Source organism: Sphingobium sp. GW456-12-10-14-TSB1 (genome assembly GCF_059424385.1).
In genome coordinates, this window is sequence record NZ_JBWKZI010000003.1 from 56,160 (window position 1) to 170,215 (window position 114,056).

At 63.5% G+C, this 114,056-nt stretch carries 100 protein-coding genes and 9 pseudogenes (2 of these 109 cut by a window edge); 59 read left to right on the forward strand and 50 right to left on the reverse strand.

The window, feature by feature from the left end:
- The 7 genes from AC07X9_RS22710 to hutC all read left to right on the forward strand — a co-directional run.
- A protein-coding gene (locus AC07X9_RS22710) for an aldehyde dehydrogenase family protein (RefSeq protein ID WP_015449264.1) crosses the window boundary here: on the forward strand, positions 1–965 show its 3' portion. 556 nt of this gene lie to the left of the window's left edge; only the last 965 of its 1,521 coding nucleotides appear in the window; its start codon lies beyond the left edge, outside the window; it ends in the stop codon at positions 963–965.
- A 26-nt stretch (positions 966–991) separates the two neighbouring features.
- On the forward strand, positions 992–2,017 hold the full coding sequence (gene adhP, locus AC07X9_RS22715; RefSeq protein ID WP_004212676.1) for an alcohol dehydrogenase AdhP: 1,026 nt from the start codon (positions 992–994) through the stop codon (positions 2,015–2,017).
- 25 nt (positions 2,018–2,042) lie between these two features.
- The gene (locus AC07X9_RS22720; RefSeq protein ID WP_015449263.1) at positions 2,043–3,749 is read left to right on the forward strand and encodes a copper resistance system multicopper oxidase; all 1,707 of its coding nucleotides are present in this window, start codon (positions 2,043–2,045) and stop codon (positions 3,747–3,749) included.
- Positions 3,746–4,732, forward strand: coding sequence for a copper resistance protein B (locus AC07X9_RS22725; RefSeq protein WP_015449262.1), 987 nt, complete (start codon positions 3,746–3,748; stop codon positions 4,730–4,732). The genes AC07X9_RS22720 and AC07X9_RS22725 overlap by 4 nt, the downstream gene beginning before the upstream one ends.
- Positions 4,726–5,967: an MFS transporter gene (locus AC07X9_RS22730; protein WP_015449261.1), complete on the forward strand. Its 1,242-nt coding sequence runs from the start codon at positions 4,726–4,728 to the stop codon at positions 5,965–5,967. Before AC07X9_RS22725 ends, AC07X9_RS22730 begins: the two co-directional genes overlap by 7 nt.
- A gap of 68 nt (positions 5,968–6,035) precedes the next feature.
- On the forward strand, positions 6,036–6,473 hold the full coding sequence (locus AC07X9_RS22735; RefSeq protein ID WP_004213035.1) for a DUF411 domain-containing protein: 438 nt from the start codon (positions 6,036–6,038) through the stop codon (positions 6,471–6,473).
- 191 nt (positions 6,474–6,664) lie between these two features.
- Entirely contained in the window at positions 6,665–7,354 is a 690-nt protein-coding gene (gene hutC / locus AC07X9_RS22740; protein ID WP_230588639.1) for a histidine utilization transcriptional repressor HutC, read from the forward strand.
- A gap of 3 nt (positions 7,355–7,357) precedes the next feature.
- On the opposite strand, the gene AC07X9_RS22745 is transcribed toward hutC, so the two are convergent.
- The 4 genes from AC07X9_RS22745 to AC07X9_RS22760 all read right to left on the reverse strand — a co-directional run bounded on the left by AC07X9_RS22745 (position 7,358) and on the right by AC07X9_RS22760 (position 12,811).
- On the reverse strand, positions 7,358–8,092 hold the full coding sequence (locus tag AC07X9_RS22745) for a PepSY domain-containing protein (RefSeq protein WP_004213137.1): 735 nt from the start codon (positions 8,090–8,092) through the stop codon (positions 7,358–7,360).
- Positions 8,089–8,793, reverse strand: a complete 705-nt coding sequence (locus AC07X9_RS22750; RefSeq protein ID WP_015449260.1) for a PepSY domain-containing protein — start codon at positions 8,791–8,793, stop codon at positions 8,089–8,091. Before AC07X9_RS22750 ends, AC07X9_RS22745 begins: the two co-directional genes overlap by 4 nt.
- Before the next feature lie 10 nt (positions 8,794–8,803).
- Positions 8,804–11,506 (reverse strand): TonB-dependent receptor domain-containing protein, encoded by a 2,703-nt coding sequence (locus AC07X9_RS22755; RefSeq protein WP_015449259.1) that lies wholly within the window; start codon positions 11,504–11,506, stop codon positions 8,804–8,806.
- 738 nt (positions 11,507–12,244) lie between these two features.
- On the reverse strand, positions 12,245–12,811 hold the full coding sequence (locus AC07X9_RS22760) for a TetR/AcrR family transcriptional regulator (protein WP_015449258.1): 567 nt from the start codon (positions 12,809–12,811) through the stop codon (positions 12,245–12,247).
- Between the two features lie 69 nt (positions 12,812–12,880).
- Between AC07X9_RS22760 and AC07X9_RS22765 the strand changes: the two genes are divergently transcribed.
- Together AC07X9_RS22765 and AC07X9_RS22770 are read left to right on the forward strand one after the other, a co-directional pair.
- Complete coding sequence (locus AC07X9_RS22765; RefSeq protein ID WP_037479754.1) at positions 12,881–13,711, forward strand: SDR family oxidoreductase; 831 nt, start codon at positions 12,881–12,883, stop codon at positions 13,709–13,711.
- Between the two features lie 611 nt (positions 13,712–14,322).
- Positions 14,323–14,625, forward strand: a pseudogene (locus AC07X9_RS22770) (CorA family divalent cation transporter); the annotation flags it as partial.
- 62 nt (positions 14,626–14,687) lie between these two features.
- On the opposite strand, the gene AC07X9_RS22775 reads toward AC07X9_RS22770, so the two are convergent.
- From AC07X9_RS22775 to AC07X9_RS22815, 9 genes are all read right to left on the reverse strand, one after another.
- Positions 14,688–15,095 (reverse strand): response regulator, encoded by a 408-nt coding sequence (locus AC07X9_RS22775; RefSeq protein WP_016743851.1) that lies wholly within the window; start codon positions 15,093–15,095, stop codon positions 14,688–14,690.
- 81 nt (positions 15,096–15,176) lie between these two features.
- Positions 15,177–15,800 carry a response regulator transcription factor gene (locus AC07X9_RS22780; RefSeq protein WP_015449255.1) on the reverse strand — a complete coding sequence of 208 codons (624 nt, stop codon included), beginning with the start codon at positions 15,798–15,800 and terminating at the stop codon, positions 15,177–15,179.
- Positions 15,790–17,325: a PAS domain-containing sensor histidine kinase gene (locus AC07X9_RS22785; RefSeq protein ID WP_086485379.1), complete on the reverse strand. Its 1,536-nt coding sequence runs from the start codon at positions 17,323–17,325 to the stop codon at positions 15,790–15,792. The genes AC07X9_RS22780 and AC07X9_RS22785 overlap by 11 nt, the downstream gene beginning before the upstream one ends.
- 59 nt (positions 17,326–17,384) lie before the next feature.
- Complete coding sequence (locus AC07X9_RS22790) at positions 17,385–17,858, reverse strand: DUF305 domain-containing protein (RefSeq protein WP_015449253.1); 474 nt, start codon at positions 17,856–17,858, stop codon at positions 17,385–17,387.
- 90 nt (positions 17,859–17,948) lie between these two features.
- Entirely contained in the window at positions 17,949–19,136 is a 1,188-nt protein-coding gene (locus AC07X9_RS22795; RefSeq protein ID WP_086485378.1) for a copper resistance protein B, read from the reverse strand.
- The gene (locus AC07X9_RS22800; RefSeq protein ID WP_086485377.1) at positions 19,133–21,085 is read right to left on the reverse strand and encodes a copper resistance system multicopper oxidase; all 1,953 of its coding nucleotides are present in this window, start codon (positions 21,083–21,085) and stop codon (positions 19,133–19,135) included. The genes AC07X9_RS22795 and AC07X9_RS22800 overlap by 4 nt, the downstream gene beginning before the upstream one ends.
- A gap of 67 nt (positions 21,086–21,152) precedes the next feature.
- Entirely contained in the window at positions 21,153–21,719 is a 567-nt protein-coding gene (locus AC07X9_RS22805; protein ID WP_046407413.1) for an RNA polymerase sigma factor, read from the reverse strand.
- Positions 21,716–22,156, reverse strand: coding sequence for a periplasmic heavy metal sensor (locus tag AC07X9_RS22810; RefSeq protein WP_037486783.1), 441 nt, complete (start codon positions 22,154–22,156; stop codon positions 21,716–21,718). Before AC07X9_RS22810 ends, AC07X9_RS22805 begins: the two co-directional genes overlap by 4 nt.
- Positions 22,156–22,428 (reverse strand): hypothetical protein, encoded by a 273-nt coding sequence (locus AC07X9_RS22815; RefSeq protein ID WP_007406377.1) that lies wholly within the window; start codon positions 22,426–22,428, stop codon positions 22,156–22,158. The genes AC07X9_RS22810 and AC07X9_RS22815 overlap by 1 nt, the downstream gene beginning before the upstream one ends.
- Positions 22,429–22,561: 133 nt before the next feature.
- Between AC07X9_RS22815 and copC (AC07X9_RS22820) the strand changes: the two genes are divergently transcribed.
- The 3 genes and pseudogenes from copC (AC07X9_RS22820) to AC07X9_RS22830 all read left to right on the forward strand — a co-directional run bounded on the left by copC (AC07X9_RS22820) (position 22,562) and on the right by AC07X9_RS22830 (position 25,280).
- Positions 22,562–22,942 carry a copper homeostasis periplasmic binding protein CopC gene (copC, locus tag AC07X9_RS22820; protein ID WP_037486754.1) on the forward strand — a complete coding sequence of 127 codons (381 nt, stop codon included), beginning with the start codon at positions 22,562–22,564 and terminating at the stop codon, positions 22,940–22,942.
- A gap of 4 nt (positions 22,943–22,946) precedes the next feature.
- On the forward strand, positions 22,947–23,624 hold the full coding sequence (locus tag AC07X9_RS22825; protein ID WP_231736445.1) for a copper resistance protein CopD: 678 nt from the start codon (positions 22,947–22,949) through the stop codon (positions 23,622–23,624).
- Between the two features lie 293 nt (positions 23,625–23,917).
- A pseudogene (locus tag AC07X9_RS22830) lies at positions 23,918–25,280 on the forward strand (IS3 family transposase).
- A gap of 35 nt (positions 25,281–25,315) precedes the next feature.
- Here the strand turns inward: AC07X9_RS22830 and AC07X9_RS22835 are convergent.
- The 5 genes from AC07X9_RS22835 to AC07X9_RS22855 form a co-directional block, all read right to left on the reverse strand.
- On the reverse strand, positions 25,316–25,555 hold the full coding sequence (locus AC07X9_RS22835; protein ID WP_046407408.1) for a YHS domain-containing protein: 240 nt from the start codon (positions 25,553–25,555) through the stop codon (positions 25,316–25,318).
- 41 nt (positions 25,556–25,596) lie between these two features.
- Entirely contained in the window at positions 25,597–27,363 is a 1,767-nt protein-coding gene (locus tag AC07X9_RS22840) for an oleate hydratase (RefSeq protein WP_086485376.1), read from the reverse strand.
- A 27-nt stretch (positions 27,364–27,390) separates the two neighbouring features.
- Positions 27,391–28,257: a 3-hydroxyacyl-CoA dehydrogenase gene (locus AC07X9_RS22845; protein ID WP_062345500.1), complete on the reverse strand. Its 867-nt coding sequence runs from the start codon at positions 28,255–28,257 to the stop codon at positions 27,391–27,393.
- Positions 28,254–28,682, reverse strand: a complete 429-nt coding sequence (locus AC07X9_RS22850) for an acyl-CoA thioesterase (protein WP_050794237.1) — start codon at positions 28,680–28,682, stop codon at positions 28,254–28,256. Before AC07X9_RS22850 ends, AC07X9_RS22845 begins: the two co-directional genes overlap by 4 nt.
- A 65-nt stretch (positions 28,683–28,747) precedes the next feature.
- A complete protein-coding gene (locus AC07X9_RS22855; protein ID WP_007407173.1) occupies positions 28,748–29,371 on the reverse strand; it encodes a TetR/AcrR family transcriptional regulator in 624 nt (207 codons plus the stop codon).
- A gap of 29 nt (positions 29,372–29,400) precedes the next feature.
- On the opposite strand from AC07X9_RS22855, the gene AC07X9_RS22860 reads away from it, so the two are divergent.
- From AC07X9_RS22860 to AC07X9_RS22870, 3 genes are read left to right on the forward strand one after another with little or no spacing between them, the layout of a single operon-like run.
- Positions 29,401–30,615 (forward strand): catalase family protein, encoded by a 1,215-nt coding sequence (locus tag AC07X9_RS22860; RefSeq protein WP_231735570.1) that lies wholly within the window; start codon positions 29,401–29,403, stop codon positions 30,613–30,615.
- Positions 30,616–30,655: 40 nt separating this feature from the next.
- Positions 30,656–31,267: a hypothetical protein gene (locus AC07X9_RS22865; RefSeq protein WP_062345501.1), complete on the forward strand. Its 612-nt coding sequence runs from the start codon at positions 30,656–30,658 to the stop codon at positions 31,265–31,267.
- Between the two features lie 3 nt (positions 31,268–31,270).
- On the forward strand, positions 31,271–32,644 hold the full coding sequence (locus AC07X9_RS22870; protein ID WP_066624059.1) for a Dyp-type peroxidase: 1,374 nt from the start codon (positions 31,271–31,273) through the stop codon (positions 32,642–32,644).
- A gap of 125 nt (positions 32,645–32,769) precedes the next feature.
- Here the strand turns inward: AC07X9_RS22870 and AC07X9_RS22875 are convergent.
- Both AC07X9_RS22875 and AC07X9_RS22880 read right to left on the reverse strand, forming a co-directional pair.
- Positions 32,770–33,093: pseudogene (locus AC07X9_RS22875) on the reverse strand (PAS domain S-box protein); the annotation flags it as partial.
- 28 nt (positions 33,094–33,121) lie between these two features.
- On the reverse strand, positions 33,122–36,073 hold the full coding sequence (locus AC07X9_RS22880) for a Tn3 family transposase (protein WP_254908004.1): 2,952 nt from the start codon (positions 36,071–36,073) through the stop codon (positions 33,122–33,124).
- A 129-nt stretch (positions 36,074–36,202) separates the two neighbouring features.
- On the opposite strand from AC07X9_RS22880, the gene AC07X9_RS22885 reads away from it, so the two are divergent.
- Positions 36,203–36,808 carry a recombinase family protein gene (locus AC07X9_RS22885; RefSeq protein WP_026109404.1) on the forward strand — a complete coding sequence of 202 codons (606 nt, stop codon included), beginning with the start codon at positions 36,203–36,205 and terminating at the stop codon, positions 36,806–36,808.
- 26 nt (positions 36,809–36,834) lie between these two features.
- Positions 36,835–38,163, forward strand: a complete 1,329-nt coding sequence (locus AC07X9_RS22890; protein ID WP_020817906.1) for a DUF7986 domain-containing protein — start codon at positions 36,835–36,837, stop codon at positions 38,161–38,163.
- Positions 38,164–38,222: 59 nt separating this feature from the next.
- Here the strand turns inward: AC07X9_RS22890 and AC07X9_RS22895 are convergent.
- The 4 genes and pseudogenes from AC07X9_RS22895 to copC (AC07X9_RS22910) form a co-directional block, all read right to left on the reverse strand.
- Positions 38,223–39,044: pseudogene (locus AC07X9_RS22895) on the reverse strand (c-type cytochrome); the annotation flags it as partial.
- Between the two features lie 264 nt (positions 39,045–39,308).
- Complete coding sequence (locus AC07X9_RS22900) at positions 39,309–41,993, reverse strand: vitamin K epoxide reductase family protein (protein ID WP_037471820.1); 2,685 nt, start codon at positions 41,991–41,993, stop codon at positions 39,309–39,311.
- A gap of 249 nt (positions 41,994–42,242) precedes the next feature.
- The gene (gene copD, locus AC07X9_RS22905) at positions 42,243–43,169 is read right to left on the reverse strand and encodes a copper homeostasis membrane protein CopD (RefSeq protein ID WP_004212957.1); all 927 of its coding nucleotides are present in this window, start codon (positions 43,167–43,169) and stop codon (positions 42,243–42,245) included.
- Between the two features lie 4 nt (positions 43,170–43,173).
- The gene (gene copC, locus AC07X9_RS22910; protein ID WP_062342528.1) at positions 43,174–43,542 is read right to left on the reverse strand and encodes a copper homeostasis periplasmic binding protein CopC; all 369 of its coding nucleotides are present in this window, start codon (positions 43,540–43,542) and stop codon (positions 43,174–43,176) included.
- Positions 43,543–43,765: 223 nt separating this feature from the next.
- Between copC (AC07X9_RS22910) and AC07X9_RS22915 the strand changes: the two genes are divergently transcribed.
- Entirely contained in the window at positions 43,766–44,749 is a 984-nt protein-coding gene (locus AC07X9_RS22915; protein ID WP_495198003.1) for an NAD(P)/FAD-dependent oxidoreductase, read from the forward strand.
- Positions 44,750–45,112: 363 nt separating this feature from the next.
- On the opposite strand, the gene AC07X9_RS22920 is transcribed toward AC07X9_RS22915, so the two are convergent.
- From AC07X9_RS22920 to AC07X9_RS22930, 3 genes are all read right to left on the reverse strand, one after another.
- Positions 45,113–45,838, reverse strand: coding sequence for a DUF2231 domain-containing protein (locus AC07X9_RS22920; RefSeq protein ID WP_231727553.1), 726 nt, complete (start codon positions 45,836–45,838; stop codon positions 45,113–45,115).
- A 179-nt stretch (positions 45,839–46,017) separates the two neighbouring features.
- The gene (locus tag AC07X9_RS22925; RefSeq protein ID WP_062342522.1) at positions 46,018–46,467 is read right to left on the reverse strand and encodes a DUF411 domain-containing protein; all 450 of its coding nucleotides are present in this window, start codon (positions 46,465–46,467) and stop codon (positions 46,018–46,020) included.
- A gap of 60 nt (positions 46,468–46,527) precedes the next feature.
- Positions 46,528–46,902 (reverse strand): DUF305 domain-containing protein, encoded by a 375-nt coding sequence (locus AC07X9_RS22930; RefSeq protein ID WP_062342520.1) that lies wholly within the window; start codon positions 46,900–46,902, stop codon positions 46,528–46,530.
- A gap of 377 nt (positions 46,903–47,279) precedes the next feature.
- On the opposite strand from AC07X9_RS22930, the gene AC07X9_RS22935 reads away from it, so the two are divergent.
- The 9 genes from AC07X9_RS22935 to AC07X9_RS22975 all read left to right on the forward strand — a co-directional run bounded on the left by AC07X9_RS22935 (position 47,280) and on the right by AC07X9_RS22975 (position 53,127).
- Complete coding sequence (locus AC07X9_RS22935) at positions 47,280–47,636, forward strand: hypothetical protein (RefSeq protein WP_170172205.1); 357 nt, start codon at positions 47,280–47,282, stop codon at positions 47,634–47,636.
- 142 nt (positions 47,637–47,778) lie between these two features.
- Positions 47,779–48,258, forward strand: coding sequence for a heavy metal-responsive transcriptional regulator (locus AC07X9_RS22940; RefSeq protein WP_062345064.1), 480 nt, complete (start codon positions 47,779–47,781; stop codon positions 48,256–48,258).
- Positions 48,255–48,476 carry a hypothetical protein gene (locus tag AC07X9_RS22945; protein ID WP_062345065.1) on the forward strand — a complete coding sequence of 74 codons (222 nt, stop codon included), beginning with the start codon at positions 48,255–48,257 and terminating at the stop codon, positions 48,474–48,476. Before AC07X9_RS22940 ends, AC07X9_RS22945 begins: the two co-directional genes overlap by 4 nt.
- 58 nt (positions 48,477–48,534) lie before the next feature.
- Positions 48,535–48,855 (forward strand): hypothetical protein, encoded by a 321-nt coding sequence (locus AC07X9_RS22950; protein ID WP_007406382.1) that lies wholly within the window; start codon positions 48,535–48,537, stop codon positions 48,853–48,855.
- A 23-nt stretch (positions 48,856–48,878) separates the two neighbouring features.
- Complete coding sequence (locus AC07X9_RS22955) at positions 48,879–50,795, forward strand: 2Fe-2S iron-sulfur cluster-binding protein (RefSeq protein WP_086485372.1); 1,917 nt, start codon at positions 48,879–48,881, stop codon at positions 50,793–50,795.
- Positions 50,795–51,523 carry a hypothetical protein gene (locus tag AC07X9_RS22960; RefSeq protein WP_009824015.1) on the forward strand — a complete coding sequence of 243 codons (729 nt, stop codon included), beginning with the start codon at positions 50,795–50,797 and terminating at the stop codon, positions 51,521–51,523. Before AC07X9_RS22955 ends, AC07X9_RS22960 begins: the two co-directional genes overlap by 1 nt.
- Complete coding sequence (locus tag AC07X9_RS22965) at positions 51,520–52,242, forward strand: hypothetical protein (RefSeq protein WP_025549149.1); 723 nt, start codon at positions 51,520–51,522, stop codon at positions 52,240–52,242. The genes AC07X9_RS22960 and AC07X9_RS22965 overlap by 4 nt, the downstream gene beginning before the upstream one ends.
- Positions 52,229–52,672 (forward strand): DUF1622 domain-containing protein, encoded by a 444-nt coding sequence (locus AC07X9_RS22970; protein ID WP_004212663.1) that lies wholly within the window; start codon positions 52,229–52,231, stop codon positions 52,670–52,672. Before AC07X9_RS22965 ends, AC07X9_RS22970 begins: the two co-directional genes overlap by 14 nt.
- A 14-nt stretch (positions 52,673–52,686) precedes the next feature.
- Positions 52,687–53,127, forward strand: coding sequence for a four-helix bundle copper-binding protein (locus AC07X9_RS22975; protein ID WP_025549148.1), 441 nt, complete (start codon positions 52,687–52,689; stop codon positions 53,125–53,127).
- A gap of 146 nt (positions 53,128–53,273) precedes the next feature.
- Here AC07X9_RS22975 and AC07X9_RS22980 read toward each other — a convergent pair whose 3' ends face one another.
- From AC07X9_RS22980 to AC07X9_RS23035, 12 genes and pseudogenes are all read right to left on the reverse strand, one after another.
- The gene (locus AC07X9_RS22980) at positions 53,274–54,020 is read right to left on the reverse strand and encodes an HAD-IIB family hydrolase (protein ID WP_009824013.1); all 747 of its coding nucleotides are present in this window, start codon (positions 54,018–54,020) and stop codon (positions 53,274–53,276) included.
- Positions 54,017–54,214 (reverse strand): HAD hydrolase family protein, encoded by a 198-nt coding sequence (locus AC07X9_RS22985; protein ID WP_376784566.1) that lies wholly within the window; start codon positions 54,212–54,214, stop codon positions 54,017–54,019. Before AC07X9_RS22985 ends, AC07X9_RS22980 begins: the two co-directional genes overlap by 4 nt.
- Positions 54,123–54,317, reverse strand: coding sequence for a hypothetical protein (locus AC07X9_RS22990; protein WP_021243093.1), 195 nt, complete (start codon positions 54,315–54,317; stop codon positions 54,123–54,125). Before AC07X9_RS22990 ends, AC07X9_RS22985 begins: the two co-directional genes overlap by 92 nt.
- A gap of 34 nt (positions 54,318–54,351) precedes the next feature.
- Entirely contained in the window at positions 54,352–55,788 is a 1,437-nt protein-coding gene (gene zwf / locus AC07X9_RS22995) for a glucose-6-phosphate dehydrogenase (RefSeq protein ID WP_021243094.1), read from the reverse strand.
- A gap of 6 nt (positions 55,789–55,794) precedes the next feature.
- A complete protein-coding gene (gnd, locus tag AC07X9_RS23000) occupies positions 55,795–56,781 on the reverse strand; it encodes a phosphogluconate dehydrogenase (NAD(+)-dependent, decarboxylating) (RefSeq protein ID WP_021243095.1) in 987 nt (328 codons plus the stop codon).
- A gap of 15 nt (positions 56,782–56,796) precedes the next feature.
- Complete coding sequence (locus tag AC07X9_RS23005) at positions 56,797–58,458, reverse strand: phosphoglucose isomerase-related protein (protein WP_021243096.1); 1,662 nt, start codon at positions 58,456–58,458, stop codon at positions 56,797–56,799.
- Positions 58,459–58,462: 4 nt separating this feature from the next.
- Positions 58,463–59,593, reverse strand: coding sequence for a transaldolase (gene tal / locus AC07X9_RS23010; protein ID WP_176342091.1), 1,131 nt, complete (start codon positions 59,591–59,593; stop codon positions 58,463–58,465).
- 12 nt (positions 59,594–59,605) lie between these two features.
- Positions 59,606–61,666: pseudogene (tkt, locus tag AC07X9_RS23015) on the reverse strand (transketolase); the annotation flags it as partial.
- Between the two features lie 35 nt (positions 61,667–61,701).
- The gene (locus AC07X9_RS23020) at positions 61,702–70,131 is read right to left on the reverse strand and encodes a GH36-type glycosyl hydrolase domain-containing protein (RefSeq protein WP_040602510.1); all 8,430 of its coding nucleotides are present in this window, start codon (positions 70,129–70,131) and stop codon (positions 61,702–61,704) included.
- Between the two features lie 2 nt (positions 70,132–70,133).
- Entirely contained in the window at positions 70,134–71,144 is a 1,011-nt protein-coding gene (locus tag AC07X9_RS23025) for a universal stress protein (protein ID WP_081659635.1), read from the reverse strand.
- A 1,160-nt stretch (positions 71,145–72,304) separates the two neighbouring features.
- Complete coding sequence (locus tag AC07X9_RS23030) at positions 72,305–73,987, reverse strand: multicopper oxidase family protein (RefSeq protein WP_021243539.1); 1,683 nt, start codon at positions 73,985–73,987, stop codon at positions 72,305–72,307.
- Positions 73,988–74,393: 406 nt separating this feature from the next.
- Complete coding sequence (locus AC07X9_RS23035) at positions 74,394–74,615, reverse strand: hypothetical protein (protein ID WP_046765852.1); 222 nt, start codon at positions 74,613–74,615, stop codon at positions 74,394–74,396.
- A gap of 398 nt (positions 74,616–75,013) precedes the next feature.
- Here AC07X9_RS23035 and AC07X9_RS23040 point away from each other — a divergent pair, with 398 nt between their 5' ends.
- The 13 genes and pseudogenes from AC07X9_RS23040 (at position 75,014) to AC07X9_RS23100 (ending at position 86,539) form a co-directional block, all read left to right on the forward strand.
- Positions 75,014–75,415: a hypothetical protein gene (locus AC07X9_RS23040; protein ID WP_015449265.1), complete on the forward strand. Its 402-nt coding sequence runs from the start codon at positions 75,014–75,016 to the stop codon at positions 75,413–75,415.
- Positions 75,416–75,562: 147 nt separating this feature from the next.
- Positions 75,563–75,892, forward strand: a complete 330-nt coding sequence (locus tag AC07X9_RS23045; protein ID WP_004212674.1) for a hypothetical protein — start codon at positions 75,563–75,565, stop codon at positions 75,890–75,892.
- A 252-nt stretch (positions 75,893–76,144) separates the two neighbouring features.
- Entirely contained in the window at positions 76,145–77,665 is a 1,521-nt protein-coding gene (locus AC07X9_RS23050; protein WP_015449264.1) for an aldehyde dehydrogenase family protein, read from the forward strand.
- Positions 77,666–77,690: 25 nt separating this feature from the next.
- Positions 77,691–78,716: an alcohol dehydrogenase AdhP gene (gene adhP / locus AC07X9_RS23055; protein WP_021238858.1), complete on the forward strand. Its 1,026-nt coding sequence runs from the start codon at positions 77,691–77,693 to the stop codon at positions 78,714–78,716.
- A 25-nt stretch (positions 78,717–78,741) separates the two neighbouring features.
- A complete protein-coding gene (locus AC07X9_RS23060) occupies positions 78,742–80,448 on the forward strand; it encodes a copper resistance system multicopper oxidase (protein WP_021238859.1) in 1,707 nt (568 codons plus the stop codon).
- Positions 80,445–81,431 carry a copper resistance protein B gene (locus AC07X9_RS23065; RefSeq protein ID WP_004212678.1) on the forward strand — a complete coding sequence of 329 codons (987 nt, stop codon included), beginning with the start codon at positions 80,445–80,447 and terminating at the stop codon, positions 81,429–81,431. The genes AC07X9_RS23060 and AC07X9_RS23065 overlap by 4 nt, the downstream gene beginning before the upstream one ends.
- Positions 81,425–82,666, forward strand: a complete 1,242-nt coding sequence (locus AC07X9_RS23070) for an MFS transporter (protein WP_007683345.1) — start codon at positions 81,425–81,427, stop codon at positions 82,664–82,666. Before AC07X9_RS23065 ends, AC07X9_RS23070 begins: the two co-directional genes overlap by 7 nt.
- A 79-nt stretch (positions 82,667–82,745) precedes the next feature.
- Positions 82,746–83,183 carry a DUF411 domain-containing protein gene (locus AC07X9_RS23075; protein ID WP_007683347.1) on the forward strand — a complete coding sequence of 146 codons (438 nt, stop codon included), beginning with the start codon at positions 82,746–82,748 and terminating at the stop codon, positions 83,181–83,183.
- 383 nt (positions 83,184–83,566) lie between these two features.
- Positions 83,567–83,830: a type II toxin-antitoxin system RelB/DinJ family antitoxin gene (locus tag AC07X9_RS23080; protein ID WP_004212689.1), complete on the forward strand. Its 264-nt coding sequence runs from the start codon at positions 83,567–83,569 to the stop codon at positions 83,828–83,830.
- Positions 83,817–84,098 carry a type II toxin-antitoxin system YafQ family toxin gene (locus AC07X9_RS23085; RefSeq protein WP_004212690.1) on the forward strand — a complete coding sequence of 94 codons (282 nt, stop codon included), beginning with the start codon at positions 83,817–83,819 and terminating at the stop codon, positions 84,096–84,098. Before AC07X9_RS23080 ends, AC07X9_RS23085 begins: the two co-directional genes overlap by 14 nt.
- A 401-nt stretch (positions 84,099–84,499) precedes the next feature.
- Positions 84,500–85,194 (forward strand): annotated as a pseudogene (locus AC07X9_RS23090) (Mu transposase domain-containing protein); the annotation flags it as partial.
- Positions 85,181–85,909 carry an IS21-like element helper ATPase IstB gene (gene istB, locus AC07X9_RS23095; protein WP_025549137.1) on the forward strand — a complete coding sequence of 243 codons (729 nt, stop codon included), beginning with the start codon at positions 85,181–85,183 and terminating at the stop codon, positions 85,907–85,909. The pseudogene AC07X9_RS23090 and the gene istB, both read left to right, overlap by 14 nt.
- A 201-nt stretch (positions 85,910–86,110) precedes the next feature.
- Positions 86,111–86,539, forward strand: coding sequence for a TonB-dependent receptor domain-containing protein (locus AC07X9_RS23100; RefSeq protein ID WP_021245211.1), 429 nt, complete (start codon positions 86,111–86,113; stop codon positions 86,537–86,539).
- 709 nt (positions 86,540–87,248) lie between these two features.
- On the opposite strand, the gene AC07X9_RS23105 is transcribed toward AC07X9_RS23100, so the two are convergent.
- The 3 genes from AC07X9_RS23105 to AC07X9_RS23115 all read right to left on the reverse strand — a co-directional run bounded on the left by AC07X9_RS23105 (position 87,249) and on the right by AC07X9_RS23115 (position 90,775).
- Positions 87,249–89,516: a nitric-oxide reductase large subunit gene (locus AC07X9_RS23105; protein ID WP_025549136.1), complete on the reverse strand. Its 2,268-nt coding sequence runs from the start codon at positions 89,514–89,516 to the stop codon at positions 87,249–87,251.
- Between the two features lie 78 nt (positions 89,517–89,594).
- Complete coding sequence (locus AC07X9_RS23110) at positions 89,595–90,059, reverse strand: cupin domain-containing protein (RefSeq protein WP_004212697.1); 465 nt, start codon at positions 90,057–90,059, stop codon at positions 89,595–89,597.
- 257 nt (positions 90,060–90,316) lie between these two features.
- Positions 90,317–90,775 carry an Rrf2 family transcriptional regulator gene (locus AC07X9_RS23115; protein WP_004212699.1) on the reverse strand — a complete coding sequence of 153 codons (459 nt, stop codon included), beginning with the start codon at positions 90,773–90,775 and terminating at the stop codon, positions 90,317–90,319.
- Positions 90,776–90,884: 109 nt separating this feature from the next.
- Here AC07X9_RS23115 and AC07X9_RS23120 point away from each other — a divergent pair, with 109 nt between their 5' ends.
- The 14 genes and pseudogenes from AC07X9_RS23120 to AC07X9_RS23185 form a co-directional block, all read left to right on the forward strand.
- Positions 90,885–91,322, forward strand: coding sequence for a group III truncated hemoglobin (locus AC07X9_RS23120; protein ID WP_004212701.1), 438 nt, complete (start codon positions 90,885–90,887; stop codon positions 91,320–91,322).
- Complete coding sequence (locus AC07X9_RS23125) at positions 91,315–91,590, forward strand: TehB family protein (RefSeq protein ID WP_004212703.1); 276 nt, start codon at positions 91,315–91,317, stop codon at positions 91,588–91,590. Before AC07X9_RS23120 ends, AC07X9_RS23125 begins: the two co-directional genes overlap by 8 nt.
- Before the next feature lie 40 nt (positions 91,591–91,630).
- Positions 91,631–92,842: an NO-inducible flavohemoprotein gene (gene hmpA, locus AC07X9_RS23130; protein ID WP_004212704.1), complete on the forward strand. Its 1,212-nt coding sequence runs from the start codon at positions 91,631–91,633 to the stop codon at positions 92,840–92,842.
- 12 nt (positions 92,843–92,854) lie between these two features.
- On the forward strand, positions 92,855–93,316 hold the full coding sequence (locus AC07X9_RS23135; protein WP_004212706.1) for a hypothetical protein: 462 nt from the start codon (positions 92,855–92,857) through the stop codon (positions 93,314–93,316).
- 249 nt (positions 93,317–93,565) lie between these two features.
- Positions 93,566–94,354, forward strand: a complete 789-nt coding sequence (locus AC07X9_RS23140) for a YbaY family lipoprotein (RefSeq protein ID WP_004212707.1) — start codon at positions 93,566–93,568, stop codon at positions 94,352–94,354.
- Positions 94,355–94,699: 345 nt separating this feature from the next.
- Positions 94,700–96,343 carry a cytochrome-c oxidase, cbb3-type subunit I gene (ccoN, locus tag AC07X9_RS23145; RefSeq protein ID WP_004212708.1) on the forward strand — a complete coding sequence of 548 codons (1,644 nt, stop codon included), beginning with the start codon at positions 94,700–94,702 and terminating at the stop codon, positions 96,341–96,343.
- Positions 96,344–96,346: 3 nt separating this feature from the next.
- Complete coding sequence (gene ccoO / locus AC07X9_RS23150; RefSeq protein WP_004212709.1) at positions 96,347–97,099, forward strand: cytochrome-c oxidase, cbb3-type subunit II; 753 nt, start codon at positions 96,347–96,349, stop codon at positions 97,097–97,099.
- Positions 97,100–97,114: 15 nt separating this feature from the next.
- Positions 97,115–97,285: a cbb3-type cytochrome c oxidase subunit 3 gene (locus AC07X9_RS23155; protein ID WP_004212711.1), complete on the forward strand. Its 171-nt coding sequence runs from the start codon at positions 97,115–97,117 to the stop codon at positions 97,283–97,285.
- Positions 97,276–98,154, forward strand: coding sequence for a cytochrome-c oxidase, cbb3-type subunit III (gene ccoP, locus AC07X9_RS23160; RefSeq protein WP_004212713.1), 879 nt, complete (start codon positions 97,276–97,278; stop codon positions 98,152–98,154). The genes AC07X9_RS23155 and ccoP overlap by 10 nt, the downstream gene beginning before the upstream one ends.
- A 198-nt stretch (positions 98,155–98,352) precedes the next feature.
- Positions 98,353–99,171, forward strand: a complete 819-nt coding sequence (locus AC07X9_RS23165) for a DUF2189 domain-containing protein (protein WP_004212715.1) — start codon at positions 98,353–98,355, stop codon at positions 99,169–99,171.
- 2 nt (positions 99,172–99,173) lie between these two features.
- The gene (locus AC07X9_RS23170) at positions 99,174–101,435 is read left to right on the forward strand and encodes a heavy metal translocating P-type ATPase (protein WP_004212717.1); all 2,262 of its coding nucleotides are present in this window, start codon (positions 99,174–99,176) and stop codon (positions 101,433–101,435) included.
- Entirely contained in the window at positions 101,432–101,641 is a 210-nt protein-coding gene (gene ccoS / locus AC07X9_RS23175) for a cbb3-type cytochrome oxidase assembly protein CcoS (RefSeq protein ID WP_004212718.1), read from the forward strand. The genes AC07X9_RS23170 and ccoS overlap by 4 nt, the downstream gene beginning before the upstream one ends.
- A 39-nt stretch (positions 101,642–101,680) precedes the next feature.
- Entirely contained in the window at positions 101,681–101,806 is a 126-nt protein-coding gene (locus AC07X9_RS23180) for a hypothetical protein (RefSeq protein WP_004212719.1), read from the forward strand.
- A 97-nt stretch (positions 101,807–101,903) separates the two neighbouring features.
- Positions 101,904–102,735 (forward strand): annotated as a pseudogene (locus AC07X9_RS23185) (IS3 family transposase); the annotation flags it as partial.
- A gap of 213 nt (positions 102,736–102,948) precedes the next feature.
- On the opposite strand, the pseudogene AC07X9_RS23190 reads toward AC07X9_RS23185, so the two are convergent.
- Positions 102,949–104,242 (reverse strand): annotated as a pseudogene (locus AC07X9_RS23190) (IS110 family RNA-guided transposase).
- 153 nt (positions 104,243–104,395) lie between these two features.
- Between AC07X9_RS23190 and AC07X9_RS23195 the strand changes: the two are divergent.
- The 3 genes and pseudogenes from AC07X9_RS23195 to AC07X9_RS23205 all read left to right on the forward strand — a co-directional run.
- Positions 104,396–104,734: pseudogene (locus AC07X9_RS23195) on the forward strand (integrase core domain-containing protein); the annotation flags it as partial.
- 315 nt (positions 104,735–105,049) lie between these two features.
- On the forward strand, positions 105,050–105,457 hold the full coding sequence (locus tag AC07X9_RS23200; RefSeq protein WP_004212722.1) for a single-stranded DNA-binding protein: 408 nt from the start codon (positions 105,050–105,052) through the stop codon (positions 105,455–105,457).
- A 116-nt stretch (positions 105,458–105,573) separates the two neighbouring features.
- Complete coding sequence (locus AC07X9_RS23205) at positions 105,574–106,119, forward strand: PepSY-associated TM helix domain-containing protein (protein WP_004212723.1); 546 nt, start codon at positions 105,574–105,576, stop codon at positions 106,117–106,119.
- Between the two features lie 207 nt (positions 106,120–106,326).
- Here the strand turns inward: AC07X9_RS23205 and AC07X9_RS23210 are convergent, their stop codons facing one another.
- Entirely contained in the window at positions 106,327–106,893 is a 567-nt protein-coding gene (locus AC07X9_RS23210; protein ID WP_004212724.1) for a TetR/AcrR family transcriptional regulator, read from the reverse strand.
- A 69-nt stretch (positions 106,894–106,962) separates the two neighbouring features.
- Here AC07X9_RS23210 and AC07X9_RS23215 point away from each other — a divergent pair, with 69 nt between their 5' ends.
- Both AC07X9_RS23215 and corA read left to right on the forward strand, forming a co-directional pair.
- Positions 106,963–107,793 carry an SDR family oxidoreductase gene (locus AC07X9_RS23215; RefSeq protein ID WP_021245217.1) on the forward strand — a complete coding sequence of 277 codons (831 nt, stop codon included), beginning with the start codon at positions 106,963–106,965 and terminating at the stop codon, positions 107,791–107,793.
- Between the two features lie 449 nt (positions 107,794–108,242).
- Positions 108,243–109,211, forward strand: coding sequence for a magnesium/cobalt transporter CorA (gene corA / locus AC07X9_RS23220; RefSeq protein ID WP_004212726.1), 969 nt, complete (start codon positions 108,243–108,245; stop codon positions 109,209–109,211).
- A gap of 61 nt (positions 109,212–109,272) precedes the next feature.
- Here the strand turns inward: corA and AC07X9_RS23225 are convergent, their stop codons facing one another.
- The 6 genes from AC07X9_RS23225 to AC07X9_RS23250 form a co-directional block, all read right to left on the reverse strand.
- Complete coding sequence (locus tag AC07X9_RS23225) at positions 109,273–109,680, reverse strand: response regulator (RefSeq protein ID WP_021245219.1); 408 nt, start codon at positions 109,678–109,680, stop codon at positions 109,273–109,275.
- An 81-nt stretch (positions 109,681–109,761) separates the two neighbouring features.
- Complete coding sequence (locus AC07X9_RS23230; RefSeq protein WP_013039093.1) at positions 109,762–110,385, reverse strand: response regulator transcription factor; 624 nt, start codon at positions 110,383–110,385, stop codon at positions 109,762–109,764.
- Complete coding sequence (locus tag AC07X9_RS23235; protein ID WP_025550097.1) at positions 110,375–111,910, reverse strand: PAS domain-containing sensor histidine kinase; 1,536 nt, start codon at positions 111,908–111,910, stop codon at positions 110,375–110,377. The genes AC07X9_RS23230 and AC07X9_RS23235 overlap by 11 nt, the downstream gene beginning before the upstream one ends.
- Positions 111,911–111,969: 59 nt before the next feature.
- Complete coding sequence (locus AC07X9_RS23240; RefSeq protein WP_015449253.1) at positions 111,970–112,443, reverse strand: DUF305 domain-containing protein; 474 nt, start codon at positions 112,441–112,443, stop codon at positions 111,970–111,972.
- A gap of 90 nt (positions 112,444–112,533) precedes the next feature.
- Positions 112,534–113,721 carry a copper resistance protein B gene (locus AC07X9_RS23245; protein WP_046765849.1) on the reverse strand — a complete coding sequence of 396 codons (1,188 nt, stop codon included), beginning with the start codon at positions 113,719–113,721 and terminating at the stop codon, positions 112,534–112,536.
- On the reverse strand, positions 113,718–114,056 hold the 3' end of the coding sequence (locus tag AC07X9_RS23250) for a copper resistance system multicopper oxidase (RefSeq protein WP_086485388.1). Its footprint extends 1,614 nt past the window's final position; the window shows 339 of its 1,953 coding nt (coding positions 1,615–1,953); its start codon lies off the right edge, out of view; the stop codon is at positions 113,718–113,720. The genes AC07X9_RS23245 and AC07X9_RS23250 overlap by 4 nt, the downstream gene beginning before the upstream one ends.

Genomic DNA, 114,056 nt, shown 5'->3' on the forward strand with positions numbered 1-114,056 from the left:
TCATCAAACCCGCATCCCAGACGCCGCTCACCTTGCTGATGTTCGCCGAGCTCACCGCCGACATCCTGCCGCCCGGCGTGCTCAATGTCGTTACCGGCCCGGGACGGACCGTTGGCCAGGCGATCGCCGCCAATCCGCGCATCGCCAAGGTCTCGTTCACCGGCGAGACCGTCACCGGCAAGCAGATCATGCACGCCGCGGCGGACCATCTGATCCCCCAGACGATGGAGCTTGGCGGCAAGTCGCCCAACATCTTCATGGCGGACGTGCTCGACGAGGACGATGCCTTCTTCGACAAGGCGCTCGAAGGCTTTACTTTGTTCGCCTTCAACAAGGGCGAGGTCTGTACCTGCCCGTCGCGCGCCCTGATCCATGAGTCGATCTTCGACCGCTTCATCGAGCGCGCCGTGGCGCGCGTCGCCGCGATCCGCCAGGGCGATCCGCTCGACCCGTCGGTCCAGGTCGGCGCGCAGGCGTCGGAGGACCAGCTCCACAAGATCCTGGGCTATATCGATATCGGCAAGGCCGAGGGCGCGCAGTGTCTGGTCGGTGGCGCCAGGGCGCTGCCGGGCGGTGCGCTCGACCAGGGCTATTTCGTGCAGCCGACCGTGTTCGTGGGTCAGAACCACATGCGCATCTTCCAGGAGGAGATCTTCGGTCCCGTCCTGTCGGTCACCACGTTCAAGACGGTCGAGGAGGCGATCGCACTTGCCAATGACACCGCCTACGGTCTTGGCGCGGGCGTCTGGACCCGGAGCGGCAACACCGCCTACCGGCTCGGCCGCGCGATCGAGGCCGGGCGGGTCTGGACCAACTGCTATCATCAGTACCCCGCCCATGCCGCCTTCGGCGGATACAAGGCATCGGGCTTCGGGCGTGAAAACCACCGGATGATGCTCGATCATTATCAGCAGACCAAGAATCTGCTCGTCTCCTATGACGAGCACGCGCTCGGCCTATTCTGACCCCCCGCTTAAAAGGAGAAACGGACATGGCGAAAACCATGAAGGCGGCGGTCGTCCGCGAATTTGGCAAGCCCCTGGTCATCGAGGACGCGCCGATCCCGACGGTCGGCCCCGGGCAGGTCCTGGTCAAGATTGCGGCAACCGGCGTGTGCCATACCGACCTGCACGCGGCAGAAGGGGACTGGCCGGTCAAGCCCAACCCGCCCTTCATTCCTGGCCATGAGGGCGTCGGGCATGTCGCCGCCGTTGGTGCCGGCGTCACCCATGTGAAGGAAGGCGACCGGGTCGGTGTGCCCTGGCTCTACACCGCCTGCGGGCACTGCGTGCATTGCCTGGGTGGCTGGGAGACGCTTTGCCACGAACAGCAGAACACCGGCTATTCGGTCAATGGCAGCTTTGCCGAATATGTCCTCGCCGATCCCAACTATGTTGGTCACCTTCCCGACAATGTCGACTTCCTCGACATTGCGCCGATCCTCTGCGCGGGCGTCACCGTCTACAAGGGATTGAAGGCCACCGAGGCCCGACCCGGCGAGTGGGTGGTCGTCTCCGGCATTGGCGGGCTCGGCCACATGGCGGTGCAATATGCCCGAGCCATGGGTCTCAATGTGGCCGCGGTCGACATCGACGATAGCAAGCTCGACCTCGCTACACGCCTTGGCGCCACACTGACGGTCAACGCGCGCAACGAGGACCCTTCGGCAGCGCTCAAGAAAGCCATTGGCGGCGCGCACGGGGCGCTGGTGACCGCCGTTTCGCCCAAGGCGTTCCAGCAGGCGCTCGGCATGGTCCGGCGCGGCGGCACGGTCGCGCTCAACGGCCTGCCGCCGGGCGACTTCCCGTTGTCGATCTTCGACACCGTGCTGAACGGCATTACCGTGCGCGGCTCGATCGTCGGCACGCGGCTCGATCTGCTCGAGGCACTGGCGTTCGCCGGCGAGGGCAAGGTCAAGGCCACGGTCCATGCAGACAAGCTGGAGAACATCAACGACGTCTTCTCCCGCATGCATCATGGCGACATCGAGGGCCGGATCGTCCTCGACCTCGCCTGAAGCCGACTTCGCGAAAGTACAGTTCATGTCTCCCTTACATATCCGGCCGATCGCGCGGCGCCGTTTCGTCCAGGGGCTGGCGATCGGCGGCGCGGTCGCCGGTTTCGCCCCGGCGCTTCTCGCGCGATCCGCACCAACCTTGCCCGCTGAGCTGAGCGGGACCGAGTTCGACCTCGAGATCGCCGAGCTGCCGGTCAACTTCACCGGCAAACGCCGTATCGCGACCGCCGTGAACGGCAGCGTGCCCGCGCCGGTCCTGCGCCTGCGCGAAGGCGACACGGTCACGCTGCGCGTACGCAACGGCCTCAAGGAGATGTCGAGCATCCATTGGCACGGCATCATCGTGCCGGCGGAGATGGACGGCGTGCCCGGCATCAGCTTTGCCGGCATCGCGCCGGGCGAGACCTTCACCTATCGCTTCGAGGTCCGCCAGAGCGGAACCTACTGGTATCACGCTCACACGCTCGCCGAGCAGACGGGACTCTATGGAGCGATCATCGTGGAGCCAAAACAGGTGCCGACGGCGCGGGCGCCCGATCGCGACTATTGCATCGTGCTCAGCGACTGGTCGGACGAGCCGCCGCTGCAGATCTTCCTCAATCTCAAGAAGCAGAGCAGCTACTATAATTTTGCGCAGCCGACCGCCGGCGATTTCCTCAAGGATGTCGGCACCATGGGCTTGGGCAAGGCGCTCGAGCGGCGGCGGATGTGGAACAGCTCGCGGATGAACCCGACCGACTACAGCGATGTCTCTGCCGCGACCTACACCTATCTGATGAACGGCGCGCCGCCCGCCGGCAACTGGACCGGTATCGCCGCGCCCGGCGAGCGCGTGCGCCTGCGCTTCGTCGGCGCGGGGACGGCGACGTTCTTCGACGTGCGGATCCCCGGGGTCGAGCTGACGGTCGTATCGACCGACGGGCAGCCGGTCGAGCCGGTCACGGTCGAGGAATTCCGGATCGGCCCGGGCGAGACCTACGACGTCGAGTTCACCATGCCCGAGGGCGGCGCCCGCACCATCTTCGCGCAGGCGATCGATCGGAGCGGCTATGCGCGTGGCACGATCGCACCGGCCCCGGGCATGGCGGCAGCCGTGCCGCCGCTCGATGCCCGGACCTGGCTCGAGCCGGTCGACATGATGGGCGCGATGGCGACGATGGGCGCAATGGGAGGCGACGCGCATGCCGGGCACGGCATGACCGAGATGCCGGCCAGGGCACGGCACGCCCGCACCGAATATGGCGCCAATACCGACATGCGCGTCGACTATCCGCGCACCAATCTCGACGATCCCGGCGCCGGGCTGCGCGGGCGCGGCTGGCGCGTGCTGACGCTGGCCGATCTGCGCACGCCGGGCGGCGATCCCGACCCGCGCGAGCCCGAGCGCGACATCGAGCTGCATCTGACGGGCAATATGGAACGGTTCATCTGGTCGCTCGACGGCATCAAGCTCAACGATTCCAGGCCGCTTCATTTCAAGCCAAACGAGCGGCTGCGCGTCACCTTCGTCAACGACACGATGATGGCGCATCCGATGCATCTGCACGGCATGTGGAGCGATGTCGAAGGCCCGGACGGCGCCTTCCAGGTCCGCAAGCATACGGTCGTGGTCCAGCCCGCCCAGCGGGTGAGCTTCCGCGTCACCGCCGACGCCATGGGCCGATGGGCCTTCCACTGCCATCTGCTCTATCACATGGCGGCCGGCATGTTCCGGGAGGTGGTGGTCGCATGATCCGGATTTTCCCCTCGCGCGGCATCGCTCTTGGCGCTGCCCTCTTCCTGGCGCCGGCGATCACGGCTCCCGCCCTCGCGCAGGATGCCTCGCCCCCGTCGCCCGCCGCCACCCCTGCCCAAACGGCCACTCCCGCTCAGCACACCCCTTCCGCGCAAGGCTCTCAGGACCATGCGGGCATGGACATGCCGGGCATGGATATGACCGACACGAAGGCGTCCGGTAACGGCGCCACGATGGACATGGGCTCGATGCAGGGCGGCCAGGCCCCGCCGGACGCGCGCAACTCGGACGATTATGCCGACGGCTACCGCAACTCGACGCTGCCGGGCTATGAGATGGCCGACAAGCTCTCAATCCCCAAGATACTTGTCGATGAGCTTGAGTTCACCAGCGGCAACGAGGGTCAGGGCGTGGGCTGGACCGTGCTCGTCACCAAGGGTCAGGACAATGACAAGCTCTGGCTGCGCAGCCAGGGGCTCAAGAACTCCCGCGACCAACGTCTCGATCCGGAGAGCAGCGTCGAGGCGCTGTGGTGGCACAGCAAGAACCCGTTCTGGGGCACGCTGCTCGGGGTCAGGCAGGATCTCGGCAAGGGTGCGACCACCTGGCTGGCCGCCGGCGTCGAGGGACTGGCGCCCTATTGGTTCGACGTCCAGCTCACCGGCTATGTAGGAACCGATGGGCGTCTCGCGGCGCGCGCCAAGGCGTCCTATGAGGTCTTGTTCACCAATCGGTTGATCCTTACGCCGCAGGTGGAGACCAATATCTATTCGAAGCGGTCGAGCGATCGGCAGCTCGGCAGCGGCTTCAGCAATGTCGAGCTGAGCGGACGGTTGCGCTACGAGGTGTCGCGCAAGTTCGCGCCCTATATCGGCTTCGTCTGGGAGCGCGCATTTGACGGCACGGCCGATTTCCGTCGCCTGCGCGGGGAAGGGCCTTCCGAACACAGGCTGGTGATCGGCTTGCGCGCCTGGTGGTGATCCGCGGATGGCCACTCGAGGGGTCGACCGCGAACGCGCCGCGTGACAAGGCTGGATCGCAAGCCAACGGTCGCTGGCCGGCCTCCTTTTTCGTCTTGTTGCTCGCGGCGGCTGCGGCGTCGGCGGGACAGACGGCCATTCTCGCCTTCCTTCCGGCACTGGTCGACCCGGCTCGTGGCGCGCTATCGTCAAGCGCTCATGATTTTCATGTCGCGAGCCTGACCGCGGTCCATCCCCTGGCAGCCTTGCTGGCGGCGCCGCTCTGGGGCTGGATCGCGGACCGGGTCGACTATCGGGCGATGTTGCGCGCAGCGCTGGTCATCCTCGCCCTGGTGACCGCGCCGATCGGCCTCGTCGGGCTGCCTGAGCTTTATGCATTGCGCCTGGTGGCGGGGATGGCGTCGGCCGCCATCATACCGTTGGGCTTGCTCTGCGCGAGCTTTGCCGCAAACGAGCGCGCGGACCAGGCGCGGCGCTTCACCTGGCTGACCGCCTTCTTGTTTCTGGGCGATCTCGCCGGTCCGCTGGTGGCGGAGGTCTCGGCCGCGATCCTGCCCCGCGCTCCCCTCATGATCCTCGCTTTCGGCATCGGTGCCGTCGGGGCGGCGCTTTGCGCCGTGCGTCTGCCGCGCTGGTGTGCACCTTGCATCGATGGCGGAGACCTGCCCGCGCCGACGCTCGGCGCGACGCTGATCCTGCTTTTCGTCACGATCGTCGCGGGCGGCGGGCTGGCGGCGATGCATGTCAATCTCCTGGTGACGCGGAGCGTCATTTCGCTGAGCCGCGAAGAGATCGCCTGGATGCTCAGTCTCTGCGGATTGGGCATGCTGGCAGCACAGATCTTCCATGCGAGGCTCGATTGGCTGGTGACCATGCCGAGGCGGCTTGCGGGGCTGACGCTCGGCCTGCTGGCTGCGGCGCTCTTCCTGTTCCCTGTCGCCGCGAGCATGGCCGAACTCAGTGGGATCATCGTTGCTGCCGGCTGGAGCTCGGCAACCCTTCGATTGGTCACCAGCTTCTGGATCAGCGGTGCGGCAGCCCCTTCGGGTCTGAAGCTCGGTCTCCAGCATTCCGCCGCCAGCATCGGGCAGGCGCTCGCGCCGCTGGCGATCGCCGTCGTCGCTCCCGGGGCGCAGCACTTAGTCTTGTGGGGGATTGGTGGTCTGTCGCTGGCGCTGCTTGTGTCCTTGCCGCTCGCCTGGAGGCCGCGCGCCATCGTGAAATCTTCAGCGTGATGAGGGGTAGGGGGCATCAATGCGTATAGATCATTAGGAACCCTATCGCATGCTTCCGGGAGCCGTTCATGAAGACCCGTCTTTCTGCCGCCTTGCTGTTCCTCGCCCTGCCCGGCGCAGCGCTTGCGGCGAATGATGTCGTCGTCCACCGGGACCCGGGTTGTGGATGCTGTGAGAAGTGGGCCCAGGCGCTTCGCGCGAAGCTGGGCCGCACGGTCGTCATGCGCGACGATGCGTCGCGCGGGGCGCTTCAGCGGAGGGCCGGCATGCCGGGCACGCTGGCATCCTGCCACAGCGCGATGGTTGATGGCTATCTGATCGAGGGCCATGTCCCGGTCGCCGATATCAAGCGCCTGCTGGCAACCCGTCCCGTAGGCGTCAGAGGCATTGCGGTGGCGGGGATGCCGATCGGCTCGGAGGGCATGGAAGTGGCAGGCGCCGCCCGCCAACCCTATGCGGTGGTGTCGTTCGGCAGTTCGGGCCAGAAGGTCTTCGCGCGGCATTGATCACGCACGCCTCGGCTCTCGCTGGTGATTTCCTGTTTGAATGACTGGGACTTGCTCGCCCCCACCTGTATAGTCATTTGATGCATGCTCCCGCTCGCCCCCATAGCCGCGCATCCGCTCCCCGGACGAAAGCTGCTTCTGTGGGCGAACCCGCGGTCGACGCTGCCGGTGCGGAGAAGCAACCTCGCTATGTGGCGATCAAAGACAGCATTTTCGAGGACATCCGGGAAGGTCGCCTGAAGCCCGGCGACCAGACGCCGTCAGAGGCCGAGCTCGTCGAGACGTTCAAAGTCTCGCGCATGACCGCAAACCGGGCGTTGCGGGAACTGCAATCGGCCGGTGTCGTGGTACGGCGGGCGGGGCGGGGCAGCTTTGTCGCCGAGCCCCGGCCGATCGGGCAGCTGATCGAGATCCGCAACATCGCGGAGGAGGTGCGCGGCAGGGGCCACGCCTATCGCGCGCGCGTCATTTATAATATCGAGATACGGGCTGATGCGGAAAGGGCAGCTCTGCTGGAAGTCGGCTTGGGCACGCGCCTCTTCCATTCGCTTATCGTCCATCACGAGACCGAATTCCCAATTCAGGTCGAGGAGCGCTTTGTGCTGGCATCTGCTGCGCCACGCTACGGAGAGAGGGATTTCAGCGCCTCGACGCCGAATGAATATCTGACACGTGTTGCCCCGCTCGAGCGAGTAGAGCACCGGGTGTGCGCGGCGATGCCGGATACAGCCATGCGAACAATGCTGGGCCTCGCTGAAGGAGAACCAGTGCTAATGATGACGCGCAGAACCTGGAGTCGCGGACGTCTCGTATCGCACGCTTGGCTCACGCACCCGGGCAATCGGTTCGAGCTATCGGCGGCTTTTTCTGTTGGGACCTAGCGATCAGCCCGCGCCCAACTTGACGGCCGATTTGCGCCTGCGCCGCAACCATCGCACGTCGGCGCGACTGAAGCTCTTAAACAGCAGGTAGAAGCCCGTCCCCGACAGCCACAAAGTACCGAACGCAACGAAGACGATCAGCGGGTGATTGAAGCTGGTGCGGTTCACATAGTCCATATTGTGGAGCATCCAGAAGAAATCCCAGGTGCGCCATGTGTCGCCGCGCATGACCAGGAATCGGCCGGTGTCGGCGGAGATGTAGGCGCTGCTGTTCTCTGCGTCCGCGAAATCCAGTCGCCACATGGTGCCTTCGTGCTCGCGCGCTTCCACATTCGGTTCGGCGAGCAACGTTGCCTTGCGGATCGGTGCTTCATTCACCATCGTCGCGACGTCGCGCGCGACCTGCTCGTCGACCCGAACCGGGGCGCCGCTCGTCGCGTCGATTAGCCGCGTGCCCGTGGTGGATCGAAGCTCGTAGACGGGGCGTGTGGCAAGGGACCGCAAGGCGATGCCGAGCACGGGACCATCAAGAGCGAGCTTTGCCGGCGCAATATAGTCACCGGCAGGTAGGGCGTGCTGATGGCTGGCCTGCGCACTGTGTCCGCCGACCTTCTCCTGATCGAGCAAGGCCATCATCGAGCCGCTCAGAGCCCAAAGGAGAAACTGCACGCCCAGGATCAGGCCGACCCATTTGTGGATGCGCCGAAAAAAGAGCGGGGTGAACCGGATTTTCTTCATGCCTTCTTCTTCCTGCGCCGCGGGAACGACCAAAGCAGCAGCCAAGCCCCGGCCAGCGCCATGGCAAGGGCACTCCAGGTCGCCACGCGCAGCAGCGGATTGTTGACGTCGGAGCGATCGTCATAGTCCATGATGTGCAGCATCCACGCGAAATCGAACACGCGCCACAGCGCATGGCGGCGCGAGATCAGCTCACCGGTCTGCGGAGAGAGATACAGGGTTGGCCGGTTCCAGGCATCGAATTCGACCTGCCAATAGGGAGGCTTGCGCGCCTGCATTTCCAGTGGCGCCGTCGTCAGCAGCCGGGCTGCGACGATGTCCCCGGTGCCGCTGTAGATGCGCCGAGCGGCGGCGCGGATTTGTGCCTCGCTCAAATCGGGGATGGGCTGTCCCGAACCTGCATCGAAGAGTCTTGGACCACCCGAGGTTTGCGCGCGCCAGACGGGCTGATCCATGAACCGTTGCAGGCGGATCTCGGACGCGTCGGGAGCCGATTGAACAATCCGCGCCGGCGGGACGAAGCTCGCAAGGTCGATGGGGGCGACGACCGGTGGGCGGACCAGATCGTCGCCATGGATGATGTCGATATGGACGGCCACCATATAGAAGCCGGTCAGCGTCCAGAGCAGAACCTGGACGCCGACGATCAGGGCCAGCCACTTGTGCGTCCGGCGGATGACCAAAGGCCAGCGAATTGCCATGTGCTGCCCTTCAGAACGCGGTTCGGAAGCCGGCGTAGAAGCGCCGTCCGAGCAGATCATAGGTCATCGTGTCGGTGTTGGCATCGGTGAAGCTCTGGATATAGGGCGCCTTGCGGTCGAACAGATTATCGGCCCCGATCTGGAAACGTGTCTTCTCGTCGATCGCGAAGGCAAGCTGAAGATTGTGGTAGAAGACGTTCGGCGTGCGGTAGCCGATGTCGCCGGCCGATGCGTTGAAGTCGGTCGCCTTGCCGATCCATTGTGTCGACCAGGTCGCGCTGATGCCGTCCTTTTCCGCCGTCAGCACGCCATAACCACGCCATTTCGGATAGCCGCCATTGCCGCCCCCGATAAACCCGTCGAAATAGATCGGCGCGCCGCCGGGGAAGGGGTTTACGACATATTTGTTGAGATAGGTCATGTTGAGATCCAAGGAGATCTTCACCTCGCCCACCGCACCACTGTACACCAGACCCAGATCGAGACCATTCATCTCCTCGCGGCCGGTGTTGATGGGCTGGGCGGAGAGGTAAGTGACCTCGCCGGTCAGCGCGCTGCGCGTAAAGTCGCTGCAGAACGGGTGCGACAGGTTCTGGCTCGCATAGCAGACTGCGAGCTTGGTCGAGCCGGGAATGGCCCGGATCGCGTCCTTGATCTTGATGTCGAACCAGTCTGCCGTCAGCGACAACCCTGGGATGATGCCGCGCGGCGATATCACCGTACCAACGGTCCAGGTCGTGGAGCTTTCGGGCCGAAGGCTCTGGTTACCGCCCACTGTGGTGAGGATCGTGGTGCCGAGCTGCGTATAGTTGGCCGGCACACCGGACGCCTGACAATTGGCGATCAAGGTCACGTTGCCGCTGGAGGTGTAGCGCGAGCAGGGATCGGTCGTGGTCAGATTGCCTTCCGAGACGCCGCCGAAAAGCTCCGGCACGTTGGGAATGCGAAAGCCCGTCCCATAAGTGCCGCGCAGACGGATGCTGTCATTGACTACCCAGTCGGCACTGAGCTTGTAATTCCAGTCGCTCCCGAAGAGATTATAGTCTGAGTAGCGGACTGCGCCATCGAGCGTGAGCGCCTTGGCGAAAGCTGTGTTGGCAAGCACCGGCACCGATAGCTCGAGATAGGCTTCCTTGGCGGTGCTCGAGCCCGAAATAGGATCCTGCTGATTGACGTTCGCCACGCCGAGCACCGTCAACGGGTCGGGATCGCGCCAGCCTTTTTCGCGCCGATAGACCACGCCGGTGGCGAAGGACACCGCGCCGGCTGGAAGGGAGAAGAGATCGCCGTTGAGGTCAGCCGTGACCGTGCCGAGTTCGTTGCCTCCGCGATCGCGCGAGGTGAACAGAATATAATCCAGAACCTGAGGTGTCAGGTCTCCGAACCCAAGATAGTCACCGCAGGGGATGGCCGCGCCCGCCGTGCTGGAGCATTTGCTCCTGTCGAGCGTGTTCGCGACGCGCTCGAGATTGGCGATGTTGGTCGAGCCGTCGACGGCCGTGTTACGCCCGAAGCTGCCCGCGACTTCCCAGGCCCAGTCGTTCGCCAGCTTGCCGCGCAGCCCGAAGGTGCCTTGCCAGGTATCGGTCTCCTGGAAGAAGTGGCGCGCGCCGGGTTCGGCGAGGCGGCGCTGGGCCAGGACCAGGTTCTGGCCGGTCGGATTGGTCGGATTGCTGGCTGGTATCGAGAGATTGCGCAGCGTGCCGGGTGTCGCGATCTGATTCGACTTGCGGAACGTATAGAGGAACTCGCCGAACGCCTGGATACCGTCGGTCAGCGCATAGTCCGCGAAGAAGGCCGTGCTGACGCGCTCGACTGGGCTGACCGCATTGAGAAACGGGTTCGAGTTGAAGTTGTGCTTGGCGGGACTGTAAGGCTCGTAGAAGTTCCCGTTCCCTCCGGGTACCTGGTTGAAGTTGATCTGTTGGCCGTTGGGCAGCACCGCGCGTCCGCCGATCGTCGAGGCGCTGTTGACGCAGCTCAGCGAGCCCGGCGTCGTTTCAGCGAGCGAGCAGGGCGCACGCGAGGCCATGTTGACGGCGCTGGTCTTCTGGTAGGTGACTGCTGCCATGAACCCGCCACGATCGTTGCGAATGCCCCAAAGTAGGTCCGCGGTGAGATCGGAGCCGTCGCCGCGCTCGGTAATGCCTTGTCGGACGCTGAGACCCAGGCCTTCATAATCGGTGCGCGTGACAAGGTTGACCACGCCGGCCATGGCATCGGCCCCGTAGATAGCGGACGCGCCATCCTTGAGGACATCGGTGCGTGCCAGCGCCACGACCGGGATCATGTTGAGATCGGGTGAGGAATTGGCGCCGGTGCCGCCCGCGACGAGGCGTCGGCCGTTGAGGAGCACGAGTGTGCGCTTGATGCCGAGGCCGCGCAGATTGACCTGAGCAGTGCCATAACCGTTGTTGGTCCAGTAGGCCGATGTCTGGTTGCCCGCGAAGCCGGCATTGGCCGGCAAACGCTGCAAGGCGGTTTCGATATTGACGATGCCGGTATTTTGGATCTGCTCGGCGGTGACCACGGTGGCCGGTCCAACCCCGGCCAGATCCTGCCGACGGATTCGTGAGCCGGTAACGACGATGTCGCTGTCATCCCCCAGGACTTGTGCTTTTGGCTGCGGTGTCGGATCGGCCTGAGCGAGAGCCGGCGCGGCGTAGCCCGCGACGATGGCGGCGCTGCCGAGCAGGGCCATCCTGATGGTCATGTGCAATCCCCCTGACGTTTTAGAACAGCCACAGACAACATCAGTTGTATATACAGGTCAACAGTATTTTTCCTGTTTTTCCAATACCTTATTCTCGTGAAATTTAGATATAGATATAGCTATAATACGCACGCCAGACGTCGAACCCTCATGACTGAAGAGATATTTTTGCGAGCGCTCATTTGCAAAGCTGCTGAGATAGAAGTTAGAATATCATATCGTAATACAGCCTCGCACGCTTCGATTTGATGATCGGGACATTTGGCCGGCAAGAATGCGAAGCGGCATGATCACATGTTATTGGTGTCGGCGTGATATACCTAGGTATAGCGCTAGAGATGCTCCGGGAACATTAGTCCTTTGCTGAGCTTGCACGCGCCAGGGAAAGTAATACCGATGCGGACCGCATTTGATCCTCGTTTCCTGGATGTGTCGCGCCTTCTTCCGGATTGAGCCGCAGGTTCGCCTTTTGAGGCAGATGAAACGACTCCTGACGAAACGTCGTGCGACGAGTCCGGCGACCTGAGATCGTCGCGCAGCCACTGGGTCACTTGGCGATGATCCAATCCGGTTCGGCAGTGGCGGCGCAGTCCTCGAACGTCGATCGCATCCGCGGAGCCGACGGGCCGGCTTGTGCATGAGCCGCCCTGATTTTGCCGGTGGGCAGTACGGCAGGTTGCGAAAAATGCTTGCTGTGTCCCGGTCGGCGCGCGGGCGTGCAGCTCGCGCCTCGCACGATCACACGCGCAGCAGTCGCCCCACCGCCCGCATGATCGTCGCCCGGCGCGCCGCGTGCTCGGCAGCGTCGCGTGCAGCTCCGGTCATGCACCAGAGCTGGGTGAGGGCGGCGACAAGCCGGACGACATCCAGGGGCGTGAAGTCGGCGACGATCCGCCCCTCGGCCTGCGCCGCTGCGATCCCGTCCAGCTTCTCCCCGAGAAGGACCTCGCCGGCCGGGAGCATCAGAACATCCTGGCCACGCTCCAAATGATGCCAGGTCAGCAGCCTCCACAGGCGCGGGCGTTCGACCAGCAAGTCATAGGTGCGCCCCGCATAACCCTCAAGATCATTGGGATCGAAGCGATCGGCCTGCGCCGCGTCCATCACTTCCTGCGTCAGCGCGGCATCGAAGAGCGCCTCCTTGTCCCCGAAATAGGTGTAGAGCATCGGCTTGCTGATACCCGCCGCCTGCGCAATCCGGTCGATCCGCGCGCCCGCCAGCCCATGGGACGCGAACTCCTCGGTCGCTGCAGCCAGGAGCGTCTCGCGGCTCTGTGCGGCATTCCGCCGGGTTCGTTGCTTCATCACACCTCCAAGCATTGACGCATTCCAGGTTTCAAGTTACCTACCAGTTGGTAATATATGGAGTAACATATGTCCAATCACTGGTTTCTCACGGGCGCGTCCAGCGGCATCGGCCGCCATCTGGCCGAACTGATCCTGGCCGCTGGCGACGACCTTACCGCGACGGCCCGCAAGCCCGAAAGCCTCGATGATCTCGCGGCGAAATATCCGAGCCAGCTGCGCGTCGAAGCGCTCGACGTCACGGTCAAGGACGATATTGCTGCGGTCGTGGCCCGGGCGCAGGCGCGTCGACCCGTCGATATTCTGGTCAACAACGCCGGCGGCGGCGTGATCGGCGCCACCGAAGAGATGTCGGACGCCGAGGTCGAAGGCCAGATCGCGCTCAATCTCATGGCGCCCATCCACATCACCCGCGCCTTTGTCCCCGCCATGCGGCTGCGCGGGAGCGGCCGGATCATCCAGATCTCCAGCGCTAGTGGTCAGGGCTCGCTTCCGACGAGCAGTCTCTATCATGTGGCCAAATGGGGCCTGGAGGGCTTCAGCGAATGCCTCCGCCAGGAGCTTGAACCCTTCAACCTGTTCGTGACACTGATCGAGCCGGGCGGGGCGCGCACCAGCTTCAGCCACAATCTGCAATTCGCCAGCGAGATCGCCGCGTATCGCGATACGCCCGCCGGCCATATCCGCAAGATGTTCGAGACCGCCGGAAACGAGCTCTACACGCTCGACCCGCAAAAGATCGCGCAAGCGATCGTTGATGTCGCAACCAGCGACCATCCGCCGCTGCGCGTGACTCTGGGGGGTGACGCTTTCGGCGTTGTCCAGGCGGCGCTGCAATCGCGGCTCGCCTTTCTGCAGTCCCAGGAAGCGCTCGCGCGCTCGGTCGCTTTCGACAGTTGAGCTTTTCCGTCTTCCAGCTTTCGTCTCCGCGCGGTGCGACGCGCCTCACCGGGGCCCGGCAACCCTGTCGTCAGCGCCGTTATCCGATACTTAGGTATAGTCATCCGACACGATTGCAGAGGCGCCACACGGGCAATCGCTTGGTACCATCGCAAGAGAGGAAAACCCTCGCGGTCGCCAATCAAGGGTGCGCAGACCTTCGCAGTCTGCGTGCCCTTGATGTGGCAGCGCGCCGCCCAGCCACGCGCGTCATGAACGGGAGCGGCCTTCTGCGAAACCCAACGCTCCGCCGCATTTTCTATAAGCTCTCGCTCGAATTGCTGCGCGCCGCCTTCTTCTTCCTGCGATTGGGCTTGAAGAATGACGAGTGTTTGTGCGCGCGTCTCAATAGGCGAGGCACACGGCTTCCGGTCGCCGCCGCCGTTCTTTGTCACAATGGCAAACGGCTACGGCCGGCGACCCTGATCGATCCGGCGTGCGAGCACGTCGGCAAGGATGACTTCGTGTGGATCAAAATGTCCCAGCCCAGCGAAACAGAACTTGCCGACATCGCCGGGAATTACGGCCTTCACCCGCTTGCCATGGAAGGTGCCGACAACGGCCACCAGATTTCGAAGCTCGACGATCACATGCTCAGGGTTGAGAGCGCCATCACCGGCATCCGCGACATCCTGATCTCGGTGTTCGAGGCGAGTCACCTGCTCGAACAGCAGCGCCAAGGTGCGATCACCCGTTAGCTTGCCGCCCGGGCTGCGATCCTCGCGGTGCCTACCGCGATTGCCGGAATCTACGGCATGAATTTCGAGAATATGCCCGAACTGAAGACGCAATGGGGATATTTCGTCATCCTCGGCGTCATCGCTGCGGTCTGCATTGGGCTCTACATCCGGTTCAAACGTAGCCACTGGCTTTGACGGCGCAGATCGGCTTTCCACATCGCGCCGGGCTGAGGCTGCCGGGGGCCGGCCGCCACAATTCAATGCTTTCGAAGCGTCTCGATGCGGTGCCGGTCCAACGCTTCGAGCAAAGCCCTGCCGATCAGCGGCTTTGCGAGAACATGATCGAAGCCCGCCTCAGCGGCCCGCGAGGCCAGCAGCGTGTCATGAAAGCCTGAGATCATAATCGCGCGTCCCGACCATCCGATCTCGCGAAGGTGACGCAGCATCGCGAATCCGTCGATGTCGGGCATGCGATAGTCGAGGATGACGCAGTCTGCCTCCTTCGCGCGGGGGTCGGCCAACAGCGCGTGGCCGGTCGTATATCCCCACACGGCATAGCCGCGCGATCTCAGCAGCAGCTGGAGGCCACGCCGCACGCCGGGATCGTCGTCGGAGACGAGGATGGTGTATCTGCCATCATGCTGAGTGGAACGGACCGATGGCATTGCGAGAAGCGGACACCCGTGTGACGATTGCACCATCGATCGCATATCGCGCCTCGTCCCGTCGCTACGTAGAGGTCGCAGTCACTTCGGCTTGCGGCCCATGCCCGCGGCAAAGGCGATCCGCAGGGCTTCGGACAAATTGCGGACCTCGAGCTTGGCCATCAGGCTCGCGCGATGGACCTCGACCGTTCGCGATGAACAGCCCAGGTCATAGGCGATCGTCTTATTGGGCAGGCCGTTCGCCAGCCCTTCCAGCACTTCACGCTCCCGGGGCGTCAGTGCAGCGACCCGCACGCCGGCTTCAGAGGTTTCCAGAGTGCGAAGGTCGACATCGTCGAGACGCGCGAACGCGCGGCTGACGGCGCCGAGCAGGGCGGCTTTCTCGAAGGGCTTCTCGAGAAAGTCGACCGCGCCGCCTTTCATGGCCTGCACCGCAACCGACACGTCGCCATGGCCGGTCAGGACGATGACCGGCATATTGACCCCGCGTGCTGCCATGGCGGCCTGAATCTCGAGACCGTCCATCTCGGGCATGCGCACGTCGAGGATGACGCAGCCGACGGCCGCCGACTTCGCCTCCTTGAGAAACTCCACGCCCGAGGCATAGGTCACGACGTCGTAGCCCGCGGTCTTGAGCGCAAAGCTCGCCGCCTTGCGGATGCTCTCCTCGTCGTCGACCAGATGGATGACGCGTCTATCCCCCATGTTCCTCCTCCGCCCGCGCATGGATCAAGGTAAAATGAAAGCGCGCGCCGCCGCGGTCGGGGCGCTCCATCCAGATACGGCCCCCATGCGCTTCGATGATGGTCCGGCAGATCGAAAGGCCGAGGCCCATGCCGTCGGCCTTTATCGACTTGAACGCCGTGAAGAGCTGCTCCCGGACCTCGTCGGCGATGCCGGGGCCGGTATCCTCCACGGTCACCTCGATCAGCCCGTCAGGGCGCAACCTGGTCGCTACCTTGAGGTCGCGAACAGGACACGCCGCCATCGCCTCGATGGCGTTGCGCATCAGGTTGACCAGCACCTGCTGGATCTGCACCCTGTCGACGAGAACCGGCGTCGCGGCGGGATCGACCGCGAAGAAGCTGCGGATGCCGCGCTCGCGTGCACCGACCAGCGCGAGCTCGCTCGCCTCGGCGACAACCTGCGGCAGATCGTGGAGGCTCTTGTCGACCTCGCCGCGGGCGACGAAATCGCGCAGGCGCCGGACGATATGGCCGGCCCGCAGCGTTTCCTGTGCAGCATCATCCATCACCGACCGTAGCGACACGAAGGGTTCGTCGTCCCGCTCGTCGAGCATGTCGCGGATCGTCTCGAGATAGAGCGCGACCGCGGCAAGCGGCTGGTTGAGCTCATGCGCGAGGGTCGAGGCCATCGTGCCCATCGCGCTCAGCCGGGAGACATGGACCAGCTCTGCCTGCAGTTCCTTGAGCCTGAGCTCATCCTGCTCCTTGGCGGTGAGATCCCGGATGAAGCCGGTGAACAACCGCTGCCCGTCTTCACCGGCCTCGCCAACCGACAGCTGCATCGGGAAGGTCGAGCCGTCGCGGCGCTGGCCGACCACGACGCGGCCGAGGCCGATGATCCGGCGCTCGCCGGTCTGGAGATAATGCGCGATATATTCGTCATGCCGGTCGCGATCGGGCTGGGGCATCAGGCAGGAGACGTTGCGGCCGACGAGCTCGGTTTCCGAATAGCCGAACAGGCGTTGGGCGGCCGCGCTGAACGACGTGATGTCGCCGGTCTCGTCGATGATGATCATCGCATCGGGGACGGTCGCCAGGATCGACTGGAGATGCTGCTCGCGGGTCTCGATTGACGCCCGGACCGCCGCCTCGTCGGTGACATCGCGACTGATGCAGGCAAAGCCTCGATGTGCGTCGCCTTCGAACAGGGCGCTGATCGTCAGGCGCGCGAGATACTCCGCTCCGTTCTCGCAGACCCGCCACGCTTCGCGCTCCAGCGTGCCTTCGTGAAGGGCGGCCGCCAGGTCTGCGCACGGGCGGCCGGCCGCAATCTCGTCGGGCGGGTAGAACAGGTCATGGGGCTGTCCCAGGACGCGATCGAGGGGCCAGCATTCGGCACGCTCGCCTTCTTCATTATAGCTCAGCACGATCCCGGCAGGATCGAGCAGCGTCAGGACATGGCCGCCAGCCTGTCGCAGGAACAACGGCGCAAGCCGCACCACCTCCCTGGCAATCTCGTCCGGCCCGCGCCTCGTGTCGACCATCGTCCCGGCTCACATGCCTGGCCGGGCGCACGTATCCGGGCGTAGCCCGACCGTGCCACTCAGCGCCGCGCGAGTATGGCCTTCATCTCGTCGATTTCCTGCCGCTGCGAGCGCTTGATCGCTTCGCAAAGCCGGATGACTTCCGGATCGCTGAGCTTTGCTTCCTGGCACATCAGGATCGCCCCGGAATGATGCGGGATCATCGAGCGCAGAAAGGCCGTGTCGCCGATCGTGGTCTGGGTGCGGATGAGTGCAAAGCTGCCGAAGAAGGCGACCAGCGACGCGGCGATCAGCGCGATGTTGGCGGCCTTCGACACGAACATGTGTCGCATGGCGAGGATCATCAGCACCACCATCGGTGCGACCATCATCAGCGTCATGTAGAGCATGTTGAGGTTGTTGTAGAAGCTGTCGAGCCCGTCGATCATGACGAACATCACCAGATACATGATGACGCCGCTGATGACGGTCTGAACGGCAAGGCTCCAATAGGCACCCATCTTCCGGGTGTTCATGTGGGACGAATGGTCCATGGCGTATCTCCTTCGCTCGGCGCCGGCCGACCTGGGTATGAGTGTAACGCCCCGCTCTCTTGTTCGCCCCCGCCATCAGCTGTCCCGATCCTAGAACCAGAAGCGGATGCCGGCGACGAAGCTGGTGGCATGGACGTCCTCGCCCGCAAGCCTCGACAGCCGCGCCGTGTCTCCGGCTTTGCGCAGATAGGAAACGCCGATGTAAGGTGCGAACTGGCGGCTGAATTCGTAGCGCAGGCGCGCGCCGAGCTCTATGTTGACCAGCCCCGAACCGATGTCGTTCTCCGGAATATCCTGCGCGGCGAAATTGACCTCGGCGCGCGGCTGCAAGATCAGGCGCTGGGTGATGCGCTGGTCGTAATAGCCCTCGACCCGGCCCAGAAGGTCGCCCTTGGTCGAGAGGAACAGCGCGCCTTCGACCTCGAACATGCCGGGAGCCAGACCCTCGACGCCAACGGTCGCATAGGTGCGGTTGGGCCCGCGGCCGAAGTCCTGGCGGACGCCGGCCTGAAGGTTGAAATAGGGGTCGATGGCGCGGCTATAGAGGGCCTGGACGTCTGCGCTGTCGATCCCGCGGCCAAACTCGCCTTCCCCCTCGCTCTTGAGCCAGAGGCGGTTGATGTCGCCGCCGTAAAAGCCTTCGCCATCCCAGCGATAGCCATCGCGGCCGCTATGCGCCTGATACTCGAACAGGTTGAGCAGCACCTGCCCGAAATTGTTGCCGCCGCTGTCCTTCATCATGATGTCGCGCGAGCGCGCCATCTCGCCGCCGGGAAAATCCCGATCGGCGAAGTGGTCGCTGGGGGGGGGCGGCGGGGGCGCATTGCCGGCCGGAAGCGCCGTGCCGGTCATTTGCATGCCGGGCATGGCGGGCGTTCCCGGCGTCGCTGTCTGGCCATGCTGCGCATGGTCCATCCCGGGCATGTCGGGCATCGCGCCGTCCTGATGCTGGGAGTGGTCCATGCCCGGCATCTCCGGCATTGCGGGAGACGTGGATTGCGGCTGACCGGCCGCATTTGCTTGCGCCGCGGGAGTGGTCTGGTGCTGCGAATGGTCCATTGCCGGCATGGTGTCCGGCGCTGGCTTCTGAGCGCGCGGCCTGGCAGTGGGCTTGGGGCGCGGCGCGGCGGCCTTGTCCTTCTTTTTCTCCTGCGCCGGCCGCGCCCCGCCCGGCGGCGCCATGCCGGGCATGTCGTGCATCGAATGATCCTGGGCAAAGGCGGGTGCGGCGGCGAGAAGGGCGATCGCGCTCACCAGCGGCGTGAGGATGCGGGTCATTGCGCGTCTCCCTTCGGACGCACGCTCACGACCCGCATCATCCCTGCATGCATGTGGTAGAGGAGATGGCAGTGGAAGGCCCAGTCCCCGACCGCGTCGGCGGTGAAGTCCCAGCTCACCTTGCCGCCGGGCTGGACGATCACCGTATGCTTGCGTGGGCTGTGATCGCCATGCCCCGTCACCAGCTCGAAAAAATGCCCGTGAATATGGATCGGATGCCCCATCATCGTGTCGTTGATGAGATTGACGCGCACCCGCTCGCCTTCGATGAAGGGGATCGGCTCGTGATGGTCCGACATTTTTTCGCCGTCGAACGACCACATGAACCGCTCCATGTTGCCGGTGAGGTGAATGTCGATGCTGCGGCTCGGCGCGCGCACGTCCGGATTGCGATCGAGCGCCATCAGGTCCCTGTAGACAAGCACCTTGTGGCCGACGTCGGCGAGGCCCTGGCCGGGCTCGCCGGTGCGGTCTACGGGCATCGGCGAGATGGTCTGGACGCTCGGATCGCGCTTCACCTGCGGCGCGTTCGAGAAGTCGCGCATCTTCATCGAACCCATCGCGTGCCCGCCATGATCCATGCCCGCCATCTGGCCATCGGCGCCCATCGCGCCGTGGTCCATGCCGGCCATCGATCCATGATCCATCCCGCTCATCGCGGAATGATCCATCCCCGAATGGTCCATGCCCGCCATGGCGCTGTTGTCCATGGTCGCCATCGCTGCCGCCGCGCCGGTCGCGAGGCGCGCGGACGCGTTCTTCTCGGCCGTCGGATCGACGCCCCGCATAGCGCCGCCCGACATGTCCATGCCTTCCATGCCCGGCATCGAGGACATGTCCATGCCCATGTCCTTCATGTCGGCGAGCGGCCGTTTGCGTAAGGGAGGCACCTCGCCAGCCATGCCGGCGCGCGGCGCGAGCGTGGCACGCGCCATACCCGAGCGGTCGATGGCCTCGCCGACAAGAGTATAGGCCTTGTCCTCGCCTGGGCTGACAACGACGTCGTAGGTCTCGGCGACACCGATCTGGAACTCGTCGACGGTGACGGGCACCACATTCTGCCCGTCGGCCTGGACGATGCTGAGCGGCAGGCCGGGTACGCGGACGTTGAAGGTGGTCATCGCCGACGCATTGATGACGCGCAGCCGCACCCGCTCGCCCGGGGTGAAGAGCGCGGTCCAGTTGTCCATCGGACCATGGCCATTGACGAGATAGGTGTAGGTCGATCCGGTGACATCGGAGATGTCGGCGGGGTCCATCCGCATCTGGCCCCAGTCGAGCCGGTCCTTGAGTGGCTGGTCCTTGCCCGAGAGCAGCCCGGCCAGCGTCTGGCGCTGGAAGTTGAAATGGCCGGGGTTGACCTTGAGACGCCGGAAGATCGCCTGCGGCGAGAGTGCGCTGTGATCGGCGAGCACGATGACATGCTCGCGGTCATAGGCGACCGGATCGGCACCGGCGGGGTCGATGATGATCGGGCCGTAATGGCCTTCCTGCTCCTGCAGGCCCGAATGGCTGTGATACCAGTAGGTGCCGCTTTGCACGACGGGGAACTGGTAGAGGTAGTTCGATCCCGGCTTGATGCCCGGAAAAGACACGCCCGGCACGCCGTCCATATTGGCCGGCAGGATCAGCCCGTGCCAGTGGATCGAGCTGTCCTCCTCGAGTTGATTGACGACGTTGAGCCGCACGCGCTGGCCTTCGCGCAGCCGGATCAGCGGGGCGGGGACCGTGCCGTTGAGACCGATTGCCCGGAACTTGCGCCCGTCGATGCTCATCGACTGCCGGGCGATGGTCAGCGTGATGTCTTCGCCCGACACGGTCGGTAGCGTCGGTCGCATCCCCGGCGAGATGGTCTGCGCCCAGGCAGGCAGCCAGGCTGATAATGCGGCGCCACCACCGGCGAGGGCCGCGCCGCGAAGGAACTGGCGGCGGTCGAGGGCAGAAATCATTCGGTTTGTCTCAGCTTGCGGAAAGAGGGCGGACCTATTGGAAATACGCAGCCCACCCGCCTGCCCCTCAAACTTTCTTCAAACTTTCCGCGAGGCGCGCCCGGGCGCGGTAGAGGCGGGTCTCGACGGCCTTCTGGGAGATGCCGAGGATCTCGGCGGTTTCGGCTTCCGATTTCTCGTCGATCGTCCGCAGGATGAGCGTGTCCTTGAGCGAGGCGGGCAGGGCGGCGATCGCTTTCATCGCCTCTGCCAGTTGCTGCTCGGCGCCGATTGCCTGGTCGGGTAGCGGCGCCTCATCGGCGACGTCATCCGCCTCGCCCAGCGGCAGGGCCATGGAGAAGAAGTTCCGGACCGCGCGCCGGCGCCGCCAGTCATGGCATTTGTTGATGACGATCCGGGACATCCAGACCTGGAAGGGTCGCGCAGCGTCATAGCGGTTGAGTGCGGCGAAGGCGGCGACGAAGCTTGCCTGCGTGACGTCCAGCGCCTCCTCTCCGTCACCTATATGGCTGCGCACGAGCCGAAATACCCAGCCTTGGTGTCGCCGCACAAGTTCGGCGAAAGCGGCCTGCCGGCCGACGAGTGCAAGAGCGGCAAGCTCCCCGTCCGAGCAGTCGGGGAGAATTATGGTCATTCGGACTTTGCCGTCAGCGCTTTCACTACGGCGTCGTCGAACTTCTGCGTCTGATCGGGGCGAAGTACGGCACGCATTGCAAAGATGTGCTCGAGCGTTTCCTTCTGCAGCGCGCCCATGGCTTGGTGCGAGCGGTCCACTGCCGCCGCGACTTTAGGGCCATAGCCATGTTCCGCCTCAATCGCCTCTGCTAGGCGAGCATTGTCGGCGCGCAGCTCGGCTTCAAGTGCCTGACGCCGAATGGCATAATTCTTCTCGATGAACTCCAGCCGGGCGTGCTGAGCCGTATCCAGTTTGAGATCCCGATGGAGCAGCTCGTGCAGTTCGTTTTCCACGGGCGGTGCCGACACCACATAGATCCGCCCGATCACCACCCCGGCGATCGCCGCGGTAAAGGTCAACAGTAGGAGGAGCAGGAGCCGGCGGCGGTCCCGCATCATTGCGAGCCCAGCAGCGTCGAGGGCGCGAGCGCCAACTGCGCATCGAAGGGCGATATCGGGCTCGCGTCCGCCGACCCGATTGGAACCGCGGAGCCCGCGATGCCGATGAAAAGCGCGACTGCGGCGGCTAGACCAAACGTCGTTGCGCCCAAGCGCGGCATGGCCTGGACCCTAGCGATTTCCGTCAGGACGCGGCTGTCCAGGCCGGCAAGCCTGGGGTCAATTGGGGCATCGCGCAATTTCGCGAGCATTTCGTCAAGGTGGTCCATGGTGTTTCTCCGTCTTCTCTTCACAATACGCATTCTGGCCCACGACCCCTTGGCTCGGAACAGAAAAGAAATTTGAGAGGGGTGCAGGCTGCAGCTGCGTATTCTCTCATGTCAATGACTGGAGAATTCCCGAATGCGCTTCCTTTCGCCTTTCGCAGCTGTCGCCGCCGTCAGCCTGAGCGTTTCGGCTCCGGCCTATGCACATCCCAAGCTCGTGTCTTCAACGCCCGCCGCCAACGCCAGAGTCTCGGCACCGTCGCGTATCACTCTGACGTTCAGTGAAGGCCTGATGGCCAGACTATCTGGTGCCGAGATCGTGATGACCGGTATGCCCGGCATGCCAAACCATCGCATGGCGGTGACCGGCTTCAAGACCGCGGTCGAGGGCGGTAACAAGACGTTGGCGCTGACACTGGCCAAGCCGCTTGGCGCTGGTACCTATCAGGTCACCTGGCATGTCGTCTCGATGGACACGCACCGCATCCAGGGCAATCTCGCCTTCATCGTGCGATAGGGCAATGAGTGAGGTAGCAGGCATCGCGATCCGCTGGGCGCTGTACGCCGATCTCGGCCTCTTGTTCGGCCTGCCGCTGTTCGCGCTCTATGCCCCAGGTGGCGGCCGGACGGTGCAGCGGCATCTGCCGATGGGGGCGATGGTGGCCTGTCTTGCCTGCTTCGGGCTGCTGCTATCTGCGTTCGGCTTTGCGGTGCAGGCTGCGGCCATGTCCGGACTGCCGCTCACACAGCCTGATTTCGCCCTGCTGGGTGATCTCATCAATGAGACGGCCATGGGGGCGGCGTTGAAGGCGCGCCTTGTCGCGCTCCTTGTCCTCCTATTCTGCGTCCTCTTGTATCGACGGCAATCACGTCCCGCCTTCATCGCCTCTACTCTCGCAGGCGCGCTCGCGCTCGCGACCCTCGCCTGGAGCGGACATGGCGCGGCTGGCGAAGGCTATCCGGGCTGGCTGCAACTGGTCGCCGATCTCGTCCATCTGCTCGCCGCCGGCGCCTGGGTCGGCGCGCTTGCAGCCTTCCTCGCGCTGGTTATGCCTAAAGCAGCGACCGGTGATATGGAGCGGGTCTCGCTCGCCGAGGAGGCCTTGACGGGCTTCTCCCTGGTAGGAACGATCATCGTTGCCCTGCTGATCCTGACCGGGATGGGGGCGTCACATAAAACGGGCACAGATATACGCTAAGGCCTGAGGGCGTCGGAAAACACCTGTTTGTCGTACATTGGCCGGTAGGAGACAGTCCGGATCGGAGCCGGGTTGCGAGGATAGCTGACACGCACGTTAAGTCGGCAGCCGACCAAAGCCAGCCATTCAACGTCCAATTGCGCGCGGCTGATTTCAGTTGAACCTGCCATTACAAGACCCGGGAACTTGGGCGACACGGGTCAGGCAGTGTCCGCCGTCAGCACCAATGGCACAGATTTGAGGTTGTGATTTAAGGAGGATCTGGGCTTCGTCGTAGTGACGAAGGAACGAAGATGAAGCCCAGATCCTCCAATGTAAAATCGCCCGCCAAGGCCCCAGCAGAGCGGGTAGTGAAGGACATCCGCCGACAGACCCGGCGCCACTTTTCGGCCGAGGACAAGATCCGCATCGTGCTGGATGGCCTGCGCGGGGAAGACAGCATCGCCGAGCTATGCCGCAAGGAAGGCATTGCCCAGAGCCTGTATTACACCTGGTCGAAGGAGTTCATGGAAGCTGGCAAGCGCCGCCTGGCCGGCGACACCGCCCGTGCCGCGACCACCGGAGAGGTCCAGGACCTGCGCCGCGAAGCCCGGGCCCTGAAGGAATGCGTGGCCGATCTGACACTGGAAAACCGTCTGCTCAAAAAAAGCATGGTCGCGGATGGGGGCAACGACGAATGAGATATCCCGCATCCGAGAAGCTCGAGATCATCAGAACCGTCGAGCAGTCGCACCTGTCGGCCAAGCGCACGCTGGACCAACTCGGCATCCCTCGTCGGACATTCTACCGCTGGTATGATCGCTACCTCGAAGGCGGGCCGGAGGCGTTGGAAGATCGGCCATCGGCGCCGAGCCGGGTGTGGACCGCATCCCGGCGGGCATCCACGACCAGATCATCGAGCTGGCGCTGGAACAGTCTGAGCTGAGCCCCCGGGAACTGGCCGTGCGCTTCACCGATGGGCAGCGCTACTTCGTGTCGGAATCCACGGTTTACCGCCTGTTGAAGGCCCACGACCTGATCACCAGCCCGGCCTATGTCGTGATCAAGGCTGCCGATCAGTTCCACACGAAAACCACGCGGCCGAACGAGATGTGGCAGACCGACTTCACCTACTTCAAGATCATCGGGTGGGGCTGGATGTATCTGTCGACCGTGCTCGACGACTTCTCGCGCTACATCATCGCCTGGAAGCTGTGCACCAACATGCGAGCCGAGGACGTCACCGACACGCTGGACCTCGCCCTGGCGGCTTCTGGTTGCGACAGCGCCACGGTGCTGCACAAACCCCGGCTACTCAGCGATAATGGTCCCAGCTACATCGCGGGTGAGCTGGCGGAATACATCGAGGCCCGGAAGATGAGCCATGTCCGCGGCGCCCCGTGTCATCCCCAAACCCAGGGCAAGATCGAGCGCTGGCACCAGACCCTGAAAAACCGCATCTTGCTGGAAAACTACTTCCTGCCCGGCGACCTCGAAGCCCACATCGAGGCCTTCGTCGAGCACTACAATCACCAGCGATACCACGAGAGCCTGGCCAACGTGACGCCTGCCGACGCCTACTTCGGCAGGGCTCCGGCAATCATCAAACTGCGCGAAAGGATCAAGCGACAGACCATCGAACATCGGCGCTTGCAGCACCGCAAGTTCGCCGCCTAACATCAACCCCCTGACGAGGTCCGCACTCCGCTAATCTACGCCGCGAGTTGTGCCGAATGTTCTGACGACGGACAGCCGGCCGAGCAGAAGACGTAGCGCTCGCCTTCATACTCAGCCTTGTGAGCGGTCCTGGCGGGATCGACCACCATGCCGCAGACCGGATCATGGTCGACGTGACCGGACGGCGTTTCGCCGTCCGGCTCATGATGGTGATGATGGCCGTGCGCCCCAGTCACCTCGGCGGCGCGTTCGCTCTTCTGATCGTCGTCGGCCATTCATCACCTTTCACACGCCGCGCGTGCCTTCCGGTCTTTGTTCACTCCTCGATCAGATGGAACTCTTCGAGCAGCTTGGCGATCTCTGTGCCTTCGAGCTTCTTCATCAGCAGCTTGCGCAGGAAGGCCGGTCCGGGAAGATCGATGCCCTTGCCGTCCCGCAGCGGACCGATCGCAGCAAGAAGTGTACGAATATCATAGGTCGAGTTGAAGACCTCCGGCACGCCGCGCTCGACATTCATCAGCGTGTAGACGGCCTCCATCGGGGTTCTCACCGAATATTCCGTGGTGAAGATGCAGTCCCGCTGCTTCGATTCCGCGAACTGGCCGATGAAGGCGAAGTTGACCGCGCCCTCCGGCACCACGTCCGGCCGGTCACCCGCCTGGCGCGGCATGAAGAAGGCGGTAATATAGGGCATCATCGTGGGAACGGTGCTGGCGCCGGATGCCGCGAGTTCGGGAATGTCCTCGACCGGCACGCCGAGGTGATAGAGCCATTCCTGGGTGATCTCCTCACCGGTGCATTCCTGCATCGGCTTCTTCACGAAGTCGCCGGGGCAATCGACAAAGAGCGCGTAGAACCAGGCGATCATCTGATCTTTGGGCTGCTTCTTGAAATGCGGCTGGCGATGAACCGTCCAGCTCAGCAGCCACGCCGAGTCCTTCACCGTGACGATACCGGCGGAGACGATCTTGCCGGTAAAGGGGTTCCGCTTGGTGATCTTCTCGACATAGGCCGGAATGCGGGCGTCGAGGGCAGTGATGGAGGCGGAGGCCCATTTCGTCTCCGGGATATGGGCGCCGAACACGTCGGGGCGGCCGAAGGCCGGATCCTTCGCGGCGATGCGGCGCCACAGGTCCCAGGCCGGCGCCGGTCCTTCATTGAGCTTCGCCGGCGTCCTGTGGTCGCCATTGTCGGAATTCTCGGTCAGCGAGCCGATCGTGATGAAGACGAGATCGTCTGGCCCGAGATCGACGCCGCCTTCGACGCCGCGCTCTTTCCAGTGAATGCGGGTCGCTTGCTTGCGGCCGGGCTGGATGTCGAAATCGACATCGGTGACCTCGACGCCGTAGCGGAACGTGACGCCGTGATCGGTCAGCCACTTCACCAGCGGCAGGACCATCGATTCATACTGGTTATAGCGGTTGAACTTGAGCGAGGAGAAGTCGGCGAGACTGCCGATATGATGGATGAAGCGGTGCAGGTAGAGCTTCATCTCCAGCGCGGAATGCCATTCCTCGAAGGCGAACATGGTGCGCCAGTAGAGCCAGAAATTGCTTTTGAGGAAGTCTTCGCCGAAGACCTCGTTGATACGCTTGTTCTCCATCTCCTCGCGCGTCGCGAGGAAGACCGAGAGCAGGTCCTTCTGGGCCTTGTCGTTTAGCGTCAACAGCGCTTTGTCGGGCACGTCCTGGCCCTGGTTCTGCGTCGTACGCTGGAGCGAAAAGTTGGGGTCGTCCTTGTTGAGCCGGTAGAATTCGTCGAGGACGCTGGCATCCTCGATCTCCAGCGAGGGGATCGAGCGATAGAGGTCCCACAGGCACTCGAAATGCTCCTCCATCTCGCGGCCGCCGCGAATGACGAAGCCCTTCTCCGGCACATCAAGACCATCGAGCGCGCCGCCGGGGATTCCCAGCTCTTCCAATATGGTGATGCGATCGCCCGAAACGCCGCCGTCGCGGATCAGGAAGGCGGCGCCGGCGAGCCCCGCCAGCCCCGAGCCGACGAACCAGGCCGTCTTCTTGTCGGCCCCCTCGGGCTTGCGGGGACGCACGAAGGCTTCATAGTTTCCACTGCTATAGTGCATGGCGAACTCCTGTTCTTCTTGTTGGGATCAGTCTGCGGAGGGTTTGTAGCTGTAGAAGCCTTCGCCCGAGGCGATGCCGAGCCTGCCCTTGTCGATGTAGTTTTCCTTCAGCCATGCCGCGAGCGACTGGGCGTGCTCATCGCCATGCGACAGAATGTTGTAGGGGGTGTTCAAGCCGATGATGTCGTAGATCTGGAACGGCCCCATCGGCGCGCCGGTGGCGATCCGCCAGACCTTGTCGACATCTTCCGGCTCGGCATAGCCGCCGGCCGCCAGATCGGCGGCCGCGTTCAGGAGCGGCACCAAAAGCGAATTGAGGACGTAACCCGCTTTCTCCTTGCGCACCGGGATCGGCACCATGCCGATGGCCGAGGCGAAGGCGATCAGGGCATCGAACACGGCCGGATCGGTGTCGTCGGTGCCCATCACCTCGGCGGTGTTGAACTTCCAGATGCTGTTGGCGAAGTGCAACGCCAGAAACCGGTCCGGGCGGCCGGTGAAGGCCTTGAGGTCGGTCGGCAACAGGGTCGAGCTATTGGTAGCGAAGATCGCCCTTTCCGGCGCAAGCCCCGCGAGCTTCTCGTAGAGCGCCTGCTTGATCGAGAGAAGCTCCGGAACCGCTTCGATCACGAGGTCCGCGTCCGCGACGGCCGAACCGAGATCGGCGGACAGGGTGATGCGCTGCAGGGACTCGGCGGCCTTGCCGTCGGCCGCACCGGCCACCTCCTTGCCATAGGTCTCGACGAGCATGGCAAAACGCTGCCTTGCCTGTTCAAGCGCCTCCTCGCTGGTGTCGTAGGCGGTAACGTCGAAGCCGCTATAGGCGGTCTGGAAGGCTATCTGGCTCCCGAGGACGCCCGTGCCGAGAACCGCCACTTTCCTGATATCGCTCATTCAATCTCCTTCTGCGCGGTATCGTCACCAAGAAACGGAGCCGCCACCTCCACCGGGACGCGGGCCAGCTTGCCGGTTTCCCGATCGACAAGGGCCCACTGGGTCAGCGAGGCGACGAGCGTCCGCCCGTCTTCATCATGGAATTCGACGCATCGTGCATAGCGCGCACCGCGCGGCACTCCGACGACCCAGGTGATCGCGCTGACCGCGTCTCCCGCCCGGACATTGCCGCGATAGTCGACCTCATGGCGCAGCACGACCGCGACGAACCGGTCGCGATCTTGCGGACGCGCGGCCGTCAGCCAGTGCGCCACCGACGCATCCTGGATCCAGGTCATCCAGACAGCATTGTTGACATGGCCGAGTTCGTCGATGTCGGCGTCCTGGGCGCGGAAGCGGATATGGAAGCGCCGATGCTCATCCACCTCGCCGACGAGCGGGTGTCCGTGCTCATCGCAGCCGATGCGTCGACGATCTGACACGATCCCGCTCACGAATACGCCTGCTCCTCATGCGACGAACCCAGTCCAGCCATGGCGCGGAAGAAGCCGACGAGCATCTCGTCGCGCGGCATGGCGCCTTCGACATCGCCCTGGACCGCCAGTCCCATCCAGAGCGCGTATAGACCGATGCCCGTCTGCATCGGCGGCAAGGCCGGACGCAGTGCGAAGCGTTGCGTTAGATCGGCAACGAGTTCACCGAACATCCGATAGCAGGCCGCCTTGCCCTCCCGGTGCCGCTCGGCGAAAGCCGGATCGCGCCGCGCGTGAAGCTGCAATTCGATCGAGAGGAGCGACCATTGCGCTTCACCGGCCAGCTTCGCGAGCCGGGCGGCCAGCACCTGGAGCGTTGCCTCGATATCATCGCCGGAGCAGTGCGCGACCAGGTCGCGAAGCAGTGTGACCTCATCCTGGATATGGCTCTGCAGGATCTCGACCAGCAGATCGTCCTTGCTGGCGAAGTTCGAGTAGAAGGCACCCTGCGAATGGCCGGCCGCGCTGCAGATGTTGCGGATCGACATGGCGGCGACCCCCTCCTCGATGATCGAGGTATGTGCGGCGGCGATCAGCCGGTCCCGCGTCTGGCGCTGCGTGTCCTTGCGCGTAAGCGGCATGGGTTCGTTCTCCAACCAACGGGCGAGACGTGCGAAACCTTTTCGGCGGTTCCGCGTTCTCAGTAAAAACCAGATATCAACTGATATCCGAAATCAACGGCGATTTCGACCCGAAATCGTCCGCAGTATCGAAATTAAAACGCGAAGGAGTGCCCTTGGCTGAAACCTACATTGGCTATTCCCCGGACGTGGAGGTTCTCGGCGAAGACGAGGAGCGGCTGACCGCCGAAATCCTCGAGATCATGGCCACCACCAACCGTAAGGCCTTCGAACGCCACCGCCATGCAGTGCGCGACGCCCATGCCAAGAGCCACGGGTTCCTGAAGGGTGAGTTGGTCATCCCGGAACTGCCGGAGCATCTGCGCCAGGGGCTTTTCGCTCGTCCCGCCACCTATTCCGTGGTGATCCGCCTCTCATCAGCGCCCGGAGATATTCACTCCGATACGATACCGGCTCCGCGCGGTATGGCGATCAAGGTCATTGGCGTGGCGGGGGAGCGGCTTCTCCCCGAAGACCAGGGCCGCAACCAGGATTTCCTGCTGGTCAATATCCCGACCCTGAGCTTCGGCACGATCGATAAATATCGCCAGCTCATCGGCCTTCTGGAAAAGAATGCCCAGAACCCGGCCGTTCTCCAGCGCGCCATGGCCGGGGTGGCGCGGGGAGTGGAAGCCGCGGTCGAAGCGGTCGGCGTCGAGCCCGGCGCCACGCTGCGCGGTCTCGCGCGCGACAATGACCATCTGCTTGGCGAGACCTATCACTCGATGGCGGCGATCCGCTTCGGCGACTACATCGCCAAGATCAGCGCTGCACCGCTCTCCGACAATGTCCGGGCACTCGCCGGCAAGGATGTCGGCGCGGTGGAGGACGCCACCATGCGCGATCTGGTGGTCGAGCATTTCCGCGATCAGAGCGCGGAGTATCAACTGCGCGCCCAGCTCTGTACCGATCTCGAAAGGATGCCGGTCGAGGATGCGGCGGTGCTCTGGCCGGAAGATCTCTCGCCGCACCAGCCGATCGCCACGCTGCGCATTCCCCCTCAGGACGCCTATTCGCCAGCGCGGCGGGTCTATGGCGATGACGTGCTGTCCTTCAACCCCTGGCACGGCATCCGCGATCATCAGCCGCTCGGCTCGATCATGCGGGTGCGCATCGCCGCTTATGAACGTTCCGCCCGCTACCGCCACGAAATGAACGCGCAGCCGCGCGTCGAGCCGACGAACATCGACGCCATTCCGGACTGACGATCCGATCGTCAACCAAACTTACGAAAGGAGGCCAGCCATGGCCGAGACCGAAGAAACCCCTCAGATCGACGAAACCCGCCTTCAGGCCATCCGCCGCCGGATCGAGGAAGTGGCCGGCGACGCGCCGCAGCTCGCCAAGCTCGCCCTCGAGCAGATGGTGACGAAGCATAATCCAGACCTCAAGGGCACCGCCGGCTCCGCCGGCCGTGTCGGCGCTCAGTCCGGCAATGTCTCGGAGCTTACCGCCATCGCCAACCTCAAGCCAGGCGGCGCGGACCGGCTGAAACGCATCTTCGGGCTGGTGAACGGCAATTTCGACGGAGCACAGAAGGTCGGCACACTGCACAATATGCGCTTCGTCTTCTTCGACAACGACACGCGCATCCTGTTCGCCACCGCCTATGATGGCGACTGGGACACCTATATCAACGACTTCGCCACCAAGATCCCCGACCTGATGGACCTGCTCTTCGCCTCGGTCGAGGGCTGGCCGGGCATTGCGAGCCCCAAGGTCAAGGACTTCATCGCCGAGCATCAGATCACCGCCGCCGGCTGGTTCGTCGCCAACCCGCAGGTGACCGTCGTCGATGTGCGCCGGCTCCAGCGCATGGAGCATGCCGTCAACGAATTTCTCGACAAGGTGAGCTGAGCAATGGCGATCCTTCAGAAACTGAAAGAGCGCTTCCGGCGCGACAGCGTCACGCTCGACCTGCACGACATCCAGGCGCTGATTCTGCGAAGCCGGCCGGAGCCCTATGTCGGCATCCATGCCATGCTCCATTTCGACGAGGCCGAGGGCGCGCGCGACCTCCTCGGCCGGCTCGCGCCGCATATCGCCTCGGCCGACAACTGGAGCGACGATCTCGATTTCTGGATCGGGGCCGCACTCAGCTTCGAGGGGCTGAAGGCGCTCGGCCTGCCGGAAGCACAACTCAAGACCTTCCCGCTCCCCTTCCAGCAGGGCATGCCTGCACGCGCGGAGCAGCTTCGCGACTTCGGGCCCAACGCGCCTGAAAAGTGGGAAGAGGTCTTCAAGCCGGGCAACTGCCATCTCGCGCTGACCATCTATGCCGTGAATGATGCGGCGCTCGACAAAGCGCTGGCGACAGCGCGCGCCGAACTCGACCGGAGCAGCGGCGTGACCCTGCTCGGCGAGCATCGCTTCGGTGCGCCGGATGGCGCGAAAAACCCGTTCGGCTTCCGGGATTCGATCTCCCAGCCCGCCGTGGAGGGCAGCGGCGTTGATCCGCTGCCAGGCGAGGAGCGGCCGATCAAGGCCGGCGAATTCATCCTCGGCTATGAGAGCGAGAACGGCCAGCCTCTCGGCATGCCGGAGCCCGCCGCGCTCGGCAAGAACGGCACCTTCGTCGTTATGCGCAAGTACAACAGCCGGGTCGGCTGCTTCAACGCCTTCCTCAAGGCGCATGGCGAGACGCCGGAGGAACGCGAGCTATTAGCCGCCAAGATGTTCGGGCGCTGGCGCTCCGGCGCGCCCTTGACGCTGTCGCCCGACCATGACGATCCCGACCTCGGCGCCGATCCGCAGCGCAACAATGACTTCACGTTCAAGGAAGACCCCAAAGGCCGCGTTGTGCCGCTCGGCTGCCATATGCGTCGACTCAATCCCCGCGATTCCGAGCTGACGCTGCTTACCGACGTCAACATCCACCGGATCATCCGCCGCTCCTCGACCTTCGGACCGGTCTATTCCGAGGATGTCGCGCCGGAAGACGATGCCGAAGGCGATCGCGGCCTGTTCTTCATCTTCATCAGCGCGCGTGCCTATGACACGATCGAGTTCATGCAGCAGGAGTGGATCAACCGAGGCAATTTCGTCGACCTTGGCGAAGAGCGCGATCCGATCGTTGGCCTGCATGAGGATGACGGCCGGTTCACGATCCCGCAGGCGTCGGCGCGCAAGCGCATCGACGGTGTGCAGACTTTCAATGTCATGAAGGGCGGCGAATATCTGTTCATGCCAAGCCTGTCCGCGCTCAAATGGCTGGCGGCCGGGAGCTGGGGTTAGGAACCCGCCGGTCAGTCGTTGGCCTTTGTGAAGATGAACGTGCAATTCATCAGGATCGCTGCGCTCGGCCTCACCATGATCTTTGCCAGTCGCGTCTGGCCCGATCGGTAATCCTGACTGTCCGCCGTCAGCTGCATCGGGAAAGTCGAGCCGTCGCGGCGCTGGCCGACCACGACGCGACCGAGGCCAATGATCCGGCGCTCGCCGGTCTGCAGATAATGCGCGAGATATTCGTCATGCCGGTCGCGATCGGGCTGGGGCATGAGGCAGGAGACGTTGCGGCCGACGAGCTCGGCTTCGCTGTAGCCGAACAGGCGTTGTGCCGCTGCGCTGAACGACGTGATGGCGCCGGTCTCGTCGATGATGATCATCGCATCCGGCACCGTCGCCAGAATCGATTGCAGATGCTGCTCGCGGGTCTCGATCGATGCGCGGACCGCCGCCTCGTCGGCCCCTGTGCATTGTAGGGACACAGATTCACGGTAGCGGTTTGATGAGCAGCGGCATGAGGCCATTGGCGTCGAGATCGAGGTGATCGGACCAGACATAATCGCCGGTGAGATTGATGCGATCCCAACCCAACGGCGAGAGCCGGGACAGCATAGCTGGATCGATGGGGCTTCCTCGACGACGCATTTCGTCGACGGCGCGCCCCAGATAGCGACAGTTGAACAGGATAATCGCTGCGGTGACGAGGTTGAGCGCGGCCGCTCGGGTCTGCTGGTTCTCCAGGCCACGGTCGCGAAAACGGCCGAGCCGATGGAAGGCGACCGCCCGGGCAAGGCTGTTGCGGGCCTCGCCCTTGTTCAACTCGGCAGTGACGGTACGGCGCAGAGCCGGATCCTCGAACCAGCGGAGCGTGAACAGCGTGCGCTCGATCCGCCCGATCTCCCGCAGCGCCGCAGCGAGGCTGTTCTGCTGGCGGTAGGCGGACAGCTTCTTCAGGATCAACGATGGCGTGACGGTGCGGTGACGGATCGCGCCAATGACACGTTCAATATCGGGCCAGTGGCTGACGATCAGGTCCCGGTTGAGCCTGTGACCGAACAGTGGCGCAAGCCTGCCATAGCGCTTCGAGGGTTCGAAAGCGTAGAGGCGCCGGTCGGACAGGCGAGGAATGCGCGGCTCGAAATCGAGCCCGAGGAGATGCATCGTCGCGAATACGATGTCGGAAACGCCGCCTCCATCGACGTGCAGCGCGGTCAGATCGGCGTTGCTGTCATGGCCGAGGAGCCCATCGAGCGCATGGATGGCTTCTCCTGCCGTGCCGGCGATCACCGTCTGGTGCAGCGGCGCGTAGCGGTCGGTGATGGTGGTGTAGATCTTGACCACTGGGTCGCGACCATAATGGGCGTTGACCGCTCCGCCGGCTTCGCCCGGCCCGCCCAGGTAGAAGGCCTGGCCATCCGCGGAAGCCCGGTGTCCTTGCCCAAACCAGGCGGCGATCGGCTCGGCGTGGATGGCGTCGGTCAGACAGGCGAGCGCCGCCCGAAAGGTTTCCTCGCGCATGTGCCATGTCTGCATGCGCAGCAGCGCGCGGCGTGATCCTGCGCCGCATACCTCGGCCATGCGCGACAACCCGAGATTGGTCGCTTCGGCAATCAGAGTGGCGAGGAAGGTCCGCTCGTCGCCGGGCGGCAACCCGGTCGAGACGTGCCCGAAGTGCCGGGTGAAGCCGGTCCAGCGTTCGACCTGCGAAAGTACGTCGGTGATACGCGTCGCAGGCAGCATGCCGTAGCAGGCAAGCGTCAGGTGCCGTCCTTCGTCGTGCCCGGCATCATCGTCCTTCAGTTCCTTGGGAAAGCGCAATCGCTCGCCAGCGAACAGGGCAGCATCGCGTCCGGCCAGATTGTGGGCGACGGCGCGCAAGGCGCTGTCGAGCTGCGCGGCGCGCTGATCGAGCCATGCGTGTGGATTACCGAGCGAGAACGGCGGTTGCAGCGCTGCGCCGGATAACGGCGCGAGCAGCACGTCCAGCGACCTGTGCAGCCTTGACCTCGGCACCCAGATATCACCCGAGGCCAGTGCATTGGTGAGCGCGCCGTAAGTCGCCATCTCCCAGTGCGTCCGGTCGATCTTGCCGGCGACCACGACATGGCGGTGCCAGCGCCGCTCGACATGACCGAGCGGAACGTCGGCAGGGAGCGGCTTGCGCCAGTTGCCATCAAGATCCGACAGGACCGTCATCGCGTTGCGCAATGCCGCGGTGCCGGCTCGACCGTGGAAATCGAGCGTTTGCAGGAATAGAGGTCCTGTTCGCTTGAAGGTCCGGTACTCGGCTGCGATCTCGCTTAGCACATCGTCCCTGTGAGGTGCCGCGGTACGACGGATGATCGCGGCATCGGCATCGAGCATGTCGAGAGGCACGATATCCCTGAGGGCCGCGCCGATATCTTCACCGGCACGTGCTGCCCGGCTAACTGTTTCCAGCACAGTGGCGATGCGCATCAGCCGGTCGCGGCCTTCGCGTCCCGAGATCGCGATCCCCTGTTCCAGGCGTTTGCGGGCACGAAGATGAGCGCGTCCCATCAAGGTGCCGAACATGGCGATCGCCGCGTCGGTAAGCGTGGCCTCCAGCTCGCGCAGCGTAGCAAGCAGGATGACCCGCCTGCGGGAAGCGCGCATCTGTTGGAAAGCCTGGGCGGTATAGCGCACGCCTTCGCGGGCGAACTGCGTCAGGCGTGGCTCGTGCAGGGGATCGACCGGAACACAGGCAATACCGGTCCTGTGAATCAGCGCGACCTTTTCGAGGATTTCAGCGAGCGAGGCTGACGCTACGCGGGGCTCCGGTTCGCGCAACCACGACAAGCGGCTCTGTCGGTGATGCACCTTCTCGTCGACCAGCGTATCGAGACGCTGACGCATATCCGCATCGAGTTTATCGTCGACTGCGGCGACCAGATCGGTTTCCGCCCGCAGCATCGCCTCGGCCGCCATCCGCTCAACGACGCTGATGCCAGGGATGACGATGCGCCGCGTGCGCAGCTCGTCGAGCAGTCGATCGAGCAGAATACGCCCGTCCACGATGGCCATGGCTTCGGTTTCTAGCCAGGTCATCATGATGCCGCGCGCTGGCCGGCTGAGATCGGTGAAGCCGAAGCGCGCCTTGATGGCGGCAAGCTGATCGTAGCGGGTCGGCGCTCGCCGCGCGAAGTCGGCGACGACGCCTGCATCCACTCCGACCTGTTCGGCGATGTGGTCGAGCATGATTGCAGGCAACAGCTCGCCTGTGCGCAGATGTCGCCCCGGATAGCGCAGGCAGCAGAGTTGCAGGGCATAGCTCAAGCGGGTCGCCGGAGTGCGTGCGAAGCCGATCGCAGCAAGGTCCTCGGCATCGAGGCCATGATGTCGCACCACCGCCGCCTCGCTGTCGGGCAAAGCAAGCAACGCGGCGCGCTGCCGCTGGGTCATCGGAATACGTGCGGGCATGTTTCATCCTCCAAAAACCTCTTGCCTTTTGTTGGCTTAGTGAAAGAGGATTGTGAAAGACCCAAGGCTGCGGAAATTGGTGCATGCTGTTTCCGCCTCCAGATACGGCCGTTTGTGAAAGAGACGCAGATGACGCGCGAACCCTATCTGATCGGTTATGCCCGCGTGTCGAAGGGCGACGACCAGTCGAACGCCGCGCAGCGGCGCGCGCTCGATGCGGCCGGCTGCAAGCGGGTGTTCGAGGAGACCGCCAGCGGTGGGCGGTGGGACCGACCCAAGCTTCTGGAGATGATCGGCCAGTTGCGCGACGGAGACGTCGTCGTCGTCTGGAAGCTTGACCGGCTGTCGCGCAGCCTAAAGGATATGCTGCACATCATGGAGCGGATCGAGCTGGCAGGCGCGGGCTTCCGCTCACTGACCGAGGCGATCGACACCACCACCGCGGCAGGGCGGATGATGATGCAGATGGTGGGAAGCTTCGCCGAGTTCGAGCGGGCCATGATCCGCGAGCGTACCAGCGCCGGCCTTGCCCAGGCTCGCGCAGAAGGACGGATCGGCGGGCGTCGGCCCAAGCTCGGCGACAAGCAGCGCCGCGAAATCGCCGAGTCCGTCACGTCCGGCCGCAAGTCCGGTGCCGAGATGGCGCGGCTCTACGGCGTCAGTGAACCCACCGTCTCGCGCATCGTCGCCGCGCACCGCCAGCAATTCAGTCAGCAGCAGAGGGAACAGGCATGAAGCGTGGTCACGATCTGTCCGGCGTCATGAAGTTCGCCACCTCGCCGGCCTGGGGCGAGCATCTGGGCGAGGCGCTCGGCGATCATCTCGGGCTGGCGATGGAGGAGTTCGACTTCGAAGCGGACGAGCTGGCGGACATCGTCGGCGATCATTGGGCCGGCGTGTTGTGGGGATGCGCGTTCGAGGATCTGCTGACGCGCACCATCCAACCCGACCGGAACATCGTCGATGACTATATTCGGCGCCGGGGCTGGAATGAGAGCGGCCCGACCAAAATCTACCTGCGTGCCCTTCGATCGTCAGTGATGAGCCTCCACGAGGTCAGCGAGGTCGAGCCCGGCAGCGGCTTCCTCGTGCGCGACCTGATCCGGGGCGGCGAGCCGCTTCGAGTATCCGAGCGCAGCGCCTCGCAGACGCTGAAGCAATGGGACAGGATCGGTGCCCGCGTCGTGCAGGTCGGAGGCAAGCACCTCCTGTCGGGCGGCGTGCTGTCGTTCACGATGGAGGCGGCCGAGGCGCTCGTCGCCGATCTACGGCGCTCGAAGGGCAAGCGCAGCCCGCGCACCGCGTTGAACCTAGACGCCGACGATCTGGCTGCACTTCCGGCCCTCATCAGCACGGCATGGCTGTTCGATGTCGTTCCCAAGACCATGGGACCGGCGCCCATCCCCACGCTGCACAACATTGATGGCGAGGAGGTGATGTTCCACCGCGTGCGCTTTCCCTTCGCACGCGGCGTGACCCAGGCGCTGGTCGGCGAGCGGCTTGATACTGTCCCTGCGCTTCAGCGGGAAACCACGCACTTTTGGAACTGGCTGGGCGAGAAACCGAACGGAAAAGCGAAAAGCACCGGGCGCATGGCGTGGGGTGTGACGATGGCGGACGGCACCCCGGTGCTCGGCAATGTCGAATTGAAAGGCCGCGCCCTGATGCTCGCCGTCACCTCGGCCGAGCGAGCGAAACGCGGCACCGCGCTTATCAACGATGCGCTCGCCGGGTTGGTCGGCTCGCCGCTGACCACGATTGAGACGGTCGAACAGGCCATGGCGGCGCGGGCCGAGGGGCTGACATCATCCGAACCGGCACCCGCCATTGCGCCAGAGGTTGCAACCCCGCTCATCCATGCCATGCTCGACCGTCAGTACCGCGCGACGCTCGATGAACCCGTCGGCATGCTCGGCGACATCACCCCGCGCGCAGCCGTTCAAACTGCCGCAGGCCGGCACCGAGTAGCCGGGTGGCTCAAGCATCTCGAAAACCGCAGCAGCAGCCAACTCGACGCGAACGACCCGATGGCCACCTACGACTTCACTTGGATATGGCGCGAACTTGGCATCGAGAACCTGCGCAAATAGTTCGCTACCCCTGACGTCGATGCCTACCGTGAATCCGTGTCCCTACAATGCACAGAGGCCTGATCGGGGTGGCGCCGCAGATAGGCGAGCACCGCGTCGGCTTTCGCCTGCCCGATGCTGCCCGCAAGCGCGGCGGGGGTGAGCGCGACCAGGGTTTTCAAATCGGGGATCCGCGCCCGCAAGCTCGGCTGGGACTTCCACAGCCGTTCGCCTTCGACCGCTTGCGCGTCGGTCAGGGCGAAGCTGCCAGCGCGGAACGCCAGCGCCCAGCGTTGATCGTTCGGCAGATCGGCGAAGCTCTGCATCGCGGTCCCGTCGATGCCTTGGCTTATCACCTGATAGAGCGCGAACACGCTGCGCTGGCGCGCCCGTTCGGCGTCGGTGAACGCGATCGGCGGCGGGTCGAGTCTGGCAGCGTCAGGCCCATGTCCGTCGCCGGTGAGGCCGTGGCAGGACGAGCAGCTTTGGACGTATAGCCTTGTTCCCATGGCGGGGTCGGGTGCCTTGGCGGGAGCGAGCGGCACCGGATAGGCCTTGAGCAGATCGGCGGCGAGGCCATGCGCGAGTGTCGCGACCTCTCGGGACGATCCCTTGCGGCCGATCACGGCTTCGAGCTGCGAAGCGCTTTGGATTAGAGATTGCCGCTCAGGCGTCGCGGGAAGTGCGCGGAGGCGCGTCGACACCCCAGCGGCGAACTCCGTCATCTCCGCGTATTCGGACGCGCTTATGACCGCGCCGTTGGCGACCGCACCGCCATAATCGACCGCCATATAGTCGAGCAGACGCCAAGCAGTTTGAACATCGCGGGTATCGGCCATCGCCGCAGCGGGGATCAACAGCAGCATAAGCGACGCGACCAGCGCGACCAGAGGTGACGGCATATGGGTGATCGATTCCAAGCTTCACTCGTCGCGGACTATGCGAACAACTCTCATTAGCAGTATTGGGCAGCGTGCGCGACCACCAATGGCAGGATGATGAACATCGCCGCCGGAGAGCTGGCGGGCGATCGTCTCCGGCGACAAGATCGTGACCGCGAACCCGGAGACGATCGGGGGGGTAGAAAAGCGGCAGCGAAGGCGCGTGACGGTGTGCGATGCACGATCAAGGTTTTCGATGAGGCTAAGCAGTGATTGAAGATACTTTCAGATCACGTACTTGTCCCAGCTTGCATAATGCTCGGCGCTGCGCTTTCCCCTTGGAAAGCTGAGGCCGACGAGCGCAATGCCGGCTACGACCGAGGCCACGGCCCCAAGGTGACCAACGCCGTCGAGGAGGAAAGGCGCGGCCACAAGCCAGGCTCCGAACGCGACGTTGATCAGCCGCAGCGCGCGGGCAACTTCTGCGGTGGCGATGATCGCGACCGTGATGACCAGCGCACCCACAACGTGATCGCTGTTCGCCATACCGCCTTCCGTGCCGAACAGTATTCGGGTCAGCATCAGCAGGACGCCGATGACGATGCTCGCAGTCAGCGTCCATGGCAGGGTCAGTCCCTTCTTTGCGTCCGCCCAGAAGGTGCTTGGCGAGGCCATCGCGTCCGACGCGTCCACCGCTCCCGCCTCTATCGCGTCACCCTGGAAGAAGGTGCGGATCAGCGGTTTGCCTTGCCGGCGCGCCCAGAGAAGGAACTGACCCATCGCAATCACCTCGTCGAGCGCGAAGGGGATCATGATCAGCATGGCGAGCGCGGCGATCAGCGCCAGCGTGCTCCATGTGCCGATGACGATGGGCTGACTGATGATGAAATAGATGCTGATGACGCCGAGCGGGATGACAAGGATGCCGAAGAAGGTCACCATCCACGGCATGGTCCGCCAGCGGTCGCGGGTGCCCATTACCGCCATCAGGATCTCGAGGACATAGCTGACCGTGCCGAGCCCACCATCGGGAATCGGCCAGGCCTTGGACATGTCCGAGGTGATGATCTCCTCGGTGCCGTTGCGTGGATCGCTCAGGGAGCCGGCGAAAAACGGCTCCCAAACGCCGTCAATATGCCCCAGTTGGTAGGCGGTGAGGATGCGCGAGGTGAGAAGGCCGATCAGACCCATGGCGACGATCGGCAGCCGCTGTGCGTCGGTGGATGGCGAATAGGTCCAGCCGGGCGGGATGTTCTTGGGGTCCATCATGCCCGCCATGCTCATGCCCGGCATCATCGGCACGAGCACCGACAGGGCGATCACGGCCGAGCCGATGAGCAGGTTGTTGTTGTACTGAGCGGCGCTCGGGCTCCAGAAGATCAGCGGGGCGAAGAACAGCCAGATTCCGACGAACGCGACCGCCCACTGCGCCCATGTCTTGGTGCGCGGAACGAGCGATAGCGCGCCGAACAGCACGATGGCGAGGCCGCTGACGACATCGCTGATGGCCAGCGCGTTCGCCCGCCACTCGATCGACGGCAGCCCGCGATCAATAGTTACGAAGCGCGCCGCCTCGCCGACACTGTGAGTGGTCACGGAGTCGTAGATAAGCGGGCTGGAGGCGAGCCACAGCCCAAGACCGATGTTTGCGTAAAGAGCCCAGCGCGCACGGCGCTCGTCGCGGTCCATTATGGCCATGTGATCGCCGTGTGCACCGTGACCGGTCATCGCCATGTCCGCCGCGCCAGGTCGGTGCCCCATGGCAGCATGGTCCATGCTGCTATGGTCCGCAGCCCCGTGATCCATGTCGGCCATTCCACCGCCTGCCGCTGCGGGTTGTTGGCCCGGCGCTACAGGTTCGGCCTTTAGCTTATCGTGCCAGGCAACCAGATTCTCGTTAAGCTTGTTGTTCCGATACCAGGCCCGCGGGTGGCGCTTCAGCGCGGCGACGATCGTCGGCAGCGTGTCCCGGAGGCGATGCTTCGGTTCCCAACCGAGCAGCAAGCGGGCGCGTGAAATATCGAGGATATAGTGGTCGTTGCTGCTGTCGATCATCCAGGGCTGGATGAAGTCGTCGCTGCCGAGCGCTTCGTTCTGCAGGATGATCCCGGCTTTCGCGAGCGGCTGCGGAATCCGGATCGTCTTCCAGCCCTCGCCGTGGAGCGCCTCGCCGACGATGTCCTGGATCTCGGCATAGCCGGGTGCGTCGGGCTCGCCGATGAGCAGCGGCAGTTCTGACGGCAGTTCGTGCCGCCGATCGACCAGACGCAGCACGGCGTCAGCCAAGTCGTCGCGGTGCACCGATGACTGCGCCGCACACAGCATGCCGGGATAAAAATGCGAAATCAGGCGGTGCTCGTAAATCTGCGATATCTGCTGCGCGAGAAAAGCCGAGCGTCCGTCGTCGTCGTAAACTCCGGCGGCGCGCATATAAACGACGGGGATGTTTCCGTGGCGCTCATGCAGCAATGTCTCGGCGTCGACCTTGGACTGCGGATAGGCCCAGGACGCGCCGATCGGCGAGTCCTCGTTGATGCGCTCGTCGGGTGTGGGGGTCGGCTTATGAACGAGCATCGTGCTGGCGAAGACGAATTGTCCGACTTCGAACGATTGCAGCCCGTCAATCAGCCGGCGGGTGCCCTGCACGGTGACCTTGTCGTAGAGCGGATTGGGGTCACCCGTGATATCATAATAGGCGGCGAGGTGGATCACCGAGGCGATGCGGTTGCCGTACCGTGCGCGCACCTCGTCAAGCGCAACTCGGACCGCTTCGTCTGACCCGAGGTCTATGTCGATCGCCGCCGCGGGCGGCGGTGGGTCGGGAGGGCCGGCGCGATCAAGGCCGACGACCGTGTAGCGCTCGCCGAGCTGGGCAATCAGCGCTGCGGCGATAAAACCGCTCGCACCCGTGATGAGGACGACTTCGCCACCCTGGCCGCTGCCGGCTTCACTGCGTTTGCCATCGGTCATGACTTTGCCACCCTTGTTCATTCATCTCTGAAAACACTGACAGGCCCACCCGGACCAACCCTCTCGCACGCCCAGCTTTGCAGCGCGACGCGGCCTTCCCGCAAGCGCCTGTGGGCGACTTAGGGCGTCGGACACGTAAGCTCAGTCCAAGCGGGGGGTGTCTTGGGAGGCGAGGGTTAAGCCGCGTAAGTGGGTAAAAGAAGGTGGAAGGCCTGAGCGGCGCTTGCGTGGACGGTTGGTCCATAGCGCTTACATGCCCGACGCGGGTGGCGCGAGGGTGCCTAGCCATGCCACGAGCGCCAGGATGCCGATCACGCAGGCTGTCTCGACCGCAAGGCTGACCCGCAGCGCCGTAAGCGCCCCGCCATGGTCGTTCATGGCAATCGAGCGCTCGAAGGCCGGCGTGAGGCGGAACCGATTGAGCGAAGCGAGCCCCAGCATCGCTGCGAACAAAACCAGCTTGGCGAGCAGCAGCAGGCCGTAGAGCGTCGTCCCCAAGGCCGCGAAATTGGCTGGGCCGACGAGCAGCCAGCTGTTGATCAAGCCGGTGACCACCAGGGTAACAACCACGAGCGTGCCGACGGCGCCGAACCCATGCAGGGCGCGATGGGTCAGCCGAAGGTGCGCGGCATCGATCTCCTCGGTGCGACGCGTCAACAGGAGAAGCAATCCGAACAGCGCGCCGACCCATATACCGCCTCCCAAGAGGTGGAGGATGTCCGCACCGAGGTGAAGCCATCCGGTGCTTCCCTCGTCCATGGCGCCGTGCCCGTTCCACGCGAGTGTCGCCAATGCCGCGGCGGCGGCAATCATGGCGATAGCCAGCCACGATGCTCTGCCTCGCGCCAGCAGGGCTGCACCGACGGCGATGACCAGCGCCACCATACGCACCTTCCAGGCGGTGCCAACCGGTGGCCCCCCGAGCAGCGCGGCCACCGCTGCCTGGTCGATCGGCCAGAATGCAGAACCGGCCATCGCCGAGGCCATAAGGATCAGGCCAACGGCTGAGAGCAGCAACCCGAGCGCTGCGCTTGCCGTGAGCCAAGGCCGCAGCGCGATGGCATCATCGCGCTCGCCAAGACGAAGACCATAGAGGCTGAAGGCCGACAGGCCGAACAGCGCCGCCAGGACCAGGTATAACGCCAAGCGGATGGCGACGGTCGGCCAGTCGAGCATTCGCTCACTTCACCGTGAAGTTGTAGCTGCCGGTGATTTTGTGTGTGTCGCTAGAGACGACCTGCCAGTCGACGCTGTAGCGCCCACGCGGGAGACGCTGCTTCGGGGTGATCGTGAGCGTCCGGCCATCGGCGCCGACTGCGGCGCTGCTGGCCATTTTCATCGCCGCCATGCCGGGCATCGCGGCCATGGTAAGGTCGGCCTTGGAGAAAGCCGGCACGAGTTTCTCGCTGAACTGGAGGCTGATCTTCTCGGGGGTCGCAACCGCCGCGTTGGCGGCGGGGCTGGCGGACACCAGCTTCGGGTGCGCGTTCGCCACGCCGCCTGCGAAGAACAGGGCGGCGGCGGCAGTCGGGATGAACAAGCGGCGCATTAGGGCAATCTCCATTTCAATTGGGCTCACCTGTATTACGCAGCCGGACGGGTCACCCCTCACGATCTTTTTTCGTGCCGACGCGCTGCCCTCGATGAGGGGTCTGCGGCACCGGCGCGTATTCAGAAGGGAGCATGGAGCGCTTTCTCACTGCGTCTCCCTTCGAACGAACTGTGGCCGCGGGCCCGACGGGCGCATGCGCGGGGTAATGATGAGGTTGCGGTTGACCAATCAAGGCTGGACTGGCGACCCCGAGGAGGTCATCGACTGTTTGGTTGTGGGCGGCGGTCCAGCGGGCCTCACGACCGCGATCTATCTGTCTCGGTTTCTCAGGAGCTGCGTCGTCTACGACGCAGCGGCGGGGCGCGCCGCCACCATCCCGCGCTCGCACAACCTGCCAGGATTTCCCGGCGGCATTTCCGGCGTCACGTTTCTTGCGCGCCTGCAGGCTCAGCTGCACGAATATGGCGGTACGGTCCAGAGCGGCGAGATCGACGCAATCGTCGCGTCAGGCGACCACTTCTCGGCAAGCTGCGAACTTAACGTCCTGCGCGCGCGGACCGTTGTCCTCGCTACCGGTGTCGTCAATCAACGTCCAGAGATGCCCGATGCAATGCATGACATCGGCGTGGCGCGTGGTCTTCTCCGCTATTGCCCGATCTGCGATGGTTATGAGGCCCGGCGGATGAACGTGGCGGTGCTCGGCTGCGATGGCCATGGCGCTGAAGAAGCCGAATTCCTGCGAGCTTATGGCGCCAAGGTCACACTTCTCGCCCAACGGTCGCTCGATCTCGGGCCGACCGAACTTGCCAAGTTGAACCAGCAGGGCATCCATGTCGCCCCCTCGCCTGTCGGGCAGCTGCGTCTTGGCGACTGTGTCGAGGTGCGGTTGGCCAATGGCCTGGAGCTGCAATTCGACACGCTTTACCCCGCGCTCGGCTCGTCGCCTCGGACGCGGCTCGCGTCTTTGCTGGGGGCGCAGCTCAGCGGATCAGGCTGCGTTCTGACCGACGCCCACCAGCGAACCTCGGTTGCTGGCCTCTTCGCGGTCGGCGACGTGGTGGAAGGGCTCGATCAGATCAGCGTTGCAACCGGACAAGCAGCGGTCGCTGCGACCGCAATTCATAACCTGCTGCGCGACCGCGACAGCGGATTGTCATCCGCCATCGCCGGGCTCTGTCCCGCTCGGAGCGTACCGCCGACGTAGCGCGAGCCATTGGCGGTGCAACGAGCGAAAACCGCCAACCCAGCGCCGGTCGCCGGCTCGCTTGTCATCTTCTTTTCGCGCTATTCGTCTCCACACGACGATCGGCGACACGGCCTTTCTCCGTTTCGATGATCCCGCACCACGATCGCGTGGATCGCGCGCGAGTGCATCGCGACAGTGTGCTATTACCAGCGCCGGGGGATTGCTCGACACGCCCGAGCGGCCAAGCGGGGGCCGGGATCGCCGGCGGCATCCGACGCTATGCTCAAAAGGCCTATGGGCATGAAGGTCGGCGCTGTCGCATTTCGTCGCATTCCTTTGAGCCGCGCCAACACGCGACCGCCTATCGAGCGTCGGGTCCACTCAGAACGCCAAGTGGTTTATTCCGCCATGCATGAAGGTTCCGCCGAGGAATCCCTGGATCGAGATCGCGAGCGTCATCAGGCCAAGCACCACCCAGTACAGTGTCCGCGACCGCTCGGGAACCTTGCGGTGGCGCGCCGCCATCCAAGCGAGCGCGACGCCGAAGACGGCTATGGCGGTGCCGAGCCAACGGTGGGTCATGAGGATCGGGTTGCGATCGGTCAGGTAAAATCCACCCGCAAACCAGCCGAGGAACGCGGCCACGATCGCGCCTAGCGCGCCGACTACCAACATGATGTGGGCGACATGCTGGTAATCGCGGTTGCGACGCCACAGGCCGAAAAGTTCGACGCCGAACGCGCCGATGAACAGCGCGATCGGAAAATGGATCACCATCGTGTGCACACGACCAAGCCAGCTGACCAGTCGCTGCCCAAACGTCTTGTTCTTGTTCGCGGTCTCCTCGTGCATGCCGCCCATGTCCATGTCGTCACCGGCGATGTCGCGGCCACCCATGTTCATGTCCGCGGTCGACATAGAGCCCATGCCCATATGGCCGTCGCCAGCGTCCGCTCCGTCTGCTTTCGGCGTCTCGGCTGTGCTGTTAGCGGCCGGCCCGGGACCGGCCCCAAGCGCATCGTGATCTTCGTGCGCCGATGCCGACGTGCTTACTGACATTGCAACAGCAAGGAGCAGAGCGAAGGCCCCGCCTCGTTTACCGCTCATCACCCAACCCCCTTGATCCGTGTTCATCCATTCCCGTTTACGCACGGGCCGTCTTCCGCCCTCACCCGCGTATTCGCTTTCCTGTGAGACTTTTCGTCTACTCTTCTAGACGAACTGGACGGAGGAGCTACGCTGGCTGGGCGACCGCGTCTTGTCTCCCGCCGTAAAAAAACCGCCGATCAGCTGCCGTGGCGGGCGAACAGGCGGCGCCCGTTGGGGCCGAAGGCGACCACGTCATAGGCCTGCGCCTTGGCGCCCGGCACTTCCATTCCCGGCGAACCAAGCGGCATGCCGCCGACTGCGAGGCCCCGTACGCCCTTGGGCCGGGTCGCGAGAACCCGCTTCATGTCGGCGATCGGCACGTGGCCCTCAAAAGCCATGCCATCGGCGATTGCGGTGTGGCAGGACGAGACGTCCGCGGGAACCCCTGCGCGCTTTTGCAGCGCCGAGCGGTTGGAATCATCGACGACGCGCACCTGGCGCCCGAGCTGCCGCTGCACCTGCGCCGCCCACTTGGCACAACAGCCGCAGCCGGGGTCGCGGTGCATGACGATCGGGGTGGCCGCGCTGACGGCAACCGGAACCAACAAGGCTGCGGCAGTCAGCGCGGATCGCAAAGCTATCTTCATCGAAAAACTCCTTGGTCGAACCTCCCGCTCCCTCGGCGGGGGCGGGACGAACGAGGCTTATTACTGAGGACGCTTGCCCATAGACCGGAGCATCGCCTGGAGTTCACCGATGCTCTTGTTCTGCTCGGCAATCGATTTTTGAGCCATTTGCCGGGTCTTCGCATCGGGTGCCTGGCGGAGCACGATCTGTGACATGGCGATCGCGCCGCGGTGATGCTCGATCATCTTGCGGGCCCAGGTCTCGGTCGCATCGGTGCCAACGGCCGACATCATCTTACGATGCATCTCCATTTCGGCACGCGGGTATGGATTGGCGGGTGTCGGTTTCATCATGCCCGTGTCGGAGTGGCCCATCTTGCCATGATCCATGCCGTGCATGGCCTCCTGGGCGAGGACCGGGCCGGCGGCCAGCAGTAAGAGGGGAGCGAACGCCATTCCTGATCTTTTCATCACCGTCTCCTTTGTTGCCCCTAGGTAATACGCACCGTGAAGGCGGAGCCCTCACGGTTGGGGGGAAACGGCGTAACCCACCACATCTGCAAAAGGTGCCCGGAACCAAGTGGGCGCACCCGGACAGATCAGTTGCAACCAATGCTGGACGACGCCCACCGAGGAGGCGGCAGGTGCCATCCGTTTGGCGAGGTACGGACAAATCAACGACGGTCCCGGGGGATCTACTCAAACCGACAGTCGCTGCGAACAATACGTATACCGAGCTTGGACCAGGGACCATACTCCTGAAGGCGAAGAAACAAAGTCTTCCCCTCGAGAGATCGAGCGGCAGTGTTCAACACTTCTCAGAGGAGTCCAAGATGATCAAGAACTCCATCATGGTTGCGCTCGCCGGCATCTCGATGCTCGCAGCGGTCCCTTCATTCGCTCAGGGTATCGGACATACCTTCTTCATGCGCGGCTCGATCGTTGACACGGGCAGCAACGGCACGGTCGTCTGCATCGGCAAGGCCGATGGCGCCGAGGTCGGCCAGAAGCTCGAGGTCTATCGCGTTGTGACCCATCCGGGTCCGTCCAAAGGCGTGGCGCCGACTTATCACCGCCAGCTCATCGGCCATGTGACGATCGATCATATCTTCGATGATCACTTCGCGCACGTGTCCGTCGCCGACGGCACGCCTGCCAAGCACGACATCGTCGAGCTTCGCAAGAACTGACGAGCCGGTGGCCCGGCGGCACACGCTGCCCTGATGCGAGGCATCGGGGCAGCGGGTTGCCGGCGGCAACGGACCGTTCGGGATCGAGGCGAAACCGCTTGACCCTGGACCATGGTCCTACCGGCATGATCGAGCGGATGACATGGGCAATTTCAAGATCGGCGAACTGGCCGCCGCGGCAGGCGTGGGCCGCGATACGATCCGCTATTATGAGCGGATGGGCTTGCTGCGCGAGCCCGCGCGCACGGCAGCGGGCTACAGGCTCTACGACGCGACCGACCTCGAGCGCGTCAATTTCATCCGCTCGGCGCAGGAGCTTGGTTTCACACTCGAACAGGCCCGGAAGTTGCTGGCGCTCAGGGCGTCGGACACCGCGCATGCCCAGGCCGTGCTCGATATCACGCTCGCCAAGATCGCGGATGCCGAAGCCCGGCTCGAGCGCCTGTCCGATATCCGCGACATGCTGCGGATGCTCGCCGATGAATGCCCGGGTGAAGTACCCGTCTCCGATTGCCCGATCCTCGCCTTCCTGACGGCGCGGCGGAAAGACCAGCAGCATAACAAGAAACTTCAGGCAGCGCAGGACGAACGATCATCACTAGCGAAAGGGGTTTTGTCATGACGAAAATGCGTTTGATCGCCGTCCTCACGCCGGCGCTGCTTCTGGGCGCCTGTGTGACCACGCGGCCGACCTCGGCGCAGGTCGAGAGTTGCCGGGCGATGGAGGGCAATATGGGTCTCCAGACGCCGCATGATCATGGCGAGATGAAGGGGCAGGGGCGCAACCCGATGAACCTCTCGCACGACCGGTGCCTTCAGATCCTGCGCAACGCGCAATGATCGGGTCCGGGCGCCATCCCTGGCGCCCGGACACAGTTTTCAAGCCAAGGAGCAAGCTATGATCGACCATGCGAAAAAAGCCCTTCCGCTTGTCGGCGGAAGCCTGTTGCTGGCGCTCGCGCTTTCGGGCTGCGACCGCCAGGCCGACCAGACGGTGCCGCCCGCGGCGAACAGCGTCGCCGCCACCCCGGTCCTGACCGACAGCGGCAACGCTGCAGACGCGGCGCCGATGGACGCGATGAGCAACCAGGCCGAGATGGAGCGGCATCACCGTCAGGCGATGGACCATGACGCGATGCGCGCCGGGGCCGGCAACCAGACCGCGCCGGCACCCGATCCCGCGCCGGGCAATGCGGCGATGCCGATGAAGGATATGTAGGCTCGCACACGAAGGGGATGAGGATGTCCAGGCGGATCAGCCTTCGACGCTTGAGCCTCGGCTGCGCAATCGCTCTCAGCCTGTCCGCGAGCGCGAGCGCGGGCGCGCAGGAGGGCGGGGATCATGCCGCGCATCATGGCGCAGGCATGCCGGCCGGCGGGGGCATGTCCGCACCGGCAGAGCCGGGGTCGTCGGACATGGCGAAGATGATGAACCCCATGATGGATCGCATGATCAATGGGGAAGGGGAGAATGAGCACGGCCACGAATCGCGCCGGACCGGCTTCATCTCGCAGCTGCTCGCCTTTCCCGCGCTCGACGAAGCGGCAAGGCAGCGGGTCGCTGCGCAGGCCGGCGAACGGGTAAGCACCGGTCTGGCGATGATCAACGCCGCCTCGGCCGACGGCGCGCGTGCAACCACGGTCTCGGCCCGGCTCGATGCGGCGCGCCGCCTGCGCGATGGAACCGACCTGTTCCGGTCCGGCACCGCCGCGCAGGGCGCGATCGGGGGCTTGCAGCCGCCCCGGGAGGTCGGCCTTGCCTGGCTGCGCGATCAGCTCGACATCGACCAGGCCGCGCCCGGCCATGCCGACCACTGGTTCGGCATCTCGCCCTCACACCTCCTTCTCATGCTCTTCCTGGGGCTGGTGAGCGCCACGCTTATCGCGCTGCAGATCTTCCGCCTGCGGCGGATCGGGGCGATCGCCGGCGGTGTCGCCACCGCCAAGGTTCCAGCAAAGCCGGAGCCGAAGGCTGCCCCTCCCGCTACCAGGGTTGCGCCCGCGCCTGCACCCGTTGCCGACAGCGCCGGGCTCGCGCCGAGCAATGCGGCCGCACCCGCTGGGGCGTCGCTGCGCAAGCCCAAAAGCTGGGCGGGGCAGCTGCGCGTGGTCCAGATCGTGCGAGAGACGCCGAGCGTGCTGACCTTCCGGCTCGCGGACCCGACCGCCGACCGGCTGCCGTTCGACTTCCTGCCGGGCCAGTTCCTGCAGGTCGAGGTAGAGCCCGAAGCGGGCAAGACCGCGCGCCGTTCCTACACGATCGCCTCTTCGCCGACCCAGCGGGCCTATGTCGAACTGACGGTCAAGCGCGAGGAGCAGGGCGTGGTCTCGCGATACCTGCACGACAAGGTCGTCGCCGACGATCTGCTGAAGGTCAGCGGACCGTTCGGCGCCTTCACCTTCACGGGAACGGATGCCCAGAGCATCGTGCTGATCGCGGGCGGGGTCGGCATCACCCCGATGATGTCGGTGCTGCGCTATCTCACCGACACCGCGTGGAAGGGTGATATCTTCTTCTTCTACGGCGCACGGTCGACCGAGGAATTCGTGTTCCGCGACGAGCTCGAGCGGCTCGAACGCCGTTTTCCCAACCTCCATGTCGTCGCCGCGATGCAGCGCGCGCCCGGCACCGTCTGGATGGGCCCCGAAGGGCCGATCACCCGCGAGATGATCCTGGCCGCGGTGCCGGAGATCGCGAGCCGGCGGATCCATATGTGCGGCCCGCCGGCGATGATGGGCGCGATGCGCGGCGTGCTGGCGGAACTTGGCGTCCCCGAAGCGCAGCTGCACACCGAGGCGTTCGGTCCGGCCTCGCTGCCGGCCGACCACGAGGATCTCGAGGTCAAACCCGCGCCCGCGCCAGCGGATAAGCCGGCCCCGAGCGCCGAGGTGGCGCCGAGCACGGTGACCTTCTCCGTGTCGGGGGTGTCGGCGGCCTTGCCCGCGGACGAGACCGTGCTCGAGGCGGCCGAGGGCGCGGGCGTCGAGATCTCCTATGCCTGCCGTGCGGGCACATGCGGCGCCTGCGTGGTCAAGCTGCTGCAGGGCGAGGTAACGATGGAGGTCGAGTCCGGCCTCGCGCCCGCCGACAAGGCGCAGGGCTATGTGCTCGCGTGCCAGGCGAAGGGCACGGGCACGCCGCTCGTGGTCGAAGCCTGATGCGCGAACGCAGCGACATCGCCGTCGGCCTGCTGGTCGCATTCCTGCTGCTGTTCCCGTTCGGCTACCTCGTGCATGTGTCACCGCGCTTTCCGGGCAGCCTCGCTGGCGGGATCATCGGGATCGCAGCGCTCGTGCTGATGCTGCTGACGCTTCCCTATGTCGCGGCCAAGCACATCGCCTGGGTCGACAAAGTGCTCTCCCGGCTCGTCAGCAAGCCTACCCTGCTCGCCATCCACATCTATGCCGGCGTGCTGGCGCCGATCCTGGGTCTGGTCCACGCCGCGCACAAGCTCGAAAGCCCGGTCGGACTGCTTCTGACCGTCCTCCTGCTGATGACGGTCATCACCGGCTTCATCGGCCGCTACCTGCTTGCCCAGCTTGGTCGGGCGCTGCGCGGACGCAGGTCGGAACTGGCCTCGCTTCGCGCCGCCTTCCTTGAGGAGCCGGCGGCGCCGGCGCAGGCCGATACCGCAGCCGCGCCGCTGTCGGGCTGGAGGCGCTATCTGTTCGTCGCCGGGGATGCGCCCGCGGGCCAGCACCCCCAGAACAGGGCGGGGATCGCCGCGGCGCTGGCCGATACCGAATTCGCGATCCGCGCCGAAGAGGCGACCAACACCCTGTTCGCGCGATGGCGGTTCCTGCACATCCTGCTGGGCTGTCTCATCTTCGCGCTGCTCGCGCTCCACGTCGGCGCGGCGATCTATTACGGGCTGCGCTGGCTATGAGCTGGCAGCGTCTTTCCTATGCCGTCTTCATCGCAGCCCTGCTGGTGATGGTCGCCGCGGTCGCGATCCGGATGCGATCGGACGCGCCGAGGGATGCCGGCCTGGTGGCGCAGCTCGTAGCGCCCGGCCCGCTCTCGAGCGCCCACCAGTCCTTCGCCGGCCAATGCACGGCCTGCCACACGCCGGGCAAGGGCGTCGAAACCCGGACCTGTCTCACCTGCCATGCGGGCACGGATTTCGGGACGAAGCAGTCGACGCAGTTCCACGCGAAAGCGACGCAGTGCACCTCCTGCCACGTCGAACATGAGGGAGAGCGCGGCATCATCCGCATGGATCACGCCGCCTTGCTCGACATGGCAAAGTGGCGGCAGCCTTCGGCGGGCATGTCGACAAACACTCGAAGCCTGACCCCCGAGACCGCGCTCAATTGCGCGAGCTGCCATGCGTTCCGCGATCCGCACCAGGGCCTGTTCGGCACCGACTGCGCGAGCTGTCACAAGACCGACAGCTGGAAGATCGCCAATTACCGCCATCCATCGGTCAATTCGACGCAGTGCGCCGAGTGCCACAAGGCGCCGCCCAGTCACTTCATGGAGCATTTCAGCATGGTCTCGCAGCGCGCAGCCGGATCGAAAGCGCGCGTCGACCAATGCTATGCCTGTCACGCCACCGACAGCTTCAACAATATCCGCAAGCGAGGCTGGTATGATCACCATTGAGGCCGACTGGCTGAGCGCCTTCTTCCGGCTTGCGGTGATCGGCCTGGAACTGGCGGGCACGCTGACCATCCTGGTCGGCGCGGGGCTCGCAACCTTTCTGTTTGCGCGGCGGGCGAGGGCGGGCGACCGAACCGAGGCCTATAGCGCGTTCCGCTCGGCGCTCGGCCGCAGCATCCTGCTCGGTTTGGAATTTCTGGTCGCCGGCGACATCGTCAAGTCGCTGGTGATCAACCCGACGCTCGACGATCTCATCGTGCTGGCCGGGCTTGTGCTGGTGCGGACCTTCCTGAGCATCTCGCTTGGGGTCGAGATCAACGGCCACTGGCCTTGGGAGGAAACCCGGATGGCGCGGGAGAAGGCGCGTGCGGCGTCGGATGGGTCGCCGGCTACGGCTGAGGCCGCCGGATGCGGCACAGCGCTCAAGCGATAGCAGATGGAAGGCGCATCATGATCGAGAGACGCGAATTGCTGATGGCGGGCGCCGGCCTTGCCGCCGCCGGAACGCTGGCTGCGCCGGCGGCGGCGCAGCAGCATCGAATGGAAGGGATGGCGATGTCGATGACGGACTGCATCGACGATTGCGTGGCTTCGCACCGCATGTGCCTGGAAACCGCCGCTTGGCTGACGAAGCAAGGCGGCGCGTCAGCTACGGCGTCGCTGATCGCCATGCTGAACGACTGTGCGGAACTGTGCCAGGCGACTGCCAACTCGATGCTGCGGGAATCTGCCCTGCACCGCATCGTCTGCCGCGCCTGCGCCGACGCTTGCGAGCGCTGCGCCGAGGAATGCGGACGCCATAGCGCGGACCAGCGGATCGCGCGTTGCTCGGCCACCTGCAAGAAATGCGCGGCGAGCTGCCGAACGATGGCGGACATGTCGAGCTGAGTTTCCTCGAACGCGCCCAGGCGTAGTGAGGTCAAGCAGCTCCAGCACCATTGAAGCGATCCGTCGGCTCTACAATGTGGGACCGCTGCGAAGCTGGGTCGTATGGGTGCGAAAGCGGGACTGGTTAAGGATCGGCGGTAGCGCTTCTAGACCAGCCAGGCAGCGATCGCGCCAACCACCGACTTGGTTTCGGCAACGTCGCGGACTCGCACGGTATCCAGCCCGAGATGCTTGGCCGGATAATCATTTCCGCCCGGGAAGATCGCGTCACCGAAGAAGATCATCTCGTCGAGTGCGACGCCGGTCTGCTCGGAAAGGCGCTTAAGGCCATAGGCCTTGTCTATCCCTTCGCGGGTGATGTCGATCGATGTCGCCCCGCCGATATTGATGGCAAAGCCTGGCAGCAACGGCTGGAGCAGGGCCTGCAATTTCTTGCGCTTGGCGTGATCGGGATCCCACGTGTCCTTGGCCTCGAGCGGCGCCTGCTGACCGAGCGCGGAGAATGTGATCTGGCTGCCGCGATCCTCGATCTGCTCGCCCCAGATGTTCTCGTTTGCATAGCCCGCCTGCTCGACCGCCTTGGTCAGTGCTTCGCGGATGCGCTGGCTTTCGTCGCCGGTGAACAGATCGGCATAGATACGCGTCCATTGGCCGTCGGCGTGACGATATAGCTTGGTGCCCGTGGTCGGCTGGATGATAAAATTGTCGAGCCGCGCACGGGCGGGCATGCGCGACACCACCTGTTTCTCGAATTGCGGCCAGTCGCCTCCGGAGATGATCGCTACCATCGTCACGTCGAGCAGGCGGGTAAGCAGATCCGCCATTTCATCGTCGAGCGGCTGCTTGCTGAGCGCGAGCGTTCCATCGAGGTCGAAAGCGGCCAGTCGCTTCATGATGATCCTCCCACAAGCGGCAGCAGAAATGCGTCGATGGCATCGGCGATGCCATCTTTGTCGTCGCTGGTTGAAATGTAGTGCGCTGCGCTACGGATCTCCTCAGGCGCCTTGCCCATGGCGATCGATAGGCCGGTGCGCACGAGCAAAGGGCAGGTCATTGGGCATGTGGCCGAGCGCCCGCGCCAGGGCATCGACGCCAGCTCGCTTGTTGGCATAGGGGTTGGTGACGTCCAGATAGTAGGTCCGCGACCGGGCAATCGTCGCCGACGCCAGGCTCTTGTCCTTGCGAACCAAAGTCCGTCGATGTCGGAGATGACGAGGCCCAGCATCATTGGCCGATCCTGTGCCAGAAGCGGCCATCGCGTTCGAGTAGGGCATCTGCGCCGGCCGGGCCGGCGCTGCCTGGTGCATAGGATTCAAGCCTGCCCTTGTCCTTGACCCAGTCATCGAGGATCGGCTGGACCGCGGCCCAGCCCGCCTCGATCTGCTCAGCGCGCTGGAACAATGTCTGGTCGCCGGTCATCATGTCATAGAGCAAGGTTTCGTAGCCCGTCCGGCCCGACAGCTTGAAGTGGTCGGCATAAGTGAAATCGAGCGTTGTCCCTGCGGTCTTGATCACTGGACCCGGTTTCTTGACCAGCATGTCTAAGACGATGCTTTCGTCCGGCTGCAGCTGGAAGATCAGGCGATTGGCTGGCAGGCGGTCGATCGGACAATCGCGGAATAAAGCGTAGGGCACTGCCTTGAACGTGACGACGATCTCCGTATCGCGCGCTGCCAGCGCCTTGCCGGTGCGCAGGTAGAAGGGCACGCCGGCCCAGCGCCAGGTGTCGACTTCCAGCTTCAGTGCGACATAGGTCTCGGTCCTGCTGTCGGTAGCGACATCCGGGACCTTACGATAGGCCGGCACGTTGCGGCTACCGACACGGCCCTTGCCATATTGGCCGCGCACTGCGCAGACTGCGGTGGGCTTGCGGATCGCGCGCAACACCTTGGCCTTTTCGTCGCGGATCGCGTCGGCATCGAAGCTGTTGGGCGGCTCCATCGCGATCATCGCCAGCAGCTGGAACAGATGGTTGGGGACCATGTCGCGGAGCGCGCCGGTTGCATCGTAGAAAGATCCGCGCGATCCGACCTCGACCGTCTCGGCGGCGGTGATCTGGACATGATCGATATAGCGATTGTTCCACACCGCTTCGAACCATTGGTTGGCGAAGCGCGCGACCAGGATGTTCTGGACAGTTTCCTTTCCCAGGAAGTGGTCGAGCCGGTAGATCTGGCTTTCCGGGAGCAAGGCGAGGATTCGGGCGTCAAGCGCCTTGGCCGAGGCGAGGTCGTGGCCGAACGGCTTTTCGATCGCGACGCGGCGGAACCGACTGCCCGCTTCCGCCATCAGGCCTTTGGCGGCAAGCTTTTCGACGATGGCGCCGAAGAATTGCGCTGGCGTGGCGAGGTAGAAGACCGCGCTTCGGTCGCCCAACGCCTTGGCGACATCGTCGAACACCCGGTCTGCGGTGAAATCGCCCTGGAGGTAGGCGATGCGCTTGCGCAGATCACGCCAGCAATCGCCCTCGGTCGCGAACTTATCGAGGCTGGCGCGCAACATCTCGTCATCGCCATCGCTGCGGCCGATGCCGAGGATGGTGAAGTCCTTTCCCAGCAATCCGTCGGTGCACAGATTGGTGACGGCGGGGACCAGCAGGCGGCGGGTCAGGTCCCCGGTCGCGCCGAAAATGACCAGAGTGGCGGGTGGGGCCTTCTTCATGGGAGCCTACTGCGGCATTTCGGTATGGCCGCCGAAGCCGAAGCGCATCGCCGACAGCACCTGGTCGCCGAACGTATGTTCGACGCGGCTGCGATAGCGCGCGAACAAGGCGGCCGAGAGGACGTAGGCGGGCACCGCTTCCTCCATCGCCGCCTCAATCGCCCAATGGCCTTCGCCCGAATCCGCCACGGTGCCGGTAAACTGGGCGAGCATCTGATCCTTGGCGAGCGCCGACGCGGTCAGGTCGAGCAGCCAGGAGGAGATGACCGATCCGCGGCGCCACACCTCGGCAATGTCGGTGAGGTTGAGATCGAAGCGCTCATCCTCAGGAAGCTTGTCGGATTTCTTCGACTTCAGGATGTCGAAGCCCTCGGCATAGGCCTGCATCAAACCATATTCGATGCCGTTGTGGACCATCTTGACGAAGTGGCCGGCGCCAGGCGGGCCGGCATGGATGTAGCCGAGCTCGGCGCGCGCATCCTCGCCTTCCTGCTCCATCCGATTGGGCGTGGGGGGGATCGTCCCTCGGCCCGGTGCCATCGTCTTGAAGATCGGATCGAGGTAGTCGACCACCTCCGTCTCGCCGCCGATCATCATGCAATAGCCGCGTTCGAGTCCCCAGACGCCGCCCGACGTGCCGATGTCGACATAGGCGACTTGCTTCGCCACGCAGAGCTTCGCGCGGCGGATATCGTCCTTGTAGAAGCTGTTGCCGCCGTCGATGATGATGTCGCCGGGCAGGGACTTTTCGAGCAGGGCGGTGATCGTATCCTCGGTCGGAGGACCCGCCGGGAGCATCACCCAGAAGATGGCGCGCTCGGCGAGCTTGCCGCGCAGATCGTCGAGCCCGGTCGCGCCGACCGCGCCTTCCTTGACCAGATCGTCGATCAGATGCTGGTTGCGATCGAAGACGACCGCTTCATGTCCGCCGCGCAACAGGCGACGGACGATATTGCCGCCCATGCGCCCCAGTCCGATCATCGCGATACGCATTTATGCTGATCCCCTTCAATTCTGTAGCGAACGCGCCACCAATGTTTCGAGGGTATTGAGATCCCCTGTGTTGAGATGAATGCGCAAGGTGCGCTGCCCGCGCGCGGCGAGCACGTCGAGATCGCCACGCGCCTGCGCGAGCTGGACCGTGCCGAAGCTTGCCTTGCGTCCGGGCACCGGTACGTCCGGGTTCGGCGTCCGCGTGATCTCGACGAACACGCCGCTCTTCGGACCGCCTTTGTAGGCCTGGCCGGTCGAATGGAGGAAACGGGGGCCGAAGCCGGCGACGGTCGCGACGCCTTTCGCCTCGACCACCTTTTCGCGCATCCGTGCCACGGCGGCTTCATGTTCGGCGTTACGCTCGAGATAGACGAGGAAGCCGACATAGTCGCCGGGCTCGGCGCTGGCGAAATGATCGCGCAATATCTCGACCGGGTTGGTCGCAGCGAAAGTGTGATCGCCCGGTGCGGAAAAGGCCATCACCGCATCCTGGAAGAACGGGGATTCGGGGGCGAGCGCACCCGATTCCTCATATTTGTCGATCAGCTCGCGCGTCGCGATCTTGGCATCCTCAACATCGGGCTGGTCGAACGGATCGATCCCGATCACCGCGCCGGCAAACGCCGTCGCCACTTCCCAGCGGAAGAATTCCTGGCCGATATGCTCCTTTGACGGCAGCGTGATGCGTATCACCGGCTGGCCCGCGGCGACCAGGAAATGGGCCTGCTCGATGACGTCGGACGCATCGTCGCCATCGAGCGTCAGCAAGGCGAACAGGCGGTCCGTACCATAATCCTCGGCCGGCGCGGACGGCTCCAGATCGACGGGAACGATTCCCTTGCCGTGCTTGCCGGTGGATTCGGCGATGAGCTGTTCCAGCCAGGCGCCGATCGGCTCGAGGCCGGGGCTGGTCAGGATGGTGAGTTTGTCGCGGCCCGATATCGCCGCCTCGCCCATGATCGCGCCGAGGATCAGGCCGGGATTGGCGGTGTCGCCCTTGCACGCCTCGACCAGAGGCTGGGTCGCGGCGAAAAAGGCTTCGACGTCGATCCCCATCATCGCTGCCGGCACCATGCCGAACACGGACAGGACCGAATAGCGCCCGCCAATCGCCGGATCGCCGAGGAAGATGGCGTGATAGCCATGATCCTTGGCCAGCTTTTCGAGCTTCGATCCCGGATCGGTCACCGCGACGAAGCGGTCGCCATCCTTGCCGGACAATTCCCAGAAATAAGCCCGCAGCAGTTCGGGCTCCATCGTCGATCCGGACTTGGAGGCGACGAGGAACAGGGCTTCCTTCGGATCGATCTTTGCGGCGACGCTGCCGATCTGGCCCGGATCGGTCGAATCGAGCGCGTGGACGGTCGGAAAACCGGGCGCCGGGCCGATGATCTCGCTCAGCACTTCGGGGCCAAGGCTCGATCCGCCCATGCCGAGCAGGACGACATCCTTATGCCCGCGCGCCTTGTCGGCGATCGCCTTCAGCTGGGCGAAATCGACCTGCTTGCCTTCACCGGCAGCGAGCCAGCCGACCCATTTGGCTTCGTCGCCGTTGGTCCAGAGTGACGCGTCGGCGGCCCACAGCCGCGTACCCCATTTCTCCGCCGCCGCCGTCTTGAGCCTGGCATCGACCGCGTGGCGCAGCGGCTCGGGCAGGTCGGCGTGGAAATGGTTCATGCGCTTAGGCCTCCGCTTTGGCTTTCTTCGCCTCGATCGCGCCGAGCAGCGTGTCGGCCGCGTCGGCGAACAGTTTGACGCCATCTTCGACCAGCTTGGCGGTGACGCCGGACAGATCGAGCCCGAGCCGGTCGGTCTCGGCCAGGACATGTTCAGCCCCCGGCACGTCCGCGGTCAGCGTCTGCTTGAGCGTGCCGTGATCCCGGAACGCGTCCATCGTCTTGGGCGGAATGGTGTTGACCGTATCGGGGCCGATCAGCGCGTCGATATAGAGCGTGTCGGGAAAGGACGGATCCTTCGTGCCCGTCGATGCCCAAAGCAGCCGCTGCGGCATCGCGCCTTCGGCGGCCAGCTTCTTCCACCGGTCCGACTTCACGAAGTCGAGATACCATTGGTAAGCGAGCTTGGCGTTGGCGATAGCGACCTTGCCGCGCACCGCCTTGAGCGCGTCGGCATCCTTGTCGCCGGCGGCGACACGCTCGTCGATCTTCTTGTCGATCGCGCTGTCGATGCGGCTGACGAAGAAGCTGGCGACGCTGGCGATGCGATCGATCGTCTCGCCCTTGGTGAGCCGCGCCTCGAGCCCTTCGACGAAGGCCATCGCCACGGCGATGTAGGCCTCACGCGCAAACAACAAGGTGACGTTGATGCTGATCCCGTCCTCGATCAGCTGGCGGATCGCCGGGACGCCGGCCCTGGTGCCCGGCACCTTGATCATCAGGTTCGGGCGATCGACCATCTTCGAGAGCCGCCGCGCCTCGGCGATCGTCTTGTCGGTATCGTTGGCGAGATAGGGCGAGACCTCGAGGCTGACATAGCCGTCCTTGCCGTCCAGCCGGTCGAACACCGGACGCAGCGTGTCGCAGGCATCCTGGATGTCCTTGATCGCCAGCGCTTCGTAGGTTTCGACCACCGATGCGCCCGGATTGGCGGTGACGAACGCCTTGTACTGATCGTCATAGGCGGTGCCCTGGCCCATCGCCTTCTCGAAGATCGACGGGTTCGAGGTGACGCCGGTCAGGCCGTCCTCCTCGACAAGCTTCCGGAGGCCGCCTTCCTTGAGGAAGGAGCGATCGACGAAATCGAGCCAGGGTGCCTGCCCCGATTCCTGGAGCTGCTTCAACAGACTCGTCATGGGGCAGGCCTTTCCGATCAGTTCGCGAGCGACCTTGACGAGATTGTCGACGGTGAAACCGAATTTATCCTGCAGTTTCGCGGCAGGGGCCGAGGCGCCGAAGGTCGACATGGTGATGGTTTTTCCCTTCGCGCCGATATAGCGGTCCCAGCCGATCTCGCCGCCCATTTCGACTGCGAGACGCGCCTCGACGCCGGGGGTCAGGACGCGGTCCCTATAGGCCTGATCCTGCAGTTCGAAGAGATACCAGCTCGGCATCGATACGACGCGTGCCTTGACGCCGGCTTCGGTCAGTCTCTCATATGCCGACACCACCAGGCCGACTTCGCTGCCGGTGCCGATCAGGATGATTTCGGGCTTGTCGTCGCCGGCGAGGACATAGGCGCCCTTCAGCAGCCCTTCGGCGCCGGCATATTTGCCGCGGTCGAGCGTCGGGATCGCCTGGCGCGAGAAGACCAGGGCGGTCGGGCGGTTGTTTTTGCTCAGCGCCGCACGCCAAGCCCAGGCGACCTCGTTGGCGTCGCATGGTCGGATCATGTCGAGGCCGGGTGTGGCGCGCAGCATGGTCAGCTGCTCGATCGGCTGGTGGGTCGGCCCGTCCTCGCCGACGCCGATCGAATCGTGGGTGAAGATGAAGGTGACGCCCAGCTCCATCAGCGCCGCCAGGCGGACCGGCGGGCGCATATAATCGAGGAAGATGAAAAAGGTCGCCGAATAGGGACGCAGGTGCGACAGGGCCAAGCCGTTGACCACCGAACCCATCGCATGTTCGCGCACGCCGAAGTGGAGATTGCGGCCGGCATAGCTGCTCGCCTGGAACGATCCCGCGCCTTCGATCAGGGTCTTTGTCGAGGGGGCAAGATCGGCCGAGCCGCCGACCAGCCAGGGCAGGTTGGGCGCGATCGCGTTGAGCACCTTGCCGCCGGCATCGCGGGTCGCGATGCCTTTTTCGTCGGCGGGGAAGGTCGGGATGGCGGCATCCCAGCCGTCGGGAAGCCGGTCGGCAAAGATCGCCTCGAGCTCCTTGGCCAGGGCGGGTTCGGCCTGCGCATAGCGTTCGCGCATCGCCAGCCATTCGGCACGCAGCGGCTTGCCGCGCCCGGCAATGGCGCCTCCGAAATGCTCGGGCACGCCGTCGGGAACGAGGAAGGACGAATCCTCGGGCCAGCCATAGGCTTTCTTGGTGCCGCGTATGTCATCGCCGGTCATCGCCTCGCCATGCGCCTTGGCGGTTCCGGCGATCGAGCTGCCATAGCCGATAATCGAATGGACCACGATCATCGTCGGCCTGTCGGTGGTCGCCTTGAAGCTTTCGATCGCCGCGGCGACCGCCTTGGTATCGTTGGCGTCGTCCACATGGATGACGTGCCAACCATAAGCGTCGAAGCGCTGGCCGACATCCTCGTCGAAGGCGAGTTCAGTGCCGCCCTCGATCGTCACATGGTTCGAATCGTAGATCCAGCAGAGGTTGGAGAGCTTCAGGTGGCCGGCCAGGCTCGCCGCCTCGCTCGCGACGCCTTCCATCATGCAGCCGTCGCCGGCGAGGCAGTAGACGTCATGGTCGAAGATCGGGAAACCGTCGCGATTGTAGCGCGCCGCGAGCCAGCGCTCGGCAATCGCCATGCCGACCGAATTGCCGCAGCCCTGGCCGAGCGGTCCAGTAGTCGTCTCGACGCCCGTGGTGTGGCGATATTCGGGGTGACCCGGCGTCTTCGAGCCGATCTGGCGGAAATCCTTGATGTCCTGCAGGCTCACCGCCGGTTTGCCGGTCAGCCTGCCGTCCTTGTCGATCTCCTTGACTGCGGCGAGATGCAGCAGGGAGTAAAGCAGCATCGACGCATGGCCGACCGACAGGACGAAGCGGTCGCGGTTGGGCCAATCCGGCGCGTCGGGATCGGTGCGCAGGAATTGCGACCAGAGCGTATAGCCGACCGGTGCCAGGGCCATCGGCGTGCCGATATGACCCGATTTCGCGGCGTGGACCGCATCCATCGACAAGGTGCGGATCGTGTCGATCGCCAGCCGTTCCGGGCTGCCGTCCCCATGCAGGGTAGAAGCGGGGATGGTCGACATGAGAATCCTTTCGTATTGCCGTTGTCGAATCAACGTCAGGCCTTTAGCGGAACCCGCACGAGCACAATCCGCGTCGCGCCGTCGTGGGGAAAGCAAACCCCGGGTTCTCGCAGGAGCTTGCCGTCAATGGTAATTTCCTCTCCGTCACCTTCAAGAGACGGGTCCGTTTCGATCGTTATCTGGATGGCTCCGTCGGCGCGCCGGAGCGTCAATTCCGCTTTGTGCCAGTTTTTCGGCATTGCTGGACGTATCTGTATTTTGCCGCCGATTAAGCGAACGCCCAGAATTTCTTCAACGGCCAGCCGCCATGTCCAACCTGCGGCGCCTGTATACCAAGTCCAGCCGCCGCGGCCGAGATGGGGTGCCACACCGGCGATGTCGCCCGCGACAGCATATGGCTCGGTTCGATAATGCTCTGCGCCTTCGCGTGTCGAACTGTGCGTTATCGGGCTAATTCGGTCGAACAGTGATTTGGCCACGTCGCCGTCGCGTATCCGTGCGAACGCGATCGCGAGCCACGTTGCCGCATGGGTATATTGCCCGCCATTCTCCCGGACGCCAGGCGGATAGGCCTTGATATAGCCCGGTTCGCGCGGCGTGTGGTCGAAGGGGGGATCGAGCAGGCGTATGAGGGTATCATCGTTGCGTACTAGGTAGCGCCTGGCCGACGCGAGCGCCGTTCTGGCTCGCTCCGGATCTGCAGCATTTGAGAGAACGGACCAGGATTGAGCGATGGAATCGATGCGACATTCCTGCTCCTGGGATGTGCCCCAAGGCCTGCCGTCGTCATCAAAGGCGCGCAGATACCATTCGCCATCCCAGCCAGACTGCTCGACCGCTGCGGCGAGCGCTTCGACACGCGCTTCCCAGCGATCACGAAACTCGGTTTGCCGCTCATCGACGCAGTGCAGTGTGAAGTTCCGGATAGTTGCGATGAGGAACCAGGCCAGCCATATGCTCTCGCCGCGTCCCCGCTCGCCGACCCGATCCATGCCGTCATTCCAATCCCCGCTGCCGATCAGGGGAAGGCCGTGAGCTCCGAGGCGATAGGCATGGGCAAGCGCGCGGTCGCAGTGAACGAACAGCGATTGCTTATAGTCGGTAACTTCAAATCGGGCGTAACGATCGGCCTCGCCGGCCGCGAGCGGCGGCGCTCTCAGAAATGGAATTTCTTCGTCCAGAATGGATTTGTCGCCGGTCGCCTCGACATAGTGCGCGACGGCATAAGGAAGCCAGACGAGATCGTCGGAGCAGCGGGTTCGGACCCCGCGGTCCGAAGGCGGGTGCCACCAATGGAGTACGTCGCCCTCTTCGAATTGGTGCGCAGCGGCGGCGAGGATATGTTGCCGCGTTGCGTTCGGATCGACCTGGATCTGGGCAAGGACGTCCTGGAGCTGATCGCGAAATCCGAACGCGCCACTGGCCTGATAGAAACCGGCGCGAGCGCGCACGCGGGCACTTAGCGATTGGTGAGGCAGCCACCGGTTGACCATCAGGTCGAAGGCAGGATCGGGTGTCTTGACCTGAACCTTTTCCAACCGATCGGCCCAGTCCGCTACGCGAACCCGGGCAGCAGTCTCGATGATGGACGGCGATTGCCAATGCCGGATAAGTTGGATTGCGTGCTCGAGGTTATCACCCTGGCCGAGGATGAAACAAACTTCGACGGTTCCTTCAGGGGGGATATCGAGATGCACCTGGAGGGCGCCGCAGCAATCGTCGCCGGCAGAATCCTGGCGGTTGCCCAGATCCCAGTTGAGCAGGCCGAGCGGTCGGGCCGGGTCGGCAACAACACCGTGAAAATCGCGGCGTGAGGTAGTGAAGCTATGAACGGCCTGGGTCGTGGCAAGAAAGGCGACGCGATCGCCGAACTCGTCCGTCCAGGAATTGCGTGCGAGAATTGCATGGGAGGCCGGGTCATAGCGCGATGTGCGAAAAGGGGCTTGCTCGCCCCTCACCGCGCCCAGGAGCCATTCCGCATAGTAGGTCGCCGTGATCCGGCGCGAGCGTGGCGTTTGATTGCGTAGGCGCAGACGCACCAGTTTTACCGGATCGTCGATTGGCACGAAGGTCGACAGCTCCTGCTCCAGGCCTTCGCTGTGGCGGTGCCATATGGTCCGATCGGGACTATGATGAATGCGGCACGCGGAGCCGCCGCCCGATGGCAAGGGTGTCGGGGTCCAGAGCCGCCCGTTCTCCTCGTCGCGCAGATAGAGCCGTTCACCTTGGGGATCCTCGACGGGATCATTGAACCAGGGCGTGAGTCTGTTCTCGCCGCTGTTGATCGCCCAGGCGAAGCCAAGCCCGGCCTCAGTAACGATCGTGCCGAACGCGTCGTTGGCCAGGACATTGGACCACGGAGCCGGGGTGGGAGCGTCGGGCTCTAGGTTGATCACATAGTCGCCAGTATCAGGCGCAAAGCCGCCCCAGCCGTTGTCGAAGAGGAGATCTACGGACCGCGGCACGGGTGCGGAGGTGGCTGGCGGCACGTTGGTGCCGACTGGGGCAAACGGCGGGCCGGGGTGCGGAGGTTGATCTACCCGGGCGAGCTGGTCGGCAAGCGTGACGCCGTCGTCTTCAAGGATCAGCTTGGCGGCCTGCTCGAGGAGCGCCACGCGCTCGTGATCGGAGGAGCTGACGCCCACTAGGTGGATGCCGCCATGGGTGCCAAGACGTTCCTGCGCGCCGGCGTCTCTCAGGACTTCCAGAAGGCGCTCGCGGACCGGTTCGACGTAACCTGAGGTGCCCTCGTGGACGATCGCGAGATCGAAGAGGATGCCGCGCTGGTGGCCGAGCCAATGCGCAGCGAGAACGAAGCGGAGCATACCGGTCTGTTCCGCGGTGCCGGCGCGCAGCATCACGATGGGATGATCGCCTGAAATACCAAGCGACCAGAGATCGACCTGCCGGAAGAGCCGTTCACCTCCGGGTGCAGGGTTTGTGCGGGCAGTAAAAAGATGGGAAAGGAGGGCCTGTACCTGAGGTACGAACTGTGGCTGTAGGCCCAGGTCGTGCATCTCGCGCGCTTTTGCCGCGATGGAATCGCTAACCACCCAATCCAGCGCGGACAACGTTGCATAGCGGTCGGCCAGGTCTAGCGCCGACTGACGCGATCCCGCCGCGATCGTGACGAAAGCGAGTTCGCGGCGCCCGTGCGGCGGCAGCATGACCTTTGCCCTGATCGCGCAGATCGGATCGAGCGACCAGCCCAATGCGCCAATCAGAGGCTCCTCTGTCATCGCGGTAGGATGCGTGACGTTGCCATGGCGACCGATGAAGGCTCTTCGATCAGCCTCAAGTCCGAGCAAGGCGACTCCTTCGTCATCTCCGATTATGCGAATCAGCAAAACCGGAGGCCGCTCGTCGGGATTGCGCGGTCGGCGCATGAACACGAGTCCATCGCCTCCGGGCAAGGCTTCAGCGCCCACGAACAGCTTGCTGAAAGCAGGATGCCGAGCGGCATCCTGGGGTGGGGCGAGCACCACCTGGACGTAGCCCGTCAGTTCGATTGTCCGGGCACGATCCTCCTCATTGACGAGCGCGATGCGTCTGATTTCGAGATCGTCGCCATGGGCAACGTTGACTAGCGTCGAGATCGACAGACCGCGCGAACGCTGACGGAATTCGACCTGATGGGCATGGAACATGACCTCCGGCGGCTCGCCGATGGCGGGGAATGGCCCCCCTGTTGCCGACCAGATATCGCCTTGATCGAGATCATGCAGATAGAGCCAGAAGCCTGCTTGGTCATCTGCAGGTTCGATGCGGGTAAGCGCATGCTGATTCCAGCTTAGACCCCCGGCACCGTCCGTGCGGATTCGGCTCGAAAGCCGGCCGTTGCCGAGGATGTGCCAAGCATGCTGCCCCGACGGTCGGTCTGGCGACCAACTGTGCAGCGCCGGGATGTTCCCTTCGGCGTGAGCGGGCGGGTCGCGAACCTCTACTCGTGCAATTTCTGGCGGAAGCTCCCACGGTATGCGTTCGTTGAGCAGGAGATCGACGGTGCCGACGTAAGGGTCCGCATGGAACCAGCGCACTAGCATGTTGTCGCACAGTGCATTTCCCAGCGCGGCGAGACTCATGCCATGGTGGTGCGCCATGTACGAGCGAACGATAGCGAACCGCTCGCCCGCCGGCAGGCGGGCCGGCGTGAAATCGGCGGCTTCGAAGAAGCCGAACCGTCCAATTAACCCCAGCTCGGCCAGCAGCTTGAGGTTGATTGTCGCAAGTGCTGGCCGGATCATAAGCGCAAGCGCCGTTGCGTAGGGGCTCACGACGAGGTCGTGGCCGAGGCCACGTTGAAGTCCGAGGGCAGGGACGCCGAAGGCGTGATAGCGATAGATGCGATCAGACCCCATCGAGGCGAACGATGATTCGGAGATTCCCCAAGGGATTTTGTGCGATTTGCCGAAGGCGGCCTGGATGCTGACGGCTGTTCGGTCGCTCATACCAAGCAGCGTGCCGGGATCGCTGTGCAAAAAGATGTTTGGCATCAGATATTCGAACATCGAGCCATTCCAGGACAGCAGCGCAAGCCCGGCCTCCTGTTTCGTGATGGGGCGACCGAGGTGGAACCAGTGGGAAGGATCGATATCGCCCTTCGCAATGGCGAAGAAGCTGGCGAGCCGTGCTTCGCTGGCGAGGAGATCGTAGTGATGCGCGTCTATGCGGTCGGCGCTGACGTTGTAGCCGATGTGAAAGAGCCGGCTACCTTCATCAAGCAGAAGTGAAAAGTCCATCGCGTGCGCACTGACGTTGGCCCGGCGGGCAAGGCTGTCGAAGCGACCATGAAGCTCGCGCGAGACGGCCTGCCCTTCCGCGATGGCAGCCAGCATCTTGTCGACCCATTGACGGGCCGCGTCGGATAATCCGCCTTCCTTGGTCGCGCTGAGCAGGCTGATGACGTGCGCGGTGCGCGAATCGGATGGCGTCGCCGAGCCGCCAGCCATGAAATCGGCGACCTTGGCTGCGGTTTCCGCGCAGTCTGTGGGATGGTCGGTTATAACTTCCCACCACGGGCAGAAAACCTGCAAATCGCGACGTATCCCGGACACGTGATGCTCGAGCCGCTCGAGCCAGACTTGCACTTCGCGCAAGATGCCGACGTCGGCTTCGGCAACGCTCGCGGCCATCACGCCCACCTGCTCGCGCAGTCTCGGCAAGTCGGCCGAAATGAGATCGTCGATCCCCCTGAGCCATTCGCGCTCATCGTCCGAAACCCGCTTCACCGTCTCGCCGACGGTAGCCAGGATCACACCGGCCGTTGAGCCCGCTTCGGTCCCGATAGACCGGATCGCCTGGGAGAGCAGCCCGATGATATCTTCTAGGCCTTGCCAGAGCTCGCGGCCTACCGGCGGTGCCCTCCCAGCATCTCGAAGAGCCTGGGCAACGGTAATCAGGCTGACGGCAAGATTGCCGCTGTCGACCGTGGAAATGTAACGTGGCTCAAGGGGAGCGAGCGTCCTGGTATCATACCAGTTGAGAATGTGGCCGCGGTAGCGTTCGAGCCGGTCAAGCGTATCGAACGTGTCGCCAAGACGGGTAGCCAGCTCGTTGAGACCGATATGCCCAAGCCGCCACGCTGTCAGGATCGACACCATCAACATGCCGATGTTGGTAGGCGACGTTCGGTGAGCGGTGTCCTCGTCGGGCGGCTCCTGGTAGTTGTCGGGAGGCAGCCAATTGTCCTCGGGCCGGACGAAGGTTTCAAAAAAAAGCCAGGTGCGCCGAGCGACGAGTCTGAGAAATCTCCTGTCTGCTTCGGTAAGCGCCTCGATCGGTGGTCTACGCGGGCGGCTGATCCAAACCGCGATCTCGGGTGCGAAGAACCAGAGCAGCAATAGCGGCGCCGCGACAGGCATCGATCCCGGCGCATAAGCGAGTAATGCGCCAGCTATAAGCACCGCAAGAAGGGGCGAGCTCCACATGTCGCGCCACGCCGCCAATCGCGGATGGCGCGCCGCGTTTCGCGTGGCCATATGAGCGGCCGAGGTCCATTCGAGCCGCCGCCGCCCCGATTGCAGCCGCCAGATCGTGACGGCTATGGCGTGCAGCGCGATGTATGCGTCGCTGACGAGGAAGGCGATGGCTAAAATCCAGCGTCCGAGATGATCCGTGAGGCGCCGCAGGACGCGCTGCATGACGCCGCGACGGCGGCCCTGAGCGAAGCCCGTTACGAGATCGGTAAAAAGATAAGCCCCGGGCGCGACGATCGCGAGCAATGTCCAGACCCAGGGTCGACCGTGAAACAGGAACCAACCGCCTAGGAGCAAGGCAACGATGCTGGCGGGTACCAGACTGCGCCTTAGATTGTCGAAGATCTTGAGCCTGTCGAACCACCCAAGCCGATTGCGCAGCCATCGGCCGTCACGCCCTGGGACAAAAGGAAACAGCCAGGGCAGGATTTGCCAATCACCCCGCACCCAGCGGTGCCAGCGCGCGGAAAAGTCGAGATACCCGGTCGGAAAGCGCTCGTAGACAATGACGTCGCTAACGAGCGCCGCGCGCCCATGAAGCCCCTCGAACAGGTCATGGCTAAGCAAAGCATTCTCTGGGACACGGCCCTCCAGACTCCGTTCGAATGCCGCCACATCGTAGAGGCCTTTGCCCACAAACACGCCGGTGCCCAGAAGGTCCTGGTACACGTCGGAAACCGCGCGAGAGTAGATGTCGATCATAGTATCGCCGCCGTAGAGGCGAGCGAACAGGGATTGCTCGGGGCCCTCCGGCCCTAGTTCAACGCGAGGTTGAAGGATAGTGTAGCCTCGTTCCACAATGCCGGTGTCGGGGGCAAAATGAGCCCGATTGAGTGGATGGGCGAGAGTGCCGACCAGACGGCGCACCACACCACCCGGAAGTCTGGTATCTGCGTCTGCCGTCAGTACGAAGCGGCATCGCCGCAGCCTTTCCACCTTGCCGGTGGTCAAATGGAATGCAGTGGCGTCGCCGCGCAGGATATAGGCGTTGAACTGCTCCAGCTTACCTCGCTTACGCTCCCAGCCCATCCAACAGCCCTGCGCCTCGTTGAAGAGGCGCGGTCGGTGGAGCAGATGAAAAGGTCCATTGCCCCTTGCGTCCTTGTAGCGGGCATTCAATTCTTCGATGCCTCGTACCAGCATCTGCTCGATCTCATCGTCGCCCAGAACCCTGGCGGTTGCGGCATCGGCGAAGTCGGTCAGGAGAACGAACTCCAGCGCTTCATCAGGGTTGGCTAGGCGATGCGCCTCAAGTCGCTCAAGAAGGGGAGCGATGTCGGAGGTCCGAGCGACGAGAACGGGGATTGCGATGGCCGTCGCACAATCTCCGGGAATTCCTTTCTTGAATTCCAGCTTGGGAAGCACGCATGGAGGAACGATTTGCGTGACCATCCAATTCACAAAGGTGATGCTGAGGATGGAAGCCGGCAGCAGCGTCAGCGCGATACACAGCAGCCAGGATAAGGGAGACGGTCCGGTCGAGGACATATATGCTGCAGGAACTGCAGAGGCCGCGATACCGGCAAACACCAGCGCGGTCGCGTAAAGCATACCCTTATGACGCAATATGCGTCGCAGAATCGAACCGGGTGTCCATGGGCGGGGATCGAGTGCATCCGTGAAAGCAGGCAGGCCGGCATCGATGAGCCAATAACCGACATGCCCCGAGGGGGCCTCTTCACTACTTTGACACTGTCGCAGAGCGCGCTGGGCAACCTCTCGTTCCAGGAGGCCGGATCGCGCTGCGAGCCGTTCTACCGCGTGACGATATTGGTCGCGAGTAGCGAAATCCATGCGCGGATAAATTCCTGCAGGATCACGCTTCAGGATCGCCTCGACCTGGCTGGTTCTGTCGAAAAAGTCGTTCCATTGGATGGTCGCGATCACGGCAAGATTGGCTATGCCGCGTGCCACGCACTCCGTGTTGTCGAATCCCCCGGTCGCGACGTCGGGAGAGTCCGTTAGTGCAAAAGGGGGAGCGACTTGAGGAAAAAGCTGGGTGAAACCCGTAACGATCATTTCAAGACAAACGATACGCAGCATCGTAGGAATCGCCCAGGTTTCAGCGATGCTGAGCGGCATCCTATTCTGATATCGAACGACGAATTCGACAGCCGAGGACAGTGAGACCTGCAGGTGAGACGCCAGAAGCAGAGACCGCGCGACTTGATGGGCGCGCGGTCGCCTGAGGCCGTCTTCAGCAAGACCGGGAAGTTTCGCGTAGAAAGCCTTCGGAAGACCCTCACCAATTTGCAGGATCGCGCGCTGGATCTGATAGTCGTTGTCGAGTAGCCATTCGGCTGCGGCGCTGCCGCGCTGGTCGGCTTGCGTGGCTGCCTGGCGGGCTCGAGCCAGCCAGTCTTTCATGGCGTCGAGATGCGCCCAGATGGGAAGAGGCGCTGAGCGACTGATCAATCCTGTCAGCTGGTGTCGTGTGGCGGTCTCGTCGGCCGCCCCCGAAATAGGGTCGGTCCCCTCAATATCGGCCATGATCAGGCTTGGGCGGCGAGGGGTAGCCGGAGGCAATTATGCCCTACGGCGATCTGCGCTTTTCCCGAGCGGATTGTCGCAGGCGTTACGAGCATTGGTACATTGCAATGCGTCATCAGGTAGGAGGCGACCGTTCCATAGGGTACGTCGGAAACATGCCGATGGCTGTGGCCGCGCGCGGACAGGACGGCAATATCGGCCCTCTCGCGCTGAATAAGATCGCACAGCACCTCGCGTACATCCTCGCCACGGATCGAAATCGTACGCATTCGTAGACCGGACGCCGAGAGGTTGGATTTCGTTCGATCCAGGTAGCTGCGTGCTGCTTGCTCATTTCGCTCTATAAGGGCTTGTTGAAGCTTCTTGTCCTCGACTTCCAGGGGCCGTGCCTCGATCATCTCGGGCGTAGGGACGACATGGACAAGCAGGAGTTCCGCTTCCGAGGCCTTCGCAAGACGCACAGCTAGGGGCAGCACGCTCTCAGCCCAGCGAGAGCCGTCAAGCGGCACCACAACCCTTCTGTAGGGCGCTGCCGGAAGCGGGGCCTCTACCGGTACGAGCAGGACCGGGGCTGGCGTCTGCATGAGCACCTTGTGCACGGTTGCCCCCATGCCCGGGCGACCGGCCTCTTGCCTGCCTCGTCTTCCCAGTACGACCATGCCGTCGTCGCACTCTCGGACAAAGCGGCAAATTTCCTCCGCGGTTTGGCCTTCGGCCAGTTCGATGGAGGTTTTGGTTGGAGGTGCGCTGGTCGCGGCGGCGCATCGATCGAGGGCGCGCAGGGCTTCGCGCCGCCGGAGGTTACATTCAATCGGGTCTGGACGAGAGCGCGTCGAGCCCTCGCCGTCAAGTACTTGTAGCAGGGTAATAGGAACGTCGAGCGTTGTCGCGAGCGCACGAGCGTGTGAGTAGATCCACGCATCATGATCGGAGCAATCGATGCAGGCGACAATCCCGGACTGCGGTCGGGGGGACGCCTGCGCCAGAGCTGGAAATGCTGAAGCGGCTGACATCAAATGCTCCTCTTGCCTTGGATCTCCATCGAATTCGTGGCGGCTAGGACAGCGGGAACATCCGGCATTTCGGCCTGGCGTACCCTCCACGACTCGAACCTGCTCTGACCCTATCTGGGGGGAACGACCCGCGAAATTGTGATATATACGAATGGCGATCGGTCGGTTGACCGGGTCGCAAGAGCATCAGAACCGAAAGCCGGTCGCTTGCGACTAGTACATCGGGCGGGCCTATATGCCTCCGCCTCGGTACCCGGCTTGAGCGTCCAAACCAACATGTCGGGATAGAGTGAAGGTCACCGGGCCACCTTTTCCTCGTCCGGAAGCGAACTCGTCGCCCCCGTTACCGCTCATATGGTCGCTCGCTTGCCCTGCGCATGAGCCGATCACCGTCATCCCAAGTTCTGCGCCGCCTGCCTTGTCCTGGGCGATCTGCGATCAGATGCCGTGGCAGGCGTCCCTTCTGTCTAGCGGCAAATACGCATTACCGCCGGCAGATGGTCTGCATAGTCTGCCAAGGGCAACCAACGAAGCTCTCAGCGCAGTGAGTGTGGATCGGAAGGAAATAGTATGACGATCGCGCTTAACGGGTTATTTCGATGCCGGCTGCTCACTTTCACACGGTGGTCGTGTTCCATCTGGGCGATTTTCGCCGCGCTCACTGTGCCAACGCTACCTTCGCCGGCCAGGGTCGTTCCCGCAGGGGAAGATACCTCGACCACCAAGCTCGCGGGTGTCTGGTCATTTGATGGCCGATCCGGCTGTAAGTCGGGGATGGCCTGGGTTCTTAATCGCAACGGATCTTACAGCGAAATCCGATTGCCTGACCAGACGCCGCTTGGCGGAGGAAAGTGGTATGAACGCGGCGATACCATCTATTACTCATTGCCGCGAGTACTGACAGCGGCCGCGGGACGGCCCGACAAGCGTATGGTCATTATAGAGCGCGGCCCGCGGCGCCTAGTGGCCGTGACGAACCGCAGGGTTCGTCATGTGATGCACAAGTGTCCGGGATGATCGAATGCCTTCGATCGAGATGTGCGAAACGTTCTGGCCCAAGCCCGAAAAGGGAACAAAAACGAGAGTGGAGTTCGAAGTCATACGTCGAGCATTGCCCCCTTATTGGCATATGCGGGATTTCGATTCTTGAGTTGTTCCCACTACGTCACGGAAAACTGACCCATCATGCCTTCGTCCTCGTGCTCCAGGATATGGCAATGGAACAGGAAGGGCGCCTTTGAAGCAGGCTGGTCGAAGCGGATTAATAACTCGACCGGTTCGTCCACGACGATGGTGTCACGTGGCCCCTGATCAAGAAGATCTGGCTCCTCGCCATCGCGACTTAGCACGTCGAAGTGCACTCCATGAATGTGGAAGGGATGGGCCATTTTCTGCCCGGAGACTTTCCATATCTCGACGGCGCCAAGCTCGACCTCCTCATCGATTCGATCCATATCGAATCGCCTGTGGTTGATCGTTAGCGGCTCTTCGTCGCTATCCATCATGCCCCCCAGCCTCATGTTGAGCACCAGACGTCGCCGTGCGACGACCGTCGCCGGATTTGGCACCGCGCGGGACGCCAAGAGGAGCGGAAGCGTGGTGCTACCTCGCTTGCTCGATGCCAAGCGCGGTGAGAATGTGAGGACAGTTTCATTGCCTGCGTTGTTTTCGCTAGCCTCGTGCCGATGCATCATGCCCATGCCATGCATCCTCAGGGTGCTTTGGTCCGGAGCCGAGACCAACGAGACCGGTTTGCCATCGCTGAAGTCCACCAAGATCTCCGCCCGCTGACCGGAGGCCAGAGTGAGGGACTGCAATTCAACGGACTTTTCCAAAAGGCCGCCCTCGGTGCCGATCCAATAAAAGGCTCGTCCGTCGCTGAACGAAAGATCGTAAGTCCGGGCATTCGAACCATTTACAAGCCGCAGCCGCACTAAGCTTCTGGGAACGTCTGCTCGCGGGTTGTACGCGCCGTTTACGAGAATAACGTTGCCCCGCCTCCCGTCCAACGCCACCATCATGCCCGCCGGTAACACCAGACGGCCATCCACGAACTGCCGATCCTGGATCAATATTGGTAGATCGTCGACGCCGTAATCTGAAGGCAAACCGAGACCTTGCTCTTCCTCGTCGGTGACGAAGAGCAATCCCGCTAGGCCTGCATAGACCTGCTCCGCCGTTCGGCCGTGTGCATGGGAATGATAAAAGAGAGTGGCCGCCGGCTGACGGATCGGCAGCGTCGGACGCCAAGTCTCGCCTGGACTAATGGTCTGGTGGGGGCTGCCGTCCAGCTCTCCCGGTACGAGCAGCCCGTGCCAGTGAACCGTGGTATCAGCAGACAGATTGTTGCTGACAGTCACCGTCACGTCGTCCCCGCGATGTACCCGCAGAGTCGGGCCGAGATAGCTGCCGTTGTATCCCATGGTGGCGCTCCGCCGCCCTGGGAAGAAAGTGGTTTCCCCTTCCTGCGCCCTCAGTCCAATTCTCTGCCCATGGTCGCGTGCATCTAACAGGCGAGGAATGGGCAGCGTGCCTGCTTGGTCCGGCGTCGCAAATCTGCGCGTGCATGCCGCCCCCAGCAGGAGGCCTCCGCCCGCCAAGAGAGTTCGCCGGCTCAGAAAAGTCATTTCGAAGCCCCTCCTGAGCAATCGTGAAACTGACGCAAACGCGCTTTTCTCGATCCCGATGAGATCCACCGAGGCGAAGCGCCGCTCTTCCCTTAAAGGGCGCTCGGGAGGGCAATATCCGTAATACCCGAACCGATCGCTTTTGTGCCCGCCCCCTCTGGGAAGAAAAAATTGCCCTTCTAAGCTGGTTGCGGCCCTCGCCAGTTGATCAATCATCAGCCAGGCGAGCGTTCAATCACTGCGGCACCGATCCGAGCGAGCGTCTATTCCGACAATTTAGCCTGGGCCAGTCCGAGTGGCTGGTTCGGCGGTGAGCCTTGCCACGATCGCGCCGAAGCAAAAGCGGCGTGCGATTTACGTTTCGCTGTTTGCCACTGCAGCAGGCGGCGTCGCTTTCCAGTGCTCGGGCTAGGCGGAGGCTTTGATGGCCGCCGTCTTCGGTCATCCGCGCCCAGCTTTTGCTAATAGCCGAACTAAAGCGGACATGGCAGGCTGACCGCCGGCTTCGCAAATTACGTATACTGCCGCCTCCAGGCCGACACCATCTCAACGGCAAGCTCCCTGGGGAGCGAGAATCGACCGGGCATGTGTCCGGTCGAACTGAAACTCAGACTTGAAGGAATCATATTTGCGCAAGAAAGCAGCGATTATCGCTTCGCTCGCAGCCTTTGGCGTCCTTGCCGTCGGCGCCGGGCCAGTTCTCGCCGATGGGATGCCGCCGGGCATGCCGGACCTTGAGCAGACGCTCAAGGCGAAGCCGGCGCCGGCTCGGTCCGACACGGCCCAGATGCAAGGAATGCGACACCGCGAAGTGCCGATGCACGGTGAGATGATGCAGGACCATCGGATCGCTATGCGGGAGATGGGAACCCAGGACGGAGCCTCCCGCATGTTGCGTAGGTCGCGGGGCGGTTGCTGACCCTGCACTTAAGCCAGCTCCGATCACGAGGCTGGGTGGCCAACGACCGTGGCCTGGTTCAACTGCAGCTTTGGCCCGCCGTTCTCCCACGGCGGGCCAATTGGTTTTTGCACTTCGCTGTCGGCCGCCATCAAGCGGGATCATGAATTCGCTTGACCTTGGACCATGGTCCACCCCGCACGATCCCGCGCATGCTAGTCGCGATCCAAAGCGGATTCGTAAGTTACGTATACAGACTGCGTCTCGCTAGCAGCATTGAAGCTTCGGAATTGCCGGGATCGGAACGTCGATCGGGCAACAGGAAGAACACTCGGAGACCCTCAATGCGACAGACGACATTTCTCGCGGCGCCCGTCAGCCTCTTCGCGACGCTAACCTTCGCCGCCGGCACCGCTCTCGCCCAGTCGACGCCCGCGCCCGCGCAGGCTGCGCCGGCCCATGCCCACCAGCAGGGCATGGATCATGGCGGGCAGCAGATGCACGATCAGATGATGAAGGATCATCAGGCCGGCGCGCAGAAGCAGCAGGGGCAACCGGCCCAGCAGGATCAACAGGGCATGTCGGGGATGGCCGGCATGTCCGGCGGGTCGCCAGCATCGAACGGCTCGGGCATGGCCGGTAAGGCGAAGAGTGGCTGCTGCAAGATGCCGATGAAGAAGGCCAAGCCGGCGGCGAAGAAGAAGACCGCCAAGCCCATGGCCGACAAGCCGATGAGCGACATGTGAGGTTTCCAGCCCCGAGAACAGACCCCAGGGGCTGAGGGCCCGCCGTTCCCCCGCGGCGGGCCAGTTCTTTGACGATGCCCAGCGTCGCCCCGTGCTCCCAGCTTTCAAAACCGGGTCCGAGCGTCTGACTTGACAGAGGAAACAGCGATGCGAAAACATCTTGGCGTCGGTGCTGCTGTTGGCTTTCTGCTCTTTGGCAGCACGCCGCTCCTCGCACAGGGTATCGGCCATAGCTTGTTCATGCGCGGCAAGATCGTCCGTATGGATGCGGGCGGCACAGTGGCCTGCCTGGGTAAGGCCGATGGCGCGCACATCGGGCAGATACTCGAAGTCTATCACGCAACGCCGCGCCACCGCCGTCTTGTCGGTCATGTCGAAGTCGACCAGATTTTCGACGACCATTATGCTCATTTCCGCGTGAGGGACGGGACGCTTCAGAAAGGCGATTGGGTGAGCCTAAAGCGCGTCCGGGCGTAACGCCAGAATTGGAATGCCAAGCGCCGCCCTCGCCAAAAGAAGACTCGGCCGAGTAACGCCTGTCTCGGCATAATTCCGATCAGGCGTGCGCGAATACGTTCAGGAGTCGATGAATAGTCATCGGCTCTGTTGGCGTGTCTGACCCTCAAGCCCGCGACCCCGATACCAGACTACCTTCTGCGGAACTTACTTATAGGCCACCCGGGCAAAGAGATTACTCCGTCAGGCCATCGATAGAGATGGAGTCAGGTTATGTTCGAGAAGGCGATCGGGACCATTAACGCGGCGGCCTCCTTCCGACACCGCTATGATAATTTCATCGGAGGCCGCTGGAGCGCTCCTGCGGGCGGCGAGTATTTCGCCGACACGAGCCCGATCAATGGCGCCCAGATCGCAGAGTTCGCGCTGTCGACGCCGGAAGATGTCGAGCGCGCGCTCGATGCGGCGCACGCCGCCAAGGATCAATGGGCAAGGATCGCGCCCGCCGAACGCGCCAGGATTCTCAATCGCGTCGCCGACCGGCTCGAAGACAATCTGGAGTTGCTGGCACTTGCCGAGACGATCGACAATGGCAAGCCGATCCGCGAGACGCGCGCTGCCGACGTGCCGCTCGCGATCGACCATTTCCGCTACTTCGCCGGCTGCATCCGGGCGGAGGAAGGCGGCATCTCGACGATCGATGCGGACACCATCGCCTATCATTTCCGCGAGCCGCTCGGCGTCGTCGGCCAGATCATCCCGTGGAACTTCCCGCTGCTGATGGCGGCGTGGAAGATCGCCCCGGCGCTGGCGGCGGGCAACTGCACCGTCATCAAACCCGCATCCCAGACGCCGCTCACCTTGCTGATGTTCGCCGAGCTCACCGCCGACATCCTGCCGCCCGGCGTGCTCAATGTCGTTACCGGCCCGGGACGGACCGTTGGCCAGGCGATCGCCGCCAATCCGCGCATCGCCAAGGTCTCGTTCACCGGCGAGACCGTCACCGGCAAGCAGATCATGCACGCCGCGGCGGACCATCTGATCCCCCAGACGATGGAGCTTGGCGGCAAGTCGCCCAACATCTTCATGGCGGACGTGCTCGACGAGGACGATGCCTTCTTCGACAAGGCGCTCGAAGGCTTTACTTTGTTCGCCTTCAACAAGGGCGAGGTCTGTACCTGCCCGTCGCGCGCCCTGATCCATGAGTCGATCTTCGACCGCTTCATCGAGCGCGCCGTGGCGCGCGTCGCCGCGATCCGCCAGGGCGATCCGCTCGACCCGTCGGTCCAGGTCGGCGCGCAGGCGTCGGAGGACCAGCTCCACAAGATCCTGGGCTATATCGATATCGGCAAGGCCGAGGGCGCGCAGTGTCTGGTCGGTGGCGCCAGGGCGCTGCCGGGCGGTGCGCTCGACCAGGGCTATTTCGTGCAGCCGACCGTGTTCGTGGGTCAGAACCACATGCGCATCTTCCAGGAGGAGATCTTCGGTCCCGTCCTGTCGGTCACCACGTTCAAGACGGTCGAGGAGGCGATCGCACTTGCCAATGACACCGCCTACGGTCTTGGCGCGGGCGTCTGGACCCGGAGCGGCAACACCGCCTACCGGCTCGGCCGCGCGATCGAGGCCGGGCGGGTCTGGACCAACTGCTATCATCAGTACCCCGCCCATGCCGCCTTCGGCGGATACAAGGCATCGGGCTTCGGGCGTGAAAACCACCGGATGATGCTCGATCATTATCAGCAGACCAAGAATCTGCTCGTCTCCTATGACGAGCACGCGCTCGGCCTGTTCTGACCCCTCGCTCAAAGGAGAAACGGACATGGCGAAAACCATGAAGGCGGCGGTCGTCCGCGAATTCGGCAAGCCCCTGGTCATCGAGGAGGCGCCGATCCCGGCGGTCGGCCCCGGGCAGATCCTGGTCAAGATTGCGGCAACCGGCGTGTGCCATACCGACCTGCACGCGGCAGAAGGAGACTGGCCGGTCAAGCCCAACCCGCCCTTCATTCCTGGCCATGAAGGCGTCGGGCATGTCGCCGCCGTCGGTGCAGGCGTCACCCATGTGAAGGAAGGCGACCGGGTCGGTGTGCCCTGGCTCTACACCGCCTGCGGGCATTGCGTGCATTGCCTGGGTGGCTGGGAGACGCTTTGCCACGAACAGCAGAACACCGGCTATTCGGTCAATGGCAGCTTTGCCGAATATGTCCTCGCCGATCCCAACTATGTTGGTCACCTTCCCGACAATGTCGACTTCCTCGACATTGCGCCGATCCTCTGCGCGGGCGTCACCGTCTACAAGGGATTGAAGGCCACCGAGGCCCGACCCGGCGAGTGGGTGGTCGTCTCAGGGATCGGCGGGCTCGGCCACATGGCGGTGCAATATGCCCGTGCCATGGGTCTCAATGTGGCCGCGGTCGACATCGACGATAGCAAGCTCGACCTCGCTACACGCCTTGGCGCCACACTGACGGTCAACGCGCACAGCGAGGACCCTTCGGCAGCGCTCAAGAAGGCGATAGGCGGCGCGCACGGAGCGCTCGTCACCGCCGTTTCGCCCAAGGCGTTCCAGCAGGCGCTCGGCATGGTCCGGCGCGGCGGCACGGTCGCGCTCAATGGTCTGCCGCCGGGCGACTTCCCGCTGTCGATCTTCGACACCGTGCTGAACGGCATTACCGTGCGAGGCTCGATCGTCGGCACGCGGCTCGATCTGCTCGAGGCACTGGCGTTCGCCGGCGACGGCAAGGTCAAGGCCACGGTCCATGCAGACAAGCTGGAGAACATCAACGACGTCTTCTCCCGCATGCACCATGGCGACATCGAGGGCCGGATCGTCCTCGACCTCGCCTGAACCCGACTTCGCGAAAGTACAGTTCATGTCTCCCTTACATATCCGGCCGATCGCACGGCGCCGTTTCGTCCAGGGGCTGGCGATCGGCGGCGCGGTTGCCGGCTTCGCCCCGGCGCTTCTCGCGCGATCCGCCCCAGTCTCGCCCGCCGAGCTTAGCGGGACCGAGTTCGACCTCGAGATCGCCGAGCTGCCAGTCAACTTCACCGGCAAACGCCGTATCGCGACCGCCGTGAACGGCAGCGTGCCCGCGCCGGTCCTGCGCCTGCGCGAAGGCGACACGGTCACGCTCCGTGTGCGCAACGGCCTCAAGGAGATGTCGAGCATCCATTGGCACGGCATCATCGTGCCGGCGGAGATGGACGGCGTGCCCGGCATCAGCTTTGCCGGCATCGCGCCGGGCGAGACCTTCACCTATCGCTTCGAGGTCCGCCAGAGCGGAACCTACTGGTATCACGCTCACACGCTCGCCGAGCAGACGGGACTCTATGGAGCGATCATCGTGGAGCCAAAACAGGTGCCGACGGCGCGGGCGCCCGATCGCGACTATTGCATCGTGCTCAGCGACTGGTCGGACGAGCCGCCGTTGCAGATCTTCCTCAATCTCAAGAAGCAGAGCAGCTACTATAATTTTGCGCAGCCGACCGCCGGCGATTTCCTCAAGGATGTCGGCACCATGGGCTTGGGCAAGGCGCTCGAGCGGCGGCGGATGTGGAACAGCTCGCGGATGAACCCGACCGACTACAGCGATGTCTCTGCCGCGACCTACACCTATCTGATGAACGGCGCGCCGCCCGCCGGCAACTGGACCGGTATCGCCGCGCCCGGCGAGCGCGTGCGCCTGCGCTTCGTCGGCGCGGGGACGGCGACGTTCTTCGACGTGCGGATCCCCGGGGTCGAGCTGACGGTCGTATCGACCGACGGGCAGCCGGTCGAGCCGGTCACGGTCGAGGAATTCCGGATCGGCCCGGGCGAGACCTACGACGTCGAGTTCACCATGCCCGAGGGCGGCGCCCGCACCATCTTCGCGCAGGCGATCGATCGGAGCGGCTATGCGCGTGGCACGATCGCACCGGCCCCGGGCATGGCGGCAGCCGTGCCGCCGCTCGATGCCCGGACCTGGCTCGAGCCGGTCGACATGATGGGCGCGATGGCGACGATGGGCGCAATGGGAGGCGACGCGCATGCCGGGCACGGCATGACCGAGATGCCGGCCAGGGCACGGCACGCCCGCACCGAATATGGCGCCAATACCGACATGCGCGTCGACTATCCGCGCACCAATCTCGACGATCCCGGCGCCGGGCTGCGCGGGCGCGGCTGGCGCGTGCTGACGCTGGCCGATCTGCGCACGCCGGGCGGCGATCCCGACCCGCGCGAGCCCGAGCGCGACATCGAGCTGCATCTGACGGGCAATATGGAACGGTTCATCTGGTCGCTCGACGGCATCAAGCTCAACGATTCCAGGCCGCTTCATTTCAAGCCAAACGAGCGGCTGCGCGTCACCTTCGTCAACGACACGATGATGGCGCATCCGATGCATCTGCACGGCATGTGGAGCGATGTCGAAGGCCCGGACGGCGCCTTCCAGGTCCGCAAGCATACGGTCGTGGTCCAGCCCGCCCAGCGGGTGAGCTTCCGCGTCACCGCCGACGCCATGGGCCGATGGGCCTTCCACTGCCATCTGCTCTATCACATGGCGGCCGGCATGTTCCGGGAGGTGGTGGTCGCATGATCCGGATTTTCCCCTCGCGCGGCATCGCTCTTGGCGCTGCCCTCTTCCTGGCGCCGGCGATCACGGCTCCCGCCCTCGCGCAGGATGCCTCGCCCCCGTCGCCCGCCGCCACCCCTGCCCAAACGGCCACTCCCGCTCAGCACACCCCTTCCGCGCAAGGCTCTCAGGACCATGCGGGCATGGACATGCCGGGCATGGATATGACCGACACGAAGGCGTCCGGTAACGGCGCCACGATGGACATGGGCTCGATGCAGGGTGGCAAGGCCCCGCCGGACGCGCGCAACTCGGACGATTATGCCGACGGCTATCGCAACTCGACGCTGCCGGGCTATGAGATGGCCGACAAGCTCTCGATCCCCAAGATACTTGTCGATGAGCTCGAATTCGCCAGCGGCAACGAGGGTCAGGGCGTGGGTTGGACCGTGCTCGTCACCAAGGGTCAGGACAATGACAAGCTCTGGCTGCGCAGCCAGGGCCTCAAGAACTCCCGCGACCAACGTCTCGATCCGGAGAGCAGCGTCGAGGCGCTGTGGTGGCACAGCAAGAACCCGTTCTGGGGCACGCTGCTCGGGGTCAGGCAGGATCTCGGCAAGGGCGCGACGACATGGCTGGCCGCCGGCGTCGAGGGACTGGCGCCTTATTGGTTCGACGTCCAGCTCACCGGCTATGTAGGGACCGATGGGCGTCTCGCGGCGCGCGCCAAGGCCTCCTATGAGGTCCTGTTCACCAATCGGTTGATCCTCACACCGCAGGTAGAGACCAATATCTATTCGAAGCGGTCGAGCGATCGGCAGCTCGGCAGCGGCTTCAGCAATGTCGAGCTGAGCGGACGGTTGCGCTACGAGGTGTCGCGCAAGTTCGCGCCCTATATCGGCTTCGTCTGGGAGCGCGCATTTGACGGCACGGCCGATTTCCGTCGCCTGCGCAGGGAAGGGCCTTCCGAACACAGGCTGGTGATCGGCTTGCGCGCCTGGTGGTGATCCGCGGATGGCCACTCGAGGGATCGACCGCGAACGCGCCGCGTGACAAGGCTGGATCGCAAGCCAACGGTCGCTGGCCGGCCTCCTTTTTCGTCTTGTTGCTCGCGGCGGCTGCGGCGTCGGCGGGACAGACGGCCATTCTCGCCTTCCTTCCGGCACTGGTCGACCCGGCTCGTGGCGCGCTATCGTCAAGCGCTCATGATTTTCACGTCGCGAGCCTGACCGCGGTCCATCCCCTGGCAGCCTTGCTGGCGGCGCCGCTCTGGGGCTGGATCGCGGACCGGGTCGACTATCGGGCGATGTTGCGCGCAGCGCTGGTCATCCTCGCGCTGGTGACCGCGCCGATCGGCCTCGTCGGGTTGCCTGAGCTTTATGCATTGCGTCTGGTGGCGGGGATGGCGTCGGCCGCCATCATACCGTTGGGCTTGCTCTGCGCGAGCTTTGCCGCAAGCGGGCGCGCGGACCAGGCGCGCCGCTTCACCTGGCTGACCGCCTTCGTGTTTCTGGGCGATCTCGCCGGTCCGCTGGTGGCGGAGGTCTCGGCCGCGATCCTGCCCCGCGCTCCCCTCATGATCCTCGCTCTCGGCATCGGTGCCGTCGGGGCGGCGCTTTGCGCCGTGCGTCTGCCGCGCTGGTGTGCACCTTGCATCGATGGCGGAGACCTGCCCGCGCCTACGCTCGGCGCGACGTTGATCCTGCTTTTTATCACGATCGTCGCGGGCGGCGGGCTGGCGGCGATGCATGTCAATCTCCTGGTGACGCGGAGCGCCATTTCGCTGAGCCGCGAAGAGATCGCCTGGATGCTCAGTCTCTGCGGATTGGGCATGCTGGCGGCACAGATCTTCCATGCAAAGCTGGATTGGCTGGTCACTGTGCCGAGGCGGCTTGCCGGATTGACGCTGGGCCTGCTGGCTGTGGCACTTTTCATGTTTCCTGTCGCCGCGAGTATGGCCGAGCTCAGTGGGATCATCGTTGCTGCCGGCTGGAGCTCGGCAACCCTTCGATTGGTCACCAGCTTCTGGATCAGCGGCGGCGGGGCCCCTTCAGGCGTGAAGCTCGGTTTCCAGCATTCCGCCGCCAGCATCGGGCAGGCGCTCGCGCCGCTGGCGATAGCCATCGTCGCTCCCGGGGCGCAGCCGCTCGTTCTGTGGGGGATTGGTGGTCTATCGCTAGCGCTGCTTGTGTCCCTGCCGCTAGCCTGGAGGCCGCCCGCCATCGTAAAATCATCTGCGTGATGAGGGGAGGGGCGCATTGATGCGTATAGAAAAGAAGGGGCCTCTGCCCCATGCTTATCGTTCTTCCGGGAGTCATTTCATGAAGACCCGCCTATTCGTCGCCTTGCTGTTCCTCGCCATGCCCGGCGTAGCGCTTGCGGCCAGTGATATCGTCGTCCACCGGGATCCGGGATGTGGATGTTGCGAGAAGTGGGCGCAGGCCGTGCGCGCGAAGCTGGGACGCAAGGTCGTCATGCGTGACGATGCGTCGCGCAGCGAGCTTCAGCGCAAGGCCGGCATGCCCCGGACGCTGGCATCTTGCCACAGCGCGATCGTCGATGGCTATATGATCGAGGGCCATGTCCCGATATCCGACGTCAAGCGCTTGCTGGCGACCCGTCCTGCGGGCGTCAAAGGCATTGCGGTTGCGGGGATGCCGATCGGTTCGGAGGGCATGGAAGTGGCAGGCGCTGCCCGCCAACCCTATACGGTGGTGGCCTTCGGCAGCGCCGGTCAGCGAATTTTCGCCCGCCATTGATATCGCGCGGTTTGCAGCATCCTGCAGAATTGCCCGGTGGTAGAGGACCCCGCTGTCGAGTGTAGAACCTTGTGTCAAGCGAGCTGATGGCGTCCCTACCCCTACCTACACTGAAAAAGCAACGATTTGTCTTGTAAGTTGTTCGCGGTCGTCTCCCTGATTTGCCTGAATTTGGCCCAAAATGTGGAACGATTGTGGGACCGTTTGCCCACCGAAAGTGTGAGAACGGCCCCAACATTCCCGATCAGGGCCCCGAACCGATGGCACTCACAGCATTGAAGGTGAAAAACGCGAAGCCCGGTCGCCATGTCGATAGCCGGGGCTTTGCCTGATTGCACTTTGCGTTCGCTTGCATTACATCGTCATGCAGAAAGGAAATCGACATGGCCGCAAACGCTCTTGTGCAGACCCGGATCGACGGAGCGGTGAAGGAGGAAGCCGCGACCGTGCTGGCTGCTATGGGGCTGACCGTCTCCGATGCCGTGCGCCTGATGCTGACCCGCGTTGCCCGCGACAAGGCCTTGCCGTTTGAACCGCTGGTGCCCAATGCCGAGACGATCGAGGCCATGAAGGAAGCGCGCGAGGGAAAGGGCAAGCGGTTCGCCACGGTGGTCGACCTGATGGCCGACCTCAATGCGGACGATTGAACGCTTCGGGCGGTTCAAGCGCGACTACAAGCGGGAGAAGAAGGGGCAGCACGCCAAGACGCTGGACGCTGACCTGATCCCGATCATCGAGGCGCTGGCATCCGACGAGCCGCTTGAACCGCGCCACCGCGACCATGCGCTGACCGGCGACTGGCGCGACCATCGCGATTGCCACATAAAGCCCGACCTCGTGCTGATTTACCGCAAGCCCGATGACGACACCTTGCAGCTTGTGCGCTTGGGATCGCACGCGGAATTGGGTTGGTGACGCCCGCGCATGGCGAGCTTATACGTTTGTCGGGTATGTCAGCCAGAGGCACGATTACGGGTTAGGTGTGATCAGCGAGCATCCGATGCCAACAAGCTTTTGCAGAAGACATCAATCGCAGAGATGCATTCGGCAGGCGCTGCTTGAAACAAAAATGAGGGCCATAAATCACTTTCACCCTCAAATTCTGACAAATTTGCCGTTAGTTCACGACTGGTGAGCGAGAAATGAGCCGATCGCGTTGGGCTTGAAGAGCCGACCGCTCGCTCCACCGTCGTGACCCCTACGTTGATGACCGGCGGATGCTGGCCCGGTAGACGATGCTGCCGAGAGCGACGACGACGCCCATGATGGCAAAAGATTCCATGCTCGAATGGCTCAAAAGCCAGATCGTGAGAAGGAAGGCGGAGTGCCGGCGCTGGGCCGAGCACCACACCCATCCCGAGCGCGGCGATATCACCGTGGCCTAGGCGCTGGAGATGGAGCGGCCTGTCCTGCAGCCGATCCTGGCGCCCTTCGATGGCTTCCATGAGAGCGAGCATGCCGTCACCGGCACCTGCCTCATCAGCTTCGACCGCAACCGCTACTCGGTCATGTCCAGGGCGGCGCGGCGCACGGTGCAGGTGCGCGCCTATGCGGGCCGGATGGTCATCCGCTGCGGCGAAGAGATCGTCGGGGAACATGAGCGTCACTTCGGGCGGAACCGCACCATTTACGATCCCTGGCATTATCTGCCGGTTCTGGCCCACAAGCCCGGTGCCCTGCGCAACGGCGCGCCGTTCCAGGACTGGGAGTTGCCGCCATCCCTCCATCGCCTGCGACGCAGGCTGGGGCACGGGGATGAGGCGGATCGCAGGTTCGTGCGGGTGCTCTCGGCCGTGCTCACCGATGGCTGGAGCAGGTCGAGGCGGCGGTGCGCGAAGCGCTGGCGAGCGGAACGGTCAGCGACGACCTGATCCTCAACATCCTCTCCCGTCGCCGCGAGCCGGCGACGCCCCATAGCATCGTCACTTCGGAAGACCGGATGCTGAGTCACCCGCCGATCGCCGACTGTGCCAGCTATGACCGACTGCGAGGCTATGATGCAGCGGCATGAGATGATCGACACAATGCGCGGCCTGGGCCTCAAGGGCATGGTGGCCGCGTTCGACGAGGCCGTCACCACCGGCCTCCAGCGCCAGCGCACCACCATGGAGATCCTGACCGATCTGCTCCGCGCGGAAGCCACCCATCGCGACGCCGCCTCGATCCGATATCGCATGACGGCCGCGCGGCTGCCGGTGGTGAAGGACCTGGAGCGGTTCAGCTTCGAAGGGACGCCGATCAACGAGGGACTGATCCGCTCCCTGCATGATGGCTCCTTCCTACCGGCGCGTCGCAACATCGTGCTCGTCGGCGGCACGGGCACCGGCAAGACCCACCTCGCCATCGCGATTACCGCCAACGTCGTGCGCAAAGGGGCTCGGGCACGATACTTCAACACCGTCGATCTGGTGACACGCCTCGAAGAGGAGGCCCGGATCGGCAAGGGCGGGACCCTGGCGGGACAGCTCTCACGGCTCGACCTGGTGGTGCTCGATGAGTTGGGATATCTGCCGTTCGCGCGCTCTGGTGGCCAGCTCCTGTTCCACCTGATCAGCAAGCTCTACGAACGCACCAGCGTCGTTATCACGACCAACCTCGCCTTCGGCGAATGGCCTACCGTGTTCGGGGATCCCAAAATGACCACGGCTCTGCTCGACCGCGTCACTCATCACTGCGATATCGTCGAGACCGGCAACGACAGCTGGCGCTTCAAAAACCGCAGTTAGCCGCCACTCTCACCCCAGCTTCAAAACGAACTTGCGCTGTGTACGCCTCCGGCCGGGCTACGCCCGACCTCCGCCGCACACAGCGCAGGGCATCAACCCTCCGCTCAATCTCGAAAAGGGGGTCCCCCTTCAACGCCTATACGGGGTCCCGTTTGCGCGCCGTTTGACAAAGTGAATGGCAGACTGCCGATCACCCCGGCATTGCTGCTGACCGCGAATTATACCTACACCGATTCCGTCCGGAAGGGTGGCGGCGAGCCCGCTTTCGACGGCAGTTCGCTTGACGGAACGCCGCTCGACAAGACGCCCAGGCACATGGCCAACGTTCGCCTGGACTGGCAAGCGACCGAGCAGATCGCGGCCTATGTGCTCGGCTACTACTCGGGCAAGCAGACTTTCAGCGGGTTCCGCAACGGCGCGCTCAACACCCGCACCCGTGAAGGGAGCACGACCTTCGATGTCGGCATCAATTTCACGATCAATGAGAATTTCGCGCTGAGGGCGGCGGTGCTCAACGTCACCGACAAGATCGTGCCGGTCGATGACCGCGGCCGGTTTGATGGTCTCGACGGCAACTGGATGCTCGATGAAGGGCGCCGCTTTTGGGGCACGGCAACGATCAGCTTCTGATCGATCAGGCCGGCCTTCTGCCTTCGCGTTCGAATATTCGCTGAATGCAGAGAGTCGGCCCCTTTTCATCCATGGATCCCGATTCAAGAAACGTTTCTAAAGTCAGAATTCAGTGATCAGTGGATTCGATCTCCGTAAGGAGCGGGGTGGGAGCACATAACCCTGACCGGCGAAGAATATCGCTGGCCAAAATTCTTAGCGTAGGATTTGGTCCCCTCCTGGAAACGCACCATGATCGCCATGTGCGGCATCGAGCGCGTCAGTCGCATTTGCGCCCGATGCCAACTGTCATGGATCCGTCCAAGCTGGTGACGGGGCGCGAAACGGCGCGGCAGTTTTTGCCCTTGCGGGGACGCCGGAGGGCTTTGCGCTCAGAGGCTGTCATGCACACCTGTTCATACAGCCATTATCAGCAAAAGCTTGCCCATCGACGCGCACGCGGCGCCGGTAACGGGATTGGTACCGAGACTTTTCCTCCGGCGATAGCGACTGGAATGAACAGTCCCGTGAGCCGGGCGGCATCTGAGCAATCGCGGGCGAGGATAGAGCAGCCATCGACCCGGCTGCCAGACCTGCGAACAGAAGTTTGGTGCGCATGGACAAAAGGTTCACCGAAACTCGCATCCAAGTGTGGCGTTTGTCGACAGAACGTGGCTAGCCCACGAGCAAGGGTTGGCTGGGACTGCGCGGCATCGGACTCCTCGATCGATCACTGTGCAATTTGCGCCTCGCTGTCGTCAGACCGGGGTCTGAGCCAAAGACTGGCGACAAACCAGGCGAGCGCTACCGCCCCGGCAGAAAAGACGATATCTCCAGGAACCCTCAGCCACACCAGCAGATCGACCACCGGTTGCTGCATGAACTCGGCCGAGCGAGCGTACCAGTAGCCCTTGTCAATCGCGGCGGTCAGCTGAAGCGTACCAAGTGGCAGCAAGGTCAGGAGCGCCATCAACGCAAGGCCGATGTTGAAGCACCAAAAGCTCGTCTTCAGCACGCCTTCGTTCCAGATCAGGTTCGGCAACATGCCACGCAGGCAGAACAGGACGAGCCCGACGCCCAACATGCCGTATACGCCGAACAATGCGGTGTGTCCGTGCAGCGGCGTCAGATTGAGACCCTGCATGTAATAGAGCGACAGCGGCGGATTGATGAGGAAGCCGAACAGGCCTGCTCCGACGAGATTCCAGAAGGATACCGCCAGGAAGAACATGACGGGCCATTTATAACGCTGCATCCAGGGTGTCGCGCTGCTCAGCTTCCAGTGTTCATAAGCTTCGAAGCCAATATAGGCGAGCGGCACGACCTCGAGCGCTGAGAAGCTCGCGCCAAGCGCCAGCACCGCGATCGAGGTTCCCGCGAAGTAGAGATGGTGCAACGTTCCCAGCACTCCGCCTGCCATGAAGATGATCGTGGCAAACAAGACGGCGACCGTGGCGGTGGGTGTCGGAATGAGGCCGAGGCGCGTGAAGAGGAAGGCGATGACCGCGGTGGCGAACACCTCGAAAAAGCCTTCGACCCACAGATGGACCACCCACCAACGCCAATATTCAATCATGGAGAGCGCTGTATGCTCATTCCAGAACAGCCCGGCACCGTAGAAGAGTCCGATGGCTACGGCGGATAGGAAAAACAGCATCGTGATGTGGCGGGATTCGGACTTCTCTTTGAGCGCAGGCCAGAGCGCCCGGCCGACGAGCACAAGCCAGAGCATCAGGCCGATGAAGAGAAACCACTGCCAGAAGCGCCCCATATCGACATATTCCCAGCCCTGGTGTCCGAACCAGAAGTTCCTCTCCAGTCCCAGTTTCTGCATCACCGCGAGCCATTGCCCGGCAAAGGAGCCCACAACGATAATCAGGAGGCAGGCCCAGAGGATGTTGGCACCCAGAGCCTGGAACCTCGGTTCATGGCCCGAGATCGCAGGAGCTATGTAGAGGCCCGTTCCCAGCCAGGCTGTCGCGATCCACAGCACGGCAAGCTGCGTGTGCCAGGTGCGGGTGATCGAATAAGGCAGGATCTCGGCCGCTTCATAGCCATAAACCAGCTGCCCCTCGACCTGATAGTGGGCCGTCATTGCACCCAGCATGATCTGCGCGAGAAACAGTGCGAGAACGACCCAGAAATATTTGGCTGTCGCCCGCATCGAAGGCGTCACCGCGATCTCGCGCAGCGGATCTTTCGCGGGGAGGTCGTGCTCCTTCTCCCTTCGTCCGTGCGTCACCGCATGGTGCCAACCCAACAGCGCGATGCCGGCAAGCAGGAAGGTGACGCTGAAGGCCGACCAGATGAATGTACTTGATGGTGGGCGATTCCCGACCAGCGGCTCGCTCGGCCAGTTGTTCGTATACGTTGTCGTCCGCCCTTGTCGTTCCGTTGTGGCCGCCCAGGCCGTCCACCAGAAGAAGGAGGTCATGGCGGCTCGGTGCCCTGCGTCGGGGACCGTATCGTTCTTCATGGCATAGTTTTCGCGCAGCTCGGCCGTGGCGGGGTCGTTGCCGAACAGATTGACGTAGTGCTTTGCCACCCGCTCGATTGCCACCGCGCGATCGTTGCTGATCGTGATGGTATCCGTGCTCGCTTCAAACGTGTTTCGGCGCATTTCCGTTTGCAGCCGCCGCTGGAGGAGCGCCTTGTGTTCCTCGTTTAAACTCTCAAAGGCGCCGCCCAGATCCCGCTGTGCCCAGAGATCGAGAAGTGCCAGTGATTCCCGGTGCAACCAGTCGGCTGACCAATCGGGCGCTACGTAGCCGCCGTGTCCCCAGATCGAGCCCAGTTGCATGCCGCCCATAGATTGCCAGACCTGGCGGCCACGCTGCATCTCGGCACGGGTGAAGACGGTTTCGCCGTTTGCGGTCACGACCTTGGCGGGAAGCGGCGGCGCCTGAATGCTGATGTCGCGGCCAACCAGAAGCAGGACGGCAAAAGAGACTGCCAGCAATGATAGAAGCCAAATCCAGAGCTGACGTGTTCGATCCATGGTTCTCCCCTATGGGCTACGAGGCGGTACAGCAAAGCGACTAGCGCGCTGCGCGCCGTGCCATCATGCCGCCCGTGATCAATTCTTCCTGGGGGCAGGCTGATCCGATTGAACGACCGGACCGCCTTCCGCTTCCCACCGGTCGACACAGTCGCAATCGTCATAGGCATCGACCGCCAAGGTCTCGGCGCCGGCTTTTGCCTGTGATCCTTCTACAGGCGGAAAGAGGATCGTCAGAAGCAGCACAGAGTTTTCCGCGCCCTTGACCGAGTGCGGCGCGCCTCCTTCGAGATAGACCCACTGGTTACGCCGCAGTTCGATCGAGCTTGCGCTGAGCTCGACTTTCACATGGCCCTCGAGGCAATGCAGCATGATGCTGCCCGGCACCTGATGCTGGCGCATTTCGGTGCCGCTCGGGATCACCAGCCGGATGGTTTCGAAATGGTCCGCCTTCACGATCGCTGTGGAATGTTCTTCATGTGTCGTCACGTTCTCGGGCAAGAGATCGACGACTTCTCCGGGCGCTGCGTGGTGAAGGGCCATATCGTTCAATTCCTTTCCGTGTTCGTGGTTTTATGATTGGAGCAAGACGGGCAAGCGGACTGCCGCGTGCGGTCCGGCTTGGAGCGTCCAGCGCGCAATACCTTTACCCATCGCGCGCCGATTTGGAGTCCTGCGGCGATCCATGACCGCGACGCGCGGCGACGACCGTCAAAGGGAGCGGGATCGACCGGTTCACCACATTCTGGACAGAACATGTCACGTTCCTCCTTTTCGGCTTCGATGCGCCAAGACGTCAATCATCCATCTGGCGCCGCAGGGGTTTCGAACCGATCGGCCGCGTTACGCTCGAAGAGCGACGCGAGATCTCGCCGCTTCGTCAGCAGGTCGGCAAGCGTATAGCGGTCAAGTACCGCCAGGAACGCGCCGAGCGCCTCCTTCAGCACGCCCGTCAGCCCACATGCAGGCGCGACCACGCATCCGCCGCAGTCAACGAGATCGAAGCCGTCCTCGGTCTGGCGTATGAGTGCGCCGATGTTGATCTCTTCGGGCGGCCGCCCCAGGCGGATGCCGCCCGACCGTCCACGCACACTCTCCACATCACCACTGCGTGCGAGTTGGTTCACCACCTTCATCAAGTGATTCTGCGAGATTCCGTAGGCCTGCGCGACCTCACCGATCGAGCACAGGCGGTCAGGCCGCGCGCCCAGATAGAGCAGCACGCGCATCGAATAGTCGGTGAACAGGGTCAGTTTCATGGGGCGTTCCCACTCTCTTCCTCAGCTCGTCGCATTAAGATGTATTCATCTTGCATGTTTTCAGGGAAAAGTATAGATGCATTCGGGATACATGATTGGAGTCGGGCGAATGACCGAGCTGGAACTGAAGGATGAGGCGCTCAAGCAGCTTGTCGACGCCTTCTACGCGCGCGTTCGCGCAGATGCCGACCTGGGGCCGATTTTCAACGACGCGATCGATGACTGGCCGGAACATCTCGAAAAGCTGGCGGCGTTCTGGTCATCCGTCATGCTCGCCAGTGGCCGATACAAGGGCCAGCCCGTGCCAGCGCACCTGAAGCACAGGTCGAGGATAACGCCAGCGCTTTTCGACCGCTGGCTCGCGCTGTGGGACTGTACGACAAACGAGATGATGGCGCCCGACGCAGCTGCGGCTCTGCAGGCGAAAGCGAAGCGGATTGCCGAGAGCCTGCAGCTTGCCATGTTTTTTCGGCTCGATCGGCCAAGCGTCGCTGACGGCGAGGCCGGGTCCATTCATTGCGAACGGCGAGTACCCACCCATGCCTGACATTCTACCCTATCGTTCGACGCCGGTGTTCGATCAGGACACGCTCCCGGCCGCCCTGCGGGCACGCCATGATACCAAGGCGGGTGTCTGGGGTTTGATCCGCGTTCTGGAGGGTGAGCTTCGGCTGACCTATCTCGATCCACCGTCGGAGGTTGTCCTGACGCCCGAACGGCCCGGATTGATCTTGCCGCAGCAGCCGCACTTCGTGACGCCCATCGGCGCCATGAAAATGCGGGTCGATTTCTATGATCAGCCGCCCGGCGCCTGATCGCCGGGAAACTCGAATCCCTTCCAACAAGGAGAAGTTTATGTCGCAGCCCCTCAGCGATCAGACCATCGCGCTCGTCAAGGCGACGGTCCCCGCGCTCGAAGCGCATGGTCTGGATATCGTGCATGAAATGTATTCCAGGATGTTCCAGAACCCGGACATTCGCGATCTTTTCAACCAGTCGCATCATGGTGACGCCGGTTCGCAGCCGCGCGCGCTCACCGGCGCCATTCTCGCCTATGCCAGCAATATCGACAATCTCGGCGCGCTGGCTCCCGCGGTCGAGCGCATCGCGCAAAAGCATGTCGGTCTCCAGATACTGCCGGAGCACTATCCGCACGTCGCCGAAGCACTGCTCGGTGCGATCAAGGCGGTGCTGGGCGATGCGGCGACCGACGAAATCCTCGGGGCCTGGGGGGAAGCTTACTGGTTTCTCGCCAATATCCTGATCGCGCGGGAACAGCGCGTCTACACCGAACAGAAGGACGCGGCCGGCGGCTGGAACGGCTGGCGCGATTTCCGCGTCGAAGACGTTGTGCGCGAAAGCAGCGTCATCAATTCCTTTGTCCTTCGCCCCGTCGACGGCGGCCCCGTCATGCGCCACAAGCCGGGCCAGTATCTTACCTTCTGGCTCGAAATTCCCGGACATCCGCCGGTCAAGCGCAACTACTCGATTTCGGCCGCCGCCAATGGCGAAACCTATCGCATTTCGGTCAAGCGCGAGCCGCAAGGGCTCGCGTCGGGCTGGTTGCACGACGAGGCGAAACCCGGGACGATCCTGAAGGTGGCCGCGCCTGCTGGCGAATTCTTCCTCGCCGATCATGTCGAACGGCCGGTCGTACTGCTGTCGGGCGGCGTGGGCCTGACGCCGATGGTGGCGATGCTCGAAGCCCTCGTTCAGAACGGCGCCGAAGTGCCGGTTCATTACATCCACGGCACGCATGACCGCGACACCCATGCGATGCGCGACCATGTCCGCGCTGTGGCGAGCCATGGCCAATCGATCGCGATCACCGATTTTCACCAGACCCCGCTCGAGGATGAAACAGAGGGCAGCGACTACGATGTGGCCGGCATAATTACCGATGAATGGTTGGTCGCCAGCACACCGGTCGCACAAGCGGACTATTACATCTGCGGGCCGCGTCCGTTCCTGCGTCATGCGGTCTCGACCCTGTCGCTGGCGGGTGTGCCGTCGGACAGGATCCACTATGAGTTCTTCGGCCCGGCCGACGAACTGCTCGCGGCCTGAGGGAGCGGAGGCATGGACGACATCATCCTGGCCCGGGCCGTTCATGTCCTGGCGGTCCTTGTCTGGATCGGCGGCGTGGCGTTCGTGACGCTTGTGGTGATGCCGTCCGTGCGCGCCGCCAATCCGCCGGCGGAGCGGCTGGCGGCCTTTCATCGACTGGAGGGGCGCTTTGCGGCGCAGGCGCGCATCTGGGTGCTATTGGCAGGACTGAGCGGCTTCTGGATGATCTATCGCGCGCAGATGTGGGACCGCTTTTTCGATCTTCGCTTCTGGTGGATGCATGCGATGGTAGGGCTGTGGGCCGTGTTCGCCGCGATGCTTTTCGTGATCGAGCCGCTGTTTCTCCACCGCCGAATGATGACATCGGTCAAGCCCGCCGCAGATTTTGCCCGAATGGAGACACTTCACCGAATATTGCTGGGTATCGCGGCTGTCACGGTTCTCGGCGCAGTGGCGGGAAGCCACGGGTTCTAGACTGCGCTTTTCGTGTGGTTCCAAAATTCAGTGGCTGTCTCCCAAGAGGGGATCAGATATCCGCCGGGGCCGCCCGCGCCAATCCAGCCCAATCTTCCGCCCGCCATCGGACGTTCGTGGTTCGGAACCATCCTATGCGAAGTCGATTCCCACAGGACTGCCGCTCGAAGCCCTCCCATTATTGCCGATGCCATGGGTTCCGCCTGACCTGCTCTCTTCCGCTCCAATCGCACAGCAAAGTGAAACGCCATGTTCAACAAGCCATTCACAGCCGTACTGGCGATGACCATGCTCGCGCTCGGCGGCTGCGCGACAGGCGCGCGATACGTCGATCCCCAAGCCCCCATTGCGGAGCTGAGAGACAAGGTCGTAACCGGCAACGCATCCTATCGACAGCGCATCGCTCTGCCCGCCCGCGCGAAATTCAACGTGAGACTGCTGGACGTTTCGCGCGCCGATGCGAGATCGGTGATCATTGCCAAGGAAACGCGCGAGACAGCAGGGCAGCAGGTTCCTTTGCCATTTTCGATTAGGGTGAAGGAACAGGACTTGAAGACCAACATGCGTTACGCAGTCCGTGCGACGATTACCGATCCCGAGGGCAACCCGATATGGACCACGGATACGGTTCATTCGGTCGATCCCACGCGGTTCGAGCAGGATCTGGGGACGCTCAATATGGTTCGCGTTGGTGACCGCCCGGCGGCTTCAGGCTTGATCGGCCCGCAATTCAAGGTGGAGGACATCAATCAGACCGGTCTGATCGACAAATCCAATGTGACGGTGCAGTTTTCGCAAGACGGCCGAGTGAGCGGATCGGCCGGCTGCAACAGGTTCACCGGCGACTATTCGATCGAGGAACAGTCGCTTCGGATCGGACCGCTCGCCGTGACGCGCCGGGCTTGCGTGCCGGCGCTCGGGAACCAGGAAACCAGGTTCCTGGCCATTCTGCAGGATGTGACCTCATGGTCCGTCAACAGCAATGGGTCAGTGCTCTTCCGTGCCGACGACGGACGATACCTGGCGGCGATACGCTGATTCGACCGCAGTATGCTGAAGAGCGGCTGCCGCTCAGTCCTGACCGATCGGAGACGGAGGTCGAGCCAGTCTTGGACACAGGCTTAACGGTCCAAGAGCTTGATCGGCAAAAGTCCATTGCGCCGTCGCCAAACACAGGTTCAAATTCGGCCGCGATGCGTGGCGAGCGACGCTGACCACTGATTTTTTGGTGTTTACCGCGGGAGACGGCAGGGCAATAGTTGGGAACTTCCGTCCGACCCGCGTGTTGCTGGTTCGGCGCGAGCTGTGTTCCCATCGGGAGCGAACCTGCTGCTGCGCTGTCAGCCCGTGGCGATGACCGATGAGGGGGGAAATAGATCGGCCATGATACTGACCTTGACCGAGACCGAACGCCAGATCGCGCTCGCCATTTCCGTTGCCGTCGGTCTGTGCGGCCTCGTTCTCGCAGCGGCAGGCAATCAGGACACAATGGAAATCCACGGCTGGCTGATCCTGGCCATTGCCGCCATTTGCGCCATCATCGTAATCCGCGGCATCTGGGGACCGGAACCGCCAAAATCCCGTTTGCAAAGCTACTATGACGAGCCCATCAAGGCCGGCATCATCGCCAGCATGGCTTGGGCGGTGGTGGCGATGTTCGTGGGGGTCTGGGTCGCCGCGCTGCTGGCATTCCCTGACCTGACGTTTGACAGTGCCTGGGCGAGCTTCGGCCGCTTGCGACCGGTGCACACCAGCGGCGTGATCTTCGGCTTTGGCGGCAACGCGCTCATCGCCACCTCGCTGCATGTCGTGCAGCGGACCTCGCGGGCGCGTCTTCCCGATCAGCTTTCGGCCTGGTTCGTGCTGGTGGGCTACAACCTGTTCTGCATCCTCGCGGCCAGCGGTTATCTGCTCGGGGTTACCCAATCGAAGGAATATGCCGAGGCCGAATGGTATGCCGACATCTGGCTGGTGATCGTCTGGGTGACCTACTTCATCCTCTACATCCGGACGCTCGCACGCCGCAAGGAACCACACATTTATGTGGCCAACTGGTACTTCATGGCCTTCATTCTCGTCGTCGCGATACTCCATATCATCAACAATCTCGCGATTCCGGTCTCGCTGGGCCATGCGAAGAGCTACACCATCTGGTCGGGCGTCCAGGATGCTATGGTGCAGTGGTGGTATGGTCATAACGCCGTCGCCTTCTTCCTGACGGCGGGCTTCCTGGGCATGCTCTATTACTACCTGCCCATCCGGGCCCAGCGGCCGATCTTCTCCTACCGTCTCTCGATCCTGAGCTTTTGGGGCATTACCTTCTTCTACATGTGGGCGGGTTCCCACCACCTTCATTATACCGCCCTACCGCACTGGGTTCAGACGCTGGGCATGACCTTCTCGGTGATGCTCCTCGTGCCGTCATGGGCTTCGGCTGGCAACGCCTTGCTAACATTGAACGGCGCCTGGCACCGCGTGCGCGATGATGCGACGCTCCGCTTCATGATGGTCGCGGCGGTGTTTTATGGCATCTCGACCTTTGAAGGTTCGTTCCTCGCCATCCGGCCCGTCAATTCGCTTTCGCATTACACCGACTGGACGGTTGGCCATGTTCACGCCGGCGCGCTCGGCTGGGTGGCGCTCATCACCTTCGGCTCGCTCTACACGCTGGTGCCGTCCTTGTGGAAGCGCGAGGCGATGTATTCGCCCGCCTTGGTCGAGTGGCACTTCTGGCTCTCGCTTGCCGGCACTCTTGTCTACATTTTTGCCATGTGGAACTCGGGCATCATCCAGGGCCTGATGTGGCGGACCTATACGGAGGAAGGCACGCTAGCCTACTCCTTCCTGGATTCGCTCAGAGCCATGTATCCCTATTACATCGCGCGTACGCTCGGCGGCCTTCTGTTCCTGATCGGTGCTGTGATCGGCGCCTACAATATGTGGAGGACCATTCGCGCCGCCTCGGCCCAGGCGCCGTTCGAAGGCGACGTCCCGCTACAGGCCGCGACGGCGGCGGGGAGGGCCTGAGCCGTGGCGGAACTGTTTCATCGCAAGCTCGAACGTTCGGCGATCGGCTTCGTGCTCGCCATCATCGCGGCTGCCAGTGTCGGCGGCCTCGTCGAGATCGCTCCGCTTTTCACGATCGACGAGACGGTCGAGGAGGCGCCAGACATGCGGCTCTACACGCCGCTCGAACTGGCGGGGCGAAACATCTATGTGCGCGAAGGATGCTATGCCTGTCACAGCCAGATGATCCGGACGCTGCAGGACGAAGTTGAGCGCTATGGTCCCTATTCGCTCGCGGTCGAATCCAAATATGACCATCCGATGCTCTGGGGTTCGAAGCGCACCGGACCCGACCTCGCCCGCGTTGGCGGCAAATATTCCGATTTCTGGCACGTCGCCCATCTGACCAATCCGCGCGATGTGGTGCCCGATTCCAATATGCCGGCCTATCCCTGGCTGGCGCGGACGCCCTTGCGCCTCGCTGATCTGCCCTTGCACCTCAAGGCGCTGCGGGCCGCGGGGGTGCCCTACACCGATGCCATGATCGAGAATGCGAGCGTCGATGCCTTCGACCAGGCGACACCGGAAAGCTCGACCTCGTCCGGTATCACCGAGCGGTATGGCGAAGAAACGCAGGTTCGCGTGTTCGACGATGTGGCGACCGAGGTCACCGAGATGGACGCGCTCGTCGCCTATCTTCAGGTTCTCGGCCGGCTGACCGACGTGCCGTACAAGAATACGGCCGCGCCGCAGAAGCCGCCAGAGCCGGTGAAATGACATGAGGAGGCAGGCATGGACATAAGCCACGAGGCTCTTGTTGCATTCTCGAAAAGCTGGGGGCTGTTCTACCTCATCGGTCTGATGATCGGTGTCCTCATTTATACGTTCCGGCCGTCCAATCGTGGCAAGTTCAACCGAGCCAAACAAAGCGTTCTCGATCAGGACGACAAGCCATGGACGTAGAGCGCGATCCCGTCAGCGGTCATGAAACGACCGGCCATGTCTGGAATGGCATCAAGGAGCTCGATACGCCGGTCCCCAAGGGTGTGCTGATTTTTCTGATCGTCACCCATCTCTTCGCTTTCGCCTGGTGGATTCTCATGCCGACTTGGCCCTTGGGCGACACCTACACCAAGGGAATTCTCAACATCGACCAGCGCACCTCGGTCGAAAAGCACCTGGTCGATTCGCAGGCGGGACGGGCCGACTGGATAAAGCGGATCGAAAGCGAGAACCTCGAGCAGATCGCGGCCGACCCCCGGCTCATGACCATCGTGCGTAGCACCGGCCACCGGTTGTTCGGCGACAACTGCGCCGCCTGCCACGGCATTAATGCCAAGGGGGGTTATGGTTATCCCGATCTGACCGATGACGACTGGATCTGGGGCGGCGACCTTGAGACGATCGCGCAGACCATGCGCGTTGGGGTCAATGTGGAGCATCCGCAGGGGCGCGTCTCGCAGATGCCCTCGTTCGGACGCGACGGGATACTCGATGCCGATCAGGTCAGTCTGGCGGCCAACTATGTCTACGCCTTGTCGCATCCCAAGTTCGTGACGAATGCCAATCGGACGTCGATTGTATCGGGGCGCGAGGTCTTCATGGCCAATTGCGCGATTTGCCATGGCGAGGATGCGCGCGGGAAGCGCGATGTCGGCGCTCCCAATCTGACGGACGCGCGTTGGATCTATGGAGGAGACATCGATCAGATCGTGGAGACCGTCCATGGCGGACGCCAGGGGCATATGCCGACATGGGACGAGCGGCTTACGGACTCGGATATCAAGATATTGGCGCTCTATGTTCATTCGCTGAGCGCGCCTCAGCGATGACGGCCATGCGATCCCGATCCCGGTGGCTGGTCTGGACGCTGGTGGCAGCAGGCCTTTTGCTGTTCGTTCTTGCGAACGCGCATTTTTTCTACGTCGCCTTTCGCTCGCAGCCCGAATGCGTGGGACATTTGAAGGAACGCGCGAACGGGAGCGGGCAGTATCGCGCGGCGAAATCGGCATGCTGAAAGGTAGCGGGACATGAGCGATAAAAGCCCCTCTTATGGCTTGCTGAGCCAGACCTCGGGCATCGAGGAGACGAAGAGCGCGCGGTTTCAGCGCCATCTTCCCGCTTCCATCGGCTTCCAATGGCTCAAGGCCGGATGGCAGGATCTTTTCCATCGGCCGATGCCGAGCCTGGCCTACGGTCTGGGCATTTTCCTTCTGTCTCTCGCTGCTGTCGCGATGCTCGCGCTGTATGGCCGCGACTATATTCTTTTTCCCGCGCTCGCCGGCTTCATGATCATTGCCCCGCTGCTGGCCATCGGACTCTATGAGAAAAGCCGCAACCGAGAAGCGGGACGCGATACGTCGCTGCGCGAAATGCTCCTGGTGAAACCGGCGGCGGGCCCGCAGGTGCTTTTCACCGGGGTCCTGCTCAGCCTGCTGATGCTACTGTGGATGCGATCCGCGGTGCTCATCTATGCGTTGTTCTTCGGCGTGCGCCCCTTTCCCGGCCTGCCTCACATAACCGCCTTCCTGCTGACCGAGCCGGTGGGATGGATTATTCTCGGCGTCGGCACGGCGGTGGGCGGCCTGTTCGCCTCATTCGCTTTTGCGATCAGTGTTTTTGCCATTCCGATGCTCCTCGATCGCAAGGTCGATGCGCTCACGGCGATGGGAACAAGCACGGCGCTCGTCTGGAACAACCTTGCGCCGATGATCGTCTGGGGCGCCATCGTCCTTGCGCTTTTCATACTCTGCGCGGCTACGGGCTTGATCGGCCTCATCGTCATCTTCCCGTGGCTTGGACATGCCACATGGCATGCCTATCGCGCGGTCTCAGACACGCAGGCCTAGACATGGCCAGCCATGCCATGCCTGCCGTCCAGGCGCCGACATCATTGACCGGGCAATCGGTCGATGAACTCATCTTCGCCAGCCAATCGCTGGATGACGGAACGATGAGGACGCAACTGTCGGTCCCGACCGCGCATTGCGGCGGATGCATGGCGAAGATCGAGCGCATCCTTGGTAACCTCGAGGGCGTCGTAGCGGCTCGGGTCAATCTATCGACGCGGCGTGTGACCGTCACATGGCGGCAAGCGCAAACCGCGAGTGCACCGCCTTTGCTGGCAACGCTGAACGAGGCGGGCTTCGAGGCAAATCTTCTCAGCCAACCGGACGAACGCGCCGATCCCGAAAAGCGCCGGCTGATCGTCGCGACAGCGGTCGCCGGCTTCGCGGCGATGAACATCATGCTGCTTTCGGTGTCGGTCTGGTCAGGCGCCGACCCCGCTACGCGGCAGCTGTTCCATCTCATCTCGGCGCTGCTCGCGCTTCCCGCGGTATTCTTTTCGGGGCGCATCTTCTTCTTGTCGGCATGGTCGGCATTGCGCGCGGGACGCACCAATATGGATGTGCCCATCTCGATCGGCATCGTCCTGACACTGGGTCTCAGCATCTACGACACGCTGCATTTCGGACGCCATGCCTATTTCGACGCGGTCGTGACGCTGATCTTTTTCCTGCTTGTCGGACGAACGCTCGACCATGCCATGCGTGACAAGGCCCGTTCGGCCGTGCTCGGGCTGACGCGAATGACGCCTGCGGGCGCGAATGTAATCGGCACGGATGGATCGCGCGCTTTTAGACCGCTCGAGGATGTCTCGGTGGGTGATGTCATCCTCGTCGCGCCAGGCGAGCGTGTTCCGCTGGATGGTCTTGTCCTTGCGGGCGAGGGCGATCTCGACACTGCCGCGGTCACGGGCGAGGCGATGCCGGTGCCGGTACGACCGGGAAGCACGCTCGTTTCGGGCATGCTGAATCTCAATGGTTCGCTCAAGGTGCGTGTGACCAACAGCCACGCGCGGTCCTTTCTATCCGAAATGGTGCGAATGATGGAAGCGGCCGAGCAGGGCAGAGCACGCTATCGCCGTCTCGCCGACCGTGTTGCGGCCTATTACTCGCCGATCATCCATTCGCTGGCCTTGGCCGTGTTTGCCGGGTGGTTCCTTGACACAGGCGATTGGCATCGGGCGCTGACCATTGCCATTTCGGTGCTCATTGTGACCTGTCCCTGCGCGCTTGGTCTCGCCATACCCATGGTTCAGGTCGCCGCGGCGAAGCGCTTGTTCGAGCACGGCATCGCGCTCAAGGATGGAAGCGCGCTCGAGCGGCTTGCACAGGTCGATACCGTGATTTTCGACAAGACCGGCACGCTCACTCATGGCGATTTGCGAGTGAGCAAGATCGCCATCGATGAACCCTATCGCGCAATCGTGATGGCGCTGGCGTCGCGTTCCAACCATCCCGTCGCACGCGCGATTGCCGCCAACGGCGGCGCCTTGTCCGGCCTCGATCTGGACAGTTTTTCCGAGCTGCCGGGCCGGGGTTTGGAGGGCCAGCGGAACGGCCATCTGTTTCGCCTGGGGCGTGCCGATTGGGCTTTGAATCCAGGCACGGGCGAGAGTGGCGGTTTCCAGACCGTGTTCTCGGTCGATGGTGAGCTTGCCGGCCATTTTGCCTTCTTGGACGTTGAAAAGACGAGTGCGCGGGAAGCGGTGGCCAAGCTTGACGCGCTTGGGCTGCCTATCGAACTGCTTTCGGGCGATCACATTGCTTCTGTGTCGGGGTTCGCGAACGCGATCGGTATCGCCCACTGGCGTGCCGGATTGCTGCCGCAGCATAAGGTGGAGCGGCTTCAGGCGCTGGCGGACAGTCAGCGCCTGACCTTGATGGTGGGTGATGGGCTGAACGATGGACCGGCACTGGCGGCGGCGCACGTTTCGATGGCTCCTTCCAATGCCGCCGACATCGGTCGGGCGGCCGCGGATATTGTTTATCTCGGCCAGGATCTCGATGCGGTTCCGCGCGCTGTGCAGATCGCGCGCGCGGCCCGGCAACGTGTCCGCCAGAACCTGGCGCTTTCCGTCGGTTATAACCTTTTGGTGATTCCTGTGGCCATGGCGGGCTATGTCACCCCACTGCTTGCTGCCGTCGCCATGTCGCTTTCGTCGATTTCGGTCGTTGCGAACTCTCTGCGAATTCCCGCAGCACGCGGATCACGGCTTAGCAGGCGAGCGCCGGCACCGACCCTCGTTCCCCTGGCCGCTACCCGATGAGCGGGATCCTGTGGCTGGTGCCGGTCGCGCTGCTGATGGGCCTTGCTGGGCTGGGCGCCTTTCTTTGGTCGATGCGCACCGGGCAGTATGATGATCTGGATGGAGCGGCCGAGCGAGTCGTGACCGACGCCAAGTCAGACCAGCCTCTTGTCGAACCTGATGATTGGCGACCCGAAACCGAGGGCGAGGCAAATCGTTTGCGATAAGGATGGTGGTGTGGACACCATTGGGCAAAGGACGAAGTGATGATGCAGGCACCGAGTTGGAATTGGGTGGGCGTCCTTGCCTTCATCTGCGGGGCGGCGGTCATCATTCCCAGCCTTGTCGCGCTTGCACTCAGTCTTGCCGCTGTTGCCCGAAACCTCCTGTGAGGCTGGCATCGGTCTGACGGAGGGATAGTGGTCTACCTTGGAAAAACTGGTCCAATTCTGAAGAGAGCCCATTTGGGCATGAGAATTGGAGAAATGTATGGGACGTCAGAGGTTTACGCCGGAGCAGATCATAGCGAAGCTGCGTGAAGTAGAGGTGATTGTGGGGCGAGGCGGCACAGCGGTGGAGGCTTGCCGCCAGATCGGGATCGCGGAGCAGACGCTATATCGGTGGCGCAAGGAATATGGCGGGCTGAAGGTCGACCAGGCGCGGCGAATGAAGGATCTGGAGCGCCAGAATGCGCGGCTGAAGAAGCTGGTGGCCGACCTCGCGCTCGACAAGGCGATCCTGCAAGAGGCGTCGAAGCTGACTTTTTGAGTCCCTCCCGTCGCCGTGAGGCGATCGAGCAGATCCGTCGCGCGTTGCCGGTATCGGAGCGACGGACCTGCCGTGTTCTGGGCCAGCATCGTTCGACACAGCGCCATCCACCGAAGGATGATGCCGACGAGCGGCGGCTAACAGCCGACATCATCGCGCTGGCCAAGGACTATGGCCGGTATGGCTATCGCCGCATCCATGTCTTGCTGGGCCAGGCGGGCTGGCAGGTCAGCCTGTCAGTGGTTGAGCGTATCTGGCGGCGGGAGGGTCTTAAAGTGCCGAAGCGGCAACCGAAACGGCGGCGGCTCTGGCTCGGCGACGGATCGTGCATCCGGCTGCGCCCGGAGCATCGCGGCATGTGTGGTCCTACGACTTCGTCGAGGATCAGACGCACAACGGTCGCAAGTTCCGAATGCTCAACATTATCGACGAGTTCAGCCGGGAATGCCTGGCGATGGTGCCGCTGCGGCGCTTCCGGTCGAACGACGTGATTGACGTGCTGACCGATCTGTTCATCGAGCATGGGCCGCCCGAGCATATCAGATCCGATAACGTCCTGGGTCACGAAGGAAAGCGAGATTTGGTCAACAGATCTCTATGCGCCGACATTGAGCGGCGAGGCATGCATTCTGAGCCAGATGGCTTCCACCGTCAACGGGATCGCTCCCTGCCATAGCAAACACAGGATCCAGCGGCGCCGAAGCGGCCGTGGTCCTCACCGTCCTTAGAACGAGATACGCACCCAGGTGGAAGGCCCGAACATTATCTACAGGGTCGCTTTCGCGCCCTCACGGCACTTGCAGAGAGGGGTCCTTCCACCTGGCGTCCGACCGTTCAAGGAACGGTCGGTACTCTGTCCCCGTCTTGATGACGGCATGGGCAACGCGCGCCATCTTGGCGGTGAGCGCCGTCATCGCCTTGCGGCGACGATCGGCATCATCCGCGTGCCCGGCAGTGTATCGTCCGAGCTTGTCGCGGAAACTGTTGTTGCGCTGACGTGCGGCGACCTGGGCAGCCATCCAAAAGGTCCGCCGCAATCGCGCATTACCGTACTTGGACAGCATCGTGCGGCCTCGGAATGTACCGGACTGCCGGGTCGCAAGATCAAGACCGCAGAACTTCAGGAACTGACGGTGATGGCTGAAGCGGCGTAGATCGCCTGCCTCGGCGAGAATGGTCAACGCATTGATGGGCCCAATGCCGGGGATCATGCGCAGGAGCTGATAATCGCGGTTTTCGGCCAGCATGGCATGCGCCGTTCGCTCGATCTCGTCGCGCTGCCGGATCAGGTTGCGTGCTTGGGCGATCACCATGCGGAACATAGCGATCGAGACGGAATCCTCGTCGACAGGTAGCGCCACGGACGCGCAGGCGGTCTCGTAGATATCGTTGATCAGCCGGGCTTTGGACACCTTGCGGCCGACCAAGTCCCATGCTTCGCGGGAGAAAGTCTCCTGGCCGAGCACAGTCATGCTGGTTGGAGTCGGGAATCGTTCGAGCAGAGCAAGGAACCAGTCGGATCGGCTGTTGCCAGCGAAGCGTTCAATCTCCGGGAAATAGAGCGGCAGGTAGTGGGTCAGGATGCGATGCCATGTCTGCGTCTTAGCCTTGGAGATCGCCTCGTGCGTTTTCGACATCTCCTGCAGGTCGTTGATCCCGGCGGCGAGCGGATCGACGTATCGCTGGGTGGCGCCGATCCGCAGCATGTGCAGGATCACTTGCGCATCCTTGGAATCGTTCTTGTCCCAGCCATTGTGCAGAGCCTCGCGCGTTCGAGCCAAGGCAACGGACGAGATCAAGCGCAACTCGAAGCCGGCGGACAGCAGGCGATGCGCCAGCGTGCGATGGTAGTTACCAGTAGCCTCGAAGCCGACGATGATCGGACGCCCGATGTCGCTAAGATCCGTGGCCAGGCGATCATAATCTGCCTTTGTCGCCATCACCGTCATGCGACGTCGGCGTCCGCCTTCTGGACGTTCGATCAGGACCTCCTGGCGGTGTTTGGACATATCGATGGCTACCAGCACGGCGTCGGTGGGATTAGAGCTACGCTTGGTCATGGTCGGTCTGTCTCCAAAGGGTTGAGTCGACAACTTCACTTTAGAGACCTGCGGGCCGATCATGACTGCCTTGATGAAGCCTGCGGGCGCTACGCGCCCTTGCCTTCATCAAGGCAATGCGCCCCTTCGAGGGGCCGCTTCCCAATGTGCTACGGCCCCGAGTTCGTCGCTAATGCGGTGCGCGAGTGACTCGGCAGGCTTGGCGTCATTACCCTCTATATCGAGCCCGGCAGCCCATGGGAGAACGGCTATATCGAAAGCTTCAATGCCCGTCTGCGAGATGAACTGCTCAACGGCGAAATCTTCTACAGCCTTGAGGAGGTGCGGATCGTCACCGGCTGGTGGCGCGATCATTACAACCGAGCACGGCCCCACAGCAGTCTCGGATATCGACCACCGGCCCCGGAGACGATCAAGATGCCAGCCTGGCCGCTCGGCTCCGCTACGCTCCGCCTCCCGCCCAGGCTGGTATCAGAGGCGCAGATCAACTAACTACACAACCGGACCAGTCATTGCGGGCAGTCCATGTCCTGAGCTCGGCCCATCGCGATGTTGCGACATGGCTCTGCCGTTGCCTGGCGCCGAGGGAAAGCGCCCTCCGCCTGACTGATCCCCTAAGCCCGGACGGTTGCCGTGGGGCAACCCCCGCGGTGCCGGACCGGGTTGTCGCTCGCGCGCCTGCCCGCACCACTCCGGCCCTTGTGGGTCGGGTCGCCGCTTGCGCGTCGATGCCCTCGTCTCCCGCCGGTCTTGGCCGGGTCTCGTCGGAGGGACGGTCCCTCGGACGGAAGCAACGGAGATTTGATCATGCAGAACATCGTCATTCTTGCCGGCAATATCGGCATGGATCCGGAGAGCCGCACCACCCAGGGCGGGACCCGCATCACCCACTTCACCCTGGCGACCTCGCGTCCCCGCTATTCGGAAGGCAAGGTCGTTCGCGATGAGAAAGGCTACCGCGTCCAGGACACCGAATGGCATCGGATCACCGCGTTCAATGGCCTCGGCAAGACCGTGCAGGAGCATTGCACCAAGGGCATGAAGCTGCTGGTGCGCGGCCGCATCCATTACAGCGAATGGACCGATGGCGACGGCGTCGAGCGCTACGGCACCGAGATCATCGCCGAGACGATCGACTTCCTCAGCCGGGCGAAATCGAAGTCCGACGAGGCCGGCGACCCTGATCCTGAGCTCGACGACGACGTGCCCTTCTGACCCCCGGATCCCCGCGCGCTTGTGGCGCGCGGGGGCATCCAGCGGCGAGCCGGATTTGCCATAGCTCGCGAGGGATTTTGCAGGCGGGGGCGTCTGCACTATCCGCTTTCCGTCGCATGGGATCGAAGATCGCATGCCACACCGACCTCAACGAGGCCACGCTCAAAAATACGCCGCGCGGTCCGATATGGGTCCTCAAGGCGCGGGGCGGAAGCGAAAGCTGGTGGAACGCCTACACTGGCGAAAATGTCGATGAGATCAGTCTGGCAGACGCTCGGCGCTATGCTCTGATGTCCTACAAAGGATCCGGCAGGCTGCAGGCGGTCGACTATCAGGAAACGGCGCCCGAGGAAGCGCAGGTCGGCGGGCCGCTGTGGCGCGCCAGCTTCGCCGACAAGGAGCATAGTCGCCTCTATCTGGATCCGTTCACCGGAGAGGTGCTCAGTCGCCGTTCGGACCTGTGGGACTTCTATGATTTCTTTTACAAAATCCATATCATGAACCTTGGCGCCTCGCGCAGTTACAACCATCCACTGATCGTTGTCGCTGCATCGGCGACGTTGCTCATCGTGGTCACCGGGATCGTCATTCTGTTTTATCGCCTTGCGAAGGATCTCAAACGACTGCTGACGAAACGTCGCGCATCAAGGCCTGCGACCTGAGGTCATCGCGCTGCGACGGGCTCACTTGCCGATCCACTCCGGTTCGGCTGTGGCCGCGCAATTCTGATCGTCGCTCGGCCCGCCGTGCCCACGGGCAGCGCGAGCAGATGAGCCGCCGTATCTTCGCGGTCGGGTAATGTCGCGGGGTGCGATGGAGCTTGCTGTGTCCTGATCGGCGCGCGGGCGGGCAACGCGCGCCTCGCACGATCACACGCGCAGCAGTCGCCCCACCGCCCGCATGATCGTCGCCCTGCGCGCCGCATGCTCGGTAGCGTCGCGTGCGGCTCCGGTCATGCACCAGAGCTGGGTGAGGGCGGCGACAAGCCGGACGACGTCCATGGGCGTGAAGTCGGCGACGATCCGCCCCTCGGCCTGCGCCGCTGCGATCCCGTCCAGCTTCTCCCCGAGAAGGACCTCGCCGGCCGGGAGCATCAGAACATCCTGGCCACGCTCCAAATGATGCCAGGTCAGCAGCCTCCACAAGCGCGGGCGCTCGACCAGCAAGTCATAGGTGCGCCCCGCATAACCCTCAAGATCATTGGGATCGAAGCGATCGGCCTGCGCCGCGTCCATCACTTCCTGCGTCAGCGCGGCATCGAAGAGCGCCTCCTTGTCCCCGAAATAGGTGTAGAGCATCGGCTTGCTGATACCCGCCGCCTGCGCAATGCGATCGATCCGCGCGCCCGCCAGCCCATGGGACGCGAACTCCTCGGTCGCTGCAGCCAGGAGCGTCTCGCGGCTCTGTGCGGCATTCCGCCTGGTTCGTTCCTTCATCACACCTCCCGGCATTGACGCATTCCACATATGAAGTTACCTACCAGTTGGTAATATATGGAGCAGCATATGTCCAATCACTGGTTTCTCACGGGCGCGTCCAGCGGCATTGGCCGCCATCTGGCCGAACTGATCCTGGCCGCGGGCGACGACCTTACCGCGACGGCTCGCAGGCCCGAAAGCCTCGACGACCTTGCGGCGAAATATCCGAGCCAGCTGCGCGTCGAAGCGCTCGACGTCACGGTCAAGGACGATATTGCTGCGGTCGTGGCCCGGGCGCAGGCGCGTCGACCCGTCGATATTCTGGTCAACAACGCCGGCGGCGGCGTGATCGGCGCCACCGAAGAGATGTCGGACGCCGAGGTCGAAGGCCAGATCGCGCTCAATCTCATGGCGCCCATCCACATCACCCGCGCCTTTGTCCCCGCGATGCGCCTGCGCGGGAGCGGCCGGATCATCCAGATCTCCAGCGCCAGCGGTCAGGGCTCGCTTCCGACGAGCAGTCTCTATCATGCGGCCAAATGGGGCCTGGAGGGCTTCAGCGAATGCCTCCGCCAGGAGCTTGAACCCTTCAACCTGTTCGTGACGCTGATCGAGCCGGGTGGCGCGCGCACCAGCTTCAGCCACAACCTGCAATTCGCCAGCGAGATCGCCGCCTATCGCGATACGCCCGCCGGCGATATCCGCAAGATGTTCGAGACCGCCGGAAACGAGCTCTACACGCTCGACCCGCAAAAGATCGCGCAAGCGATCGTCGATGTCGCAACCAGCGACCATCCGCCGCTGCGCGTGACTCTGGGGGGTGACGCTTTCGGCGTTGTCCAGGCGGCGCTGCAATCGCGGCTCGCCTTTCTGCAGTCCCAGGAAGCGCTCGCGCGCTCGGTCGCTTTCGACAGTTGAGCTTTCCCGTCTTCCAGCTTTCGTCTCCGCGCGGTGCGATGCGCCTCACCGGGGCCCGGCAACCCCTGTCGTCAGCGCCGCTATCCGATACTTAGGTATAGCCATCCGACACGATTGCCGAAGCGCCAAACGGGCAATCGCTTGGTACCATCGCAAGAGAGGAAAACCTTCGCGGTCGCCAATCAAGGGTGCGCGGACCTTCGCAGTCTGCGTGCCCTTGATGTGGCAGCGCGCCGCCCAGCCACGCGCGTCATGAACGGGAGCGGCCTTCTGCGAAACCCAACGCTCCGCCGCATCTTCTATAAGCTCTCGCTCGAATTGCTGCGCGCCGCCTTCGTCTTCCTGCGACTGGGGTTAAAGGGCGAGGCGCGCCTGCTTGTGCACGCGTCTCAATGGGCGAGGCACACGGCTTCCGGTCGCCGCCGCAGGTGGCGGCACCGGAAAGTGCCATGAGCGTCGTCGCCGCCTTTCTTTATCACGAGGGCAAACGGCTGCGGCCGGTGACCCTGATCGATCCGGCGTGCGAGCATATCGCCAAGGATGACTTTGTGTGGATCGGCCTCTCCCAGCCCAGCGAAACAGAACTTGCCGACATCGCCGGAAATTACGGCCTTCACCCGCTTGCCGTGGAAGATGCCGGCAACGGCCACCAGATTTCCAAGCTCGACGTCTACGGTGACCAGTTGTTCATCGTCGCCAGGACGGCACATCTTGAAGGCGATCATATCGCCTACGGCTCCACCGCGATTTTCCTGGGCAAGAATTTCCTCATCACCGTTCGGCAGGGTTCGGCACGCTCGCACAGCGAGCTTCGCGCGCATCTCGAAATCACGCCGGACCTGCTGCGCGAGGGCCCGGACTATGTGCTCCATGCCATTCTGGACTTCATCGTCGATGGCTATTTCCCGATCGTCGAGGCGATCGAGGAGGACGTCCTCAAGATGGAGCAGCGCATGCTTGCAGCCTTTCTCACCCGCGAGGAGGTGACCCGGATTTTCACGCTGCGGCGTGAGCTCGTCCGCTTCCAACGCGTGCTCGGACCCATGCTCGAGGTCGGTCGCAAGCTGGTGAACCTGCAGCTTCCGCGGCTTGATGAGGCCTCCAAACCCTATTTCCGTGATTTGCTCGATCACATGCTCCGGGTTGAGAGCGCCATCACCGGCATCCGCGACATCCTGATCTCGGTGTTCGAGGCGAGTCACCTGCTCGAACAGCAGCGCCAGGGTGCGATCACGCGTCAGCTCGCCGCCTGGGCCGCGATCCTCGCGGTGCCTACCGCGATTGCCGGGATCTACGGGATGAACTTCGAGAATATGCCCGAACTGAAGACGCAGTGGGGATATTTCGTCATCCTCGGCGTCATCGCTGCGGTCTGCATCGGACTCTACATCCGGTTCAAACGCAACCACTGGCTTTGACGTCGCTGACCGCTGTCCACATCGCGCAGGGCTGAGGCCGCCGGGGGCAGGTTGCCACAGTTCAATGCTTTCGAAGCGTCTCGGCGCGGTGCCGGTCCAACGCATCGAGCAAAGCCCTGCCGATCAACGGCTTTGCGAGAACGTGATCGAAGCCCGCCTCGGCGGCCCGCGAGGCCAGCAGCGTGTCGTGAAAGCCTGAGATCATGATGGCCCGTCCCGACCATCCGATCTCGCGAAGGTGACGCAGCATCGCGAATCCGTCGATGTCGGGCATGCGATAGTCGAGGATGACGCAGTCCGCCTCCTTCGCGCGGGGGTCGGCCAACAGCGCGCGGCCGGTCGTATATCCCCACACGGCATAGCCGCGCGATCTCAGCAGCAGCTGGAGGCCACGCCGCACGCCGGGATCGTCGTCGGAGACGAGGATGGTGTATCTGCCATCATGCTGGGTGGAACGGACCGATGGCATTGCGAGAAGCGGACACCCGTGTGACGATTGCACCATCGATCGCATATCGCGCCTCGTCCCGTCGCTACGTAGAGGTCGCAGTCACTTCGGCTTGCGGCCCATGCCCGCGGCAAAGGCGATCCGCAGGGCTTCGGACAGATTGCGGACCTCGAGCTTGGCCATCAGGCTCGCGCGATGGACCTCGACCGTTCGCGATGAACAGCCCAGGTCATAGGCGATCGTCTTGTTGGGCAGGCCGTTGGCCAGCCTTTCGAGCACTTCCCGCTCCCGGGGCGTCAGTGCAGCGACCCGCACCCCTGCTTCGGACGTTTCCAGGGTACGAAGGTCGACATCGTCGAGACGCGCGAACGCGCGGCTGACGGCGCCGAGCAGGGCGGCTTTCTCGAAGGGTTTCTCGAGAAAGTCGACCGCGCCGCCTTTCATGGCCTGCACCGCAACCGACACGTCGCCATGGCCGGTCAGGACGATGACCGGCATGTTGACCCCGCGTGCTGCCATGGCGGCCTGAACCTCGAGACCGTCCATCTCGGGCATGCGCACGTCGAGGATGACGCAGCCGACGGCCGCCGACTTCGCCTCCTTGAGAAACTCCACGCCCGAGGCATAGGTCACGACGTCGTAGCCCGCGGTCTTGAGCGCAAAGCTCGCCGCCTTGCGGATGCTCTCCTCGTCGTCGACCAGATGGATGACGCGTCTATCCCCCATGTTCCTCCTCCGCCCGCGCATGGATCAAGGTAAAATGAAAGCGCGCGCCGCCGCGGTCGGGGCGCTCCATCCAGATACGGCCCCCATGCGCTTCGATGATGGTCCGGCAGATCGAAAGGCCGAGGCCCATGCCGTCGGCCTTTGTCGACTTGAACGCCGTGAAGAGCTGCTCCCGGACCTCGTCGGCGATGCCGGGGCCGGTATCCGCCACGGTCACCTCGATCAGCCCGTCAGGGCGCAACCTGGTCGCCACCTTGAGGTCGCGAACCGGACACTCCGCCATCGCCTCGATGGCATTGCGCATCAGGTTGACCAGCACCTGCTGGATCTGCACCCTGTCGACGAGGACCGGCGTCGCGGCGTGCTCGACCGCAAAGAAGCTGCGGATGCCGCGCTCGCGTGCGCCGACCAGCGCGAGCTGGCTCGCCTCGGCGATGACCTGCGGCAGCTCGTGGAGGCTCTTGTCGACCTCGCCGCGGGCGACGAAATCGCGAAGGCGCCGGACGATATGGCCGGCCCGCAGCGTTTCCTGGGCGGCATCATCCATCACCGACCGCAGCGACACGAAGGGTTCGTCGTCCCGCTCGTCGAGCATGTCGCGGATCGTCTCGAGATAGAGCGCGACCGCGGCAAGCGGCTGGTTGAGTTCGTGGGCAAGAGTCGAGGCCATCGTGCCCATCGCGCTCAGCCGGGAGACATGGACCAGCTCTGCCTGCAGTTCCTTGAGCCTGAGCTCATCCTGCTCCTTGGCGGTGAGATCCCGGATGAAGCCCGTGAACAACCGCTGCCCGTCTTCACCGGCCTCGCCGACCGACAGCTGCATCGGGAAGGTCGAGCCGTCGCGGCGCTGGCCGACCACGACGCGGCCGAGGCCGATGATCCGGCGCTCGCCGGTCTGGAGATAATGCGCGAGATATTCGTCATGCCGGTCGCGATCGGGCTGGGGCATAAGGCAGGAGACGTTGCGGCCGACGAGCTCGGCTTCGCTGTAGCCGAAAAGGCGTTGTGCCGCTGCGCTGAAGGATGTGATGGCGCCGGTCTCGTCGATGATGATCATCGCATCCGGCACCGTCGCCAGGATCGACTGGAGATGCTGCTCGCGGGTCTCGATCGACGCCCGGACCGCCGCCTCGTCGGTGACATCGCGACTGATGCAGGCAAAGCCTCGATGTGCGTCGCCTTCGAACAGGGCGCTGATCGTCAGGCGCGCGAGATACTCCGCTCCGTTCTCGCAGACCCGCCACGCTTCGCGCTCCAGCGTGCCCTCGTGAAGGGCGGCCGCCAGGTCTGCGCACGGCCGGCCGGCCGTAATCTCGTCGGGCGGGTAGAACAGGTCGTGGGGCTGTCCCAGGACGCGGTCGAGCGGCCAGCATTCGGCACGCTCGCCTTCTTCATTATAGCTCAGCACGATCCCGGCAGGATCGAGCAGCGTCAGGACATGGCCGCCAGCCTGTCGCAGGAACAACGGCGCAAGCCGCACCACCTCCCTGGCAATCTCGTCCGGCCCGCGCCTCGTGTCGACCATCGTCCCGGCTCACATGCCTGGCCGGGCGCACGTATCCGGGCGTAGCCCGACCGTGCCACTCAGCGCCGCGCGAGTATGGCCTTCATCTCGTCGATTTCCTGCCGCTGCGAGCGCTTGATCGCTTCGCAAAGCCGGATGACTTCCGGATCGCTGAGCTTTGCTTCCTGGCACATCAGGATCGCCCCGGAATGATGCGGGATCATCGAGCGCAGAAAGGCCGTGTCGCCGATCGTGGTCTGGGTGCGGATGAGTGCAAAGCTGCCGAAGAAGGCGACCAGCGACGCGGCGATCAGCGCGATGTTGGCGGCCTTCGACACGAACATGTGTCGCATGGCGAGGATCATCAGCACCACCATCGGTGCGACCATCATCAGCGTCATGTAGAGCATGTTGAGGTTGTTGTAGAAGCTGTCGAGCCCGTCGATCATGACGAACATCACCAGATACATGATGACGCCGCTGATGACGGTCTGAACGGCAAGGCTCCAATAGGCACCCATCTTCCGGGTGTTCATGTGGGACGAATGGTCCATGGCGTATCTCCTTCGCTCGGCGCCGGCCGACCTGGGTATGAGTGTAACGCCCCGCTCTCTTGTTCGCCCCCGCCATCAGCTGTCCCGATCCTAGAACCAGAAGCGGATGCCGGCGACGAAGCTGGTGGCATGGACGTCCTCGCCCGCAAGCCTCGACAGCCGCGCCGTGTCTCCGGCTTTGCGCAGATAGGAAACGCCGATGTAAGGTGCGAACTGGCGGCTGAATTCGTAGCGCAGGCGCGCGCCGAGCTCTATGTTGACCAGCCCCGAACCGATGTCGTTCTCCGGAATATCCTGCGCGGCGAAATTGACCTCGGCGCGCGGCTGCAAGATCAGGCGCTGGGTGATGCGCTGGTCGTAATAGCCCTCGACCCGGCCCAGAAGGTCGCCCTTGGTCGAGAGGAACAGCGCGCCTTCGACCTCGAACATGCCGGGAGCCAGACCCTCGACGCCAACGGTCGCATAGGTGCGGTTGGGCCCGCGGCCGAAGTCCTGGCGGACGCCGGCCTGAAGGTTGAAATAGGGGTCGATGGCGCGGCTATAGAGGGCCTGGACGTCTGCGCTGTCGATCCCGCGGCCAAACTCGCCTTCCCCCTCGCTCTTGAGCCAGAGGCGGTTGATGTCGCCGCCGTAAAAGCCTTCGCCATCCCAGCGATAGCCATCGCGGCCGCTATGCGCCTGATACTCGAACAGGTTGAGCAGCACCTGCCCGAAATTGTTGCCGCCGCTGTCCTTCATCATGATGTCGCGCGAGCGCGCCATCTCGCCGCCGGGAAAATCCCGATCGGCGAAGTGGTCGCTGGGGGGGGGCGGCGGGGGCGCATTGCCGGCCGGAAGCGCCGTGCCGGTCATTTGCATGCCGGGCATGGCGGAGGTTCCGGGCATGGCGGTCTGGCCATGCTGCGAATGGTCCATCCCGGGCATGTCCGGCATCGCGCCGTCCTGATGCCGGGAGTGGTCCATGCCCGGCATCTCCGCCATCGCGGGAGCAGCGGGTTGCGGTTGACCGGCGGCATCTGCCTGTGGCGCAGGACTGGCCTGGTCCTGCGAATGGTCCATTGCCGGCATGGTGCCCGGCGCTGGTTTCTGAGCGCGCGGCCTGATAGCGGGCTTGGGGCGCGGCGCGGCGGCCTTGTCCTTCTTTTTCTCCTGCGCCGGCCGCGCCCCGCCCGGCGGCGCCATGCCGGGCATGTCGTGCATCGAATGATCCTGGGCAAAGGCGGGCGCGGCGGAGAGAAGGGCGATCGCGCTCACCAGCGGCGTGAGGATGCGGGTCATTGCGCGTCTCCCTTCGGACGGACGCTCACGACCCGCATCATCCCTGCATGCATGTGGTAGAGGAGATGACAGTGGAAGGCCCAGTCGCCGACCGCGTCGGCGGTGAAGTCCCAGGTCACCTTGCCGCCGGGCTGGACGATCACCGTATGCTTGCGCGGCGCATGATCGCCATGCCCCGTCACCAGCTCGAAAAAATGCCCGTGAATATGGATCGGATGCCCCATCATCGTGTCGTTGATGAGATTGACGCGCACCCGCTCGCCTTCGATGAAGGGGATCGGCTCGTGATGGTCCGACATTTTTTCGCCGTCGAACGACCACATGAACCGCTCCAT

What these genes read in the sequence shown, in the direction of transcription:
- adhP (WP_004212676.1), top strand. Translation starts at nt 992, where the DNA reads ATGGCGAAAACCATGAAGGCGGCGGTCGTCCGCGAATTTGGCAAGCCC.
- AC07X9_RS22720 (WP_015449263.1), top strand. Translation starts at nt 2,043, where the DNA reads ATGTCTCCCTTACATATCCGGCCGATCGCGCGGCGCCGTTTCGTCCAG.
- AC07X9_RS22725 (WP_015449262.1), top strand. Translation starts at nt 3,746, where the DNA reads ATGATCCGGATTTTCCCCTCGCGCGGCATCGCTCTTGGCGCTGCCCTC.
- AC07X9_RS22735 (WP_004213035.1), top strand. Translation starts at nt 6,036, where the DNA reads ATGAAGACCCGTCTTTCTGCCGCCTTGCTGTTCCTCGCCCTGCCCGGC.
- AC07X9_RS22745 (WP_004213137.1), bottom strand. Translation starts at nt 8,092, where the DNA reads ATGAAGAAAATCCGGTTCACCCCGCTCTTTTTTCGGCGCATCCACAAA.
- AC07X9_RS22750 (WP_015449260.1), bottom strand. Translation starts at nt 8,793, where the DNA reads ATGGCAATTCGCTGGCCTTTGGTCATCCGCCGGACGCACAAGTGGCTG.
- AC07X9_RS22755 (WP_015449259.1), bottom strand. Translation starts at nt 11,506, where the DNA reads ATGACCATCAGGATGGCCCTGCTCGGCAGCGCCGCCATCGTCGCGGGC.
- AC07X9_RS22760 (WP_015449258.1), bottom strand. Translation starts at nt 12,811, where the DNA reads ATGAAGCAACGAACCCGGCGGAATGCCGCACAGAGCCGCGAGACGCTC.
- AC07X9_RS22765 (WP_037479754.1), top strand. Translation starts at nt 12,881, where the DNA reads ATGTCCAATCACTGGTTTCTCACGGGCGCGTCCAGCGGCATCGGCCGC.
- AC07X9_RS22775 (WP_016743851.1), bottom strand. Translation starts at nt 15,095, where the DNA reads ATGCCATCGGTCCGTTCCACTCAGCATGATGGCAGATACACCATCCTC.
- AC07X9_RS22780 (WP_015449255.1), bottom strand. Translation starts at nt 15,800, where the DNA reads ATGGGGGATAGACGCGTCATCCATCTGGTCGACGACGAGGAGAGCATC.
- AC07X9_RS22785 (WP_086485379.1), bottom strand. Translation starts at nt 17,325, where the DNA reads ATGGTCGACACGAGGCGCGGGCCGGACGAGATTGCCAGGGAGGTGGTG.
- AC07X9_RS22790 (WP_015449253.1), bottom strand. Translation starts at nt 17,858, where the DNA reads ATGGACCATTCGTCCCACATGAACACCCGGAAGATGGGTGCCTATTGG.
- AC07X9_RS22795 (WP_086485378.1), bottom strand. Translation starts at nt 19,136, where the DNA reads ATGACCCGCATCCTCACGCCGCTGGTGAGCGCGATCGCCCTTCTCGCC.
- AC07X9_RS22800 (WP_086485377.1), bottom strand. Translation starts at nt 21,085, where the DNA reads ATGATTTCTGCCCTCGACCGCCGCCAGTTCCTTCGCGGCGCGGCCCTC.
- AC07X9_RS22805 (WP_046407413.1), bottom strand. Translation starts at nt 21,719, where the DNA reads ATGACCATAATTCTCCCCGACTGCTCGGACGGGGAGCTTGCCGCTCTT.
- AC07X9_RS22810 (WP_037486783.1), bottom strand. Translation starts at nt 22,156, where the DNA reads ATGCGGGACCGCCGCCGGCTCCTGCTCCTCCTACTGTTGACCTTTACC.
- AC07X9_RS22815 (WP_007406377.1), bottom strand. Translation starts at nt 22,428, where the DNA reads ATGGACCACCTTGACGAAATGCTCGCGAAATTGCGCGATGCCCCAATT.
- copC (WP_037486754.1), top strand. Translation starts at nt 22,562, where the DNA reads ATGCGCTTCCTTTCGCCTTTCGCAGCTGTCGCCGCCGTCAGCCTGAGC.
- AC07X9_RS22825 (WP_231736445.1), top strand. Translation starts at nt 22,947, where the DNA reads ATGAGTGAGGTAGCAGGCATCGCGATCCGCTGGGCGCTGTACGCCGAT.
- AC07X9_RS22835 (WP_046407408.1), bottom strand. Translation starts at nt 25,555, where the DNA reads ATGGCCGACGACGATCAGAAGAGCGAACGCGCCGCCGAGGTGACTGGG.
- AC07X9_RS22840 (WP_086485376.1), bottom strand. Translation starts at nt 27,363, where the DNA reads ATGCACTATAGCAGTGGAAACTATGAAGCCTTCGTGCGTCCCCGCAAG.
- AC07X9_RS22845 (WP_062345500.1), bottom strand. Translation starts at nt 28,257, where the DNA reads ATGAGCGATATCAGGAAAGTGGCGGTTCTCGGCACGGGCGTCCTCGGG.
- AC07X9_RS22855 (WP_007407173.1), bottom strand. Translation starts at nt 29,371, where the DNA reads ATGCCGCTTACGCGCAAGGACACGCAGCGCCAGACGCGGGACCGGCTG.
- AC07X9_RS22865 (WP_062345501.1), top strand. Translation starts at nt 30,656, where the DNA reads ATGGCCGAGACCGAAGAAACCCCTCAGATCGACGAAACCCGCCTTCAG.
- AC07X9_RS22870 (WP_066624059.1), top strand. Translation starts at nt 31,271, where the DNA reads ATGGCGATCCTTCAGAAACTGAAAGAGCGCTTCCGGCGCGACAGCGTC.
- AC07X9_RS22880 (WP_254908004.1), bottom strand. Translation starts at nt 36,073, where the DNA reads ATGCCCGCACGTATTCCGATGACCCAGCGGCAGCGCGCCGCGTTGCTT.
- AC07X9_RS22885 (WP_026109404.1), top strand. Translation starts at nt 36,203, where the DNA reads ATGACGCGCGAACCCTATCTGATCGGTTATGCCCGCGTGTCGAAGGGC.
- AC07X9_RS22890 (WP_020817906.1), top strand. Translation starts at nt 36,835, where the DNA reads ATGAAGTTCGCCACCTCGCCGGCCTGGGGCGAGCATCTGGGCGAGGCG.
- AC07X9_RS22900 (WP_037471820.1), bottom strand. Translation starts at nt 41,993, where the DNA reads ATGACCGATGGCAAACGCAGTGAAGCCGGCAGCGGCCAGGGTGGCGAA.
- copD (WP_004212957.1), bottom strand. Translation starts at nt 43,169, where the DNA reads ATGCTCGACTGGCCGACCGTCGCCATCCGCTTGGCGTTATACCTGGTC.
- copC (WP_062342528.1), bottom strand. Translation starts at nt 43,542, where the DNA reads ATGCGCCGCTTGTTCATCCCGACTGCCGCCGCCGCCCTGTTCTTCGCA.
- AC07X9_RS22920 (WP_231727553.1), bottom strand. Translation starts at nt 45,838, where the DNA reads ATGAGCGGTAAACGAGGCGGGGCCTTCGCTCTGCTCCTTGCTGTTGCA.
- AC07X9_RS22925 (WP_062342522.1), bottom strand. Translation starts at nt 46,467, where the DNA reads ATGAAGATAGCTTTGCGATCCGCGCTGACTGCCGCAGCCTTGTTGGTT.
- AC07X9_RS22930 (WP_062342520.1), bottom strand. Translation starts at nt 46,902, where the DNA reads ATGGCGTTCGCTCCCCTCTTACTGCTGGCCGCCGGCCCGGTCCTCGCC.
- AC07X9_RS22935 (WP_170172205.1), top strand. Translation starts at nt 47,280, where the DNA reads ATGATCAAGAACTCCATCATGGTTGCGCTCGCCGGCATCTCGATGCTC.
- AC07X9_RS22940 (WP_062345064.1), top strand. Translation starts at nt 47,779, where the DNA reads ATGGGCAATTTCAAGATCGGCGAACTGGCCGCCGCGGCAGGCGTGGGC.
- AC07X9_RS22945 (WP_062345065.1), top strand. Translation starts at nt 48,255, where the DNA reads ATGACGAAAATGCGTTTGATCGCCGTCCTCACGCCGGCGCTGCTTCTG.
- AC07X9_RS22950 (WP_007406382.1), top strand. Translation starts at nt 48,535, where the DNA reads ATGATCGACCATGCGAAAAAAGCCCTTCCGCTTGTCGGCGGAAGCCTG.
- AC07X9_RS22955 (WP_086485372.1), top strand. Translation starts at nt 48,879, where the DNA reads ATGTCCAGGCGGATCAGCCTTCGACGCTTGAGCCTCGGCTGCGCAATC.
- AC07X9_RS22960 (WP_009824015.1), top strand. Translation starts at nt 50,795, where the DNA reads ATGCGCGAACGCAGCGACATCGCCGTCGGCCTGCTGGTCGCATTCCTG.
- AC07X9_RS22965 (WP_025549149.1), top strand. Translation starts at nt 51,520, where the DNA reads ATGAGCTGGCAGCGTCTTTCCTATGCCGTCTTCATCGCAGCCCTGCTG.
- AC07X9_RS22970 (WP_004212663.1), top strand. Translation starts at nt 52,229, where the DNA reads ATGATCACCATTGAGGCCGACTGGCTGAGCGCCTTCTTCCGGCTTGCG.
- AC07X9_RS22980 (WP_009824013.1), bottom strand. Translation starts at nt 54,020, where the DNA reads ATGAAGCGACTGGCCGCTTTCGACCTCGATGGAACGCTCGCGCTCAGC.
- AC07X9_RS22985 (WP_376784566.1), bottom strand. Translation starts at nt 54,214, where the DNA reads ATGCCCTGGCGCGGGCGCTCGGCCACATGCCCAATGACCTGCCCTTTG.
- zwf (WP_021243094.1), bottom strand. Translation starts at nt 55,788, where the DNA reads ATGAAGAAGGCCCCACCCGCCACTCTGGTCATTTTCGGCGCGACCGGG.
- gnd (WP_021243095.1), bottom strand. Translation starts at nt 56,781, where the DNA reads ATGCGTATCGCGATGATCGGACTGGGGCGCATGGGCGGCAATATCGTC.
- AC07X9_RS23005 (WP_021243096.1), bottom strand. Translation starts at nt 58,458, where the DNA reads ATGAACCATTTCCACGCCGACCTGCCCGAGCCGCTGCGCCACGCGGTC.
- tal (WP_176342091.1), bottom strand. Translation starts at nt 59,593, where the DNA reads ATGACGAGTCTGTTGAAGCAGCTCCAGGAATCGGGGCAGGCACCCTGG.
- AC07X9_RS23020 (WP_040602510.1), bottom strand. Translation starts at nt 70,131, where the DNA reads ATGGCCGATATTGAGGGGACCGACCCTATTTCGGGGGCGGCCGACGAG.
- AC07X9_RS23025 (WP_081659635.1), bottom strand. Translation starts at nt 71,144, where the DNA reads ATGTCAGCCGCTTCAGCATTTCCAGCTCTGGCGCAGGCGTCCCCCCGA.
- AC07X9_RS23030 (WP_021243539.1), bottom strand. Translation starts at nt 73,987, where the DNA reads ATGATTGATCAACTGGCGAGGGCCGCAACCAGCTTAGAAGGGCAATTT.
- AC07X9_RS23035 (WP_046765852.1), bottom strand. Translation starts at nt 74,615, where the DNA reads ATGGTCCTGCATCATCTCACCGTGCATCGGCACTTCGCGGTGTCGCAT.
- AC07X9_RS23040 (WP_015449265.1), top strand. Translation starts at nt 75,014, where the DNA reads ATGCGACAGACGACATTTCTCGCGGCGCCCGTCAGCCTCTTCGCGACG.
- AC07X9_RS23045 (WP_004212674.1), top strand. Translation starts at nt 75,563, where the DNA reads ATGCGAAAACATCTTGGCGTCGGTGCTGCTGTTGGCTTTCTGCTCTTT.
- AC07X9_RS23050 (WP_015449264.1), top strand. Translation starts at nt 76,145, where the DNA reads ATGTTCGAGAAGGCGATCGGGACCATTAACGCGGCGGCCTCCTTCCGA.
- adhP (WP_021238858.1), top strand. Translation starts at nt 77,691, where the DNA reads ATGGCGAAAACCATGAAGGCGGCGGTCGTCCGCGAATTCGGCAAGCCC.
- AC07X9_RS23060 (WP_021238859.1), top strand. Translation starts at nt 78,742, where the DNA reads ATGTCTCCCTTACATATCCGGCCGATCGCACGGCGCCGTTTCGTCCAG.
- AC07X9_RS23065 (WP_004212678.1), top strand. Translation starts at nt 80,445, where the DNA reads ATGATCCGGATTTTCCCCTCGCGCGGCATCGCTCTTGGCGCTGCCCTC.
- AC07X9_RS23075 (WP_007683347.1), top strand. Translation starts at nt 82,746, where the DNA reads ATGAAGACCCGCCTATTCGTCGCCTTGCTGTTCCTCGCCATGCCCGGC.
- AC07X9_RS23080 (WP_004212689.1), top strand. Translation starts at nt 83,567, where the DNA reads ATGGCCGCAAACGCTCTTGTGCAGACCCGGATCGACGGAGCGGTGAAG.
- AC07X9_RS23085 (WP_004212690.1), top strand. Translation starts at nt 83,817, where the DNA reads ATGCGGACGATTGAACGCTTCGGGCGGTTCAAGCGCGACTACAAGCGG.
- istB (WP_025549137.1), top strand. Translation starts at nt 85,181, where the DNA reads ATGCAGCGGCATGAGATGATCGACACAATGCGCGGCCTGGGCCTCAAG.
- AC07X9_RS23105 (WP_025549136.1), bottom strand. Translation starts at nt 89,516, where the DNA reads ATGGATCGAACACGTCAGCTCTGGATTTGGCTTCTATCATTGCTGGCA.
- AC07X9_RS23110 (WP_004212697.1), bottom strand. Translation starts at nt 90,059, where the DNA reads ATGGCCCTTCACCACGCAGCGCCCGGAGAAGTCGTCGATCTCTTGCCC.
- AC07X9_RS23115 (WP_004212699.1), bottom strand. Translation starts at nt 90,775, where the DNA reads ATGAAACTGACCCTGTTCACCGACTATTCGATGCGCGTGCTGCTCTAT.
- AC07X9_RS23120 (WP_004212701.1), top strand. Translation starts at nt 90,885, where the DNA reads ATGACCGAGCTGGAACTGAAGGATGAGGCGCTCAAGCAGCTTGTCGAC.
- AC07X9_RS23125 (WP_004212703.1), top strand. Translation starts at nt 91,315, where the DNA reads ATGCCTGACATTCTACCCTATCGTTCGACGCCGGTGTTCGATCAGGAC.
- hmpA (WP_004212704.1), top strand. Translation starts at nt 91,631, where the DNA reads ATGTCGCAGCCCCTCAGCGATCAGACCATCGCGCTCGTCAAGGCGACG.
- AC07X9_RS23135 (WP_004212706.1), top strand. Translation starts at nt 92,855, where the DNA reads ATGGACGACATCATCCTGGCCCGGGCCGTTCATGTCCTGGCGGTCCTT.
- AC07X9_RS23140 (WP_004212707.1), top strand. Translation starts at nt 93,566, where the DNA reads ATGTTCAACAAGCCATTCACAGCCGTACTGGCGATGACCATGCTCGCG.
- ccoN (WP_004212708.1), top strand. Translation starts at nt 94,700, where the DNA reads ATGATACTGACCTTGACCGAGACCGAACGCCAGATCGCGCTCGCCATT.
- AC07X9_RS23155 (WP_004212711.1), top strand. Translation starts at nt 97,115, where the DNA reads ATGGACATAAGCCACGAGGCTCTTGTTGCATTCTCGAAAAGCTGGGGG.
- ccoP (WP_004212713.1), top strand. Translation starts at nt 97,276, where the DNA reads ATGGACGTAGAGCGCGATCCCGTCAGCGGTCATGAAACGACCGGCCAT.
- AC07X9_RS23165 (WP_004212715.1), top strand. Translation starts at nt 98,353, where the DNA reads ATGAGCGATAAAAGCCCCTCTTATGGCTTGCTGAGCCAGACCTCGGGC.
- AC07X9_RS23170 (WP_004212717.1), top strand. Translation starts at nt 99,174, where the DNA reads ATGGCCAGCCATGCCATGCCTGCCGTCCAGGCGCCGACATCATTGACC.
- ccoS (WP_004212718.1), top strand. Translation starts at nt 101,432, where the DNA reads ATGAGCGGGATCCTGTGGCTGGTGCCGGTCGCGCTGCTGATGGGCCTT.
- AC07X9_RS23180 (WP_004212719.1), top strand. Translation starts at nt 101,681, where the DNA reads ATGATGCAGGCACCGAGTTGGAATTGGGTGGGCGTCCTTGCCTTCATC.
- AC07X9_RS23200 (WP_004212722.1), top strand. Translation starts at nt 105,050, where the DNA reads ATGCAGAACATCGTCATTCTTGCCGGCAATATCGGCATGGATCCGGAG.
- AC07X9_RS23205 (WP_004212723.1), top strand. Translation starts at nt 105,574, where the DNA reads ATGGGATCGAAGATCGCATGCCACACCGACCTCAACGAGGCCACGCTC.
- AC07X9_RS23210 (WP_004212724.1), bottom strand. Translation starts at nt 106,893, where the DNA reads ATGAAGGAACGAACCAGGCGGAATGCCGCACAGAGCCGCGAGACGCTC.
- AC07X9_RS23215 (WP_021245217.1), top strand. Translation starts at nt 106,963, where the DNA reads ATGTCCAATCACTGGTTTCTCACGGGCGCGTCCAGCGGCATTGGCCGC.
- corA (WP_004212726.1), top strand. Translation starts at nt 108,243, where the DNA reads ATGAGCGTCGTCGCCGCCTTTCTTTATCACGAGGGCAAACGGCTGCGG.
- AC07X9_RS23225 (WP_021245219.1), bottom strand. Translation starts at nt 109,680, where the DNA reads ATGCCATCGGTCCGTTCCACCCAGCATGATGGCAGATACACCATCCTC.
- AC07X9_RS23230 (WP_013039093.1), bottom strand. Translation starts at nt 110,385, where the DNA reads ATGGGGGATAGACGCGTCATCCATCTGGTCGACGACGAGGAGAGCATC.
- AC07X9_RS23235 (WP_025550097.1), bottom strand. Translation starts at nt 111,910, where the DNA reads ATGGTCGACACGAGGCGCGGGCCGGACGAGATTGCCAGGGAGGTGGTG.
- AC07X9_RS23240 (WP_015449253.1), bottom strand. Translation starts at nt 112,443, where the DNA reads ATGGACCATTCGTCCCACATGAACACCCGGAAGATGGGTGCCTATTGG.
- AC07X9_RS23245 (WP_046765849.1), bottom strand. Translation starts at nt 113,721, where the DNA reads ATGACCCGCATCCTCACGCCGCTGGTGAGCGCGATCGCCCTTCTCTCC.